Genomic DNA, 111,821 nt, shown 5'->3' with positions numbered 1-111,821 from the left:
GGTCGCGCACATCCTTCACGAGGAAGTTGTGCTTGACAATCGGGCGCGTGATGCCGACGGTGTCGCATTCCTGGAAGGCATCCTGGCCGATGGCATGGGTCGGCACGTTGCCGGTGATCACCACCATCGGGATCGAGTCCAGGTAGGCGGTGGCGATGCCGGTCACGGCATTGGTCACGCCCGGGCCGGAAGTCACCAGGGCGACGCCGACCTTGCCCGTGGCGCGCGCGTAGCCATCCGCGGCATGGACCGCAGCCTGCTCGTGGCGCACCAGGATGTGCTCGAACTTCTTTTGCTTGTGGAGTTCGTCGTAGATGTACAGCACCGCGCCGCCGGGGTAGCCCCAGACGTATTCGACGCCTTCTTCGGCGAGTGCGTGACAGAGAATTTCCGCACCGATCATTTCGGGTGCGGCAGATGAATTGCTGTCTGCGTGGGAGAATTCCGCGCTGGGCATGTTCATTTCAGTCCTTTGCAATTTTCGGCAAAAAATTGTTTGGATGCTCTCTGCCGGGCTTGTGGCTCGGGTTCAAGCGGTGCGCGTCTGCATGAAGAGACCGCCTTATAAGCGGTCTGATGAGACAACCACTGATGTCGTGTGAACCGATGATGATACTGCAATGCACCAGCGTGGTCTATGGCCCCCTGGAGACTTTTTTGCAGACGCACCACGATGGCGCAACGGCCGCAAGCGACCCCTCCGTCATATTGTCTGCAAACTAATACAGCATCGCCCAAGCCGGCTGTTTTTTGCTAGCATCGCAGACATTTGCGACCCGCCGCGCGACTTTCGCGGCACATTCCTGCCTGCATGGCCACTGACCAGGAACTCTCAGACTTTCTCTCCAGCGTGGAACGACGTGCCTTCAAGCAGGCCGTATTCGCCGTGCGGGATGACGAAGCCGCGCTGGACATCGTGCAGGACGCCATGATCAAGCTGGCCGAAAAGTACGGCGACAAGCATGCCGCCGAGCTGGCGCCGCTGTTCCAGCGCATCCTGCAGAACACGATCCACGACTATTTCCGCCGCCAGAAAGTACGCAACACGTGGGTAACCCTGTTCTCGAACCTGCGCGACGACCGCGAAGGCGATGACAACGACCTGCTGGAAACTCTCGAGGCCCAGGCTGGGTCAGAATCCGCGGAAAGCAGCGCCGACAAGGTCGAGCGGGCACAGGTCATGCACATCATCGAGCAGGAAATCCAGCGTCTGCCCACGCGTCAACGCGAAGCTTTCCTGATGCGTTACTGGGAGGATATGGACGTGGCCGAGACGGCAGCCGCGATGGGCTGCTCGGAAGGCAGCGTCAAGACGCACTGTTCCCGTGCAACGCACACACTGGCGCAGGCCTTGCGCGCACGGGGGGTCCGACTATGAGCCGAAACGAACGAGATATACAGGAACGCCGCTTCGCCCGCGAGATCCGCTCGGCACTCGATGCCTCGGCGGATGCCGTGCCGGCGGACATTGCCGAACGGCTCGCCGCCGCGCGGCGCATGGCGCTGGCCGCGAAGAAAGCCGCCGCACCGGCCACGGTGCCACAATTCGCCCTGCCCGGCGGCCATGGCGCCATCTTCGACGATGAAGACGACTCGCCGCTGCACCGCGCTGGCGCATGGTTGCGCCGGCTCGCCCTGCTTTGGACGCTGGTGGCGCTGGTGGTCGGCGTGACCGGCATCTACCAGTGGCAGCAGCAGAAGCGCGTGGAGGAGCTGGCCGACGTGGACGCCGCCATGCTGCTGGACGACCTGCCGCCCACGGCCTACGCCGACCAGGGCTTCCACGTGTTCCTCAAGCACGACCGCGATCAATAGGATGGCGCGCGCTCACTTCCGCTCCGACGCCGCCCCGCGCCGGCTGGCCCGATTCACCGCGCTGTGCGCCAGCCTTGGCGCCGTGGTTGCGCTGGCCTCGGGCGAGTTGACGCAGGCCGCCGAAGCCCACGAGGTCCGTGCGGGCGCCTCGGCGCCGGCCGTGGTCCATGTGCATCCGACCTGGGTCGAACTGACCCCGACGCACCAGCAGATCCTCGCCCCGCTGCGCCCGCTCTGGGACACCATCCCCGAACTCAACCGCCGCAAGTGGCAGCGTATTGCCGATCGCTACCCGTCGCTGAAGCCCGAGGAACAGGCCCGGCTGCAGGAACGGATGGCCGAATGGGTCAAGATGACGCCGCAGGAACGCCGCGTGGCGCGCGAGAACTACCAGATCACCCGTACGGTGCCGGCCGAGAAGAAGGCCGATGCGTGGGATCGCTATCAACAGCTTCCCGAGGCGCAGAAGAAGGAACTGGCGGCAGCCGAGAAGGTGCCGCGCCGCCCCGGCGCAGTGAGCGGCCTGCCTTCCGGCAAGCGTCTGCCGACCGATTCCGGCCACCAGATCCGCGTCAATAAACCCGCCACCGGTGCCGCCGCGCTGCCCCCAGCGCTGACAGCATCGACACCGGCGTCGCCGGCCTCGGCACCGGTCGCCGCCGCACCCGTGCCGGTCACGCCCGTAACGCCGCCGGAAGTTGCGGCTTCGGCACCCGCAGCACAACCGGCCACCGAGTCGCTTTCGCCGCCGGTCACCGGCGAGGCGGCGACCGACATCCCGATCAGTCCGCCCGACTCCCCCCGCCAGTAACACCTTTCCCGGCCACCTTCCCGGCCGCGCGGCGCGCCGCCCCGGATTTGGCATAATTGCCGCTCACCCGGAACCCGCGCCATGCCTGCCGCCAGCCCTGCCTCCCCCGCTTCTCCCACTTCCATGCCGTCGCGCGCCCCGCGCACGCCCACGCTGCGCCGCCGCCTGACCTGCATGCTCTATGAGGGCGTGCTGCTGTTCGGGGTGCTGATGGCCGCCAGCGCGGTCTATCTGCTGGCGCGCCCGCTGCTCCAGCGCCTCGGTATCGACCAGCCCTATGTCGATCAGGCCTGGATGTTCGTCGTACTGGCCTGCTATTTCACGTGGTTCTGGCAGCGCAACGGCCAGACGCTGGCGATGCAGACGTGGCGCATCCGCCTCGAGACGGCTGCCGGCCAGCCGCCGCACTGGACCCGAGCGCTGCTGCGCTATGTGCTGGCCTGGCTGTGGCTGCCGCCCGCGGCGGCGGTCGGCCATGCGCTCGGGCTCACGCGCGGGCCGTTCGTCGGCGCGCTGGTGGCCGGTCTGCTGGTGTGGATTGCGCTGGCGTGGCTCGACCCGCGCCGCCAGTTCCTGCATGACCGGCTGGCCGGCACGCGCCTGATTGACCTGCGTGATCTGCGCGACCCGCGCCCGGCCGCGAAGTCATGAGCCTGACGGCGGCCGCCCTGCGCCGCGTGGCTGTGGCCGCGCAGACGCTGGCGGCCGGCGGCCTCGCGGCAGGGTTGGCCGAAGGGGCCGGCTGGCCGTGGCCGCTCGCCATCGGCGCGGCGCTGCTGGCCGTGCTGGTGGGCTTCGGTATCGGCGTCGGGATTGCTTTTGTCGCCACGCTGGGCGGCGCCGGCATCGCGCTGGATGCACGCCTTCCCCATCCCTCCGACACGCCCCCGCGCCAGCCGCTCGGCCTCTCCGACGCGCTCGCCTGCTATCTTTCGGAATGCCGCGCGGTCTTCCGCATGTTCAACTGGCTCCAGCCATTCCGCTCGCGCATCACGTTTGACTCGCCCGCCAATGCCGACGCGCCGACGGTGCTGCTCGTACACGGCTACGGCTGCAATCACGCGATCTGGCTTGACATGGCGCCCACGCTGGCCGCCGCCGGCTATCGCTGCGAAGGGATCGACCTCGAACCCGTGCTGGGCGATATCGACGACTACGCGCCGACCCTGCTCGCCCGCATGCGCGGGATCGCCGCGCGCACGGGCCAGGCGCCGCTCGTGGTCTGCCACAGCATGGGCGGACTCGCCGCACGGGCCGCGCAGGTGCTAGCGTTGCGGGAGAGCGATGATCCGCCCTGCTCAGGCATCGTCACCCTTGGCTCGCCCCATCACGGCTGCGCCCTCGCCCGCTTCGGCGGCGGCCGCAATGCGCGGCAGATGCGCTGGCACAGCCCGTGGCTGAAGGCGTTGGCGCTGGCTGAGACGCCGGCCTTGCGCGCGCGCATCGTCTCGGTGTTCAGCTGGCACGACTCCATCGCCGGGCCGCCGGGCACCTCCTGGCTCGACGGCGCGCGCAACGTGCCGCTGGCCGGCATCGGCCATGTTTCCCTGCTGCGCCACCCGCGCGCCGTGGACGCCACGCTGGCCGCCCTCGCCTCGCTACGCACCCCGGCGCCACAACAAACCCCGCAGCGCACCTCGATCTTCATGTGACATTCATGTTTCCGTCACGGCACCGTCACGCGGCAAGGGCTCAATGCACCCATCGCCGATACCGGGGCCGCCATGGTTCAAGCTCTCCAGTTTGCTCGGGGGCGTCTGTCGAGGGCCGCGCAACGCCTGCGCGGCAAGCCTGACACCACGCTCTCGCTGTCCGCCGCACTGGCGGCCTTCATGCCGCCGCCGACGGAACTGTCACCGGCCGCTCCCGCCGCCCCAGCCTTCCACGCCGAATCGGGCAACCGCCCCGCCTCCGCTTCGGAACCTCCCACACATCGCTACCGCGCCATCTGGCTGTCCGATATCCATCTCGGCACGCCCGGTTGCCAGGCCACGTACCTGCTCGACTTCCTGAAGCACAACGAGTCCGACGTGCTCTATCTGGTGGGCGACATCATCGACGGCTGGCAGCTGCGCCGTGGCTGGTACTGGCCGCAGAGCCACAACGACGTGGTGCAGAAGCTGCTGCGCAAGGCGCGCAAGGGCACGGAAGTGATCTACGTGCCCGGCAACCACGACGAAGTGGCGCGCCAGTTCGACGGCATGGCTTTCGGCGACATCACCGTGCGCGAGGACGCCATCCACGTGACCGCCACCGGCCGCCGGCTCTGGGTGGTGCATGGCGATTTGTTCGACGGCGTGGTGCAGCACGCGCGCTGGCTGGCGTACCTGGGCGACTCGCTGTACACGATGATCCTGGCGCTGAATCGCCATTTCAACCGCATCCGCACCCGGCTCGGCTTCGAGTACTGGTCGATCTCGCAATTCCTGAAGCATCAGGTCAAGAACGCGGTCAGCTACATCAACTCGTTCGAGCACGCGATGGTGGACGAGGCGCGCCGGCGCGGCTGCGACGGCGTGGTCTGCGGCCACATCCACAAGGCGGAGATCCGCGAGGTGGACGGCCAGCTCTACTGCAACGACGGCGACTGGGTGGAAAGCCTCTCGGCGCTGGTCGAGACCATGGAAGGCGAGCTCAAGATCGTCTACTGGACCACGCTGCTCGATCCGCCCGAGCCAGTGGGACGCCGGCGCCGCCGCGCCACCGAGATGGCGCTTTGACACGCCCCGCCCCCACGACACCTCACCCGGCCACACTGCCGCAAGGAGATTCGATGCGAGTCATGATTGTCACGGATGCCTGGGAGCCCCAGGTCAACGGCGTGGTGCGCACGCTCAAGTCCACGCGCCGCGAACTGGAGGCGATGGGCCACACGGTGGACCTGCTGACGCCGCTGGAATTCCGCACCGTGCCATGCCCGACGTACCCGGAAATCCGCCTGTCGCTGCTGCCGACGGCCAAGGTACGCGCCCGCATCGACGCCTTCCGCCCGGAGGCCCTGCACATCGCCACCGAAGGCCCGCTCGGCCTGGCCGCGCGCCGCTACGCCATGCGCCACGGCCTGCCGTTCACCACGGCCTACCACACGCGCTTCCCGGAGTACGTGCAGGCCCGCTTCGGCGTTCCGCTGGCCTGGACCTACCGCTTCCTGCGCTGGTTCCATGGTCCAGCGCGTGCTGTGATGGCGCCCACGCCGGTGGTGCTGCACGACCTGCACCAGTACGGCATCACCCACGGCGTGCTGTGGACGCGCGGCGTGGACCTCGACGTCTTCACCGCCGAGCGCGCCAACGTGCTCAACACCGCCCACCCGATCTTCCTCTACGTGGGCCGCGTGGCCGTGGAGAAGAACGTCGAGGCCTTCCTCCAACTCGACTTGCCCGGCTCGAAATGGGTGGTGGGCGATGGCCCGGCGCTGGCCGGCCTGAAGGCGCGCTATCCGTCCGCCAGCTATCTCGGCGTGCTCAAGCAGCCCGATCTGGCCAAGGTGTATGCTTCTGCCGATGTCTTCGTGTTCCCGAGCCGCACCGATACCTTCGGGTTGGTGCTGCTGGAAGCGCTGGCGAGCGGCCTGCCCGTGGCGGCGTACCCGGTTACCGGGCCGATCGATGTGCTGGGCGACAGCCCGGCCGGCGTGATGCACGAGGATTTGCGCGAAGCCTGCCTCGAGGCGCTGCGCATCGACCGCGTCACCGCTCGCGCCCACGCCGAGAAGTTCTCGTGGCGCGCGGCGTCCGAGCAGTTCCTCGCTCACCTGCGGCCGTTGCCAGCGTCGGCAGCCCCCCAAGACACCACGGCTCCCACCGCTGCGCACGATCATGCCAAAACCGCATCCCCCGCTGCCGTCCGCTCCGGAGACTGAGTACTCGGTCGAGAACAACCCCCACAAAGGCAATCGCGGTATCCGCCGCGCCTGGCACGCGGCGATCAACTCGCTGTCCGGCCTGCGCTACGCGGTGCTCGAAGAGAGCGCGTTCCGGCAGGAACTGACGCTGGTGGTGATTTTCACGCCATGCGCGTTCCTGCTGCCGATCTCGGCGGTCGAACGGATACTGCTGCTGGGGACGCTGCTGCTGGTGCTGATCGTGGAATTGCTGAATTCCAGCGTGGAGGCCGCCGTGGACCGGATTTCGCTCGAGCGGCACAGCCTGTCGAAGCGCGCCAAGGACTTTGGCAGCGCGGCGGTCATGCTGGCGCTCGTGCTGTGCGGCGGCACCTGGATCGCCATCGGCGGGCCGCACGTGGTGCGGTGGATCGGCGGCTGGCTGGGTTAGTTAGCCGCTAATCAGGGCGAGTCGGGGCTGGCGGGCGCCAGTCCCGGCGGGTCAGGTCTCTTCGCGCTTCTCGATCCACTTGTCCACGCGTACGCGCGGCGCGGCGGCCAGCTTGCCGAGCAGCGTGTTGGGCGTGTCGGACACGTGTAGCATGTCGGCGTGCACCTGCTTCAGGAACCCTTCGCCCACGGCGTGGTTCAGGAAAGCCAGCATGCCGTCGTAGAAGCCGGCCACGTTCAGCAGGCCCACGGGCTTGTCGTGGTAGCCGAGCTGGGCCCAGGTGAACGTTTCAAACAGCTCTTCGAACGTGCCGACGCCGCCCGGCATGGCGATGAACGCGTCCGAGCGGTCCGCCATCATCTGCTTGCGCTCGTGCATGTTACGCACCACGTGCAGTTCGGTCAGGCCGCGATGGCCGACTTCCTTCTGCATCAACGCATCGGGAATCACGCCGATGGCCGTGCCGCCGTGCGCCAGCACGCTGTCCGCCACGATCCCCATCAGCCCGACCTTGCCGCCGCCGTAGACCAGCGCCAGCCCCTGTTCAACCATGGTGGCGCCCAGCGCACGGGCCGCCTCGGCGTATTCCGGACGGAAGCCGGGGCTGGACCCGCAATAGACACAAACCGATTTCACTGTCTTTCCTTCTTCGCGGCAGCGGCGGCCTCGGCCTCCGCCTTGGTGACGGCATATTCGCGCGCCAGTTGATCGAATGCCTCGCGCGCCTTGCCGCGCAGGTACGGGGCCAGGATCGAGAAGATGTGATAGCTCGAGCCGTGCAGGTAGCCCCGGATCTGATCGGGATCGTTGTACTGGCGCGGATGCTGCACGAACTGGAACGACAGCCAGTACGTGGCAATCACAACAATATTGGTACAAATCGCGTCCACCTGCTCCGGCGTGGCTTCCATGTCGCCGTCTTCCTGGAACTGGCGGCAGATCTCCAGCGCGAAGCGCTTCTTCTGCTCCACGATGCGCTTGAAGTTGGTTTCCAGCATCCGGTTGCGCGCCAGCAGGTCGTTGATGTCGCGGTACAGGAAGCGGTAGTTCCACAGGAACTCGGACATGTACTGGAGGTAGCCCCAGCTTTCGCCCAGCGTGGCCTTGTGGTCCTCCGGCATCTTCAGGCGGCGCTCCATCTCCTGCTCGAAGCGCACGAAGATGGAGTTGATGATGTCGTCCTTGTTGCGGAAGTGGTAGTAGAGATTGCCGGGGCTGATCTCCATGGCTTCCGCGATCGTCGTGGTGGTGACGTTGGGCTCGCCAAGCTCATTGAACAGGCGCAGCGAGACGTCGAGGATGCGGTCTCGGGTTCGGCGCGGGCCGGCTTGCGGTTTGGCTTCCATGGGGTCGGGCGGACTCTCGAATCGGCAGGATTGGGATTATAAGCAATCGGGTCGGGCGGCCGACCCGCCAAGCGGCGAAAACGCCACTGGCGGGCCGGCACCCCTCAAAACGAGGAACCGGGCTGCTTCAGGAACGCCAGTTCGTCGTCCGTGCTGGCGCGGCCCAGTACGGCATTGCGATGCGGAAATCGGCCGAAGCGCGCGATGATTTCCTGATGCTTGATGGCCCATTCCACGCCATCGACCTCGCCGCCGGTGTCTTCGCGCAGCGCGGTGTATTCGCGCACGGCGATGTCCTGCGCCTCGGGCGACTCGGCGTGCTCGAACGGCAGGTAGCAGAACATGCGATGCCACGGCGTGGGCAGTTCGCGGTCCCAGCCCTGGGCGAGCATCCGGCGGGCCAGCGCCTGGGCCTGCGCGTCCGTGGCGAAGCTGCGCGGATCGCCCCGGAACATGTTGCGCGGGAACTGGTCGAGCAGGATCAGGCGGGCGCAGGTGCCTTCGGGCGTGGCGGACCAGTCGTCCGGCGCGCCCTCATGTGCGGCCTGCCAGGTCGGCAGGAAGGTGTCGCGGACGGTGGCGTCGAAGGCGTCGCGCTTGGTGAACCATTCGCGCCGCGACGTATTCCAGATGGCCGCCTCGGGCGTGCCGAACCAGAAGTCCAGTACATCCCGCGCGCCCAAAATGCGCCTATCGCTGCACATTACGCATCCAGTCGGCGGTCTGGAAGAACGCCTGCATCAGCCGCATCTGCAGGTCTTCGGGCAGGCCGATGTCCTGCATCGCCAGCGCCATGGCACGCATCCACTGGTCGCGCTCCGTCGTGCCGATCTCGAACGGCATGTGGCGCGCGCGCAGGCGCGGGTGGCCAAAGCGCTCGATAAAGTGGTTCGGGCCGCCCAGCCAGCCACACAGGAACCAGAACAGCTTGTCGCGGGAGCCATCGAGTGACGGCGGATGGATGGCGCGGAGCTGCTTGAACTCGGGCTCCAGGTCCATCAGGTCATAGAAGCGGTCCACCAGCTCGCGCACGCGGGCCTCGCCGCCGACCAGTTCGTAGGCGGTCACCTCCTGGGTCGTGGCGTCGGTGGGTTCGGAAGGTTCGGTAATCATGTCAATTCGAGAGAATTCGCGGCTCGGCGGTCACTGCACATCGCGCAGCGTGGCCAGCGCAGGCTGCCGCAGCACCTCGCGCAGGCCCAGGTAGCCGCCGGCAAAAGCGCACAGCATGCCAGAAACCACCCCCACCGGTACGATCCACAGGTTGAAGCGGTAGGGGAAGTCGAACACGAACTGGGATAGCGCCCAGCCCACCACGATGGCGCCGAAGCTGGCCAGCAGCCCCGCCAGCCCGCCCACGACCAGGAATTCGGCGTATTGCGTCTGGCGCACCGTGGCGGCCGTCGCGCCGAGGGCCTTGAGCAGGCCGGCATCGCGCTTGCGCTCGTCGCGCGCACCGGAAAGCGCCGCATACAGCACCGTCACCCCAGCCAGCAGCGTGAAGACGAACAGGAACTCCACGGCGGCGATCACCTGATCGAGCACGGCCTGGATCTGCCGCAGGATCAAATCCGTGTTGACCACGGTGATGTTCGGGAACGTGGCCGTAAGCCGGTTGCCGAGCGCCGCCTTGGCCGGCGGCAGGTGGAAGGCGGTGATGTAGGTCTCGGGCAGGCCCTGCATCTTGTCCGTGGGCAGGATCACGAAGAAGTTCACGCGCATCGAGCCCCAATCCAGCTTGCGCAGCGAGGTGACCGGCGCCTCCACGCTCTGGCCGGCCACGTCGAAGCGCAGCGTATCGCCCAGCTTGATATGGAGCGTCTTGGCGATGCCCTCCTCCACCGATGCCCCGCCCGCGTCGCCGGTCCAGCGCCCGGCAATCACCTCGTTGCCCTCGGGCAGCTTGTCTGTATACGAGAGGTTGAATTCGCGTTCGACCAGATTGCGCGCCCGGCCGTCCGGGTAGGTGCTGGCCTGGATCGGGCGATCGTCGATATGCGTCAGCCGGCCGCGCACCATCGGGTAGAGCAGGTCGCGGATGCCATTGGTGGCCAGCATCGCGCGTAGCGGGTCGCGCTGGTCGGGCTGGATATTGATGATGAAGCGATTGGGCGCGTCGGCCGGCGTGGCGTTGCGCCAGGAATCGACCAGATCGTTGCGCGTCATGCCGAGCAGCAGCAGCGCCATCAGCCCCACGGCCAGCGCCACGGTCTGGAGCACGGTCACGCCGCGCCGGCGTTCGAGCACGGCCAGCGCGAAGCGCCATCCCACACTGCCGCGCGCCCGGCCGCGCATGCCGCGCGAGAGCGCCAGCAGCAGCCCAAGGGCCAGCACCGCGAAGGCCACCCCCGCGCCGACAAACCCGCCTGCCGTGGTCAGGCCGAGCTTCAGGTCGCGCGCGGCCACCATCAACAACGCCACAAAGGCGCCCAGCCCCAGCGCGTAGGCCACCCAGGCCGAGATCGGCGGCAGGCCGATGTCGCGCCGAAGCACGCGCAGCGGCGCCACGCGCGTCAGCGCCAGCAGCGGCGGCAGCGCGAAGCCCACCAGCAGCACCAGCCCCGCCGCCACGCCGGTCAGCGCCGGAATGACCGAGGGTTGCGGCAACGACACGCGCAGCAATCCGCCCAGCGACAGCAGCAGCCCGTAATGCGCGAGGTAGCCCAGCGCCACGCCGACGAGCGCGCCCCCGGCGCCAAGCAGGAGGAATTCGATGCCGAACGCGGCCAGCAGCTGCGCACGCGACAGACCCAGGCATTTGTATACAGCACACGCATCGGTATGACGCTGCATGTATCGGCGCGCAGACATGGCGATGGCCACCGCCGCGATCATCGAAGACAACACCGCCACCAGCGACAGGAAGCGCTCGGCACGATCCAGCGTGGCGCGCATCTGCGGCTGGCCGGAATCAAGCGATTCCACGCGCGTGTTGCGCAGGTGGCGCCGCTCGATCTCGTCGGTCGCCCAGCGCTGGTAGGCGGCGGCACCGGCGTCCGGGCCGGCCACGAGCAGGCGGTAGGTCACGCGGCTGCCCCAGCCGATCAGCTTGGTGGCGTCGAGATCGGACAGCGGCAGCATCACGCGCGGCGCGAAGTTCATGAAGCCCGCGCCACGGTCCAGCTCCTGCGTGATCACGCGCTCGATGCGGAAGGTCTTGCTGCCGAGTTGGACGCTATCGCCCAGGCGCAAGCCGAGGCCGTCCAGCAGCGCCTGATCCGCCCAGACCGTGCCCGGCGCGGGGATGCCTTCGGCCTCCTGCTCCGCACCGCCATCGGGCGGCAGCACCTTGAGCCGTCCGCGCAGCGGATAGCCATCGGTCACCGCCTTCAGGGCGCCAAGCTGGCTCGGTGCCTCCCCGTTCGTGGGTGCACCGTTGATGCGGGCGGTGGCCATGCTGGGGAACGTTACCGTCTGCGCCACGCGCAGGCCGTCGCGCCGGGCCCGTTCGGCAAATGCGGGGTCGAACGGCTGGTCGGATACCAGCAGCACATCGGCGCCGATCATCTGGCGCGCGTCGCGCTCCAAGCCCAGCCGCATGCGATCCGCGAGGAAGCCGACGCTGGTCAGCGCGGCCACGGCCAGCACCAGCGCGAACAGCAGCAGCGTCAGCTCGCCGGCCAGCCAGTCGCGCCGGGCCATGCGCAGCGCATGGTGCCAGGCGGAGAAACGGTGAGCGGCGGGCACGGCGGGGGAGTCGGTCGGCATCGGAAAATCGCTAAGGAGGCAGAGAGGGAGTCAGCGCGGGCCGCGCAGGCTGGCGTGCAGGCGTCGCACGCCGCGCCAGAGTTTCGGGATCAGCCAGATCGCAAGGATCAGGAACACGCCCAGCAGGATCAGGAACACCACGGGCAGGAAAAATGCCAGCAGCAGGCCGCTTATGGTGCCGACGTCCTCGGTGAACGAGGCCGCCCAGTTCGAGAACGGCTCCGGCGAGACATTGATCAGCGCCCGCGTGCCAGCCTTGGTGGCATGCGCCGCCCCGGCCAGCGTGCCGCCCACGAGCCCGGCGGCCACCATCCACTGGGGATCGAGTTCGCCGAACGCCGCGGCGGCCAGGATCGCGCCGGCGGGAATGCGGATGAAGGTCTGGATGCCGTCCCAGGCGGTATCGAAGCCGGGTACCTTGTCGGCGATGAACTCGGCCAGGGCCAGCACGCCGGCCACGCCGATGACCCACCACGACGACAGCACCTGGAGCCCCGTGGGCAGGTCCAGCCAGCCCAGGCGCGCCAGTACCCCGGCCGCCAGCACGGCCAGGTAGAGACGCAGGCCGCTGGCCCAGGACATGCCTGCAGCCAGCGCGGCGGTTTCCAGCATGGGGCGGGACTCCTCGTGGGTAATTGGGGAGGAGTGTAATACGGGTGGAGGATGGGAGCCGACGCGGGTTGGCGGATTGGGGCGATGGCCCCGCTCAGGCGCCTTCCTTGCCGTCCGCGCCGAACCAGGGCAGCGCTTCCTGCGGGGTGAGGATGCCGGCCGGCTCGGCAGCCGTGTAGCCGGGCAGCGCCTCGATGCGGCGCGCGAAGGCCGGATCGGCCAGCAGCGCCAGCAGCGCGCCCATCCACGGCGCGGTCGCATCGTTCTTGCGCAGGGCCAGGTAGTACGCCTCGCGCGTGAGCGGCACGAAGCCCAGCCCGTGCTGCTCGGCGTTCATCCGCAGACCGAAACCCACCTGCGCACGGCCGGCCTGCACGGCCTCGGCCACCTTGTCATTGCTGAATTCGGGGTCTTCGTAGCCGGTGATCTGGTCCGGATAGAGCCCCTGCGCGGCCAGCAGCTGGTCGAACAGCATGCGCGTGCCCGAACTGCGCTGGCGGTTGATAAAGCGTGCACCGGTGCGAACGAGGTCGCGCAGGTCGCGGATCTCGCGCGCCACCTCGGGCGCCACGATCAGCCCCTGCTCGCGCCACGCCAGCCGTACCAGCCGCACCGTGGCGGGCCGCAGCCATTTGCGCAGCGTCACATGGGCGACCGACCCGGCGGTCTGGATCGGCGAGACATAGAAGCCGGCCAATTCCGACTGGCGCTCCTGGAGGCAGATCAGCCCTTCCACGCTGCCGCAGAACACGGTGTCGAGCTGGAGAGCGGTAGGCGCCTCTTTTAGTGCCGTCGACAGCACTTCCATGGCCGGATCGTGGCTGCCGGAGAAATGCACCACAGTTTGCGGCTGCACGGCGTCGTCGAGTTCGAGCAGGAAATCGGCCATGGCCTTCTGCACGGCGGGATCGATGGTCTCCCGCAGCCGCGATTCGGCGCGCAGCAGCCGCTCCCCGAAGCGCGTCAGCGAGGCGCCGCGCCCGCGCTCCATGTCGAGCATGCTGCGGCCGAGCATCTCTTCCCAGTTGCGCATCACGCCCCAGGCATGGCGGTACGACAGGCCGATCTCCTGCGCGGCGCGGTGCAGCGAGCCGGTCTCGCGTACGGCCTTCAGCAACTGGAACACCTTGCCGTTGGCACGCGGATTGTCATCGGCGGCAATGACCGGGAACAGGTCAAACCTGAACGTCATATGAAATACCTTGCATATTTACAGGAACGATGTGGCCGGATAACAATCGTGTGCCCTGTGTTTCACGATGTTTGTCCACGCATTCTCCACGAAGCATCAGCGTCGTGGCAATTGTGTTTTCGAAAACATAATAAAGGAACGATCGATGTCCCGCACTGGCTTCCCCCTCCCCCGCGCGATCCACGTAGCCACCGTGCTTGTGCTGGCGTCGGCACTTTCCGCTGCGCAGGCCGGCGAACTCAAGATGGCCACCACCACCAGTACCGAGAATTCCGGCCTGCTGAAATACCTGCTGCCGAAGTTCGAGCAGAAGTCCGGCGTCAACGTAAAGGTCATCGCGGTGGGCTCCGGCAAGGCGATGAAGATGGGCGAGATGGGCGACGTGGACGTGCTGCTGGTGCACGCCCGCAAGATGGAGGATGAATTCGTGGCCGCCGGCTACGGCGTGAACCGGCGCGACGTGATGTACAACGACTTCATCGTCGTCGGCCCGGCCGGCGACCCGGCCCACGTCAAGGGCGGCAAGGACGTCATCGCCGGGTTCAAGAAACTGGCCGCCAGCGGCAGCAAGTTCATCTCGCGCGGTGACAACTCGGGCACCGATGTGATGGAAAAGGACTACTGGAAGCGTGCCGGCATCGAGCCGAAGGGCCAGCCGTGGTACGTGAATGCCGGCCTGGGCATGGGCGAGGTGCTGACCATGGCGGCGCAGATGCCCGGCTACACCCTGAGCGACCGCGCCACCTATGGCGCCTATCGCGCCAAGACCGGGCTGGCGATTGCCATCGAGGGCGATCCGAAGATGTTCAACCCGTACGGCGTGATCGCCGTGAACCCGGCCAAGCACCCGGGCACGAACTACACGGACGCGATGAAGTTCGTGGAGTGGGTCACATCGAAGGAAGGCCAGCAGACCATCGCCAGCTACAAGGTGGACGGCGAACAGTTGTTCTTCCCGAGCTACGAAGGGAAGTAAACCCACCCATTGCTCAGACTGCCGTGGCCTCCAGCCGCGGCAGCTGCGGCAGGTCGGCGGCCACCTCGGCGATCATCCGCCGCATCCACATCACATCGGGCGCTGCGTGGCAGCGCTCGTGCCATAGCTGGTAGAACCGCATGCGCGGGAACGGCACCGGCGACGCCACCATCCGGATCGGCAGGTACTGCGCGTAATGCGCGGCGAACTGGCGGCCCGTGGTGAACACCATATCCGTTTTCATCAGCACGTAGGGCACCAGGCCGAAGTACGGCAGCGTGACCTGGATGTTGCGCTTGTAGCCCTGCTCGGCCAGCGCCTGGTCGATCATGCTGCGCTGCATCGACGCGTACGGCGCCGGGGCCAGGTGCGGCATCTCCAGGTAGTGGCGCAGCGTCAGCCCGTTGCGGGCCAGCGGGTGCTGGGCGCCGAGCATGCAGACCACTTCGTCGTCGAACAGCGGCGAGATATGGAGGTGCTCGGGCGGCGACAGCCAGTTGCCGACCACGATGTCCAGATGGCCCTGCTCCAGCGCATCGAGGAAATCGCTCGCCTGCGTCATCGGATGCACGAACAGCTTGGCCCCCGGCGCCAGCCGCCGCACCCGCTCGACGATATTTGGCAGGAAGAAGGCATCCAGATAATCGGGCGCGCCCAGGTGGAAGGTGCGCGTGGTGGTGGCGGGGTCGAACTGCTGCGGCGGCCGGGCGATGCGGTCCATCGCCGCCAGGCTCTGCTCGGCCAGCGCCAGCAGCTCGCGGCCGCGCTCGGTCGGCACCATGCCGCTCTTGCCGCGCACCAGAATGGCGTCGCCGGTGATCTCGCGCAGCCGCTTCAGCGTGTTGCTGATGGCTGGCTGCGACTGGCCCAGGCGCACGGCGGTGCGGGTCACGCTCTGCTCGGTGAGCAGGGTGTGCAGCACCCGCAGCAAATAGGTATCGAGATGGTCGCGTCCGTGCATGGCGAGAACCGGCGGCACCCGGGGGCGGGCGTGGCTGGCGTGGGGGATGGGAACGGCGCATAGTGTATGTCAGGCACCCCACGGGCGGTCAAATGCCGGCGCACTACGGGAAGACCCGGAGTCCGCCGGCAAGCCGCGCCCGCGCTGGGTTCCAGGCGGGGAAGACGGCGCCGGACCGCGCCAGCGGTCGCGCATTGATGGGGCATATCACCTGGGCCGAATATTGCATGAAAGTGGCCGGTGCTATGTTTCCGCCATCCCCGAAAGAGAGAAGACCATGGAGACGCAAACCATCCGCTTTTTCCACCGCGGCCAGGTCCAGGAAGTGTCCGACGCCCCGGTGACCCGCACGGTCCTGCAGTACCTGCGCGAGGACGTGCGCTGCACCGGCACCAAGGAAGGCTGCGCCGAAGGTGACTGCGGTGCCTGCACCGTCGTGATCGGCGAGTTGCAGGATGGCGGCGACGTGGCCTTCAAGGCCGTGAACGCCTGCATCCAGTTCCTGCCCACGCTCGACGGCAAGGCCCTGATCACCGTGGAAGACCTGCGCCAGGCGGACGGCACGCTCCACCCGGTGCAGGAGGCCATGGTGGAGTGCCACGGCTCCCAGTGCGGGTTCTGCACGCCCGGCTTCGTGATGTCACTGTGGGCGCTGTACCAGCAGCACACGCCCGGCGGCGAGCCCCCGGCGCGCCAGGAGATCTGCGACGCCCTGACCGGCAACCTGTGCCGCTGCACCGGCTACCGGCCGATCATCGACGCCGGCCAGCGCATGATGGCGCTGCCCGCGCCCGCCGCCAGCAAGCTCAATCCGAAGCAGATCGCCGACACGCTGCGCAACCTCAAGCGCGGCGAGACCTTCCACTACAGCGTGCGCGGCCAGCATTTCTACGCCCCGCGCACCGCCGCCGAATTCGGGGCGATCAAGGCCGCCGAGCCCGGCATCCGCATCCTGGCCGGCAGCACCGACGTGGGTCTCTGGGTAACCAAGCAGTTCCGTGAACTCGGCAACCTGCTCTACGTGGGGCAGGTGGAAGACCTGAACACCGTGGCCGAGCGCGACGGCTTCCTCGAGATCGGCGCCGCCGTGACGCTGGAGCGCGCCTACGCGGCGCTGACCGCCGCCCACCCGGAACTCGACGAGATGTGGAAGCGCTTTGCCTCGCTGCCGATCCGCAATGCCGGCACGCTGGGCGGGAATATCGCCAACGGCTCGCCGATCGGCGACTCGATGCCGGCGCTGATCGCGCTCGGCACGGAGGTGGTGCTCCAGCGCGGCGAGACGCGCCGCACCATGCCGCTTGAGGACCTCTACCTCGCCTACCAGAAGACGGCGATGGCCGAGGGCGAGTTCGTCGCCGGGCTGCGCGTGCCGACGAAGGGCTCCCGGGGCCCGCAGCATTTCCGGACGTACAAGCTGTCGAAGCGGTTCGACGAGGACATCTCGGCCGTCTGCGCCGCGTTTGCCATCACCGTGGAGGGCGGCATCGTCACGGCGGCGTGCGTCGCCTTCGGCGGCATGGCCGCCACGCCCAAGCGCGGCGCCCTCACCGAAGCCGCCCTGATCGGCCAGCCGTGGAACGAAGCCACCGCCCGCGCCGGCATGGCCGCACTCGGCCAGGACTACCAGCCGCTGACCGATATGCGCGCCACCGCCGCCTACCGCGCGCGCGGCGCCGCCAACCTGCTCTATCGCTTCTGGCTGGAAACGCGCGCCGACGCGCTGCCCGCCGCCGTGGTCAACGTCCGCGCCCTCGGCGCCGGCGAACCCGTGAGCGCCTGAGGAGAGCCCGCACCATGAACAAGCAGACCGAACCCTTCCTGCTCGACGCCAGCGTGGCCGCCGAAGCCTCGCCGCAAGTCGGCATCTCGCGCCCGCACGAATCCGCCCACCTGCACGTGGCCGGCACCGCCACCTATACCGACGACATCCCCGAGCTGGCCGGCACGCTGCACGCCGCGCTGGGCATGAGCGCCCGCGCCCATGCCAGGCTGCGCGCCATGTCGCTCGACAAGGTGCGCGCCGCGCCCGGCGTGGTGGCCGTGCTGACCGTGGACGACATCCCCGGCGTGAACGACTGCGGCCCGATCATCCACGACGACCCGATCCTGGCGCGCGACGTGGTGCAGTTCATCGGCCAGCCGATCTTCGTGGTGGTGGCGTCGTCGCACGACGCCGCGCGCCGCGCCGCCCGCCTGGCCGAGATCGACTACGAAGACCTGCCGCCGTTGCTCTCGCCCGAGGCCGCCCACGCCGCCGGCAGCTATGTGCTGCCGCCTATGCACCTGACCCGTGGCGCGCCGCGCGCGCACATCGACGGGGCCACCCACCGCGATGCCGGCAAGATCCAGCTCGGCGGGCAGGAGCAGTTCTACCTCGAAGGCCAGATCGCCTACGCCGCGCCGCGCGAGAACGACGGCATGCACGTCTGGTGCTCGACGCAACACCCCACCGAAATGCAGCACGCCGTGGCGCACATGCTCAACTGGCACGCGCACCAGGTGCTGGTGGAGTGCCGGCGCATGGGCGGCGGTTTCGGCGGCAAGGAATCGCAGTCGGCCATGTTCGCCTGCTGCGCCGCGCTGGCGGCCTGGAAGCTGCTGTGCCCGGTGAAGCTGCGTCCGGACCGCGACGACGACATGATGATCACCGGCAAGCGCCATGACTTCGTGTTCGACTTCGAGGTTGGCCACGACGACGCGGGCCGCATCGAGGGCGTGCAGGTGGAGATGGTGTCGCGCGCCGGCTTCTCGGCGGACCTGTCCGGCCCCGTGATGACCCGCGCGATCTGCCACTTCGACAACGCCTACTGGCTGCCGAACGTGCAGATCGACGGCTACTGCGGCAAGACCAATACGCAGAGCAACACCGCCTTCCGTGGCTTCGGCGGCCCGCAGGGCGCGTTCGCGGTGGAATACATCCTCGACAACATCGCCCGCAACGTCGGCAAGGACTCGCTGGACGTGCGCCGCGCCAACTTCTACGGCAAGGGCGAGCGCAACGTCACGCCGTACGGCCAGACCGTGGAAGACAACGTGATCCACGAGCTGATCGACGAGCTGGTGGCATCAAGCGAGTACCAGGCCCGGCGCGCCGCCACGCGCACGTTCAACGCGACGAGCCCGGTGCTCAAGAAGGGCATCGCCATCACGCCGGTGAAGTTCGGCATCTCGTTCAACGTGGCGCACTTCAACCAGGCCGGCGCGCTGGTGCACGTGTACAACGATGGCTCGGTACTGGTGAACCACGGCGGCACGGAGATGGGCCAGGGCCTGAACACCAAGGTGGCGATGGTGGTGGCGCACGAGCTGGGCATCCGCCTGGAACGCGTGCGCGTGACCGCCACCGATACCAGCAAGGTGGCCAACACCTCGGCGACGGCCGCCTCCACCGGGGCCGACCTGAACGGCAAGGCCGCGCAGGACGCCGCGCGCCAGATCCGCGAGCGGCTGGCCGCCTTCGCGGCGCGCAATGCCGGCGTGGACGCCGACACGGTGCGCTTCGGCGATGACCTCGTGGTGGCCGGCGAGCTGCGCCTGTCCTTCGGCGACCTGGCCCGCGAAGCCTACGTGGCCCGCGTGCAGCTCTGGTCGGATGGCTTCTACACGACGCCCAAGCTGCACTGGGACCAGAAGGCCCTGCAGGGCCGGCCGTTCTATTACTACGCCTACGGCGCGGCATGCTCGGAAGTGCTCGTCGATACGCTGACTGGCGAATGGAAGCTGCTGCGCGCCGATGCGCTGCACGACGCCGGCAAGTCCCTGAACCCGGCCATCGACATCGGCCAGGTGGAGGGCGCATTCATCCAGGGCATGGGCTGGCTGACCACCGAGGAGCTGTGGTGGAACCCGAACGGCAAGCTGATGACGCACGCGCCGTCCACCTACAAGATCCCGACCATCAACGACTGCCCGGAGGACTTCAACGTGCGGCTGTTCCAGAACAGCAACGTGGAGGACAGCATCCACCGCTCGAAGGCCGTCGGCGAGCCGCCGCTGCTGCTGCCGTTCTCGGTGTTCTTCGCGATCCGCGACGCCATCGCGGCGGTAGGCGACTATCGCATCAACCCGCCGCTGCGCGCCCCGGCCACGAGCGAGGCCATCCTCGATGCCGTGGAAGCGGTGCAGGCGGCGCGCGCCTGAGGCGGCCATCATCATGCAGGACGCCCCGCTCAAACCCTTCCGCTTCGCCGACGCCGCCCGCTGGGTGCGCGCCGGCGTGCCTGTGACGATGGTCACCATCGTCGAGGTCAAGGGCTCCGCGCCGCGCGAGCCCGGCATCCGCATGCTGGTCACGGCCGGCGATCTGGTCGGCACGATCGGCGGCGGGCACCTTGAATGGCGCGGGATGGACATCGCCCGGTCGATGATGGCCGCCGAGGGTGCCCATGGCGCCGGCACCGCCGCCCGCCGCATCGAGCGGATTCCGCTCGGCCCGTCGCTGGGCCAGTGCTGCGGCGGCGTGGTGCAGTTGGCGTTCGAGGTGCTCGGCGCCGAGGACTTGGGCTGGCTCGAGGCCGTGGAGGCCGCCTTCGCCAGTGGCAAGGCGCTGGAGCGGACCGTGCCGGCCGCCGGCCCCGTCACCGTGGCGCCGAGCCGCGCGCTGCTGCCGTCCGCGACCCTGCGCCCCGACGGCGCCTGGATCGACACGCTGGTGCCAGACGACATGCACGTGGTGCTGTTCGGCGCCGGCCACGTCGGCCATGCGCTGGTCAAGGTGCTCGCCACGCTGCCCTGCCGCGTGCATTGGGTGGACGAGCGCGACACGCTGTTCCCGGGCGGGCTGCCCGAGAACGTCGAGGCCGAGGCTTCCGATACCCCCGAGGCCGTGGTCGACCAGGCCCCGCCCGGCGCGTATTTCCTGGTCATGACCCACAGCCACGCGCTGGACCAGGCGCTCTGCGAGCGCATCTTCCGCCGCACGGACTACGCCTACTTCGGCCTGATCGGCTCGAAAACCAAGCGCGCGAAGTTCGAACACCGGATGGCGGAGCACGGGATCGACCCGGCCCGCTTCCCGGAAATGACGTGTCCCATGGGAGTCTCCGGCATTACGGACAAGGCACCGGCTATGATTGCGGTAGCCATCGTCGCCCAGCTGCTTCAGGTGCGCGACCAGCGCGCTGCGGCGCTGGCTGCCAGCCAGGCGGAAGCGACGCATCCGTAACTTCGGCCGCCGCGATCCGGCAGCCGCCCAAGACATAAAAGAGGCCCCATGACCATCGATGCCGCGCTCGCGGACAGCATCCGCCGTACTCCCAAGGCCGAACTGCACGTGCATATCGAAGGCACGCTCGAACCCGAGCTGATCTTCCGGCTGGCCCAGCGCAACCGGGTCAAGCTGGCCTACCCTGACGTGGAGGCGCTGCGCGCAGCCTACGCGTTCACCGATCTCCAGTCCTTCCTCGACATCTACTACGCCGGCGCCAGCGTGCTGCTGACCGAGGAAGACTTCTTCGACATGACGATGGACTACGTCAAGCGCGCCGCCGCCGACAACGTCCGCCATGCCGAGATCTTCTTCGATCCGCAGACCCATACCGAACGCGGCGTGCCGATGGGCGTGATCATCGACGGCATTGCCGACGCACTGGCGCAGGCCCGCACCGAGTACGACTTCTCCAGCAGCCTGATCCTCTGCTTCCTGCGCCACCTGTCCGAAGACGCCGCGCTGGAGACGCTCGAGGCGGCCCTGCCCTACCGCGACCGCTTTGTCGGCGTGGGGCTGGATTCGTCCGAAAAGGGCCATCCGCCCGAGAAATTCGCGCGCGTGTTCGCCCGCGCCAAGGCGCTCGGCCTGCATCGCGTGGCCCATGCCGGCGAGGAGGGCCCGCCGCAGTACGTGATCAATGCGCTCGACATCCTCGGTGTGGAGCGGATCGACCATGGCGTGCGCGCCGTCGAGGACGAGGCCCTGGTGCAGCGGCTGGCGCGCGAGCGCATCGCGCTGACGGTATGCCCGCTGTCGAACCAGAAGCTGATGGTCTACCCCGACCTGCGCGACCATCCGATGAAGCGCCTGCTCGATGCCGGCGTGGCCGTGACGCTGCATTCGGACGATCCAGCCTATTTCGGCGGCTACATGAACGCCAACTGGGAAGCCTCGTTCGCCGCGCTGCCGCTGGACGCCGCCGACGCCTACAAGCTGGCCCGCAACAGCTTCGAAGCGGCCTTCCTGCCCGCCAAGCAGAAGGCCGACTACCTGGCCGAGGTGGACCATTTCTGGTCCGCCACGCCCGAGAACCCGCCCGCGACGGCTCCCACGACCTGACCGGGCGCATAAACAAGACGCCGGACCCCCAGGTCCGGCCGCCCCTGAGACGAGAAGATGACCACCACTTCCCCCAATCCCGCCAAGACCCGCGCCATTCGCGGCCGCATCCTCCACTTCCTGCGCGATCCGCAGTTCCATGAGGAGGCGTATCAATATTGGGAAGATGGCCTGATGCTCGTCACGGACGGCCGCATCGCCGCCGTGGGGCTGTACGAGGACCTGGCGCGCGACATCCCGGCCGGTGCCGAGGTGGTCGACCATCGCGGCAAGCTGCTCGTGCCGGGGTTCATCGACACGCACGTGCACTATCCGCAGACCGACATCATCGCGTCGCCGTCGCCGGGCCTGCTGCACTGGCTCGATACCTACACCTTCCCCGAGGAACGCCGCTTCAGCGAGCCCGCCTACGCGCGCGCCGTGGCCGAGTTCTTCGCCGACGAACTGCTGCGCAACGGCACCACCACGGCGATGGTCTGGAGCACGGTGCACGCCACCTCCGCCGACGCCCTGTTCGCCGCGAGCCAGGACCGCAACCTGCGCATGATCACGGGCAAGGTGATGATGGACCGCAACTGCCCCGAATTCCTGCGCGACACGGCCGAGAGCGGCGCGCGGGACTCCGCCGACCTGATCTCGAAGTGGCACAACAAGGGCCGGCTCGCCTACGCGATCACGCCGCGCTTCGCGCCGACCTCCACCGAGGCGCAACTGGCCGCCTGCGGCGAACTGGCGCGCGCGCATCCGGACGCCTTCATCCAGACCCACGTGGCCGAGAACCGCGACGAGGTGAAATGGGTGGCCGAGCTGTTCCCCGACGCCCGCAGCTACCTGGACGTGTACGACCGCTACAGCCTGTTGCGCCCCGGCGCGTTCTACGGCCACGCGATCTACCTCGACCAGGACGACCGCCGCCGGCTGGCCGACAGCGGCGCCGCCGTGGCGCACTGCCCCACCTCGAACCTGTTCCTGGGCAGCGGCTTCTATGACTTCCACCAGTCCGATGCCCACCGCCTGAACGTGACGCTGGCCACCGACGTGGGTGGCGGCACCTCGTTCTCGATGTTCCGCACCATGAACGCGGCACACAAGGTGGCGCGCATGGGCGGCTACCACCTGACCGCCCTGCGCATGTTCTACCTGGCCACGCGCGGCGCGGCCGAGGCGCTGGGCTGGGCGGACCGCATCGGCAGCTTCTCCGTGGGCTGCGAGGCCGACTTCCTGGTGCTGGACCCCGAGGCCACGCCGCTGATCGCCCGCCGCAGCAGCCGCTCCGAGACGCTCGAAGAGCAGTTGTTCGCCTTCGCCATGCTCGGCGACGACCGCGTAGTGGACAACGTCTACATCATGGGCGAAGCCACGCGGGAACTGGCGGGTTGATCGCTTTTGGGCGACGGACGGCAGGCAAATACGTGTTGTCGCCCGTCCGCCTTGACCAGCATCAACACAACCGTCATCAAAGCCTTCTAGGCTGTCGCATTGCCCGCCCCCGGCTATCGGGTGCGCCAAGACAGACCCAAAAAGACTGACATGACTGCCCGATCTCTGGATGTATCGCCGGCCCAGACTGCTGAGCCGGCTTCCCACCCTGCCCACCCGCCCCGCAAGCTCGCCGGCGTTCCCCTGCCGGAACCCATCGCCTTCGAGGCCCCCTTCCCTAACCGCAAGACCATCCGTGGCTGGCTGATTCCGCTCGGCGAGCGCAGCGTGGCACGCGCGCTGACGCTGTTCGCGCTCGACTACGCGATCTTCGCCGCGGTGCTGGCCGGCGTGGTCCTGGCGCCGCAGTGGTGGGCCAAGCTCGGCCTCGGCGTGCTGCTGGGTCTGGTGATCGCCCGGCTGTTCATCATCGGCCACGATGCCTGCCACCAGAGCCTGACGGACCGCCGTGGCCTGAACAAATGGCTCGGCCGGCTGACGTTCCTGCCGTCGCTCACGCCCTACAGCCTGTGGGAAGTCGGCCACAACGTGGTCCACCATGGGTACACCAACCTCAAGGGCTTCGACTTCGTCTGGGCGCCCTACTCGCTCGAGGAATTCCGCGCGCTGCCGCGCTGGCGCCGGGTGATGGAGCGGGTCTACCGCAATGGCTTCGGCGCCGGACTCTATTACCTGATCGAGATCTGGTGGTTCAAGCTGTTCTTCCCGAGCAAGCGCCAGATGGCCACGCGCCGCGCGATCTTCATGTGGGACTGCACGCTGGTGGCCACCTTCGGCGCCATCTGGATCGGTGCGCTGGCCTGGCTGGCCGTGGCCACGGACCAGTCGGTCCTGGGGCTGGTCGGCGCCGGCTTCGTGCTGCCCTTCCTGATCTGGAACCTGACCGTGGGCTTCGTGCTGTATGTCCACCACACGCACACGAGCGTGGCGTGGTACGACACCAAGCCGATGTGGGCCAAGGCCCAGCCGTTCGTCTCGACCACCGTGCACCTGCGCTTCCGCTTCGGCATCGGCGCCGCGCTCCACCACATCATGGAGCACACCGCGCACCACGTGGACATGAGCGTGCCGCTGTACCGGCTCAAGCGCGCCCAGACCCTGCTGGAGCATGCGCTGCCGGGCCGCATCATCATCGAGAACTTCTCGTGGCGCTGGTACTTCCGCACGGCGCGCCGCTGCAAGCTGTACGACTTCAAGGCCCTGTGCTGGACCGACTTCCGCGGCCGCCAGACCAGCGACAACTCGCCCGTGCCGGTCTGACCTGACCCGCATTTCCCAACAGCCATGCCAAAGGCGGTGGACAGTGTCCGCCGCCTTTTAGTACAATTACGACTTCCATTGGGGAGTAGCCGCCCTCGTCTCACCGCGCCGCGCAATGCGGCACACGGCAGACAGGGGCGTACGTCAACAGACTTGACCGTGGTGTCCAGCATCAACGGTTATGGCGTACGCAGCGCAGGACCCGAGCGGGCTTCGTGCCTGACTCCTATGTCTAACGCCTGGCGAGACCGATGACCATACCTTTCTGGCCGGGCCGGGAAAGGTGTGCGTCATTGGCATCTCGCGATGCGTGTGCGGCCCGGTATCAATCCTATAAGAATGGAATCGTTCCTCGTCTCCACAGGTATCGTCGCGCTCGCAGAAATGGGCGACAAGACGCAATTGCTGTCGCTCGTGCTGGCCGCACGCTATCGCAAACCCCTGCCGATCATCGCCGGCATCCTGATCGCCACCCTCGTCAACCATGGCTTCGCCGGCGCGCTCGGCGGCTGGATCACGCAGGTGCTCGGCGCCAACCTGCTGCGCTGGATCCTCGGCCTCGGCTTTATCGCCATGGCCGGCTGGATGCTGATTCCGGACAAGCTCGACGAGGCAGAGGAAGCCAAGCCGGCCAACGGTGCCCTGAGCATCCTCGGCACCACGATCGTCGCCTTCTTCTTCGCCGAAATGGGCGACAAGACGCAGATCGCCACTGTGGCCCTGGCAGCACGCTTCCATGGCGAAGTGCTGGCCGTCGTGGCAGGCACCACGTTCGGCATGATGCTGGCCAACGCGCCCGCCGTGCTGCTCGGCGACCGTTTCGCCAACCGGATGCCGATCGCCCTCGTGCACAAGATCGCCGCGGTGATCTTTCTCGTGCTCGGCTTGCTGGCGCTGTTCAACGTCGGCGGCCACTGAGACAAGCCAGAGTCGTCGCGCTATAAAAAAACGGGGCTTGCGCCCCGTTCAAACCCTCGCCGGTCCGGTACTGCCGGCCGCCGGGACTGCACAGCCCCGGACCGTCGATCACCGATGCCCGGTCAAATTCAGTTGGTGGTCTTCGCGCCGCCCTCGAACCACTGGCCCAGCAGCGCGCGCTCGTCTTCCGTGATCTGCGTGACGTTGCCCAGCGGCATGGCCTTCTGCTGCACCGCCTGCTGGTAGATCAGCTGCGCATGCGCCTTGATTTCGTCGACGGTATCGAGCTTGATGCCCTTGGCGGCAGTCGGCATCATCTTGGGCGCCTCCGCGTGGCACTGCACGCAGCGGGCGTTCACGATTTCCTGCACCTTGGCGAAGCTCACCGCGTTGGCGGCGTCGCCCGCGGCGTTGCTGGCCACTTGCGGACGCGGCTGCGGCGCAATCATCACCGCCACCACACCCAGGAGGGCCACGCCGGCAGCCGGCCACGCCACGTTGATCTTGCCCTTGTGCTTCAGGATGAAGAACTGGCGGATCAGCACGCCGGCCAGCATGATCAGGATCAGCACCAGCCAGTTCTGCTTGTGTGCGTACGTCATGCTGTAGTGGTTCGACAGCATCGCGAACAGCACCGGCAGCGTGAAGTAGGTATTGTGCACGCTACGCTGCTTGCCGCGCTTGCCGTGGATCGGGTCCACCGGCTGGCCGGCCTTCAGCGCCGCCACGACCTTGCGCTGGCCCGGGATGATCCAGATCAGCACGTTGCCGCTCATGATCGTGGCGATCATCGCGCCGGTCAGCAGGAACGCCGCGCGGCCCGAAAAGATGTGGCAGGCCGCATACGCCGCCACGCCCACGAACACCGCCACCAGGATGCCCACCAGGCGGTCGCTCTTGCCGAACAGCCGGCAGATCGAGTCGTAGACCACCCAGCCGATGATCAGGTACGAGACCGCGAAGCCGACCGCCGCGCCGGGCGACATGTCGAACACGTTCTTGTCGATCAGGTAGGTGCTGGCGTTGAACAGGTACAGCACCACCAGCAGGCCGAAGCCGGTCATCCACGTGGAGTAGGACTCCCAATAGAACCAGTGCAGGTTCTCGGGCAGCGCCTTGGGCGCGGTCATGTACTTCTGCGGGTTGTAGAACCCGCCGCCATGCACGGCCCAAAGTTCGCCGCCGACGCCCTTCTCCTTCAGGGCCGGATCGCCGGGGGGCGTCAGGCTGTTGTCGAGCCAGACGAAATAGAACGAGGAACCGATCCACGCGATGGCCGTGATGACGTGCACCCAGCGCAACAGCATGTTGGCCCAGTCGAGAATGTAACCTTCCATGACTTGTCTCCTTTTCCCGTCCGCCTGCTACTCAGCTGCCGCGGTAGGTCGAGTACGACCACGGCGACACCAGCAGGGGCACGTGGTAGTGCGCAGCGGTGTCGGCAATGCCAAAGCGCAGCGTCACCACGTCGAGGAATGCCGGTTCGGGCAACTGCACGCCCTGGGCACGGAAATAGTCGCCGACGCCGAACTCGAGTTCGTACACGCCTGCCACGAGCGCATCGCCTTCCAGCAGCGGCTGGTCGCAACGGCCATCGTGGTTGGTCACGAGGCGCTTGAGCGTCTCGCGGCGATTGTCGACAATTTTATGAAGGGTGACCGACATCGCCTTGCCGGGCGTGCCGGCGGCCGTGTCGAGAACGTGAGTGGTCAAGCGTCCCATCTGTTCTTCCTTTGCGGGTGTGGGTTGTGAGGGGCGCCGCTGCCTTCACTAGCACCATTTGTGGGAATGATGCCCGCTCGGTACGTCATTTAACGCATCCCGGCGCTGGATTGGTGCGTGGCGACAATGCGCCCGCCCAACCCGGATGACAACTCGGGGATTTCCCGTACTTGTCGAAAACCTTCTCAGGTTTTGTTGACAATAGTGCTTGCATATCCAAATAATTGTCAACAATTTTTAGATCCACGCGATGACATGACCAGTATCAAGACGCCTGATGTCGGCTTGATACCCACTCGCCAGGATCGTTGCGCCTCCCGATCATCCCCTCTGTCTCCCTTGCGAGTGCCCTGGATGTCCAAGAATCTCAAACTGATTGCCGCCGTGGCCGATGCCCAGTCCACCCTCTCCGACAACAAGCCAGCCCGCAAGGGCTCCGTGGAGGAGCGCATGTACCACGAGATCTACGACGCGATCATGGAGCACCGGCTGCCGCCCCGCACCAAGCTGACCGAGCATTCGCTTTGCGAGATCTATGCCACCGCGCGCCACACCGTGCGCAAGGTGCTCTCCCGGCTGGCCGCGGACGGCATGGTCGACCTCGAACCGAACCGGGGCGCGTTCATCGCCAGCCCGTCCACCGACGAGGCGCACGACATGTTCGAGCTGCGCCAGATGCTCGAGCGCGCCGTGCTGGAGAAGCTCGCCAGCCTGCCCAACGTCCGCACCGTGATCGCCCCGCTGCGCAAGATGGTGGAGTCCGAGCGGCAGGCCTTCCTGACGCATGAGCGCCCGCGCTGGATCCGGCTCTCGGCTGAATTCCACACCGCGCTGGCCGAGCTGTCCGGCAATGCCCTGCTGGTGACGATGATGCGCCGGCTGGTCTCGCGCACCACGCTGATGATCGCCAGCGTGGAGGCCCCCGGCCACAACGCGTGCTCGTTCGACGAACACGACGACATTCTCGACGCACTGGAACAGGGCGACGCCGCCCTCGCCCAGTCACGCATGGCGCACCACCTTGGCGCCTGCGCGGACCGCGTGCAGCCGGACGAACCCGGCAATTTCGATCTTCGCAGCGTGCTGGGCCGCTCCACCTAGCGCGATGTTCCCGCCGCCGGACAACAGCACACCCCTGTTGCCGATGCCAGGCCCACAAATCTCGACGCCCGCAACGCCCGACAGAGGCACGGCGCGAGACCCTCATAACAACAAGAGGCCATGGACCCCGGCGCGCGTTCCCATCAAAACCAAAGGAGAGGAGACACACCCATGACTTCCGCAAGCACCACGGTCCCCACGGACCTCACCAACGAGCGGCTGCCCTCCGGGCGCCTGCTGGCGCTGGGCCTGCAACACGTGCTGGTGATGTACGCCGGCACCGTTGCCGTGCCCCTCATCGTCGGCGGGGCGCTCAAGCTGCCCAAGGACCAGCTGGCGTTCCTGATCAATGCCGACCTGTTCGCGGCCGGGCTCGCCACGCTGATCCAGGCCATCGGCTTCTGGAAGTTCGGTATCCGCATGCCCGTGATGATGGGCGTGACGTTTGCCTCGGTGGCGCCGATGATCGCCATCGGCAACGACCCCAACGTGGGCCTGCTCGGCATCTACGGCGCGGTGATCGCGTCAGGGGTGTTCGGCGTGCTGATTGCGCCGATGATGGGGCGCATGCTCGGGCTGTTTCCGCCCGTGGTGACCGGCACGGTGATCACGCTGATCGGGGTGTCGCTGATGCGGGTGGGCATCAACTGGGCCGGCGGCGGGCAGCCGACCACGCGCAGCGTGATCGACGGCGTGGTCAAGGACGTGCCCAACCTCGCCTACGGCGACCTCGGCAACCTGGCCATCGCCGGCCTGGTGCTGCTGGTGATCCTGCTGCTCTCGCGCTATGGCCGGGGGCTGATCGCCAACTGCGCGGTGCTGCTCGGCATCGTGATCGGCACGGTGGTGGCGGCCGCGTTCGGCAAGGTCTCGTTCGAGGGCCTGGGCGACGCCAGCTTCGTGGCCGTCATCACGCCGTTCCACTTCGGCATGCCGACGTTCGAGATCACGGCCATCCTGTCGATGTGCATCGTGATGCTGATCACGCTGGTGGAGTCCACCGGCATGTTCCTGGCCCTCTCCGACATCACCGGCCGCAAGCTGAGCCGCAACGACCTGACCGCCGGCCTGCGCGCCGACGGCCTGGGCACCGTGATCGGCGGCATCTTCAACACCTTCCCGTACACCTCGTTCTCGCAGAACGTAGGCCTGGTCACCGTGACCGGCGTGCGCTCGCGCTACGTGGCGGCGGCCGGCGGCGTGATCCTGATCGCGTTCGGCCTGTTCCCGAAGATGGCGCACATCGTGGCGTCGGTGCCCCAGTTCGTGCTCGGCGGCGCCGGCATCGTGATGTTCGGCATGGTGGCCGCATCGGGCATCCGCATCCTGGGTAGCTGCGACTTCACGCGCAACCGGCACAACCTGTTCATCGTGGCGATCTCCATCGGCTTCGGCATGATCCCGACGCTCTCGCCCACGCTGTTCCAGTACCTGCCCAAGTGGACCGATCCGTTCACGCACAGCGGCATCGTGCTGGGCACCATCGTCGCGGTCGTGCTGAACCTGTTCTTCAACGGCATGCAGTCCGCCGACGAGGCCATGCGCAACGCGGCGGCCAACTCCCACGGCACGGAGTGAGCCCGACAATCCTGATCCAACAATCGTATTCAACATTTTTGTCCGACAGTTCTTGACGGTATTTGGCACGCAACCATCGCTAAAACATGTCAACAACGCCGGACTCGCATGAGACGCCTCTGGCACGCGCTTTGCGTAAGTGAAGTCGCTTCAGCCAGGGGCGATGACAACAATCGAAACCTTCGCTCATGCGAGCAGCAGATTTCTCCTGAAGCAGACATATAAGAGATGACACACGATAACTATCCACGCGATCTCATCGGCTACGGCGCCCACCCGCCGCACGCCCGCTGGCCGGGCGGCGCGCGCATCGCGCTGCAGTTCGTGCTCAATTACGAGGAAGGCGGCGAGAACAACGTGCTGCACGGCGACGCCGGCTCCGAGCAGTTCCTGTCCGAGATCATCGGTGCCGCGGCCTATCCCGAGCGGCACATGAGCATGGAAGGCGTGTATGAGTACGGCTCGCGCGCCGGGGTCTGGCGCATCCTGCGCGAGTTCGAGCAGCGCAAGCTGCCGCTGACGATCTTCGGCGTGTCGATGGCGCTCCAGCGCCATCCTGAGCTGACGCGCGCGTTCGTCGAGCTGGGCCACGAGATCGCCTGCCACGGCTGGCGCTGGATTCACTACCAGAACATCGACGAAGCCACCGAGCGCGAGCACATGCGCATCGGGATGGAAATCATCAAGGAATTGACTGGCGAAATGCCGCTCGGCTGGTACACAGGCCGGGACAGCCCCAACACGCGCCGGCTGGTGGTCGAGCACGGCGGCCTGCTGTACGACGCCGACTACTACGGCGACGACCTGCCCTTCTGGACCGAGGTGGAAGTCACCGGCGGCAAGAAGAAGCCGCATCTGGTGGTGCCGTACACGCTCGACTCGAACGACATGCGCTTCGCCACGCCGCAGGGCTTCAACACGGGCGACCAGTTCTTCCAGTACCTGAAGGACGCGTTCGACGTGCTCTATACCGAGGGCGACCCCCAGGGCCAGGACCGTCCCAAGATGCTGTCGATCGGCATGCACTGCCGGCTGCTCGGCCGCCCGGGGCGCTTCCGCGCGCTGCAGCGCTTCCTCGACTACGTGCAAGCGCACGACAAGGTATGGATCTGCCGGCGCGTGGACATCGCCCGACACTGGATCGAGACCCATCCGCACGGGAGCCAGGCATGAGCACGACCTACACCCTCGCCCAACTCAATACGATGCCCGAGGCCGAATTCGTCGAAGTACTAGGCGGCATCTACGAGCATTCGCCCTGGTTCGCCGAGACGGCCGCACGGCAGCGCCCGTTCGCCGATGCCGCCGCGCTGGCCGCTGCGCTGCGCGGTGCCGTCGATGCCGCGGGCGAGGCCGCCCAACTCAAGCTGGTGCGCGCCCACCCGGAGCTGGCCGGCAAGGCCGCGGTGCGCGGCGAGCTGACTGCGGAATCCACGCGCGAGCAGGCCGGCGCGGGACTCGACCAATGCACGGCCGAGGAGTTCGAACGACTGCAGGCGCTCAACGCCGCCTACAACCAGAAATTCGGCTTCCCGTTCATCCTGGCCGTTCGCGGCTATGACCGCCACGGCATCATCGACGCTTTTGCAAGCCGCCTCGAAAACCCGCCCGAGGTGGAGTTGCAAAGTTGCATCAATCAGATTCATCGCATTGCGCAGTTCCGGCTGAACGACTTAGTATCCGCGACTTAGTCGCCGCGTCACCCATCGCGCGGCAACTGGAGAAGAGAGAGAGAAAGATAGGCAGCAACGTTCGGCACACCAGAGAGACCCAGAAGGGTTCCGGCACACACAAGAAACGTTCTGAGCAGGCATCACAACCACGGAGGTCTTTACCATGCAGAAGCAGTACAACTACAAGCCGGCGTCCAAGCCGGCGATCAAGCTGGCGGCCGTCGCCGCCATGCTCTTTTCCGGCGCGGCCATGGCCCAGTCCAGCGTCACGCTGTACGGCCAGGCCGACATGTTCGTCGGTGGCGTCAAGAGCCCGGGCAACGGCGACCGGGCCTTTGTGGCCAATTCGGGCGGCATGCAGACGTCGTACTGGGGGATCAAGGGTGTCGAGGACCTGGGCATGGGCACCAAGGCCATCTTCGACCTGAACGGCTTCTTCCGCACCGACACCGGTTCGATGGGCCGCTTCAACGGCGACTCGATGTTCAGCCGCAATGCCTACGTCGGCCTGCAGAACAACACCTACGGCTCGGTCAAGCTCGGCCGCAACACCACGCCGTACTTCGTCTCGACGATCCTGTTCAACCCGCTCGTCGACTCGTATGTGTTCTCGCCGCAGATCTTCCACACGTACTTCACGGTCAACAACGGCCGGCTGTACGATCCGGGCATCATCGGCGATTCGGGCTGGAACAACTCCATCGTCTACTCCACGCCGACGTTCGGCGGCCTGACCGCCAACTTCATCTACAGCCTGGGTGAGTCGGCCGGCAACAACAGCAAGAACAAGTTCGGCGCCAACCTGACGTACTTCGCCGGCAACTTCGCCGCGACGGTGGCCTACCAGCAGGTCAAGTTCGACAGCACGCCGGGCGACCTGACCGGCTCCACCGGCAGCCCCAACAGCCCGTACATCCAGGGCTTCGACAAGCAGAACGCCGTGCAGGTCGGCCTGTCGTACGACTTCAAGGTCGTGAAGGTGTTCGCCCAGGGCCAGTACATCAAGAGCGACGTCAACGCCAACGTCAACGGCGACATCAAGCACATGGACGGCCAGGCCGGCGTCTCGGTGCCGGTGGGCGCGGGTAACGTGCTGGCGTCGTACGGCTACGTGAAGACGCTGAACGAAGTGGCCAGCTTCAAGCGCAACACGTTCGCGGTGGCCTACGACTACAACCTGTCGAAGCGCACCGACGTGTACGCAGCGTATTTCTACGACAAGATCACCGGCCTCGAGCACGGCGATACCTTTGGCGTGGGCATGCGCCACAAGTTCTGATCCGGGTCACCGGTAAGTAAGAGGCCGTTTCGGCGGCGATGCCGTCCAGCCAGGTGCTGGACGGCATTTTTTTTGGGCCGCACACGGACGGTGCATCATGATGCACGCCCCATCGCGTCCTCATCGCGTCCTCATTCCGGCTACCAGCGGCGATTGGCGCGATCGGGCCTTTCGGCCAAGCGAATCCTTGCAAAAATCCGCCTATAAATAGGTCAGGCTGGCGGCACTTTGCGAGGAACGACGCCTCATGAATCCGAATCAGATCGCCATCGAGAACGCAGCGGAAACACGCGAGCCCGTGCTCGATGTCGTCGATCGCGTGTCAGAGATGTTGTTTGGACTGTTCATGGCCCTGACGTTTGTGGGCGCCGTCTCCACTTCGGTCGGTCCAGACGCAGGGCACCTGATGCTACGCGCGGCCTTGGGCTGCAACCTTGCCTGGGGGCTCGTCGACGCGGTCATGTTCCTCGTGCGGACGCTGGCCAACCGCGGCCAGCGGATCAAGCTGGCGCTGGCGGTGCAGCACGCCGCCGATCCCGCGGAAGCCGTGCGGATCATCCGCGACACGCTGCCGCCGGTGATGAGGACGCTGGTCGACGACGCCGAACTCGAAGCCATCCGCACCCGGCTGGCCGGCGCGACCACCCTGCCGTCGCGCCCCGCCCTCGACGCCGCCGACTGGCTTGGCGCGGTGCGCATTTTCTTCATCGTCGTGCTGTCGACGTTCCCGGTGGCACTGCCGTTCGTTCTGATCGACCACGTGCCGCTTGCGCTGCTGATCTCACGCGCGCTCTCGATGATCATGCTGTTCGTGGGTGGCATGGCGCTCGGGCACTATGCAGGCTTTGGCGCCATACGCGCTGGCATCGGCATGCTGGCGTTGGGTCTGGCGCTGACCATGGCGGTCATCGCACTGGGTGGCTGACATGGGCCCCCGATGCCGGGCGATAGTCGGCGGCGTCGGCATGGCAATGGCAATCGCCATGGCCTGCCAGGACGCGCATGCCGAAGCGGGGGAAAACGAGAAGGAAGCCGGCGGCCCGGAGAAAAGCCTCGCCGCCACGGCCTACTGGAACATACCGCGTCATGGCGAGCAGTATGTGACCGGCATCGTCGGCGCGAATGTTGGCGCGCTGCGTCTGGAGACGCGGGTCAACTACGAGGCGCGACGCGCGATGTCGGCCTTCGTCGGGTGGACGTTCGCCGGCGGCGAAGCCCTCACCTACTCCGCTACGCCGATCGTGGGCTGGGTCGGCGGCGACGTCCGAGGCCCGATCGGCGGCCTGGAGGCCAGTCTTGCCTGGCGGAAGTTCGATTACTACATCGAGATCGAATACGTGCATGACCAGCGCGAGCGCGAATCGAGCTACGTCTACGCGTGGAGCGAACTCGCCTATCGGCCGGCGGACTGGCTCCGGCTCGGCCTGGCGGTGCAGCGGACGCGCGCCTATCAGTCGGATCGCGACATTCAACGCGGTCCGTTTGCGCAGGTGACGTTCAAGCGGGTCACCGCGGGCGTGTACTGGTTCAATCCTGCTTCGTCGGCGCAGGTGGTGGTGGTGTCGATGGGGATCACGTTCTAGCGCAGCGGATGGCCAGGACGGCGGCGATTGCTGCGCTGCGGGATAGATGCCAGGATCGGAAGCCGGCGCTCCATAGGCGGATTCAATTGGCGACTGCCCCGCCCGCTGCATAGATTAATTGTCCGGACTGTGGGCCGGACCACGAACCAGCGCGAATCCCGCGGCGAACCAAAGAGGTGACTCATGAGGCGCTATGCGAAGACCCGGTCGGAATTGATGGCTATCCTGAGCCAGTGCCTGGACAACAACCCTGAATGCGGCGAGGCGGAACTTCACGCGATGCGCGTGCACCAGCCGGACCATACGGGTTGCAACTGGAGCGCTGAGGTTGATTTTCGCGAGGATACCTTCGACGACCTGTCCCATCGCATGGCAGCGGCGCGCTCGATCATCGTGGTAATGCGGGAGCAGTACAACGTGCTGCAATAGTGCAATCGCCCCGCCGACGCGCTGGCAACCCCGGCAGACGCTGCCAGCGCACCGACATGAAAAAACCGGGCCTGAGTTTCCTCAGGCCCGGTTTTTCTTTGGTACCGGCGGTTTCGGCAGGTAGCGCGGCTTAGCGCACCGCGCTCGACTCCGCGACGGCCACGGCCGTCATGTTGATGATACGCCGCGTGGTGGCCTGCGGGTTCAGGATGTGCACCGGCTTGGCCGCGCCCAGCAGGATCGGGCCCACCGTCACGCCCTGTCCGCCCGTGATCTTGAGCAGGTTGAAGGCGATGTTGGCGGCATCCAGCGTCGGCATGACCAGCAGGTTGGCGCTGCCGGCCAGCTTGGTGTTCGGCAGGAAGTGACGGCGCACGTCCTCGACCAGGGCGGCATCACCCTGCATCTCGCCTTCCACTTCCAGTTGCGGCGCCACCTTGGCCAGGATCGCGGCGGCGTCGCGCATCTTGCGTGCCGACGGGCGGTTCGACGAGCCGAACATCGAGTGCGACATCATCGCCACCTTCGGGTGCAGGCCGAAACGCTGGATTTCCTCGGCGGCCAGTTGCGTGATGGCGGCCAGTTCCTCGGCGCTCGGGTCGTCGTTCACGAACGTGTCGGTGATGAACAGCGTGTACTTCTCGAGCATCAGCGCGTTCATCGCGGCGAACACCTTGGCGCCCGGCGCCAGGCCGATCACGTCGCGCACGTGCTCCAGGTGGGCTTCGAAGCGGCCCACGGTGCCGCACAGCAGTGCATCGGCATCGCCCATATGCATCAGCATGGTGCCGATCAGCGTGTTCGAGCGGCGCAGCGCCACCTTGGCCATGTCCGGCGTCACGCCATCGCGGCCGCGCAGCGTGTGGTAGGCCTCGTGATAGGCGCGGTAGCGCGGATCATCCTCGGGGTTGATCAGCTCGAAGTCCACGCCCGGGCGCAGGCGCAGGCCGGCCTTCTCGATGCGCATCTGGATCACGTGCGGACGGCCGATCAGGATCGGCTTGGCCAGGCCCTCGTCCACCACGCCCTGCACGGCGCGCAGCACGCGCTCTTCCTCGCCCTCGGCGTAGGCCACGCGCTTCGGCGCAGCCTTGGCGGCCGAGAACACCGGCTTCATGATCAGGCCGGTGTGGTAGACGTAGTGCGTCAGTTGCTGGCGATAGGCTTCCAGGTCCTGGATCGGACGCGTGGCCACGCCCGATTCCTCGGCGGCCTTCGCCACGGCCGGCGCGATCTTCTCGATCAGGCGCTGGTCGAACGGCGTCGGGATGATGTAGTCCGGGCCGAACTTCAGCTCACGGCCACCGTAGGCGGCGGCCACGGCGTCGTTCAGCTCGGCTTCGGCCAGCTCGGCAATCGCCTTTACGCAGGCCAGCTTCATTTCCTCGGTGATCTTCGTCGCGCCGCAGTCCAGCGCGCCACGGAAGATGTACGGGAAGCACAGCACGTTGTTGACCTGGTTCGGATAGTCCGACCGACCCGTCGCGATAATGCAGTCCGGGCGCGCGGCCTTGGCCACTTCCGGGCGGATTTCCGGTTCCGGGTTCGCCAGCGCCAGGATGATGGGCTTGTTGGCCATGGTCTTGACCATCTCGCCGGTCAGCACGCCGGCGGTGGAGCAGCCCAGGAACACATCGGCGTTGTTGACGATGTCGGCCAGCGTGCGGTTGGACGTGTCCTGCGCGTAGCGGGCCTTGTTGACTTCCATGTTGGCGTCGCGGCCCACATAGATCACGCCCTTCGAGTCCACCACGGAGATGTTCTCGCGCTTCAGGCCCAGGCTCACCATGGTGTCCAGGCAGGCGATGGCAGCGGCGCCGGCGCCCGACACGGCCACCTTCACGCTGCCGATTTCCTTGCCCACCACCTTCAGGCCGTTCAGCAGCGCCGCGGCCGAGATGATGGCCGTACCGTGCTGGTCGTCGTGGAAGACGGGGATGTTCATGCGCTCGCGCAGCTTCTTCTCGATATAGAAGCACTCGGGCGCCTTGATGTCCTCGAGGTTCACACCGCCGAGCGTGGGCTCCAGCGCGGCGACGATCTCGACGATCTTGTCCGGGTCGCGGGCATCGAGTTCGATGTCGAACACGTCGATGCCGGCGAACTTCTTGAACAGGCAGCCCTTGCCTTCCATCACCGGCTTGCCGGCCAGCGGGCCGATGTCGCCCAGGCCCAGCACGGCGGTACCGTTGGTGATCACGGCCACGAGGTTGGCGCGCGAGGTGTACTCGGCGGCCATCGACGGATCCTTGGCGATCTCCTCGCAGGCGTAGGCCACGCCCGGCGAGTAGGCCAGCGACAGGTCGCGCTGGTTGGACAGCGCCTTGGTGGCGGTTACCTGGATCTTGCCCTTGGTCGGGCTGCGGTGATATTCCAGCGCGGCGAGACGCAACTGCGCTTCAGGGCTATTGGGGGCATGTTGCGGTGCATCACCGCTTGTCTTGCTGCTCATTTGCTCGTACCGGAAAAAATCGAGGAGCCATTCTAGCCCAGCCATTTCGCGGCTGGTTGCGCTTTGCCGCGTGCTGGCGGGGGTTTTTGCGCGATTCACGCGCAAAACTCCTTTTACCGCACGGTAGGCAATCGCCTTGTCTTATGGATGAACCAGCGCGCGTCCCATGCGCCGCGCCGGGGATTACTTCTTGTCCTTGTCGACTTCCAGCGTCACGCGCCGGGGCCGGCCGCTCTCGGACGGGAATTCGGTCAGCGCGCTGCGGATCATGTACGGCATCACGCCCGCCAGGCTGCCGCCCTCGGTGGTGTTGCGCGCCGTGATCTGGTACACGCGCTTGCCGCTCGCGGCGTCCTTGAAGAAGATGCGCAGGCTGGAGAACGTCACCGGCACGTCGCGCACCACGGTCTGCGGCGGCCAGTAGCCCGGATAACCCGGCCCCCATCCCCACGGGCCATAGGGCCGGTAGTAGCCGCCGTACGGCCCCCAGTACGGTCCCCACGGGCCGTACTGGGGATCGGAATAGTAGGTTTCGGCCACGCGCACCATGCCGGGCACGGCGCCGTAGTCCATGCTGACGAGGTAGCGCGCCTGCGCCGGCGGCTTCTGTTCGAAGCCCACGCCGGCCAGCGCGTCGGCCAGCCACGCCTGGTAGGTCTCATATTCGAGCTGGGAGTCCTGCGCGGAGAACTGCTGGGCCTGCGGCTGCTGGGCGGCGGGTTGCCCGGCCTGCCCGGCCTGACCGGCCGGTGCCGGCATCGGCGCACGCTCGAAGGCGTAGGTGCGCGGCGCGTCGTTTTGCCACCCGGCCTGCCGGAAGGCGGTGACCTCGGTGGTCACCGTGCTGGCGCAGCCAGCCAAACCCAATACCCCCAGCGCTCCAAGCGCCACCACGGCCCGTCGACCCATCCCTGCCACGGCATTCCACATCGCGATACCTCGTTCTTGTTCGTTCGTCCTACCAGACTTCAGACACGGGCGCTCTCCCGGAATTCCCCGCCGCCCTTGGCTACAATGGGGACTTCCGCGGAACCTCCGCACCGCCACCCGCCGTGGCGCCCGCCCCCGGTCACTCCGAAGACAGGATTCCCCATGCTGCGCACCGATACGCCCGTTACCGTCTATCGCAAGGACTATACTCCGCCCGCCTTCGCCATCGACCACGTCGACCTGGTGCTGGAGCTGGACCCGCAACGCACCGTCGTCGCCAGCACGCTGACCTTCCAGCGCGCGCCCGGCGCGGCCGGCGACGCCCCGCTGGTCATGGTCGGCGAAGCGCTGGAACTGCTCGGCGTGACCCTCGACGGCCAGCCGTTCGCCAGCGCGAAGGAAGACGCCGGCACGCTCACGCTGACCGGCCTGCCGGCGCAAGGCACGCTCGTCATTACCACTGCCTGCAATCCGGCGGCGAACACCACGCTGTCCGGCCTCTACGTCTCCAACGGCAACTTCTTCACTCAGTGCGAAGCCGAAGGCTTCCGCCGCATCACCTATTTCCTCGATCGCCCCGACGTGATGGCGACCTACCGCGTCACGCTGCGCGCCGACCGCGCCGCCAGTCCGGTGCTGCTCTCCAACGGCAACCTGCTGTCGGAGCGCGCCTTGCCCGATGGCCGCCACGAGGCCGTCTGGGAAGACCCGTTCCGCAAGCCGTCCTACCTGTTCGCGCTGGTGGCCGGCAAGCTGGCCTGCATCGAGGAACGCATCACCTCCGCATCGGGCAAGGAAAAGCTGCTGCAGGTCTGGGTGGAGCCGCAGGACCTCGACAAGACCCGCCACGCCATGGACTCCCTGATCCATGCCATCCGCTGGGACGAGCGCCGCTTCGGCCTGGAACTCGATCTCGACCGCTTCATGATCGTCGCCGTGAGCGACTTCAACATGGGCGCGATGGAGAACAAGGGCCTGAACATCTTCAATACGAAGTACGTGCTCGCCAATGCGCAGACGGCCACGGACGTGGACTTCGCCAATATCGAGTCGGTGGTGGGGCATGAGTACTTCCACAACTGGACCGGCAACCGCGTGACCTGCCGCGACTGGTTCCAGCTCTCGCTCAAGGAAGGGTTGACGGTGTTCCGCGACCAGGAGTTCTCGGCGGACATGATGGGCTCCGAATCCGGCCGCGCGGTGAAGCGGATCGAGGACGTCCGCGTGCTGCGCCAGGTGCAGTTCCCCGAGGATGCCGGCCCGATGGCCCACCCGGTGCGCCCGGACAGCTACGAGGAAATCAACAACTTCTACACCGTCACGGTCTACGAGAAAGGCGCCGAAGTCGTGCGGATGTACCAGACCCTGCTGGGCCGCGACGGCTTCCGCAAGGGCATGGACCTGTACTTCCAGCGCCATGACGGCCAGGCCGTGGCCTGCGACGACTTCCGCGCCGCCATGGCCGACGCCAACGGCCGCGACCTGACCCAGTTCGGGCTCTGGTACAGCCAGGCCGGCACGCCGGTGGTCAGCGTGAAGACCGCGTGGGACGGCGCCGCCGGCACGCTGGCGCTGACGCTGACCCAGCGCTGCCCCAAGGTCGGCATCGAGACCCGCGCGGGCACGCCCGAGAAGCAGCCGTTCCACGTCCCGTTCGCGGTGGGCCTGATCGGGGCCGATGGCGCCGACCTGCCGCTGCACCTCGAAGGCGAGTCCGCCGGGGAAGCCACCCCGCGTGGCACCACCCGCGTGCTCGACTTCACGCAGGCCGAGCAGACCTTCCGCTTCACCGGGCTGCCGCGCGGCGACAAGGCGCCCCTGCCCTCGCTGCTGCGCGACTTCTCGGCGCCGGTCATCGTCGACTATGAATATTCCGATGCCGAACTGACCTTCCTGCTGGCCCACGACAGCGACGCCTTCAACCGCTGGGAAGCCGGCCAGCGCCTGGCCACGCGCGCGCTGCTGAAACTGGTGGGCGAGGTGCAGGCCGGCCGCGAACTGAAGCTCGATCCGGCGCTGGTGGCCGCCTTCCGCGCTGTGCTGACGGACGGCTCGCTGAGCCCGGCGTTCCGCGAGCAGGCGCTGATGCTGCCCGCCGAAGCCTATCTGGCCGAGCGGATGGGCGTGGCCGACCCGGCCGCGATCCACCATGCCCGCCTGTTCATGCGCGAAGGCCTGGCCAGCGCGCTGCAACGCGAGTGGCTGGCCGCATATGAAGCCAACGCCACTCCGGGGCCGTACAGCCCCGATGCGGACGCGATGGCCCGCCGCGCGCTGCGCAACCTCGCGCTTGGCTATCTGGCCGACAGCGGCGACGCCGCCATGCAGGCGCTGGCCGACACCCACTACCAGCAGGCCGACAACATGACCGACCGCGCCGCGGCGCTCTCGGCGCTGGTCAACAGCTTCGCGCCGGGCCGCGAGCACGCGCTGGCGGACTTCTACCAGCGCTTCGAGCAGGATGCGCTGGTCATCGACAAATGGTTCTCGCTCCAGGGCATGCAGCGTGGCGACGTGGGCCCGCACGCCGGCAAGCGCACCATCGACACCGTGCGCGCGCTGATGGACCATCCCGCCTTCAACCTGCGCAACCCGAACCGGGCGCGCTCGCTGATCTTCAGCTTCTGCTCGGGCAATCCGGCGCAGTTCCATGCCGAGGACGGCTCCGGCTACGAATTCTGGGCCGATCAGGTGCTGGCGCTGGACGCCATCAACCCGCAGGTGGCCGCCCGGCTGGCGCGGGTGATGGATCGCTGGCAGAAATACGCGCTGCCGCTGCGGGACCGCATGCGCGCCGCGCTGGAGCGCGTGGCGGCGTGCCAGACGCTCTCGCGCGACGTGCGGGAGATCGTCGGCAAGTCGCTGGCTGCCTGACCCCGGGGGTGAGGACGGAGAGGCAACCATTCGTAAAACTGCCATGTCCGTAGCGGCAGACATGTAGAATTGCGGCCATCGAAGGAGAACCACATGACACGCATCAGCCTCACCCGCTATCTGGTCGAGGAGCAGCGCAAGCACAACACGATCCAGCCGGAGCTCCGGCTGCTGATCGAGGTGGTGGCGCGCGCCTGCAAGGCCATTTCCAACGCCGTGAGCAAGGGCGCCCTCGCGGGCGTGCTCGGCTCGGCCGGCACCGGCAACGTGCAGGGCGAGACCCAGCAGAAGCTGGACGTCATCGCCAATGAAGTGCTGCTCGACGCCAACGAGTGGGGCGGCCACCTGGCGGCGATGGCCTCGGAGGAAATGGACTCGTTCTACGAGATCCCGAACCGCTATCCGAAGGGTGAGTACCTGCTGCTGTTCGATCCGCTCGACGGCTCGTCGAATATCGACGTGAACGTGTCGATCGGCACGATCTTCTCGGTGCTGCACATGCCCAAGCCGGGCCAGACCGTGACGGAGCACGACTTCCTGCAGCCGGGCACGCATCAGGTGGCGGCCGGCTACGCCGTGTACGGCCCGCAGACCACGCTGGTGCTGACGGTCGGCAACGGCGTGCACATGTTCACGCTGGACCGCGAGGCTGGCAGCTTCGTGCTGACCCAGTCGGACGTGCAGATTCCGGAAGACACCAAGGAATTTGCGATCAATATGTCGAACATGCGTCACTGGGCCCCGCCCGTGCGCGAGTACATCGACGAATGCCTGGCCGGCGAGGAAGGCCCGCGCGGCAAGAACTTCAATATGCGCTGGGTGGCGTCGATGGTGGCCGATGTGCACCGCATCCTGACCCGCGGCGGCGTGTTCCTCTATCCGTGGGACAAGCGCGAGCCGGAGAAGCCGGGCAAGCTGCGTCTGATGTACGAGGCCAACCCGATGGCGTTCCTGGTCGAACAGGCCGGCGGCGCGGCCACGAACGGCCACGACCGCATCCTGGACGTGCAGCCGACGCAGCTGCACCAGCGCGTGTCGGTGGTGCTCGGCTCGAAGAACGAGGTGGACCGCATCACGCGCGCCCACCGGGAAGCCGAAGGCAAGGCGTAAGCCAGTCCCTCTCTATATATAGGGGGATGCAGGACAAGACAGGGCGCTCCGGCGCCCTGTTTGCATATCAGCGCGGCACCTCGATGAGCCACTGCATGCGGAACGTGACCGACTCCCCGGGCGCCAGCGCGCGCAGGCCGGTGCCCTCCCAGCCCCGGGCGCACAGGTTGACGGCGTCAGCCACGTGCGAGACCGGCTCCAGGCAGACGAAGTCGCACCCGCCGGGCGCATGGAGGATCAGATGCTCGAGCGGCTCGGCGGCGCGCAGGGTCAGCGTGGCGCCGTCCGCGCGTCGCAGTGTGGCCTGGCGCTTCCAGCCGCTGTAGTAGACGGAGAGGTCCGCATCGGGCAGATGACGCTCGCGCAGGAAGGCCTCGCGCCGCCCGATGGCCGCACGGCCCGTGGCCACCCCGCCACCGTCCGCCGGCCAGACGTGGGCCGCATCGAACTGGATACGCAGGCCGGGCGGCCGGGCGAAGAACGGATGGAAGCCGCCGCCCACCGGCATCGGCGTATCCCCCACGTTTCGGATGTCGAGCGCGGCGGCGAGGCCCGCCTCGTCCAGCACCAGCGACTGCCGCGCCAGCACGGCCCAGGGCCAGTCGGTGCCGGGCGGATGCTGGAGCGCCAGCGTGATCGCATTTTCCTGAGATTCCACCACCTGCCACGGCCGGACGTGCCCGAAGCCATGCATCGCGTGCGGCTGGCCCGGATGCGGCGGCAACTGGACCTCGCGCCCCTGCCAGCGGAAGCGGCCATCGCGGATGCGGTTCGAATACGGCAGCAGCGGATAGCTGCCGGCCTTGGGCCAGGCGCGGGCCTCGAAGCCCTCGCGCAGCGCCTCGGCCGGCATGGGTGCGAGCCAGTCGATGGCGGTGCCATCGGCGCGCGTGGTGGTCAGCGCGGCCATGCGGCCACCGGCGGCGGGCGCCACGGTCAGGACGTGGGCGCCCGCGCGCACGGTGTGCAGTGCGCCGGGGGTCAGCCAGCCGCTCACTTCAGCAGCAGGTCCGGCAGCCACATCGAGAACGCCGGCACGTAGGTGACCATCAGCAGGGCCGCCAGCAGCGCCCCGTAGAACGGCCAGATCGTCTTCATCACCTGCCCCACCGACACCCCGCCGATGGCGCAGCCGACGAACTGCGTCGTGCCAACCGGCGGCGTGTTCAGCCCCAGCGCGCAGTTGATCAGCATCATCATGCCGAACTGCACCGGCCCCATGCCGAAGTGCTGGCAGATGGGCAGGAAGATCGGCGTGCAGATCAGGATGGTCGCGGCCATGTCCAGGAAGGTGCCGAGGATGAACAGCATCACGTTCACCATCAGGAAGATCATCCACGGACTGGTGGACAGCGAACTCAGGAACTGCCCGGTCAGCTCGGCCACGCCATAGAGGCTGATCAGGTAGCCGAAGGTGCCGGAAATGCCGATCAGCAGCAGCACCACGCCGGTGGTCTTGACCGCCTTGGCCGCGGCCTTGACGAACTGCTCGCGCGTCAGCGAGCGGTAGACCAGCACAGTCAGCGCCAGCGCGTAGAGCACCGCCACCGCCGCCGACTCCGTCGCCGTGAACACGCCCGACAGGATGCCCACCAGGATCAGCACCACCACGAACAGCCCGGGCAGCGCCGCCGCCAGCGAGTGGCCGACGATGTCCCAGCCCGGGAACTTGCCCGCCGGATAGCCCCGGCTGCGCGCCACGAAGTAGGCGGCGGCCAGGTTGCAGATCGTCAGGATCAGCGCCGGCAGCACGCCGGCCAGGATCAGCGCGGCAATCGACACCTTCCCGCCCGCCGCCAGCGTGTAGATGATCATGTTGTGGCTGGTCGGCATCAGCGCGCCGACCAGCGCCGCGTGCGTGGTCACGTTGACCGCGTAGTCGGCGTGGTAGCCCTCGCGCTTCATCATCGGGATCATCACCGCGCCCATGGCCGACACATCGGCCACCGGCGAGCCGGAGACGCCCCCGAACAGCGTGCACGCCAGCACGTTCGACATGCCCAGCCCGCCGCGCACATGGCCGGCCATCGACTTGGCGAAGTTGACGATGCGGTCCGCGATGCCGCCGTACAGCATCAGCTCGCCGGCGAAGATGAAGAACGGGATGGCCAGGAACGAGAACGCGTTCATGCCCGAGGTCATCTGCTGGAACACCACGGCCAGCGGCAGGCCCTCGTACAGGATGGTGATGACCGCCGACAGGCCGATCGAGAACGCCACCGGCACGCCAAGGACCAGCAGGCCGAAGAAGCTGATGGAGAGAATGATCAGTGCCATGCCGGCTCCACTTCCGTGCCTTTCAGCACCGCAATGATGTGTTCGATCGAAAACAGCACGATCAGCGCGCCGGCGATCACCGGCGGCAGATAGCGCCAGCCCTCGGAGATGCCGAGGGTGGGCAGCTTGTAGTCCGCCACGGACAGCGCCAGCAGCGCGCAGTTGTAGGCCATGACCGCGCCGAAGGTGCCGACCAGCACGTGGATCAGCAGCTCGATCTTGGTACGGATGCGTTCGGGCAGCAGCACCAGCAGGGACTCCAGGCCGATGTGGCCGGCGTCGCGCACGCCCACGGCCGTACCGAGCATCGTCACGTAGAGCACGAGCAGCATGGCGATGGTTTCGGCCCAGGTGGGCGTGTCGTTCAGCACGTAGCGGCCGAACACCTGCGTAAGCACGGCAAGGACCAGCAGCACGAGCCCGGTCACGCCCAGCGCCATGCAGGCGCGGGCCAGCGTGGCGCAGAAGCGGGTGTAGAAGTTGACGCCGGCGGGGCCAGCGGGGCTGGTGACAGGCGCCGGAGCGGGCCCCGGCGTGCCGTCCACCGGCGTGGCCGGGGTAGGGGAAGACGAAAGCATGATGGGGCCCTTACTTCGTATCCTGCGCGCGGCGCACGAGGTCCTTCATCTGGGCGCTGGTGATGAAGCGGTCATAGACGGGCTTCATCGCGGCCTGGAACGAGGTCTTGTCGACGCTGATGATCTGCACGCCGGCGGCCTCCACCATCTTGCGCGACTTCAGCTCGCGCTCGTCCCACAGCTTGCGCATGTACGGCACCGAGTCCTTGGCGGCCTGGCGGACCATCGCCTGGTCATCCTTGGACATGCGGTCCCACATCACCTTCGAGAACAGCAGCATTTCGGGCGCCATCGAGTGCTCGGTCAGCGAGTAGTACTTGGCCACCTCGAACTGGCGCGAGCTTTCGTAGCTGGGCCAGTTGTTCTCGGCGCCATCGACCAGCCCGGTCTTCAGCGCGGTGTAGACCTCGCCCCACGGCATCGGCGTGGCGTTGGCGTGCATCGCCTCCAACAGCGAGACCCAGAGGTCCGACTGCTGCACGCGGATCTTCATGCCCTTGGCATCGGCCAGCGTGCGGATCGGGCGCTTGGTGGTGTACATCGAGCGCGAGCCGCTGTCATACCAGGCCAGGCCGATAAAGCCGTTCTTCTCGCACGACTTCAGGATGTCGTCGCCGATCGGGCCGTCCAGCACGTGGCGCATGTGGTCGGTAGAGCGGAACAGGAACGGCATCGTCGGGACGATGGTCGCCTCGCAGATGTTGTTCATGGCCGCCGAGTTCACGCGGACCATCGAGAGCGCGCCGATCTTGGTCTGCTCGATCGCATCCTTCTCGCTGCCAAGCGAACCCTGCGCGAACACCTTGACCGTCAGCCGGCCATTGGAACGCTGCTTGAGCAACTCGCCCATGTGGCGCACGGCCTGCACGGTCGGGTAGTCCTCGGGGTGGATGTCAGCCGAGCGCATGTCCGCGGCCTGCGCGGCCATCGGCATCGCCACGGTGGCCAAGGTGGCAGCAGCGGCGGCCATGGCGGCCATCAGGGCGCCCAGGCGGACGCGCGGGAGTTGGGTAGAAAACATGAAGTGCCTCCGGATTTGTAGTTTTTCGATCAAGACTTCAAGACTTGGGGCTTGCGGGCAAGCAATGCGGTGATACGGCAATACGGGTGTCAGGCGCGCAGCGTGGGCTCCTCGAGGCCGCGCACGCCCGGTTGCAGCGCGAACACCGCGCCCGAGAGCGGATCGGTGTCATCGGTGCGGATCGACGTGACATAGAGGGTGTCCAGCCCGGCGCCGCCGAACGCGCACATCGCCGGCTTGGCCACGGGCACCGCCAGCGACCGGTCCAGCCGGCCATCGGGCGTGAAACGGTGGACCTGCCCGGCGTCGTTGCCGCAGATCCAGTAGCCGCCCTCGGCATCCACGGCGGCGCCGTCGGGGCGGCCCGGGTAGCGGTTCATGTCGATGAACAGGCGCGGGTTGGTCGGCGTGCCGGTGTCGGTGTCGTAGTCGTACGCCCACACGGCCTGCCGCGCGGGGTGCGAATCGGACAGATACATCGTGCGGCCATCGGGGCTGAAGGCGAGCCCGTTGGGGGTGATCAATTCGTCACGCATGACGTCCAGGGCGCCGGTGGCGGGGTCATGGCGATAGAGCTTGCCGTCGGGCGCGGCCAGCGACATGTCCATGACCATCGTGCCGGCCCAGAAGCGGCCTTGGCGGTCACAGCGGCCATCGTTGAAACGCATGCCGGCGCGCGCATGCGCCACCGTGGCCACGCGGTGCAGCGACGGTGTGGCCTGCCCCGGCACCAGCCGGGCCACACGGAACAGCCCGGTCTCCATCGCCAGCAGCCAGCCGCCGTCCGGCGTCATCGCCATGCAGCCGGCCATCTCGGGCAGGCTCCAGTGGTCGGTCTGGCCGCTGGCCGGGTCGTATCGCCACAGCGTGCGGCCGGGAATATCGGTCCAGTACAGCGCGGCCTCGGCGGCGTGCCAGACGGGGCTCTCGCCCACGCCGCAGCGCATGTCGCCGATGCGTTCGATCGGGGTGACTTGCGAAACTTGGTCGCTCACGGCGTCAGTCCCCGAACGGGCCGGCCTTGACGAAGGCGCCGCCCTGGTACCAGCCCGCCGAATCATCCGCCGGCAGCGGCGGCACCGATTCCACCTTGGCCCGGAACTGCTCCGACGACTCCACCGGCCGGAAACCGAGCCGCGCCGCCTTGCTGTTGTCCCACCAGCTATCGCGGTTGGCCGAGGCGCCGTAGACGATCGTGAAGCCCACTTCCGGCACGAAGACCGCGCGCTTGATCAGCTGCTCCAGGTCGTCGTAGCCGAGCCAGGTGACCAGCATGCGGCGGTCCTTCGCCTCCGGGAACGACGAGCCGATGCGCAGCGCCACGGTCTCGATGCCGTAGCGGTCGAAATAGAAGCTGCCCAGCTGCTCGCCGAACGCCTTGCTCACGCCGTAATAGCCGTCCGGGCGCGGCGGCGAATCGGCGTCGAGCACCTCGCCCTGCTTGTAGAAGCCAATCACGTGATTGGAGCTGGCGAACACGATGCGCCGCACGCCATGGCGCCGCGCCGCCTCGTAGAGGTGGTAGGTGCCCTGGATATTGGCCGGCAGGATCTCCTCGAACGGACGCTCCACCGACACGCCACCCAGATGGACGATGGCATCGACGCCCGCCACCAGCGCGTGGACGGCCTTGGGATCAGACAAATCGCAGGGCACGACTTCTTCCTGCGCGCCTGCCGGGCCGAGGTCGGCGATATCGGAGATACGCACCACATCGGCATAGCGCTTCAGGCGGTCACGCAGGACCTTGCCGAGGTTGCCGGCCGCGCCGGTCAGCAGGATGCGATGGCAACGGGTGACGACACCGTCGAGCGGATCTTTGGGGGCGAGGGACATAGGTTCGGGATGCGCTGGCGTGGCCCCGCCAAGGGCCTCGCGGGATATGTGGATAGGTTGATTGATCTGTCGTCATACAACGTGACTGGAATCTAATCGTCCGTCAACCTGCGGTCAAGGCGGTGCAACGTCAGTGAATTCCCTAGAAGTTTTAGTTTGCAGACAACTGAAACGGATTGGCGCGTATTGGGGTTTAGGATGATTTTGGTGCTTTGAAAACGGTGTCTTTTGACAGGGGCCGGCGAGACCCATCGACCGGAGATCGGCCATCCATATGGGTTGGCTCAAATCCATCGGCAGCATCCAGGCTTTCGTGCATCGTCCCTGCATCGACGACGGCATCTCGGCGGAGATGCCGAAATGTCTGCCATCCGACCATCCTCCCGCAAAACTGACAGGCGGCTCTAGTGTTGCGCGCTGACTAATGTCTCGTCCTATGTCTTGCGATGTTATTTTTCTGTAAGGTACGATGTCATAGGACATCTGACGACTTGGGTTGCCTTTCCCAACCCCGGAAATCAGCGGTCCCGGCGCCCCGGATAGCCAGTCCGGGGCTGCCTTCACGCCACGCCGGTGCAGGTCAACGCCTGAGCCAAGGACGTCGCAGAAGTCCACAAAGAAACAGGCACCGGCCATTCCGCAACAACAACCGATAACGAGCCAGGATGGAGACGCAAACCATGAAGCGAGCCCTCGCGCCCTTCTTCACTACCGCAGCACTCGGCGCCGCCGCACTGGGCGCCACGGCGCCCGCCCACGCGCAATCCAATGTCACGCTGTACGGCATTGTCGATACCACGATCCGCTACACCTCGAACGAATCCGCCGCCGGCAACGGCAAGGTCCAGATGACCGACGGCGTGCTTACCGGCAGCCGCTGGGGCATGTACGGCCTGGAAGACCTGGGCCGCGGCTACCAGGCGCTGTTCGTGCTCGAATCGGGCTTCTCGCCCGACGCCGGCCAGAGCCTGCAAGGCAACCGCCTGTTCGGCCGCAAGGCATACGTCGGCTTGCAGGGCGACTTCGGCACGGTCACGTTGGGCCGCCAGTTCACCGTGATCCACGAAGTCATCGCCAGCTATGACGCGATGGCGCTGGCCAACCTCGCCATCGTCGGCTTCCAGGGCGGCAACTACACCGGCGGCGTGCGCCAGGACAACATGATCAAGTACTCGGGCCGGTTCGGCGGGTTCTCGATCGCGGCGCAACACGCCTTCGGCGAGGTGGCGGGCAGCTTCTCGAATTCGTCCTCCACGGGCGCCAGCGTGAGCTACGCCTCGGGCCCGTTCATGGTCGGCGGCGGCTACCAGATCATGCGCGACACGGCGGCGTACTACGGCGTGGCCGTACCCGTAAGCGACCAGAAGGTCTGGACGCTCGGCGGCACCTACAAGGTCGGCCCGGCCACGGTCTACCTCGGCTACACCAACAGCAACGTCGACAACGCCGGCTACAAGAACCAAGCCGGCTACCTGGGCCTGCAATACGCGTTCACCAACGCGTGGTCCGTGATCGCGACCGGCACCTACGACCACCTGAAGCACGGCGACGACTCCGGCAACCGCTTCACCGGCGCCCTGATGCTCGACTACGCGTTCAGCAAGCGCACGGACGTGTACCTCGAAGCCGACTACACGAACCTGACCGACGCCTGGCGCACGCTGGGCGGCCAGTCCACCTTCCAGACCCCCTTCTACGGCCACGGGAGCCGGGTTGGCGTGATGGCAGGCCTGCGCCACAAGTTCTGATGTGACGCCTGTGGCGCGTTACCGGCTTTCCGTGTTGTTCCGGCGACGTTGCCACAGCAAGAATCGCGCAAAAAATCTGCACAGGGGTCTTGCCAAACCCAAAACTCACCGCTAAGATTGCGGGCTCAGTTCGATTGTTTCGCAAGCAACGCAAGGCGCTGCAAACACTCAACGGTGTTGCCGAAGTAGCTCAGTCGGTAGAGCAGCTCATTCGTAATGAGAAGGTCGGGGGTTCGATTCCTCTCTTCGGCACCAACAGCATTACCGGCGACGCCAGTTTTTCCGCGTCGCCTTCAAAAACCCGCACCGCGCAAGCGCTGCGGGTTTTTTCATGGGCGGCGCACTTGGGGCGAAGCTCAGGTCGCGGGCTGGAGCGAGCGCACGCGCAGCTCGCTGCGGTACTGGTCCACCTGCCACAGGTCGTACGCGGCCTGATGCGCGAGCCAAGACTCGGCGCTCTTGCCGAACGCCAGTTCAAGCCGAACCGCCATCTCCGGCGTGATGCCAGCCCGGCCATTCACGATCTCGGAAACCGTCTTCCGCGAAACATCGAGCGCCGCGGCGGTATCGGTAATCGTCAGCCGCAGCGGCTCGAGCCAAAGCTCCGCAAGCAACTCGCCCGGATGCGGTGGATTGTGCATGCGCATGGCGCCCCTCTCACTAGTGATAGTCAATGTAGTTGACGATGTGCGCGTCCCCGTTCTCGAACCGGAAGGTCACCCGCCAGTTCGCCTGCACCGTCACGGCCCAAAGCTCCGCGCGGTCGCCCTTGAGCGCGTGCAGTCGCAAGCCGGGCGCATCCATATCGCGCGCCGAGGCTGCCTCGTCCAGCAGCGCCAGGATCAGCCGCAACCGCTTGGCGTGCATCGCGGGAATCGCCGCCGTGCTGCCTGTGGTGAAGAAGCGTTCGAGACCCTTGTGCGCAAATGAGCGAATCATGGTGAGACGGCAATCGTCGGCGGAGAGTGTAACCCCTAGGGTTACGTAACGCAAAGATTCCTCTCAATCGCCACGTTCGCGACCCGCCAAAAAGAAAAGCCAACCCGCTTGCAGGTTGGCTTTTCTGATTCCAGTGCCTCGTGATCCGGTTCCGCGTAACGCCTTCGCAGTGTGCTGGACCGCGTCTTCATTCGCTGCCCGGAACTAGCTGTCGCGGATCCTGCGGCACCCCAGGACACGCTTCCAGCTTAGTCCAGATTTCCCGCCATGGTGAGCGTGGTTCAGCGGGCGTCGTTCAGCGTGCTCGGCGCGCCGCCGGGACGACGATGGCGTGGGGTGGATGCAGCGGCTGCCAGGCTTCCGAGCGGGGTGCCGGCTGGGGCATGGCGCCCGTGTCGCCCAGCAGGTGCCGGATGCTTGCCTCCAGCCGTTCGATCGAGGCCGATTTCGGCGCGTGCGCCATCACCCTGCAGACCTGTAGCGATGACGGCACGTGCAGCCAGATGTTGTCGGAGAGCAGCAGGATGCGCGCCTGCGGCATCCTGCGATGCAGCCGGCGCAGCAGCGCCCAGTTGTCGGTGGACTCGCTCGACATGCCGTACACCACCAGCACCCGCTCGTCGGCCACCGCCAGCGTCCCCACGGCCTCCGGGTCGATGCTGAGGACGGGACCGATGTCCGGCAGGTGCTCCAGCATCCGCAGGATGCCGACCCGCACCAGCGGCTGGCTGTCGATGATGATCGCGCGCATGGCTGTCTCCCCGTTGGTCTTGCCGGGGAGCCATCCGCAAGGGCCATGCCAAAGGAAGAAGGGGAAGCCGATCGGCCCGCAAACCCTTGCTGGACAAGGGAGTCGCGCCGCCGGGCAAGCCGGCCGGCGGGGCCCCTCCGATGTTACGACAGCCGTAACGTCCGCCCAATCCGCCGTAACACCACGCCGGTCAGGTCACCGAGATCCGGTCGTCCACCACGCGCACCTGGCCACCGGTCTTGTCCTCCATCACCTTGAGGATCTTGTGGCCCACCTGCATCGTCACGCCGCCATGAATGCGCCGTCCCACGGCGATCACCGCCTCGTCGGATGGCTTCATCTGCTCGGTCAGCTTGGCGATCTCGGCGTCCAGTTCGAACAAATCTCGGTTGATCTTGTACATCGTCGCGCGCGCTTTTTCGCGGATGTCGCCGACGGCGCGCTCTGGATGTTTCGCGAAAAACGCGGCCAGTTGCTGGAGCTTGGCCTGCTCCTCCAGGATCTTGCGCCGTTGCTCCTCCAACTCCGCCTTCTGCTGGTCGGCAAACGGGTTGAGGCCCACCTGCACCGTCGTGGCCGTGCCGGCTGGCGCGCCTAGCATGGCGGTGCTGACGCTGGCCAGTGCGCGCGTGCGGCCGCCGCTGATGCTGCCCTGCCCGGTCGGGCTGCCCACGGTCACGCGCTCGCCCGCGGAGACGTCGCTCTGGCGGATGCCGCTTTCCACCACGACCTCGGTGGCCGCCTCGACAATCGCATTCTGGATATAGCGCGCATGCACCGCGCCCTTGCTGCGCACACTCGCAATCTCGCCAGAATCGGCGCCGTGCGCGGTCTCGGCCTTGCCGATGATGCCGCCCTTGACGATGACGTCTCCGCCGGCTTCAACGTGCGCCGCCTCGATCGTGCCGCTGACCACCACGTCGCCGGTCACGCGGACCGACATGCCGGTGCGAATGTCGCCTGACACGCGCAGCGAGCCGTCGAACGTGACGTTGCCGGAGTGCAGGTCCACCGCCTCCACGTCCACTACGGGGCTCACGATCACGCCACTCGGCAGGACGCGCGGCGATCCGGCGATCACGGCCAGCAGCAGCAGCGGGTCGTTGGGGTCGATGGCCACGCCGGTCAGGTCCGCGGCGAACGGCGTATCGATCATCGGGTCGGCCGGGATCGGCTTGCCCAGGATGTCCATGCCGTCCTGGCCCGGGCGGGCCGGGGTGCGCCGCATCAGCGCCGTGCCGGGGTTCACCAGCAGCAGGCTGCCCAGGTCGCGCAGGTCGAAGCGGTCGTCCTCGTTCTCGGTCTGCGCGGGCTTGCGCGGCTGCACCAGGCTGTCGAAGCGCGCTGCCTGGCCCTGCACCGGCGCCACACCGCGCGCGATTTCGCGCCCTTCGCAGCTGCCGGCCTCCAGCGCCACTTCGATGGCCGCCTTGTCGAGCAGCGCCACCACGTTCATCGAGGTCGCCGCGGCGGCAATGTCCTCGATATTGATCGCCCGGCCGCCCTCGGGCGGCATCAGCGTCAGCAGCAGGGACAGCTTGTCAGCAGTGATTTCGAGTTCGAAGGCCCCGTCGAGCAGGCTGCCGATCACGCCGTCGACCTCGCCGTCAGCCAGTTGGCACTGGGTCAGGAAGGCGTTCACCGCGCCCTGGTCGAGCCGCGCGCCGCGCCAGCCATGTTCCTCGAGGCTGGCTTCGAGGGTGGCGCGGTCGGGCGGCAGGCGTCCCGGCTCCGGTGCAAAGCACGCGCGTACGTGGTCCCCTGGCTGGCTCAGTTCCAGGCGTAGTCCGGCGTCGGCTGTCATGTGTCCCCGCTTCTGTGTGGCAGGCGATGGCAGTCCGGCCGGGCCGTGGCCCCGATCCTTCCGCAAGGATCGCCGTTTGCTGCCGCCAACTCTGCTTGTCGTCGATCTTTGATCAACGGCAGCGGGCGGAGTGAACTTTAGCCCACAAAAGTGGGGTATCACTCCTGCTGAGCCCCCCGGAAATCGGGCGATGACGGGCCGGGCGGCGGGATTTCGGTAAACTGTCGCCCTCCGATGTCCCCCGCCGCAGGTTTTGCCCTCCATGTCCAATAGTTACGAAGTCCGTCCCGGCCAGTCCATCGAGCTGCTCAAGGCACTCCACATCCTGACGCGCGACGGCAAGATGAACCAGGACAGCCGCCGCAAGCTCAAGCAGGTCTACCACCTGTTCCAGTTCATCGAGCCGCTGCTGCGCGAGGTGGCGGACGCGCGCGGCGCCGTCTCGCTGGTGGACCATGGCGCCGGCAAGTCCTATCTGGGCTTCATCCTCTACGACCTGTTCTTCAAGGATCTGCCTGAGGAACAGGGCAAGAACTCGCACATCTACGGTATCGAGACCCGCGAGGAGCTGGTGAAAAGCTCACAGGAGCTGGCCGCGCGCGCGGAATTCCCGGGCATGTCGTTCCTGAACCTGTCGGTAGCCGAATCCATCACCTCGCCCGCCCTGCCCGCCACGGTGGACGTAGTGACCGCGCTGCACGCGTGCAACACCGCCACGGACGATGCCATCCGCTTCGCCCTGGCCCGGCAGGCGCGCCACATCGTGCTGGTGCCGTGCTGCCAGGCCGAGGTGGCCAGCGTGCTGCGCAAGCACAAGGGCAAGCTGCTGGCCGGCAATCCGCTGACGGAGATCTGGCGCCATCCGCTGCATACGCGCGAGTTCGGCAGTCAGGTGACCAATGTGCTGCGTTGCCTGCAGCTCGAGGCGCACGGCTACCAGGTCAGCGTGACCGAACTGGTGGGCTGGGAACATTCGATGAAAAACGAGTTGATCATCGCCCAGTACAAGGACCTGCCGCGCAAGCGGGCGGCCGACCGGCTCCAGAACGTGCTGGAAACGCTGGGACTCGAGGAAATGGGCGAGCGGTTCTTCACCGCGCCCTGACGGGGCGCCCGGGCAGGCTGGGGTCAGCCTTCGTCTTGGGATTTTTCCGACATCCACTGCCGATAGCCGTCGACGCCCAGCCGCCGCATGGTGGCCTGGTTGCGCTCGTAGATATCGGCGGCGTCCGGAAACGCCTCGGCGGCGCGCGCGATGCTGTCTTCCCGCAGCAGGTGCAGGATCGGATACGGCGCGCGGTTGGTGTAGTTCTCGATGTCGTCCGGCTCGGTGCCTTCGAACTGGTAGTCCGGGTGGAAGCTGGCGATCTGGAGTGTGCCGGCCAGCCGCAGGCTGCGCAGCAGGCGCTCGGCGAAATACAGGAAGTCGTTGTAGGTGAGGAAGTCCGCCAGCGCGTGCGGCACGATCAGCAGCGTGGTGTCGGTCTGTGCCGGATCGGCGTCCGCCAGCCCGCGCAGTTCGCCCTCAAGTTCCTCGAGCAGGTCTTCCGCCCCCATGGCCGGGCTGACCACGTAGCGCACCTGATCCTTCACATAGACGCTCTTGGCGAACGGGCACAGGTTCAGGCCGATGACGGCGCGCGACAGCCAATGGCGCACGGCCTCGACGATCTGGGCATCGGTGGCATCGGCAGCATCGGCGGAATCAGGAAAGGCAGGCATGGCGGGGACAGCGACTGGCAAAGCGCCATTCTACGCCCCGCCCCTGCCTCCCAAGTCAGGCCATGCGCGCCTTTTCTCGCCCCACCCGCTTGAGCGGCCGGCCATTGAACAGGTCGCCGATGGGCCCCATGCGATCCAGCATCCAGGCGATGGCGCACAGCAGCCCCAGCTCGATCAGCGCCATCACCCACCACCAGTTGCCCAGCCGCGCCACTTCCACGCCGGCGCGGGTGGCCGTCTCGAACACGATCTTGTTGACGAGGTAGTTGAAGCCGAACACGGGCAGCGTATGCGTGCCGAGCCAAACCACCGCGCGGGAGGTTGGCAGCAGCACCACCACCTGCCACAGCAGCGCGGTGCCGGCGAAGGCTGCGAGCAACGTCATCGCCATCGCCATGGGCGTGGTGCCGATGCGGTTGCGCGACACATTCAATACATCTGGCGCATGCCGGACGGCCAGCACCCAGACCGCCAGCGTGACCACCAGCAGCAGGGCGCGCCGCATGGTCAGCGAGGCCGGCGTGAACTGCATCGGCCCCACCGCCGCGGCACGGGGCCCCTTGCCGCCGCCCATCCAGAGCCCGGCGCCGTAGAACACCATGGCGCAGCCCACGTTGCGCAGCGAAAACGGCCACTCCACCGGGTTCACGTCCGACCACGTGCCGCCACCCTGCGTGAAGACGATCCAGACCAGCCCGACGCTGGTCATCAGTGCGCCGGCCACGCTCGGGCCCAGCCGCGACAGCGCGGTCGCCACCACGTCCAGCCAGAACAGGCAGAACAGCGACCACAGCGGCGTGCTCAGGAAATTCCATTCGTTGATGGCGGACCCGGTCATGGTGCCGACAAAGCGCATGGTGAACTCGTCGTGAGGAAACCGGCCGAGCGCCCAGGCGACGATGTAAGGCACCGCCAGCACCAGCCCCATGCCCCAGGCCGGCACCACCAGCCGCATGAACTTGCCCCACAGGTGCGAGGCCGGCGCGGCCACCGCCCGCGAGGGCTGGAACACGAGCCCGGCCCGCAGCAGGAAGGCGGGAAAGGCCATCGAGTAGATCGCCCGATACACCGGATCGGGCAAGGCCCAGGCATGGCTGAAGACCACCAGCGCGATGCCGATGCCCCTGCACATGTCGATGGTGGGATTGCGCGGTGCTGAGCTCATGGAAGCCTCCCCTGTTTCGCACGAGTCTGGCCGGCGCCGGGAGCGCCCGCTGTGCGCCACCGCACGTCCGCGCACGGTCGTGGTGCCGGGGCGCTGTCACCTATAATGCGCGGCGTCCCGCGTCTCTTCCCCCTGCTCCGCCAACCCGCAACCGCCCATGTCCGCCTCCTCCATTTCAGCATCCGCCCCGTCTGGCACGCCCCACGCCGTGGTCATCGGCGGCGGGCCGGCCGGGTTGATGGCGGCCGAGGCGCTGGCCGGGCGCGGCGTCGCGGTAGACGTCTACGACGCCATGCCCTCGGTCGGCCGCAAGTTCCTGATGGCCGGCAAGGGCGGCATGAACATCACGCATGCCGAGCCCGCGCCGGCCTTCCTGGCGCGCTACGGGCAGCGGGCGGACCGCATCGCGCCACTGCTGGCCGAGTTCGACGGCCCGGCGCTGCGCGCCTGGGTGCACGGGCTCGGCATCGACACCTTCGTCGGCAGCTCAGGCCGTGTCTTCCCCACCGAGATGAAAGCCGCGCCGCTGCTGCGCACATGGTTGCATCGGCTGCGGGAATCGGGCGTGCGCGTGCACACCCGACATCGCTGGCTGGGCTGGGACGATGCAGGCCAACTCCGCTTCGCCTCGCCGGCGGGCGAATCGACGGTGTCGGCGCCAGCCGTGGTGCTGGCGCTGGGCGGCGGCAGCTGGGCGCGACTGGGATCGGACGCAGCCTGGGTACCCTGGCTCGCCGAACATGACGTGACCATCACCCCGCTGCGCCCCGCCAATTGCGGATTCGACGTGGACTGGTCCGATGTCTTCCGCGAGCGCTACGCCGGCCAGCCGGTGAAATCCGTGGCGATGGCGGTCACCACGCCGGACGGCACGCCGCTGCATCGCCAGGGCGAGTTCGTGATCAGCGCAACCGGCATCGAAGGCAGCCTGGTCTACGCGCTGTCCGCCCCGATCCGCGATCTCATCGGACGGGATGGTAGCGCCGAGATCCGCCTGGACCTGGCGCCCGGCATGAGCGCCGCACGTGTGGCCGACGAAATCGCCCGCCCGCGCGGCTCGCGCTCGGTGTCGAGCCACCTGCAGAGCAAGCTCGGCATTACCGGGGTCAAGGCAGGGCTGCTCTATGAAGGCGTGTCGAAGGCCGACATGCACGATCCGGTCGCTCTCGCGGCGGCCATCAAGGCGCTGCCGCTGCGGCTGGTGCGCGCGCGGCCCATCGACGAGGTCATCAGCACGGCCGGCGGCGTCGCGTTCGAGGCGATGAACGATCACCTGATGCTCAACGCCATGCCGGGCGTGTTCTGCGCGGGGGAGATGCTGGACTGGGAGGCGCCCACCGGCGGCTATCTGCTGACAGCGTGCTTCGCCAGTGGGCGGATGGCCGGCCTGGGCGCGGCCAACTATCTGATGGGTATGTAACGGCTAGCTGTTGGCGATGTCGAGCGCCACGGCTTCGGCCACCTCGATACCGTCGATGGCGGCCGAGTAGATCCCGCCCGCATAGCCGGCGCCCTCGCCCGCCGGGTACAGCCCCTTCACATTGATGCTCTGGTAGTCGTCGTTATTGCGCCGGATCCGCAGCGGCGACGACGTGCGCGTCTCCACCCCGGTCAGCACGGCGTCGTGCATCGCAAACCCGGCAATCTTCTTGTCGAGTTCCGGCAGCGCCTCGCGGATCGCGTCAATCACATAGTCCGGCAGCGCCGTGCTGAGGTCGGTCGGCGTCACGCCCGGCTTGTACGAGGGCTCGACCGAGCCCAGCGCCGTGGACGGCCGTCCCGCGATGAAATCCCCCACCAGCTGGCCCGGCGCGCGGTAGTCGCTGCCGCCGAGCACGAAGGCACGCTCCTCCCAGTGACGCTGGAGGGCGATGCCGGCCAGCGGGCCACCCGGGAAATCGACCTCCGGCGTGATACCCACCACGATGCCGGCGTTGGCGTTGCGCTCGGCCCGGTAGTACTGGCTCATGCCGTTGGTCACCAGCCGGCCCGGCTCGGATGCCGCCGCCACCACCGTGCCGCCCGGGCACATGCAGAAGCTGTACACCGCGCGCCCATTGCTGGCGTGGTGCACCACCTTGTAGTCCGCCGCGCCCAGCAGCTTGTTGCCGGCGAACTTGCCGAAGCGGCTGCGGTTGATCAGCCCCTGCGGATGCTCGATGCGGAAGCCCAGCGAGAACGGCTTGGCCTCCATGAACACGCCGCGGTCGTGCAGCATGTGGAAGGTGTCGCGCGCGCTGTGGCCCACGGCCAGCACCACGTGGTCGCACTCGAGGTAGTCGCCGGTGGAGAGCTTGAGCCCGCGCACCTGGCCGTTCTCGATGTCGATGTCGTCCACGCGCGTCTCGAAGCGGATTTCGGCGCCCAACGACAGCATCTCGGCGCGCATCTTCTCCACCATGCTCACCAGCCGGAATGTGCCGATGTGGGGCCGCGCCTTGAAGAGGATGTCCTCGGGTGCGCCCGCGCGCACAAATTCATCGAGCACCTTGCGACCGTAGTGGCGGGGGTCCTTGATCTGGCTGTAGAGCTTGCCGTCCGAGAACGTGCCCGCGCCGCCTTCGCCAAACTGCACGTTCGACTCGGGATTGAGCACGCTCTTGCGCCACAGGCCGAAAGTGTCCTTGGTGCGCTCGCGCACTTCCTTGCCGCGCTCGAGGATGATCGGGCGGAAGCCCATCTGCGCCAGCAGCAGACCCGCCAGCAGCCCGCACGGACCCAGGCCGATCACCACCGGGCGCAGCGTCGGCCCGCCCGCCGGGGCCTGTGCCACGAAGCGGTACGTCATGTCGGGCGTCACGCTCCAGTTGGGCTTGCCGGCCATGCGCTGGAGGGCGGCGGCCTCGTCGCGGACTTCGATATCGACGATGTAGGTCAGCTTGATATCGGCGCGCTTGCGGGCATCGTGCGCGCGGCGGAAGACGGTGAACGCGACCATCCCGTCGCCTTTGACACCGATCTGCGCGAGGTGGCTGCGCACGGCTGCCTCCAGGTCGCTCTCGGTATGGTCGAGCGGGAGTTTGACTTCACTTAGACGTAGCATGGGGAACGGGTATTTCAGCGGCCTTGGTGTCTGGTGGCCGGGCGTTACCCAGCAGGAGGCCAGATCGGCCGAAGCGGGATTTTATCAGTCGCCACCATCCCGGGGGCGGCGCCGGCTGCATGATGTGCACGGTTGCCGCGCCGTGGGCCGCCAACGTGGTCCAGCCGGCGATGCCGGCGATGTACACCGCGCCGGGCGTGAGCGTGGCGGCAGGCCGGCTAACCGTCTCGGCCAGCCAGGTTGGCGGGCCCGCCACGGTCAGGCGACCGGATGCGAGGTGCACCACGGCGCCGGGCTTCAGGTGCAGCTTGAGCCACTGACCGGCGGCCAACTGGTAGGTTTCGGTCGAGAATTTCGCTTGGGACATGATCGCGCTCCGGGTCCAGAATCAGGTCTCCAGCCTATCGGGCCGCCCGCCAAGCCAACAGGCACAAGGGATTGCGGGTGCGACCAGAACAGATCGCACAGTCCGGCTCTGTTACGATACAGACACCCTTCATCTGTATCTGTTGTGCCCGCGCCCCGTGGGCGATGATCGCGCCATGACTGCCACGCACCCCTCCCTCCCCCTTTATCAACAGGTGGCCGGCCACTACCGGCAGGCCATCGCCGCCGGCACGCTGGCCGTGGGCGACCGCATGCCGTCGGTGCGGTCGCTGATGGGGCTGCATGAGGTGAGCCTGTCCACGGCGCTCCAGGCGTGCCGGGAGCTGGAAACCGCGGGCCTGCTCGAAGCGCGGCCGCGCTCGGGCTACTTCGTGCGCGCGCCGTCGCGCCCGGCGCTGGCGCAGATCGAGGAACCGGCCGCCGGCCTGCCTGACCCGGCGCAATACGTCGGCATCCATCAGCGCATCTCGGCCATCCTCGCGCGCGGCCAGCATCGCGATATCAAGATCAACTTTGGCGGCGCGTGCGGCGCGCCCTCGCTCTACCCCACCGCTGCGCTGCGCACCGCCACGGCTCGCGCGCTGCGGCGCTATCCCGATCTCTTCGGCACCGCAGCCGAGGCGGACGGCCACCCGTCCCTGCGCGCCGCACTCGCCCGGCACGCGCTGCGCTCGCGGATCCAGCTCGCGCCTGAGGACGTCGTCGTCACCCACGGCTGCACCGAGGCGCTGAACCTCGCCCTGCGCGCCGTGGCCAAGCCTGGCGATGTCATCGCCGTGGAATCGCCCACGTATTACGGTTTGTTGCAGATTCTCGAGAGCCTGGGCATGCGCGCGCTCGAAATCCCGTGCAGCCCGCAGACCGGCATCTCGCTGGAGGCGCTGGAGCTGGCCGCGCAGACCTACGACAACATCAAGGCCGTGGCCGTGGTGCCGAATCTGCAGAACCCGCTCGGCTGCGTCATGCCCGACGCGCACAAGCAGCGCCTGGTGGCGTGGTGCGAGGCGCGCGGCATCACGCTGATCGAGGACGATAGCTGCGCCGCCACCTACGAGGGCGAGACCCCGCTCGCGGCGGCCAAGACGTGGGATACAACGGGCAACGTGATCCACTGCGCCTCGCTCCACAAGGTGCTGGCACCAGGCATGCGGCTGGGCTGGATCGCCGCCGGCAAGTGGCAGGCGCGCGTGGAGATGCTCAAGTTCGGCCTGTCGCGCCCCAACGAGATGCTCGCGCAGATCGCCGTGGCCGATTTCATGGGCACCGGCGCGTTCGAGCGCCATCTGCGCCGCCTGCGCGAGCAGTTGCGCATCCAGCGCGAATGGATGGCGCAGGCTGTGGCGGGCAGCTTTCCGGCCGGCACGCGGCTCACGCTGCCGCGCGGCGGGCTGCACCTGTGGATCGAGTTGCCGGCCGGGATGTCGTCCGAAGCCGTCTTCGAGGAGGTATTGACCCATGGCATCCGAGTCATGCCTGGCTCGATGTTCTCGAATTCGAACCGCTTCGATCACTATCTGCGGCTCAACTGCGGCAATCCGCGCGAGCCGGCGCTCGAACGCGCGTTGGAAACCGTGGCCGGTGTGGTGCGTCGGCTGGCACCCTGACGCCGCCCTGCCCTCCCGCTCCCCCGCGCCCGGCACCGTTCTTGCGAGACTTCCGCTAGGATTTGTCCCAAAATGGCGGCGCCCTCGCCTATGCTTGTGCGCGGACACCGACTACCAGAACCAGGGAGAACAAACTTGGGCAGTGCACCCGCCGCTTCGCGGCTCGACGACGATTATCAAACGCTGTTTCAGCTCGCGCCTGTCTCGCTCTGGCTCGAGGACTTCAGCGCCGTGCGGCTGGCCTTCGATCAACTGCGCGCGGACGGGGTCACCGACCTGCGCGCCTATCTGCGCGAGCGCCCGGCCGAAGTGGCGCGCTGCTCGGCCCTGATCCGCGTGCTCGACGTCAACCGCCGCACGCTCGACCTCTTCCGCGCCGCCGACCTGGCGGACCTCGTCGCCAACCTCGACACCGTGTTCCGTGACGACATGTTCGACCAGCACGTCGAGGAACTTGGCCAGCTCTGGGACGGCGGCCGGCACTTCGCCAGCCAGACCGTCAACTACACGCTCGACGGCGAACGGCTCGACATCCGGCTCGACGCCACGGTCATGCCGGGCCACGAGCAGGACTGGTCGCGCGTGCTGTTGTCGATCGAGGACATCACCACGCGCGTGCGCAGCGAGCGCGACCTGCGCCGCAGCCAGCAATACGCTCAGGGACTGTTCGAACACTCGCCGGTCTCGCTCTGGGTGGAGGACTTCAGCGCGGTGAAGATGCTGCTGGACGAGGTGCGCGCGGCCGGCATCACCGATTTTCGGACTTTTCTGAATGTGCACCCGGACTTCGTCTCGCGCTGCATGCAGGAGATCCGCGTGCTCGACGTCAACCAGCAGACGCTGACGATGTTCGCCGCGCCGAGCAAGGACATCCTGCTGTCCCGGCTGGGCGACGTGTTCCGCGACGACATGCGCATCCACTTCGCCGAGCAGCTGATCGACCTCTGGCACGAAAAGCTCTGGCAGCAGCGCGAAGTTATCAACTACGCGCTCGATGGCCGCTCGGTGGACGTATTCATGCAGTGGTCGGTCTTCCCGGGCCGGGAGGCGGACTGGGATCAGGTGTTGGTGTCGCTGACCGACATCACCGCGCGCAAGAAGGCCGAGGCCTACGTCGAGTTCCTGGGCAAGCACGACGTGCTGACCAAGCTCTACAACCGCGCGTATTACGAGGATGAACTGGCGCGCCTGGGCCGCAAGGGTCCGTGGCCGGTCAGCGTGGTGGCGGTGGACCTCAATGGCCTGAAGCAGGTCAACGACCAGTACGGCCACGGCGACGGCGACGCGCTGCTGCGCCGCACGGGCGAGGTGCTCAAGAAAGCCGTGGGCGAGCAGGCCTGCGTGGCCCGCATCGGCGGCGATGAATTCATGGTTTTGCTACCCGGCAACGACGAACGCGGCGCAGCCACGGTGGTCGATCAGATCCAGCAGGTGGTGGAGCTGAACAACCAGTTCTATCCGGGTGCGCGGCTGTCGTTTTCGATTGGCGCCGCCACGTGCACGCAGGGCGACCGGCTGACCGATACGGTCAAGCTGGCCGACAGCCGCATGTACGAGGACAAGCGTGCGCACTACGAGGCCGTGGGCGCCGAGCGTCGGCGGACGGGTGCCGCCGAGCCCTGACTATCGGGAAATCGATCGCAAAAATCAGAGGAAAACGATCAGCGCGACGCCGCCGAGGATCAGCCCGAACTTGGTCACGTAGTAGACGTTCTTGTTCCAGGACTTGAAGCGGCGGCGGTACTGACCGCCCAGCCAGACGAAGCGGAACAGCTTGTTGATGGCGCCGGTCTGGTCGGATTCCTCGTTCGGCGAGCTGGCGGCCGTCATCACCTTGCGGCCCAACCAGTGGTTGACCGCGGCGGTCCAGCGATAGCGCATCGGACGCTCGATGTCGCAGAACAGGATCAGGCGATCCTTGTCGCTGCGGTTCTCGGCCCAGTGCAGGTAGGTTTCGTCGAACACCACGCCGTGGCCATCGCGCCAGCTATGGCGCTCGCCGTCCACCTCGATGAAGCAGCGGTCGTCGTTCGGCGTGGACAGTCCCAGGTGATAGCGCAGCGAGCCGGCAAACGGGTCGCGGTGCGGGTTCAGCTTGCCGCCCGGCGGCAGCTCGGCAAACATCGCCGCCTTCACGGTCGGCAGTTCGCGCAGCAGCGCCACGGTCTTCGGGCACAACGTCTCGGCGGACGGGTGCTGCGCCTCGTACCATTTCAGGTAGAAACGCTTCCAGCCGTACTTGAAGAACGAGTTGAAGCCGGCGTCGTCATTCTTGTCGGCGGCCTTGATCTTGCGCATCGCGACCAGGGCCAGGCCCTCGTCACGAATCTGCGGCCATGCAGCGCGCAGCTTCTCCAGGTCCGGGAACCGCTCGACGCCAATGTACGGCGTACGCGGCACGCCCGAGAACATGTACATGAAGCAGTTGACCGGCGCCACCAGCGCGGAGTGGTCGAGCAACTGGCGCATGAACGGCAGTCGCACCTTGCCGCGGAAATGCACATACAGGATGGCACCCAGATATGCAGCGACGATAATCCACTTGATCACGCGTAAAACCTCCAGAAATCAGGCCCAGGCCCGATTGAAGCCGGTATTTTATCCAAACGCCGGCCCCCGCGCATTGTGTGATGCACGGGCCGCTTTTTATCGCTGGAGGATTCACGCCCCGCCGCGCGACTGGCGGGCGATACGGTCGATCAGCGCCTTGGCGTCGTCGGGCAATCCCTGCAAGGTCAGCAGCCGCGCGTTGAGCACGATGTTCTCGAGCACGAGCTTGGCCGTGGACGCCCAGAGTGTCGCCAACAGCGCTTCCTGCGACATCCCCGACAGCTCCAGTTCCGTCGATCGTTCGGCGATCAGCTTGCAGGCGAGCGCCCGCAGCGCGTCATCGTCGAACGGCAGGTTGGCGTAGTCGATGGGGTCCGCACGCTCCACCTCCACCATCAGTTGCAGCAGCATATCCTCGGTCATCGGCAAACTCCTTAGGACGATTCTGATTTTACGCGGGCATCAAACCTGGAAATCGGCAGCCATGTCGGCATCGGTACGCGCGGCGAGCCGCCCCGACCGGCATGCTGCGGCGAAGGCCTCGTAGTCGCGGTCCACCTGGTCGGCATAGGCGTTGGCGTAGCCCACCAGCGCCTCGGCCATGGCGTCGCTGGTGCCCAGGTAGCCGCTGATCTCCGGCGCCAGGTTGCTCGCCTTGGCATGCGCGCGGGCCAGCGCCCGGCCGCACACGCGCCCGTAGCCGGTCAGCAGTTCGGCATCCATCAGTTCGATCTCGGCCGAGAATTTCATGTCGCGCAACTGCCGGGCGTAGAAGTGGCGGCCGGAGGGCCCCTTGGTCCAACCCAGGAACAGGTCGCTGGCGGCCTGCATCAGGCGCTGCCCTTCCACCACGCGCCGGCCCTCGTGCGTCACCGCCGGGGACTTGAAATAACGCGCCACCACCGATTGCGTGGCCTCCTTGAACTGGAGGAACAGCGGCTTGTCATGGCTGTCCGTGAGTAGCTGGATCAGGCAGCGCGTGCCCACGCTGCCCACGCCCACCACCTTGAAGGCGATGTCCTGGGAGATGAAATGCGAGAGCAGTTCGCGGCGATCGGCGGCCAGCGTGGAGGTGTAATCGCTGAAGCACTTGGCGATCACGTCGGCATCGACGCTCTTCTTCAGCCAGTCGTCGTCCTTCGTGAACAGCGTTTGCTCGCCCCGGATATGGAAGACGGCCGGCGGGGCGTCCAGGATGCGCCAGCGGTGCCCTGAGCGCGCGCTCAGCTTCGGCAGCAGGGTCTCATGCGTACGCGTGGCGGCACGCTCCATCGCGCGGCGGATCTCCTTCTGGGCCGTGGGGTTGAGTGCCTCGGCCAGCAGGCGGTCGAACGTAATGCGGTCGTACCAGGTTTCCAGCACGCCCATTTCCGCATACATGGCCATGCGGTCGCGATAGCTGTTGACCACTTCGCAGACCATATTGTCGGCGGCAGTCTTGCCGTGACGCAGGTGGCGCGCGGCGACGACCATGCTGGCGGTGAGCCGCTTCAGGTCCCACTCCCACGGGCCTGGACTGGTCTCGTCGAAATCGTTCACATCGAACAGCAGCGCGCGCTCGGGCGTGGCAAACCCGCCGAAATTCGAGAGGTGACAGTCGCCGCAGATCTGGATGGTCATGCCCGAGGCCGGCGTACCCGCAAGGTCGTGCGCCTGGACGATCGCGCTGCCTCGGAAAAATGTAAACGGGGACTGGATCATGCGCCCGTAGCGCAAGGGCACCAGCCGCTCCACCCGGCCAGCGCTGCTGGTCTCGAGTAGCGGAATCGGGTCCCGATCCACGTTGCCGACCGCTGCGTGTGTCCGTCGCGGCACCAGTTGGCGCAGGGCCTTGCCACGGGCGCGCCGTTCGTTCAGATCCGCTACATGTTCCACCATGCCTCCATGCCTTGGGCCGGGACAACGATTCAGGAAACAGCGATGTGCAGAGTATGTAACGAAGCTAAGACAAGCGTCGCCCAATGTCAATTTGGCAGCGCACGTCGCATGCATCACATTCGGCCGTGCCTTTGCGGAAAAATCAGACGCCTCCCTACAAAGGTGTCACAACTAAGCGTGTAAGCTTGGGTCTCATCTCGCAGCACTACAACAAGGAACCGTCGAGTCCATGACAAAGAATTTTCTTGCAGCCATGCGTCAGTACGTGTGGTTCAGGGGGGTGAAGCACCATGTGGTCCAGGGCGTGGAAGCCCTGGCCGACCTGCTCAAGTCCCCTTCCGTCGCCGCCCGTGCCGTGGCCGCGATCGTTTCCGAAACCGAACAAGGCGTGCAGGTGTGGGTCTCGTACTTCGGCAAGCCGATGGACCCGCATACGAACTACGTGCTCTGGCCCACGCGGGCGCTGAAGCCCGCCCGACGGCGCATCACGCCGCAACTGCCCCGGTCCTGATCCCGCCGGCCCTGCGTCTCACATCGCCTCTCTCAATCGTTCGACAAGGAGCAGCCATGCCCGAACCGCAACATGATGAAGCGCTGGTCAACAATTTTCTGGAGCGCGTGTCCGCGCTGTCGGTCAGCGCCTTCGATGGTGCTGACGTGACGCAGGAACTCACGCAACTGATGCGCGATGCATCGACCAAGCTGGGCGGCGGCGGCAATATCGCCGTGCTCAAGGGCCGCCTCACCGATCGTGCCGAGGCGGCGGAGCGCGAAGGCCAGCCGCAAGTGCGCGATACGTTCGCGAAGGCGGCGTCGCTGGTGCACGCGTAAGCGTCAGGCGTTGAAATTACGAACTTTGGAAAGTACTGCCAGGAACGCTCTGCCGTGATCGGCAGAGGTTTTTGAAGAGGGCTTCAGAGGTGTTGGTTGCGGGGGCAGGACTTGAACCTGCGACCTTCGGGTTATGAGCCCGACGAGCTGCCAACTGCTCCACCCCGCGTCCGAAGGAGATGGATTATGGGGGATCGTCCCGCATAAGGCAAACACTATTTCCACTTTCTGCACCGTGAAGAAGAACACGCCCGCGAAGGGCGTTTTCTTTTTGTGCATCACCGATGCGGATCATGCGATCCGCCGCACCGTGTGCGCGTCATCGAGATCATCGAGCGTCGAAGCGACGTAGCGGTTCACATGCTCGAGCGCCTCGAGCTTCGTATCGAAAGGATGGCTCGGAAAAGGATTGTGGCGAGCCATCAGGATTTCGCCGTCCACGCGCCGGATGATCTCGATCAGGATCCCCCACTTGCCCTTCGGCAAATGGATCACCTCGTAGACGATCTTGAATCCTTCATACTCGGACATGGTGGCTACCTCCGGTCTGCTGCAAGGCGCGAACATCGCGCTCCACATCCAGCCTAGGTGCCACCCCACCGATCAAAAATGATCAAGATCAAGTTCCGCCCCGACAGGCAGGTCACGCCGTGACATACGTCATTGCGCTACCCGCAAGGAACTTTGCTGTCTATCTGACCGGTCCTAAAAGTTTGTCGATGAGTGCATAGGCGGCACTGAAAGCCGCCACTTCGGCAGCGTGCCGCGTGGCAAATTCGTGGCCGCCGCTGGAGAGGATCTCCGTATCGCCGGTATCGGAGGGATCGACACCCTCCTGCGCGATGCGCACCTCGTAGCCGTACGTTTCCGTATCAGACACGCTGCCAGCCACGGCCTGCCGATGCGACGACAGCAGCACGTAGGCATCCATGCCCCGATAGCCCTCTACCCGCCATTCATCCTGGTTCATGCGCGTTCTCCGTGCGATCGACAAGGACCGATGCAGGTTTGAGCGGTATGCGGGCGGAGTGTTCCGGGAGGGAAGGGAAATGCGGGGAGGGAATGCAAAAAGGGCTTCCGTTTCCGGAAGCCCTTTTTGACTCGATAGGTGGTGCGGCTGGCAGGATTCGAACCCACGACCCCTTGGTTCGTAGCCAAGTACTCTATCCAACTGAGCTACAGCCGCACTCGAGAAATGAGATTATATAGAAGTTTTCAATTTTGTGAACCCCCTACGCCGCATTTTTTTCGCCCGGCGCGCTCCGGCCGCGCAACTTCCTATAATGACTACCCGAAGAAGTGATCCGGACCATGAACAAGGCTTTTGTCAAAGAGTCGTCGGACGATGATGACGACGACCTGCCCGAGGGCGCCACGCCGGTGCCTGCCGGCACCAAGAACTACATTACCGCCACGGGCTACAACCGCCTGCGCGACGAGCTGATGCACCTGATCGACGTGGACCGTCCCGAGGTGGTGCAGATCGTCTCCTGGGCCGCCTCCAACGGCGACCGCTCCGAGAACGGGGACTATCTCTATGGCAAGAAGCGGCTGCGCGAGATCGATCGCCGCATCCGCTTTCTCACGCGCCGGCTCGACAAGGCCGAAGTCGTCGACCCCTCGCTGCAGGGCGACAACGACCAGGTCTTCTTCGGCGCCACGGTCACCTATGCGAACCAGTCCGGCGACGAAACCACGATCACCATCGTCGGCATGGACGAGGTGGACCTCGACAACAACCATGTGAGCTGGATTTCGCCGATCGCCAAGGCACTGATCAAGGCGCGCGAGGGCGACACCGTGCCGCTGCGCACGCCGGCCGGGATGGAACAGATCGATATATTGGAAGTCCGTTACCCGGCGAAGGGCGCGGTGAACTAGGCGTCAGCCGTCGTTGCGGTCGCGGAAGATCCGGATCACGTCCGGGTTGCGCCGCAGCCCGCGCATCACGTTGGCCAGGTGCAGGCGGTTCTGGACCTGGATCACGAACTGCATGTACGTGGCTTCCTGGTGGCCGCCCTGCTGCTGCTCCATGGCCACGTGGGCCACGTTGGCGTCGGCGGCGGTCAGGTCCGCGGCCACGCGCGCCACGATGCCCTTCACGTTGCGCACCATGACCTTGATCGACACGTCGAAGGCGCGGGTCGTCTTCTTGGCCCACATGACCTCGATCCAGTGCTCCGGGTCCTTGCTGTGCAGCCGCTTGGCCACCTTGCAATCCTGCACGTGGATCTGCAACCCCTCGCCCTTGCCGAGATAGCCGACGATCGAATCGCCGGGAATCGGCCGGCAGCAGGCCGAGAAGATCATCGACATGCCTTCGTCGCCGGTAATCGGCACGGCCGGCGCTTCCTCGCCCGCGAAGGTCTGCACGGCAGCCAGCAGCGCGCTGTCGACGTCGCCGGACAGCTCCTGCAGCAGGATCTCCATGCGCCGCGCCACCACCGCCGGCACGCGGCGGCCGAGCGCCAGGTCGGCGAAGATGTCTTCCTTGTGCTTGTTGCCGGTCCACTGGATCATGCGATCCCAGACCGCCTGCGGCACCGCCTTGAGCTCGATGCCAAGCTGGCGCGCCGACTGCTCCAGCAGGCGTTCGCCCAGCTGGATGGCCTCGTCGAGCTTGGTCGTCTTCAGGTAATGTCGGATCGCCGCGCGCGCCTTGCCCGTGCGGACGAAGGCGAGCCACGCCGGATTTGGCTTCGAGTACGGCGCCGTGACCACCTCGACGATATCGCCGCTCTTCAGCTCGGTACGCAGCGGCAACAACTCGTTGTTGATCTTGACCGCCACGCACTGGTTGCCGAGGTCGCTGTGCACCGCGTAGGCGAAGTCCAGCGCGGTGGCGCCGCGTGGCAGCGCGCGGATATGGCCCTTCGGCGTGAACACGTAGACCGCGTCCGGGAACAGGTCGATCTTGACGTGCTCCAGGAACTCCTGCGAGTCGCCGGTCTGGCTCTGGATGTCCAGCAGCGACTGGAGCCACTGGTGCGCCTGCTGCTGGATATCGTTGGCGTGATCGGCCTGGTGCTTGTACATCCAGTGCGCAGCCACGCCGGCCTCGGCAATCTGGTGCATGCCGCGCGTGCGGATCTGGAACTCCACCGGCGTGCCGAACGGGCCCACCAGCGTCGTGTGGAGCGACTGGTAGCCGTTGATCTTCGGAATTGCGATGTAGTCCTTGAACTTGCCCGGCATCGGCTTGTACAAGCTGTGCAGCGCGCCCATCGCCATGTAGCAGTGCATCTGCGTTTCCACGACCACGCGGAAGCCGTAGACGTCCAGCACCTGCGAGAACGACAGCTGCTTGTCGTGCATCTTGCGATAGATGCTGTACAGCGTCTTTTCGCGCCCGGACAGCTCGGCCACGATGCCGGCGTCGGCCAGCGCGCGCTCGGCGGCTTCCAGGATGCGCTTGACCACCTCGCGCCGGTTGCCGCGCGCGGCCTTGACGGCCTTCTCGAGCGTAGCGTAGCGGAACGGCGAGCCCACCTTGAACGACAGTTCCTGGAGCTCGCGGTAAATCGTGTTGAGACCCAGCCGATGCGCGATCGGCGCGTAGATCTCCATGGTTTCGAGCGCGATCCGGCGCCGCTTCTCGGGCGGCACGAAATCGAGCGTCCGCATGTTGTGCGTGCGATCGGCCAGCTTGACCAGGATCACCCGCACATCGCGCGCCATCGCCAGCAGCATCTTGCGGAAGCTTTCCGCCTGCGCCTGCTCGCGGCTCTGGAATTCGAGCTTGTCCAACTTGGTCAGGCCATCCACCAGTTCCGCGACCTTGGGACCGAATTTCTCGGCCAGTTCGCTCTTGGTGATGCCCTGGTCCTCCATCACGTCATGGAGCAGCGCGGCCATGATCGACTGGACGTCCAGCTTCCAGTCCGCGCACAGTTCCGCCACCGCCACCGGGTGGGTAATGTACGGCTCGCCGCTCTGGCGGTACTGGCCCAGGTGGGCTTCGTCGGAAAACTGGAAGGCTTCGCGCACCAGCGCCTGATCGGCGGGCTTCAGGTAGGCGAGCGTCTCCATCAGCCGGGAGATGGAGATGACCTGCTGGCGCGGCGGGACGGCCGGCTGCGAGGTCGGACCGAAGAAGTGCCGGTATGACTGCGCCAGCACTGCGTCGATGAACAATTCGCCCGCCGGCGCGGCAGGCAGGGTGCCCTCGATGGGCTCGGCCACGAGGTCGTTGGCCAACCCAGCACGTGACTTGCCTTGCAGCGGCGGCACGACAGACCGTTCCCCGACGACGTTGTCGCCGAGCGGATCGGGCAGGTTCGGGGCGCCGGTTCGGGCGGTCATCGGCATCTGGCCAGACATGGTGCGCCTACCCCCGGGTGAACCCGGCGGCGCAGGCGGCAAGCCGACCGACACCGGCAGTGCGGAGGGCGTGGCAGGCAAAGGGGCGCCCGGGGCCACGCTGGCGGCGGCAACGGGGCCCGGTGCCGGCCGTTCGCCGTCCGTCCGTACGCCGGGCGGACCCGGCAGGACGATCGCGGGATGGATCGCGGACTTGGACGACGATGAAGACATGGGGGCGGCCCCTGGAATCCGGACGAATGCGCGGCTGAATCCGCACGTACGCGAGACAACGATGCACCACAGGCCGCCCTGGCAATCAGGTCGGTACCTTCTTCAGCATCTCGATGCCGACCTGACCGGACGCGATCTCGCGCAGCGCCACCACGGTGGGCTTGTCCTTGGCCTCAACCTTGGGCGTGTGGCCCTGCACCAGCTGGCGTGCCCGATACGTCGCGGCGAGCGCAAGCTCAAAGCGGTTCGGGATGTGTTTCAGACAATCTTCGACGGTAATACGCGCCATATTGAATCCACCTTGAGACAAAACCTGTTCGACAGGCCGTCATTTTACAGCACGCGGCCGAAAACGTTCCGGCCGACCCTTGGGCACCGACCTTCGGTCAGTGAATGCCCAGCTCGATGAACAGCTCGTTGTGACGTGCCTTCTGCGACGAAAAGCGCAGACGGGTGGCACGGACGACGTCTTTCAGCTGCGCCAGCGCGTCATCGAACACCTCGTTGATGATGACGTAATCCGATTCCGACGCATGCGACATTTCGCTGCCCGCGGCCAGCAGGCGGCGCACGATCACGTTCGGCTCGTCCTGGCCGCGTTTCTTGAGCCGCTCCTCGAGCGCGGTCAGCGACGGCGGCAGGATGAAGATCTCCACCGCGTTCGAGAACCGCTTGTGCACCTGCTGGGCGCCCTGCCAGTCGATTTCGAGCAGCACGTCGTTGCCCTGGGCCATCTGCTGCTCGATCCAGACCTGGGACGTGGCGTAGTAATTGCCATGCACCTCGGCCCATTCCAGGAATTCTCCCCGGTCGCGCGCGACGCGGAACTCGTCCACGGTCGTGAAATGGTACTCGCGGCCGTTTTGCTCGCCCGGGCGCGGCTTGCGCGTGGTGTGCGAGATCGACAGGCGGATGGCCGAATCCTGCGACAGCAGCTTGTTCACCAGCGTGGACTTGCCGGCCCCGGACGGGGCCACCACCATGAACAGGTTGCCGGGGTAGGCGGTGTCGATGGCGACGTGCGGCGCGGACTGGGACGCGGTGTGGGACGTTTCACTCATGGTTTAGGACTTATTCGAGATTCTGGATCTGTTCGCGCATCTGCTCGATCAGCAGCTTGAGCTCCATCGACGCATCGGCCAACTCCTTGGCGGCGGCCTTCGAGCCGAGCGTGTTCGCCTCGCGGTTCAGCTCCTGCATCATGAAGTCGAGCCGCTTGCCGACCTGCCCACCCTTCTTCAGGATATGCCGCGTTTCGTTGAGGTGGGCCTGCAGGCGCGACAGTTCCTCGGCAATATCGATGCGGATGCCGTACACCGTGGCTTCCTGGCGAATGCGCTCGCCGATCTCGTCGCGGCTCATCGACGGCATGCCGGACGGCGCGGCCAGGTTGAACGCCTCCTGGAGGCGCTCGGTCAGCTTTTCCTGATGATGGGCGATCAGTTGGGGGATGGTCGGCGTCAGGCGCTCGACGATGGCCAGCATCGCGTCGATGCGCTCCATCAGCGTGGCCTTGAGGGCCTCGCCCTCGCGCCGGCGCGCTTCGAGCAACTGGTTCAGCGCCTCACGGGCGGCACCCGTGACGGCCTCGCGCAGGGATTCCTGCGACAGTTCCGGCTCGACCAGCACGCCGGGCCAGCGCAGGATCTCGCCCATGCGCAGCGAACCGGCGCCGCTGAAGGTGGCGGCCACGGTGGACTCCAGCGCGCGGATCTGGTCCAGCAAGCCCTGGTTCAGCGCCAGCGTGGCGCCGCCGGTATCGGTGCGCTGCAGGTTGATACGGCATTCCAGCTTGCCGCGCGACAGCTCGCCCATGAGCATCTCGCGCAGGGCGGGCTCGAACGCGCGGCATTCCTCGGGGGCGCGGAACAACAGGTCGAGAAAACGCGAATTGACAGTCCGGAATTCCACCGAAACCGATGCGGTCCGGCCGCTGGGCTCGCCCTTGGCGTTTGTCAGCGGCGCCTGGCGCGTCGCCAGGCCATACCCTGTCATGCTGTGGATCATTGTCGGTTATCTCGCGTAAGAGTCGGAAAGGGTCGAAATACGGGTAAATCGGAGCGGTTATCGCGCCCGCCGGGGCGCGCAAAGCCAGCACCGGGGCGGGGGCGCCGGCAGCGCGCCGGCCGGGCAGAAAATCAACGAAAAATCCGGTTGGAAAACGCGGATTTTTGGCAACAGTCCCCGCTAATGTTTTCTTTACAAGTGATCGATTAGCCGGGAGAATCCGGGAGCAAATGAGGTCCCGAATCCTATGACAGAGTCCAAGGGCGCTAACCAACCCAAGAGTGCGCCGCTGCCCATCGGCACGCTGCTGGCCAACTACCGTATTGTAAAGAAGTTGGCCAGCGGGGGGTTCAGTTTCGTCTACCTCGCCACCGATGAAACCGGCGCCCCGGTGGCCATCAAGGAATACCTGCCGTCCTCGCTGGCCCGCCGCAACCCGGGCGAGCTGATTCCGGTCGTCCCGGAAGAGAACGCGGCCTCGTTTCGCCTGGGCCTGAAATATTTCTTCGAGGAAGGGCGCTCGCTGGCGCGCATTTCCCATCCGAGCGTGGTGCGCGTGGTGAATTTCTTCCGCGAGAACTCCACGGTCTACATGGTCATGAACTACGAGCTGGGCAAGACGCTGCAGGAGCATATCCTGCAGGCCCGGCAGCAGGGCAAGCCCAAGGTGCTGCGCGAGCGGTTCATCCGCAAGGTGTTCCACGACCTGATGAGCGGCCTGCGCGAAGTCCATATCCACAAGCTGCTGCACCTGGACATCAAGCCCGGCAATATCTACCTGCGCGAGGACGAATCGCCGATCCTGCTCGACTTCGGCGCCGCGCGGCAGATCCTGACCATGGAAGCCGCCCGCTTCCAGCCGATGTACACCCCCGGTTTCGCCGCACCCGAACTCTACGGCAAGCACAGCGACCTCGGCCCCTGGACCGACATCTACAGCCTGGGCGCCACGCTCTACGCCTGCATGGCCGGCATGCCGCCGCAGGAGGCCAACCAGCGCGAGAAGGAAGACCGCATGGGCGAGTCGATCTCCCGGCTGCGCGCCACCTATACCAACGGGCTGGTGGACCTCGTCGAATGGTGCCTCCGGCTCACGCCGTCCGAGCGCCCGCAAAGCGTGTTCCGCCTTCAGAAGGAGTTGCGCGACCAGAGCAACGCGCTGGGCGAGCAATCGGCCGCCGCGGCGGCAGCCAACCCTGCTGGGCCCGTTACCGAACGCATGAACGCGACGAGCCGCTTCATGACCTTGCTGCGCCGCCGCGACGACACCGCCACGACGCAGAGCGGCGATTAAATCACTACGCGTCGGCCCCGCGCACCCGCCGGGCTGACCCTGACCGAACTCACGACAACATGCGATTCTCCGTCTACCAGGAAAGCCGGAAAGGCGGCCGCCGTATCAACCAGGACCGCATGGGCTACTGCTTCACGCGCGATGCCCTGCTGATGGTGCTGGCCGACGGCCTGGGTGGCCATGCGCTGGGCGAAGTCGCCGCGCAGCAAGCCCTGCAGACGCTGGCGCGCCAGTTCCAGACCCAGGCCCGCCCGGCCATCCGCAATCCGGCGGACTTCCTCCAGGACACGGTCATGCTGGCGCACCGCGAGATCCATCGCTATGCCGAAGCCAACCGCCTGGCGGACGTGCCGCGCACCACCGTGGTCTGCTGCCTGATCCAGAACGGCCAGATCCACTGGGCCCACGCCGGGGACTCGCGCCTGTACCTGATCCGCAAGGGCACCCTGCTCACCCGCACCCGGGACCACTCGAAGATCGAAAACCTGCTCCAGCAGGAGCGCGTGCTGCCGATGGACGTCGCCAACCACCCCGAGCGCAACAAGCTCTACAACTGCCTCGGCTCGCCCAACCTGCCGCTGATCGACATCGGCGGCCCGGTGCGCCTGGAACCGGGCGACGTGGCGATGCTGTGCTCGGACGGCCTGTGGGGCGCGCTGGAGGAGAAGGTCATTGTCGACCGGGTGACCAGCCTGTCGGTGGTGCACGCCATCCCGGACATGATCGAACAGGCGCTTCAAAACGCCGGCGAAGGTGCCGACAACACCACAGCCATCGCCATGATGTGGGAAGCCGACGCCACCGTGCCGAACGACGACGCCGTGCTGACCGACACCCTGCCGCTGAACGCCTTCACCACGTCGATCCTGGAACGGACGGGCAACGAGAGCGACCTGCTGTCCGAGGAAGAGATCGAACGGTCGATTGCCGAGATCCGCGCCGCGATCGACAAGACCACCAATTTCATGCGCTGAGGTATCGCGCACGGGACTCCGGCGGGCACGCATGGCCCGCCGGCGTTAGAATCGCGGTCTCACCCGATTCCAACGAAAGATCCCCATGCGACCCAGCGGACGCGCAGCCGATGCGCTGCGACCCATCACCCTGACCCGCCAATACACCCGCCACGCGGAAGGTGCCGTGCTGAGTGCCTTTGGCGATACCAAGGTGCTGTGCACGGCCAGCGTGCTGGCCAAGGTGCCGCCGCACAAGAAAGGCAGCGGCGAAGGCTGGGTCACGGCCGAGTACGGCATGCTGCCCCGCGCCACGCACACCCGCTCCGACCGCGAGGCCGCGCGCGGCAAGCAGACCGGCCGCACGCAGGAGATCCAGCGCCTGATCGGCCGCGCCATGCGCACGGTGTTCGACCTCGGCGCGCTGGGCGAGTACACCATCCATCTCGATTGCGACGTGCTCCAGGCCGACGGCGGCACCCGCACGGCCGCCATCACCGGCGCCTTCGTGGCCGCCCATGACGCCGTGAGCAAGATGCTGGCCGATGGCCTGATCGCAAAAAGTCCAATTCTTGACTTCGTGGCCGCGGTCTCCGTGGGCATGGTCGACGGCGTCCCCGTGCTCGACCTGGACTACGCCGAGGACAGCAGCTGTGACACCGACATGAACGTGGTCATGACCGGCAGCGGCGGCTTCGTCGAAGTACAGGGCACCGCCGAAGGCGTGCCGTTCAGCCGCGCCGACCTCGACGCCATGACGCGCCTGGCCGAAGCCGGCATTGCCGACCTCGTGCGCCACCAGAAGCTGGCGCTCGGCCTGTAAGCGACGAGAAACGTGCAAAGCAAAAGGGGATGACGATGCAACGCCTTGTGCTGGCCTCCAACAATCCCGGCAAGCTGAGCGAGTTCGGCGCGCTGCTGATGCCGCTTGGCATCGACGTGGTGCCGCAGGGCGACCTTGGCATTCCCGAAGCCGAGGAACCGCATCCGACCTTCGTCGAGAACGCGCTGGCCAAGGCGCGCCACGCCAGCCGCCTCGCCGGCATGCCGGCGCTGGCCGACGACTCGGGCATCTGCGTGGACGCGCTGGACGGCGCGCCGGGCGTGTACTCGGCCCGCTACGCGCAAAGCGTGGGCAAGCCGAAGTCCGACGCAGCCAACAACGCGCACCTGATCTCGCAGCTGGCCGGCAAGCTCAATCGCCACGCGCATTACTACTGCGTGCTGGTGCTGGTGCGCCATGCCGACGACCCGCGCCCGATCATCGCCGAAGGCACCTGGGCCGGCGAGGTGGTCGATGCCCCGCGCGGCGCCGGCGGTTTCGGCTATGACCCGCATTTCCTGCTCCCGCGCATCGGCAAGACGGCCGCCGAACTGAGCGCGGAAGAGAAAAACGCCATCAGCCATCGCGCGCTGGCGCTCCAGGGGCTGGTGGCCCGGCTCCAGGCGGCCAGCCTGAAGGTTCGCGCATGATTCCGATTCACCCCGTCAGCAGCGGCAAGCCGGCTGTCTCGGCTCCCGTCTCTCCCGCCGACAACCAGCAACTCTGGCTCAAGCCGGGCCAGATCGCCCTGCCCGGCTCCCCGCCGCTCTCGCTCTACGTCCACATCCCGTGGTGCGTGCGCAAGTGTCCGTATTGCGATTTCAACTCGCACGCGGCGCCGGGCACCGTCGGCGGACAAGACAGCCACGACATCCCCGAAGACGCCTACCTCGACGCCCTGCGCGCCGACCTGGAACAATCGCTGCCGCTGGTCTGGGGCCGCCCCGTGCATACGGTGTTCATCGGCGGGGGCACGCCGAGCCTGCTGTCCGCCGCCGGCATGGACCGGCTGCTGTCGGATATCCGCGCACTGCTGCCGCTCGATGCCGACGCCGAGATCACGATGGAAGCCAACCCCGGCACCTTCGAGGCCGAGCGGTTCGCGAGCTATCGCGCGAGCGGCATCAACCGGCTGTCGATCGGCATCCAGAGCTTCAGCGACCGGCATCTCCAGGCGCTGGGCCGCATCCACGGCGAGCGCGAGGCGCGCGCGGCCATCGACATCGCGCAGGCCAGCTTTGACAACGTGAACCTCGACCTGATGTACGCGCTGCCGGGCCAGACCGTGGAGGAATGCGTGCGCGACCTCGAAGCGGCGCTGGCCTATGGCACCACGCACCTGTCGATGTACCACCTGACGCTGGAGCCGAACACGCTGTTCGCCAAGTACCCGCCCGCACTGCCGGACGAGGACATCGCCTACGAGATGCAGGACATCATCGACGCCCGCACCGGCGAGGCCGGCTTCCGCCACTACGAGACCTCGGCCTACGGCAAGCCGCACCGGGAGGCGCGGCACAACCTCAATTACTGGCGTTTTGGCGATTACCTCGGCATCGGGGCGGGCGCGCACGGCAAACTGTCGTTCCCGCACCGGGTACTGCGCCAGATGCGGCACAAACACCCCGCCACCTACATGCGCGAGGCGATGGCCGGCAACGCCGTGCAGGAATCACGCGATGTGAGCGCCGACGAACTGCCGTTCGAGTTCATGCTCAACGCGCTGCGGCTGACCGACGGCGTGCCGGCATCGAGCTTTCACGACTACACCGGCCTGCCGCTGCACACCATCAGCAAGACGCTGGCCGAGGCCGAGAAGAAGGGCCTGCTGGAAGCCGACCTCGCCACGATCCGCCCGACCGAACTGGGCCGGCGCTTCCTGAACGACCTCCAGGAGATGTTCCTGAAGGACTGAGCCGGCGCCCTCCTGCCCCAATGAAAAAAGCCACGCATGTCGCGTGGCTTTTTTCGTAGAACTACGAAGTACGTACTCAGTACGGCGTGGCCATATCGTTGGCCACACGCGCCCGGTCGCCCACGCGCAGGTTGCCGATATTGCTCTGGGTCACGGTGGCCATCCGGCCATCGTCCAGCCGCACGTTCACGCGATACACGGTCTGCGTATTGCTGCCCGCCCGCTTCTCGATCTGGTTGCCGGCCACGGCGCCCGCCACGGCACCGCCGATGGTCGCCACGGTCTGGCCACGCCCGCCGCCGATCTGGTGACCGAGCAGGCCGCCCGCCGCGCCGCCGATCACGGTGCCGAGCAGGCCCGAGCTGCCTTGCGTGGAGTTGATCGGCTCGATCGACTCCACGCGGCCCGTGAACACCGAGCCCGCCGGAGCCTGGTAGGTGCTCTGGTTCGGGTCCTGATAGCCCGTGTTCGGCGGGGCGTTGTTGTAGTTGCCATAGCCGTTGTAGCCGGGCTGCGCGCACCCTGCCAGGGTGGCCGCACAGGCCAGCGCGCCAAGGGCCAGCCATGATTTGCTGCGATGTTGCTGCATGGATAAGTCCTCCTCTATCGCTTGTTTGACATGCCAACGCGCGGTGGGCAGGCGCCGCGCGTCCTGCCAATATGAGGCGAACCGGCTCACAAGGTTCCGCTGTGTCCGACAAACACCGACACCGCAGACAAGGCGATTGACGAGGGCATCACACTACGGGCCGCCGCCACCTTGTATAATGCGGCCCTCCAAGGAAGCGTGGCCGAGTGGTTTAAGGCAGCAGTCTTGAAAACTGCCGATGGGGTGACCCATCCGTGAGTTCGAATCTCACCGCTTCCGCCAGACAATAAAAAACCCCGCCATTCAGGCGGGGCGAAGGACTGCAGTGGAGCATTGACCCCCCACGGTGATTCGGTCCTGCCGCTTACTCCAGCGTGATCTTGCCCTGCTCGATCACGGTCTTCCAGCGCTTCAGTTCTTCGTTCTCGAACTGGACGAACTGCTCCGGCGTGTTGGCGACGATCTCGAAGCCCTGCTCGCCCAGCTTCTTCTGCATCCCCGGCTCCTTGAGCGCGCTGACCAGCGCGCCGTGCAGGCGCGACTTCACGTCGGCCGGCAGGCCCTTCGGGGCGGCCACGGCCTGCCACGAATAGACTTCCACATCCTTGACGCCGGCCTCGGCCATCGTCGGCACGTCCGGCAGCAGCGCCGAGCGCTTGTCCGACGTAATCGCCAGCGCGCGCAGCTTGCCCGTGCGGATGTGCTGGATGACCGCGTTGAGGTTCTGGAACGAGACATCGACCTGGCCCGCGAGCAGGTCCGAGATGGCCGGCGCACCGCCCTTGTACGGCACGTGCAGGCCATCGGTACCGCTTTTCTGCCAGAACAGCGCCGCGGTCAGGTGGTCAGACGACCCCGCGCCCGAAGTAGCGAAGCTCACCTTGCCCGGGTTCTTCTTCATATGCGCAACCAGCTCGGCCAGGTTCTTGGCCGGGAAGTTCGGGTTGGCCACCAGCACGTTCGGCGCGCGCACGGCCACCGTCAGCAGGTCGAAGTCCTTGGCCGGGTCGTAGGCCAGGTTCTTCTGGAGGAACGGGTTGACCGCGTACACGCCGATCGAGGCCACCAGCAGGGTGTAGCCGTCGGCCGGGGCACGCTTGACGAAGGTCGCGCCGATCGCGCCCGTGGCGCCGGGGCGATTGTCGATCACGAACGGCTGGCCCAGCTTGTCGTTGAGCGGCTGCGCCAGCACGCGGGCGATGGTGTCTGACGACCCACCGGCCGGGAACGGCACCACCATCGTCACCGCCTTCTGCGGCCAGGCCGTGCCAGCCGCCACGGCCGCACTGCTGACCGTGGCGCCCACGGCCAGGGCGACGAATACACCGGCAATCCGGCGGAACAGCGTCTTCTGTTTCAGCATTGTCTTGTCTCCTGTCTTACTGTCTTATCTTTAATGCTTGAATCCGTGATCGGACGCGTTACCGGACCATGCACGGCGCCTTGTTGTTGAACTTCCACCCCGGGATCAGGAACTGCATGGCGATGGCGTCATCGCGTGCGCCCAGACCCTTCTCCTGATAGAGACGGTTGGCGCGTGCCAGCGCGTCCATGTCGAGTTCCACACCCAGCCCCGGCGTCTTGGGCACCTGCACCAGGCCGCCCTCGATCTTCAGCGGGCTGCGCGTCAGGTGCTCGCCGTCCTGCCAGATCCAGTGCGTGTCGATGGCGGTGACGCGGCCCGGCGCGGCGGCGGCCACGTGGGTGAACATCGCCAGCGAAATATCGAAATGGTTGTTCGAGTGCGAACCCCAGGTCAGGCCCCACTCCGCGCACATCTGCGCCACGCGCACCGAACCCTGCATGGTCCAGAAGTGCGGGTCGGCCAGCGGAATGTCCACCGAGTGCAGGCGCACCGCGTGGCCCATCTGGCGCCAGTCCGTGGCAATCATGTTGGTGGCGGTCGGCAGGCCGGTGGCGGTGCGGAACTCGGCCATGATCTCGCGGCCCGAATAGCCGTCTTCAGCGCCGCAAGGGTCTTCGGCGTAGGCCAGGATGCCGTGCTTGTCGCGGCACAGGCGGATCGCGTCGGCCAGCAGCCAGCCGCCGTTCGGGTCCAGCGTCACGCGCGCCTTGGGGAAGCGCTCGTGCAGCGCGATGATGGCTTCCATCTCCTCGTCGCCGCTCAGCACGCCGCCCTTGAGCTTGAAGTCGTTGAAGCCGTAGCGCTCGTACGCGGCCTCGGCCAGACGGACGACGCCCTTGGCGTCCATCGCCACTTCATTGCGCACGCGGAACCATTCGTTGTCGCCATCGGGCTCGGTGCGGTAGTCGAGCGTGGTCTTCTGGCGGTCGCCCACATAGAAGAGGTAGCCGAGCATCTCCACGGCGTCGCGTTGCTGGCCCTCGCCGAGCAGCGCGGCCCCGGGCACCTGCAGGTGCTTGCCGAGCAGGTCGAGCATCGCCGCCTCGATCGCCGTGACGGCGTGGATGGTGATGCGCAGGTCGAAGGTCTGCAGGCCACGGCCGCCGGCGTCGCGGTTGGCGAACGTCGCACGCACCTTGTTCAGCACGGCCTGGTACTGGCCGATCGGCTGCCCAACCACCAGCGGACGCGCATCCTCCAGCGTCTGGCGAATGCCCTCCCCGCCCGGCACCTCGCCCACGCCGGTATTGCCGGCGCTGTCCTTGAGGATCACGATATTGCGGGTGAAGTACGGGCCGTGCGCGCCGGACAGGTTCATCAGCATGCTGTCGTGGCCCGCCACGGGGACGACAGTCAACTCGGTGACGACGGGCGTGACGCCGCCGGCGGCATGTTGGGATGCGGTCATGTGGATCTGTCTCCGAAAACGCGTTTCAGGGTGATGCCGGGTTCGCGCTCCACATCGAGACTGCGCCCTGCTTGTGATGTTTGGCCGCCATACGCAACAGATCGATGCCGATTATGGCAAGGGGTTCTCGCAAACCTGTGCGTTATCTGTCATCGTATGACTTACGACGCAGTATAATGAGCGCATCTTGCGACGGTCAATACCTCAGTTTCCCCTACCCATGTCCAATGTCCCGATAACTTCGCCCGCTCCCCTGCGCCGCCGCGGCCGCACGCTTGCCGAGGAAGTAGTGGGTAACCTGACCGAGAGCATCCAGCAGGGCCAGATCAAGCCCGGCGACAAGCTGCCAACGGAATCCGAGATCATGGCCACGCTCGGCGTGAGCCGCACAGTGGTGCGCGAGGCACTTTCGCGCCTGCAAGCCAGCGGCCTGGTCGAGACCCGCCATGGCATCGGCACCTTCGTGCTGGCCCGCCCGGTGGAGACCCATTCGCCGTTCCGCATCGACCCCTCGGCCATGGTCACGGCCATGGACGTGCTGGCGATGCTGGAATTCCGCGTCAGCCTGGAAGCCGAGGCCGCGAGCCTGGCCGCCACGCGGCGCAGCGACGAGCAGCTCACGGCCATCCGCCGCGCGCTCGACGACATGAAACGCAAGGCTTCCGAAGGCAGCGACGCCGTGGGCTCGGATTTCGAGTTCCACCTGTCCATCGCGCGCGCCACCGGCAACCGCTATTTCACGGACATCATGGGCCACCTCGGCACGATGGTGATTCCGCGCAGCCGCCTGCAGGTCAGCACGCCCGAGCGCGAGCAGTACCTGGAGCGCGTCAACTTCGAGCACGAAAGCATCTACGATGCGATTGAGCGCCGCGACCCCGAGGCCGCCAAGGCCGCCATGCGCATGCACCTGACCAACAGCCGCGAGCGCCTGCGCAAGGCTTCTGCCCTGGCAGGCTCCTCCGCTTCTTCCGCCTGACGCCATGCGCGCGGCCCCTTCGGTAATTGGGGGCGGCGCGGTTGCGGGCGACTTTCCGATGTCATATGATGTCTTATGACATGTTTCTGATACGACGCAGGATCGATACACCATGACTCTTACCGGCGAGATGCTGATCGGCGCGAATGCCGTACGCGGCACCGAAGACACTTTCCAGGCCATCAACCCGGCCACGGGCGAGACCCTGACCCCGACGTTCCACGGTGGCAATGCCGCCGATGTGGACCGCGCCTGCCAACTGGCCGAGGCGGCTTTCGACACGTATCGTGCGACCACGCCCGAGCAGCGCGCGCGCTTCCTCGAATCGATCGCCGAAGGCATCGAGGCACTGGGCGATGAACTGGTCCAGCGCGCGCACGCCGAGACGGCGCTGCCGATCGCCCGCCTGCAGGGCGAGCGCGGCCGTACCGCCGGCCAGCTGCGCCTGTTCGCACGTGTGGTGCGCGACGGCCGCTGGCAAGACGCCACGCTCGACAGCGCCCTGCCCGAGCGCACCCCGCCGCGCCCCGACCTGCGCATGCAGAACATCCCCGTCGGTCCGGTGGCCGTGTTCGGCGCCAGCAACTTCCCGCTCGCGTTCTCGGTGGCCGGTGGCGATACCGCTTCCGCGCTGGCCGCAGGCTGCCCGGTGGTCGTCAAGGCCCACCCGGCGCACCCGGGCACCTCGGAACTGGTCGGACGTGTGATTCAAAAGGCAGTTGCCGATAACGGCCTGCCGGAAGGCGTGTTCTCGCTCGTGATGGGCGCCGGCATCGCCATCGGTACCGCGCTGGTCGCCCATCCGGTGATCCAGGCCGTGGGCTTCACCGGCTCGCGCACGGGCGGTATGGCGCTGGTCAAGGTCGCCAACGAGCGTCCGCAGCCGATTCCGGTCTACGCCGAGATGAGCAGCATCAACCCGGTCTACCTGCTGCCCGAGGCACTGGCCGCGCGCGGCGAAGCCATCGCACGTGACCTGGTGGATTCGCTGGTGATGGGCGTAGGCCAGTTCTGCACGAACCCCGGCCTGCTGCTGGCCATCGAAGGCCCGGCGCTGGACGCCTTCCGCGCCGCCGCCGTGGCAGCGGTGTCGGCCAAGGCCGCCGGCACGATGCTGACGCCGGGCATCCATCAGGCGTTCGAGCGTGGCGTGGCGCAACTGTCCGCCGTGGAAGGCCTGACCCGCCCGGGTTGCGGCCTGGCAGGCACGGGGCCGAACCAGGCCCGTCCGGCGTTCTTCGAGACCTCCGCCGAACGCTTTATCGCCGATCACCGCATGCATGCCGAAGTGTTCGGCCCGTCGACGGTGCTCGTCACCTGCCGCGACGTGGACACGCTGCTGGCCGTCACCCGCATCCTGGAAGGCCAGCTGACGGCCACAGTGCAGGCCGATGCCGGCGATAAGGCCGTGGCCGCGCGCCTGCTGCCGGCGCTGGAACGCAAGGTGGGCCGCGTGCTGTTCAACGGCTACCCGACCGGCGTGGAAGTGTCGTTCGCGATGGTGCACGGCGGCCCGTTCCCGGCCACGTCGGACACCCGCACGACCTCGGTGGGCGCTTCGGCGATCGACCGCTTCCTGCGTCCGGTGTGCTACCAGAACGTGCCGGCCGCCCTGCTGCCGGCCGCCGTGCAGGATGGCAACCCGCTGAACCTGTGGCGCCTGAAGGACGGCGAACTCGGCCGCGCCTGAGCCGCGTCGTTGTTCTGATGGACGAAAAAACGGCCGCGCAAGCGGCCGTTTTTCATGGCGGAGGGCGCTCCAGCCGCGATCAGGCGATCAGGCGGCCACCCGCATCGGCGCCGAACTCGGCGTGGTGACGGGCGACGACACCGGCGGCGGAATCACCGGCGCATTGCCGCGCGAGCGCCCCGAGCTCAGGTAGTCGGCAATCGACTCCTGCGTGACTTCGCCCAGGTAGACACCATCGCCGTCCACCACGGGCAGCCAGCTCGTGTTGTGCTGGTACATGCGCGACAGCACGATGCGCAGGTGCTCGTCGAACGCGGCGCTGACCGCGAACGGGCGCAGCACATCGGCGCAGCTACCGCCCTTGGCCAGCGCGTTGCGCACGTCGCGGCGCGTGACGTAGCCCAGCGCGCGCTGCGCCTCATCGATCACAGGCAGGTGGCGCACGTCGGCTTCGTCCATCACGCCGAACGCTTCGGCCAGCGACATGTCCGGACGGCAGCTCGGCGGCATCGTCGCCGCATCGCCCGCGCGCACCAGCAGCAGGCGCTTGAGCGTGTTGTCATGGCCGACGAAGGCCTGCACGAAGTCGTCCGCCGGATGGGCCAGCAGCGCGTCCGGATGGTCGAACTGCACCAGTTGCCCGCGCCGGAACACGGCCACCTTGTCGCCCAGCTTGATCGCCTCGTCGATGTCGTGCGACACCATGATCACGGTCTTGCCGAGCTGCCGCTGCATCTGGAAAAACTCGTTCTGGATGCTCTCCCGGTTGATCGGGTCCACCGCGCCGAACGGCTCGTCCATCAGCAGCACGGGAGCGTCCGCCGCCAGCGCGCGGATCACGCCGATGCGCTGCTGCTGGCCGCCCGACAGCTCGCGCGGGTAGCGCCCCAGCATCTTGTCCGGGTCGAGCTGCACCATCGACATCAGCTCCCGGGCGCGCTCGCGGCAGCGGCGCTTGTCCCAGCCGAGCAGGCGCGGCACGACCATGATGTTTTCCTCGATCGTCATGTTCGGGAACAGGCCGATCTGCTGGATCACATAGCCGATCTTGCGGCGCAGCGCCACGCCGTCGATACCGGCGGTGTCCTCGCCCTCGATGCGGACCGTGCCCGAGGTGGGCTCGATCAGCCGGTTGATCATCTTGAGCGTGGTGGTCTTGCCGCAGCCCGAGGGGCCCAGGAAGACGCAGATCTCGCCCTTGGGTACCGTCATCGAGACGGCGTCCACGGCGCGCACTTCCGTGCCGTCCTTCTGGTGGAAAGACTTGGTGAGTTGGTCGAGTTCGATCATGGTTGGCGGATTCCTTTCGGCGTCAGCGCGCGCTGCAGGGCTTGCAGGCCGGCGTCCGCCACAATGGCGAGCACGCTGACGAGGACCGCGCCCACGGCCAGCTTGCTCATGTTGCTCTGGCTGATCGCTTGCAGGATCAGCACCCCAAGGCCACCGGCGCCAATGATGGCGGCAATGGTGGCCACGCCGATGTTCATCACCACGGCCGTGCGCACGCCGCCCAGGATCACCGGCACGGCCAGCGGCAGGTCCACCAGCCGCAGGCGCTGCCAGGTGGTCATGCCGATGCCACGGCCGGCCTCCTGGATGCCGGGATCGACATTGGCCAGCGCCGTGTAGGTGTTACGCATGATCGGCAACAGCGAGTACAGGAACACGGCGGTCACGGCCGGCACGTAGCCGAGCGCGTGGCCGAAGCGCGCGAAGATCGGGATCATCAACCCGAACAGCGCGATGGACGGCAGCGTCAGCACCACCGTGGCCAGCGCCAGCAGCGGCGTGGCCAGGAAGCGGTGACGCGTGATCAGGATGCCGAGCGGCACGCCGATCAGGATGGCCAGCCCCACGGCGGAGCCCACCAGCGCCAGATGCTCGCCGGTCAGCCGCAGCAGCGTCGGCCAGCTATGCGCGAGATAAGTCAGCAAATCCATGGGCGGCTCCTCAAATCAGTCCGTGGCTGCGCAGGAAGTCTCCTGCCACCTTGTCCACCGGCTGCTGGCCGATATCGACCTGATAGTTCATGTCGGTCATCGCCGCGTTGTCCAGCTGGGCGGACAGCGCGTTGAGCAGGCCGGCCAGTTCCGGCCGCTTGTCGAGCACAGCCTTGCGCACCACGGGCACGGCGTTATACGGCGGGAAGAAGTGCAGGTCGTCTTCCAGCAGCACGAGGTCGAAGCCCTTCACGCGGCCATCGGTGGTGTAGACCAGGCCCAGATCGACCTGATTGTTCTTGAGCGCGGTGTAGACCAGGCCGGGATCGAGCTGGATCACGTCCTTGCGGCCCAGCGGCAGCTGGTAGGCGGCCTTGAGCGGCTCCAGGCCGTCCGGGCGCGCGGCGAACTCCATGTCCACGGCGAACGGGCGGGCCTTGTCATCGGCGGCCTTCTCGCGCAGCTTGGCGGCGTAGGCCGACAGCGTGGTCAGGCCCGGCTCGGCGCGCTCCTTCGGCATGGCCAGCGCGTAGGTGTTGTTGACCTTGGAGGCGTCCAGCCAGATCAGACCCTTGGCGGCGTCCAGCTGCTTCACGCGTGCGTAGCTCTGCTCGGCGTCCAGCTTTTCCTCGACCTTGTTGAAGACGATCAGCGCGGTGCCGGTGTAGTCCCACACCACGTCCAGCTGGCCGGACTCCATGGCCTGGCGCATCAGCGTGCTGCCCAGGCCCGAGGTGACTTCCGTGTTGATGCCCTTGGCGCGCAGGTACTGCGTGGTCATCGACGACAGGATCAGCTGCTCGGTGAAGTTCTTGCCGCCCACCCGCACAGGCTCGCCGGCCGGCTGTTGCGCGCGGGCGGGCGCGGTGCCCAGCAGCACGGCGGCAGCCGCCACGCCCACCACGGCGAACAGCCAGAACAGCCGGCGCTCCCAGTTTCGTTGCATTCCCATGTAATTCGACTCCTCAGTACGCCAGACCGCGGCGGCGCAGATAGATATGGCCGGCCGTGGCGAACAGCGCGTCCAGCAGCAGCGCGAGCAGCGCGGTGGCCGCGGCGCCCAGCAGCAGCAGCGGCTGGTTGTTCAGGTAGATGCCTGGGAAGATCAGCTCGCCAAGGCTGTTGGCGCCAATCAGGAACGAGAGCGGCACGGTGCCCACGTTGATCACCAGGCTGATGCGCACCCCGGCCAGGATCACGGGCAGCGCGTTGGGCAGTTCCACGCGCACCAGGCGCTGGCACGGCGTCATGCCAATGCCGCGCGCGGCCTCGCGCAGCGCCGGCGAGACGTTGCGCAGCCCTTCGTACGTATTCCGCACGATGGGCAGCAGCGACGCCAGCCACAGCGCCAGCACCGCCGGGCGCTCGCCAATGCCGAGCACCGCCAGCGCAAGCGCCAGCACGGCCAGCGACGGCACGGTATTGCCGATATTGAAGATCTGCATCAGGCGGTCCGCCCAGCGGCGCATGCAGGGCCGGCTCAGCGCGATGCCCGCCGGCACGCCGGTGACGAGTGCCATCGCCATCGAGATCGCGACCAGACGCAGGTGGTCGCCTACGTCGTAGAACAGACGCTCGTGATACTGATGGATCACATCCACACCAATCCACGCGACCAGACCGGCCAGCGCGGCGGCAATGACACCGCTCCAGGCCAATGCCCGGATGGTTTGCTTCGACATATTCCCCCTTTCCAACGCCGGGGGCGGCACCATGAGCATCAGGCGCCACTTCCCGGAAGCGGAAAACAAAAGGGCCGGCGGTAGTTCGGATGGGTGCCCGCCGGGGCCCGGTTCAGATTGCCTTGCCGCCATGACTGGCACGATTGCCAGCGGACGGACTTGTGGCTGCCACGCGAGGGGCGGGACAGCCTTGTGAAGGGGATTCGCGCGGTACAGCGGTGGGTGCGAATCGCCCGGTAGCGGCGCAATCGGATCAGTTCGATCCGGCTTGGCCAGTGGCGGCGACTGGTGTCGTTGTGGAAACGCGCTTCGGTGGGCGCCGCCGGTCAATCGGCCGTTGCTGGACAAGGGATCGCGGGGATTCCGGCACAAACCGGACCACAGCAATTTCCAGCAACGGATGACAAAGAGAGCGCTATTCTACACAACTTCTGTCAATCTGTCATCTTCGCGTTTTCCGAGATGGTTTCAGGCGCCTTCTTCGGCCATCTGGCGGCGATCTTTCGGCTTCTAAAACGCCGGCCAGTCCGTTGCAGCCATGCACTGACTGGGCGCTCATTTGCAACACGATTGGAACAATCTGTTGCCCGCCCGCCGTCTACCGCTTTGCCACCAAACCCCTACATTTACGGGTATGCAGAGACGGCCGAGGGCCGTCCGCCACAGGAGAAACCACAACATGGAAACCCGCACTCTCGCCACCGTTCCGGCCACCGCCCAGGAGACCGTTGAGCGCTCGCGCACCGTCGATCGCGTGGTGCGCGGCATTGCCACGTCCGATGGCGCCGGGGTGAAGCTCACCCGCGTGCTGACGCAGAACCTGCAACGCCGGCTGGACCCGTTCCTGATGCTCGACGCCTTCGGCACCGACAACAAGGACGACTACATCGGCGGCTTCCCCGATCACCCGCACCGGGGCTTCGAGACCATCACCTACATGCTGGCTGGCCGCATGCGTCACCGCGACAGCGCCGGCAATGAAGGGCTGCTCGAAGGCGGCGGCGCGCAGTGGATGGTGGCCGGCTCCGGCGTGGTGCACTCGGAACTGCCCGAGCAGGAAGACGGCCGCATGGAAGGCTTCCAGCTCTGGCTGAACCTGCCCGCCGCGGACAAGATGACCACGCCGTGGTACCGCGACATGCCGGCGGCGTCGATCCCGACTGTGGCGCTGCCTTCCGGCGGCACCGTACGCGTGCTGGCCGGCGCCTCCCACGGCGTGGCCGGGGCCATGACGCGTCCGGTCACCGCGCCGATCTACCTCGACGTGAACCTGCCTGCCGGGCAGACCTTCACGCAGGCAGTGCCGGCCGGCCATAACGCCTTTGTCTATGTGCATCAGGGCGAAGTGCGGATCGGCGATGCCGTGGTGGAAGCGCAGCGCATGGGCGTGCTCGACAACGCCGGCGGGGCCGATGGCGTGGTCGTGACCGCCACGCAGGATGCCCAGTTCCTGGTGATTGCCGGCCAGCCGCTGAACGAGCCGATCGCGCAGTACGGCCCGTTCGTGATGAACACGCAGGAACAGATCTACCAGACGCTGGCCGACTTCCGCGAAGGCCGTTTTGGCGTGGCAGCCAATGCCTGACCGGCGCTGATTTGCGCTAACCGACGCTAACCTCCTCCCCTGCCCCGGCCATGCGCCGGGGCCCTTGCTGACCGCTGCCCTGTCCTCGTGACAGCGCGGCGGTTTTTTCTTGCCCGCGTGCTCGGCACGCGACTTGCAACCTGCCTGTAACCGTTGTGGGGCATGGCCTGCGGCCGGAAACGGCCCGCCGAACCCCCGCGCACTTATATAATCCACTGCAAATTCCGGGCATCACGACACCATGATGATGACAACCTGCCGCGCGGCGATGCTGCGCCACGCACAGCCGCTGTCACGTGCCTGATCTCAACGTTGCTGCCACAACAATCCGAGCCGCCTCAGTGACATTACAACTCCCCCCCAGGCTGGCGCTTGCCCACATCACCAAGCGCTATCCCGGCGTGACCGCCAATGACGACGTGAGCCTCTCCGTCGCCCCCGGCGAGATCCACGCTGTTCTTGGCGAGAACGGCGCCGGCAAATCCACCCTCATGAAGATCATCTTCGGCGCGGTCCGTCCGGACGCCGGCGAGGTGCACTTCAACGGGGCGCCGGTCGCCATCGCCAGCCCGCACGATGCCCGCAACCTGGGCATCGCCATGGTCTTCCAGCATTTCTCGCTGTTCGACACGCTGACCGTGACCGAGAACATCGCGCTCGGCCTGCCGCCGAAGGAAGTCGGCGGGATGAAGCAACTGGCCGAACGCATCCGCGACACGGCGGCGCGCTACGGCCTGCCGCTGGAACCGAACCGCCACGTGCACACGCTGTCCGTGGGCGAGCGCCAGCGCGTGGAGATCGTCCGCGCGCTGCTGGCCCGGCCGCAACTGCTGATCCTGGACGAGCCCACCTCGGTGCTGACCCCGCAGGCTGTGGAGACGCTGTTCGTCACGCTGCGCCAGCTGGCCGAGGAAGGCACCAGCATCCTCTATATCAGTCACAAGCTCGACGAGATCCGCGCGCTGTGCCATCACGCCACCGTGATGCGGATGGGCCGGGTGACGGGCGTCTGCGACCCGCGCGCGGAAAGCGCGGCGTCGCTGTCGCGGCTGATGATCGGCGGCGAGCCGCCGCGCGAGGCCCGCGTGACCACCGAGCGCGGGCCGGTGCGGCTGGCCGTGCGCGACCTCTCGGTGCCGCGCGCCCACGCCTTCGCCACTGAATTGCAACAGATTGCGCTCGATGTGCATGCCGGCGAGATCGTCGGCATCGCCGGAGTGTCCGGCAACGGCCAGCAGGAACTGCTGGCGGCGCTCTCCGGCGAGGACCCGCGTGGCGCGGCGGGCAGCGTGCAGATCGACCAGCAACCGGTGGGCCGGCTCGACGCCGCCGCGCGCCGCCGCGTAGGGCTCGCCTTCGTGCCCGAGGAACGGCTAGGCCGGGGCGCGGTGCCGGGCATGAGCCTGTCGGCCAATACCCTGCTGTCGCACCAGACGCCGCCCTATGTGCGCGGCGGCATGGTGTCGCCGAAGGCGGCCGAGGGGCTGGCGGCCGGCATCATCAGCCGCTTCCGCGTCAAGGCCAGCGGGCCGGCGGCGCTGGCGCGCAGCCTGTCGGGCGGCAATCTCCAGAAATTCATCGTCGGACGCGAGATCGAAAGTGGTCCGAAAGTGCTGATCGTGGCGCAACCGACCTGGGGCGTGGACGTGGGCGCCGCCGCACAGATCCACAACGAAATCCTCGCGCTCAAGGCCACCGGCTGCGCCGTGCTGGTGGTGTCCGAGGAACTCGACGAGCTGTTCGGCCTGTGCGACCGGCTCCATGTGATGGCCAAGGGCCACCTGTCGCCGTCGATTCCCGTGGAATCGGCCACGCGCGAGCAGGTCGGCCTGTGGATGAGCGGCTTATGGGAGGGCGGGCCGGCCAGCGAACGGCCGCACGCCACCACGGAGGGGGCTAGCCATGGCTGATCTCCGCTCCCCGCTGACGCTGGCGCCGCGCGGCGCCCCGTCGCGCCCGATGGCCTATGCCTCGCCGCTATTCGCGCTGGTGCTGACGCTGCTGTTCGGCGCGCTGCTGTTCCTGGTGCTCGGCAAGGACCCGGTGGCCGCGCTCAAGGTGTTTTTGGTCGATCCGCTGAAAGACAAGCGCGCGATTGGCGAAGTGCTGCTCAAGACCGTACCGCTGGTGCTCTGCGCGCTGGGGCTGTCGGTCTGCTACCGGGCCAATGTCTGGAATATCGGCGCGGACGGGCAGCTGATCCTCGGCGGCATCTTCGCCGGGGCCGCCGTGCTCTATTTCGACACGCCGGGCCACACCATCTCCGGGCCGGCGGTGCTGGTCATTGCCGGGCTGGCCGGCATCGTCGGCGGCATGGCCTGGGCGGCCATCACCGCGCTGCTCAAGGACCGCTTCAACGCCAACGAGATCCTGGTCTCGCTGATGCTGACCTACATCGCCCAGCAGTTGCTGCTGTGGGCCGTCAACGGACCGCTGAAGGACCCGGCGGGGATGAACTTCCCGCAGTCGAAAGTGTTTTCGTCCGAGTTCCTGCTGCCGAACCTGCTGTCCGGCTCGCGGCTGCACGTAGGCTTTCTGGTCATGCTGGTGCTGGTGGCCGCGATGACGGTGTTCGTCTTCCGCAGCTTTGCCGGCTTCCGGCTCCAGGTGGGCGGCACTGCCCCGCTGGCGGCGCGCTATGCGGGGTTCTCGTCGCGCAAGGCGCTGTGGAGTGCGCTGATGATCTCGGGCGGCACCGCCGGGCTGGCGGGCGCGTTCGAGGTGACGGGGCCGATCGGACAGCTGCTGCCGTCGATCTCGCCCGGCTACGGCTTCACGGCCATCATCGTCGCCTTCGTGGGACGGCTGCATCCGGTGGGCGCCGTGTTCGGCGGCATCGTCATGTCGCTCTTCTATATAGGCGGCGAGATGGCGCAGTCGCGGCTGGGGCTGCCCTCGGCCATCGGCTGGGTGTTCCAGGGCATGCTGCTGTTCTTCCTGCTGGCGTGCGACACGCTGATCGACAACCGGCTGCGCTGGCGCGCCCGGGCCGCCTGAACCGGAGCCGATAACAATATGGAACAACTCGCTCCCCTGATCGCCACGGCGATCAACGCCGGCACCCCGCTGCTGCTGGCCGCGCTGGGCCTGCTCGTCAACGAGCGCGCCGGCGTGCTCAACCTCGGCGCCGAAGGCATGATGCTGGTGGCCGCCGCGTTCGGCTTCATGGTCGGCTACCAAACCCAGTCGCCGATGCTCGGCTTCGCGGCTGGCGCGCTGGCCGGCATGCTGATGGCTTCGCTGTTCTCGTGGCTGGCGCTGGTGCTGGCCACCAACCAGGTGGCCACGGGCCTGGCGCTGTCGATCTTCGGCACGGGCCTGTCGGCCTTCATGGCGCAGCGCTTCGTCGGCTACGCCATGCCCGCGCAGGCCAAGTCGGTGCCGTTCCTGGCCGACCTCCCGTTCGTCGGGCCGGCCTTCTTCCAGCATCACTGGATGGTGTATTTCAGCATTCTGCTATGTGCCGCGATCACCTGGTTCCTGTTCCGCACACGGGCCGGGCTGACGCTGCGCGCGATTGGCGAGTCCCCGGAGTCCGCCCATGCGCTGGGCTACCCGGTGCGCTGGATCCGCTTTGGCGCGCTGCTGTTCGGCGGCGCCTGCTGCGGGCTCGCGGGCGCCTACCTGTCGCTGGTCTATACGCCGATGTGGGTGGAGAACCTCGTCTCGGGCCGGGGCTGGATCGCGCTGGCGCTGACCACCTTCGCCACGTGGCGTCCGGGCCGGGTGCTGGTGGGTGCGTGGCTGTTCGGCGGCGTGACCATCCTCCAGTTCTATTTGCAGGGCATTGGCGTGTCGGTGCCGTCGCAGGTGCTGTCGATGTTGCCGTACGCGGCCACCATCGTCGTGCTGGCGCTGATTTCGCGGAGCCCGGCGTGGATCCGGCTCAATATGCCGGCCTCGCTGGGCAAGCCGTTCCGCCCGGGCAATGCCTGATGTTTCCGTTTTTTCGAGCCAACCAGTAGTCAAAACCAAACGCATCACAAGACGTTTTTCAAGGAGAGATCGATGATCGTGTCACGCAGGACCACCCTGGCAGCCCTGGCCGCCACCGCCGTACTGGCCCTGGCCGGCTGCGGCAAGAAAGAGGCCGACAAGCCGGCCGAGACGGCAGGCCCGGCCTCCGCGCCGGCAGCCGCCGCCAGCGAACCGCTCAAGGTGGCGTTCGTCTATATCGGCCCGGTGGGCGATGCCGGCTGGACCTTCGCCCATGACACCGGTCGCAAGGCGGTGGAAGCCAAGTTCGGCGACAAGGTGAAGACCTCGTTCGTCGAGAACGTGCCCGAGTCCGCCGCGGACGCCGAGCGCGTGTTCCGCGACCTGGCCAGCCAGGGCAACAAGCTGATCTTCGGCACCACGTTCGGCTATCAGGAATCGATGCTGAAGGTGGCCAAGGAATTCCCGGACGTGAAGTTCGAGCACGCCACCGGCTTCAAGACCGCCGACAACCTCGCCCAGTACGACGTACGCACCTATGAAGGCGCCTACCTGGCTGGCGTGGTGGCCGGCAAGATGAGCAAGTCGGGCAAGATGGGCGTGGTGGCGTCGGTGCCGATTCCCGAGGTCATCCGCAACATCGACTCGTTCGCGCTCGGCGCGCGCAGTGTGAACCCCAAGGCCACCGTCAAGGTGGTGTGGGTGAACAAGTGGTTCGATCCGGGCAAGGAGCGCGAGGCCGCCACCACCCTGATCGGCCAGGGCGTGGACATGCTGATGCAGAACACCGACTCCGCCGCCGTCGTCCAGACCGCGCAGGAGAAGGGCGTCTACGCGTTCGGCTGGGACAGCGACATGAGCAAGTTCGGCGAAAAGGCCCACCTGGCCGCCTCCGTCATTAGCTGGGGCGTCTACTACAACAAGGTGGTGGAAGACGTGCTGAACAAGCAGTGGAAGAACAGCACCACGTGGTGGGGCCTCAAGGAAGGCATGATCGACCTGAAGGGTTTCAACGCCGTGGTGCCGGATGACGTGAAGGCGCTGGTCGAGGAACGCAAGAAGGGGGTGATCGACGGCACCGCCCCGATCTGGAAGGGTCCGCTCAAGGACAACGCCGGCAAGGAACAGCTGGCCAAGGATCAGGTCGCCGACGACAAGTTCCTGCACGACATCAAGTTCTACGTGGAAGGCGTGGAAGGCAACGTGCCGGGCTGATCGCCGGTTTCAGGCCTGACTGACCGCCCCTCCGTCCGCTGCCTCGGGCGGAGGGGAACTTGAATCCCCCTGCATCGGCCCAAGTTATCCCTGCATGCGCACTGGCTGCGCGTGTTGCGCATGTTGCGTGTGGATAAGGAGGCCCATATGTGGAAGCGAATTTCGGCCCTATGGACGCTGGTGCGCCGCGACGGCCGCCTGCTCTGGTTCGCGCTGCGTCATCCCGACGCGCCCGCGTGGCTCAAACCCGCCGCGCTGGGGCTGGTGTTCTACGCCATCTCCCCGATCGACCTGATTCCCGATTTCATCGCCGGGCTCGGCATTGTCGATGACGTGGTGCTGATTCCGCTGGCCGTCCACCTGATCCTGAAGCGGCTGCCGCCGCACATCCTGCGGCAGGCGACGATGCGCGCCACCGCGACCACGATCCGGCCGCGCTGACGGCAACGTCTGTCCCGACTCAAGCCGCCGGCGTTCCGGCGGCTTTTTCGTCTTCGAAGCAGTGCCGCGCGAGTTCCACCAGCAGCAGTTCGGCCGTGGCGAGGTTGGTCGCGCACGGCACATTGTGGACATCGCACGCCCGGACCAGCGCGTTGATGTCCGGTTCATGCGGCTGCGGGGTCATCGGATCGCGCAGGAAGATCACCGCGGTCACCCGGCCCTCGGCCAGTTGCGCGCCGATCTGGAGATCGCCGCCCCACGGGCCGGACAGCATGCGCTCCACCTCGAGGCCGGTTTCAGCCGCGATGCGCCCACCGGTGGTGCCGGTGGCCAGCAGGTCGCAGCGCGCCAGCATCTCGCGGTGACGGCCGGCAAAGGCGACGATGTCGTCCTTCTTGTGATCGTGGGCGATCAGCGCGATGCGCGGCTTGCCCATCAGAACGTCCCCGGGTACGCGCCGCCGTCCAGCAGCACGTTCTGGCCCGTCATGTAGGCGGCCTGCTTGCTGCACAGGAACGCGCAGGTCGCGCCGAACTCGGCCGGCTCGCCAAAACGGCGCGAGGGGTTGGCGGCGGCGCGCTTGGCGGCCACTTCCTCCACGCTCAGGCCGGCCTTCTTGGCGCCGCCTTCCATCGTCTTGAACAGGCGGTCCGTGTTGAACGGGCCGGGCAGCAGGTTGTTCACGGTCACGCCGTGCTGCGCCACTTCGCGCGCCAGGCCGGCCACGAAGCCGGTCAGGCCCGAGCGTGCGCCGTTGGAGAGACCCAGCACGTCGATCGGTGCCTTGACCGCGCCGCTCGTAATGTTGACGATGCGGCCCCACTTGCGCGCGATCATGCCGTCCACGGTGGCCTTGATCAGCTCGATCGGGGTCAGCATGTTGGCGTCGATGGCGGCGAGCCAGGCGTCGCGGTCCCAGTCGCGGAAATTGCCGGGGGGCGGGCCGCCGGCGTTGTTCACGAGGATGTCGAGGTCGCCGAGCTTGGCCACGGCGTCCAGCGCGAGCTTGCGGCCCTCGGGCGTGGTGATATCCGTGGCCACGGCCAGCACGCGGCGGCCGTATCGGGCACGCAGGTCGGCGGCGGCCTTTTCCAGCGCATCGGCGCCGCGCGCCACGATCACGACGTCCACACCTTCGGCCGCCAGCGCGTCGGCGCACGCAAACCCGAGTCCCTTGCTGGCGCCACACACCAGCGCATGCTTACCGCGCAGTCCGAAATCCATCGCTTGCTCTCCTTCCTTGGTTGCTAAAACCGGGCGCCGGCTCTTGATGCGGCGTCCCGGTTGCTCTCGAAAATATTCAGGCCCGGCGGCTCGACAACAAATACATGCCGCCCAGCACCAGCGTGCTGCCGGCGATCTGCCAGCCCGTGATCGGCTCGCCGAGCAGCCAGAAGGCCAGCAGCAGCGTCGACACCGGGCCGATCATGCCCGCCTGCGACGCCATCGGCGCCCCGATGCGCGCCACTGCGATCATCGTCAACGACACCGGCAGCACGGTACAGAACACCGCATTGATGAGTGACAGCCACATCACCGGGGCCGGCTGCGCCAGCGCTGCCAGCGGACGCCCCAGCGCCACATACTGCACCACGCAGCAGGCCGTGGACACGCACATCGCGTAGGCCACCAGCCGCAGCGAGCCGACGCGCTTGACCAGCTCGCCGCTCAGGATCAGGTACACACCATACGACAAGGCGCTGGCCAGCACCAGCGCGCCGCCAAGCCAGACTTGCGCGCCGCTCACGTCGAGGTCATGGGCGAACACCAGCACGATGCCGGCATAGGCCAGCAGCAGCGACATCCACTGCCGGGCGTGGATCGGCCGATGGAACACCAGCGCGGTGGTCAGCAGCACGAAGGACGGCGTCAGGAACAGGATCAGCCGCTCCAGGCCGGCGGTGATGTACTGCAGGCCGAGGAAATCGAGAAAACTGGACAGGTAATAGCCGATGAAGCCCAGGAAGACCACCCGGCCGCGATCGGCCCAGGACAGCGCCGGCAGCTTGCGTGCCTGCCACCAGCCGATGGCCATGAACAGCGGCACCGCGAACAGCATGCGCAGCGTGATGACCATGACGGCATCGACGCTATATCGGTACATCAGCTTGGCCACGATGGCCTTGGCGGAAAACAGCACGGCGCCGACGGCCGCGACGGCGAGCCCGTAGCGCTGCGGCGCGGGCAGCTCGGCGGGCGTGGACAGGGACTTCTGGGAAGCGGGCACGGGAGACGCAGGGTTCGGATGCCGGCCGCAGTCGCGAGGGGGTGACGCGGGGAAGACGCGGGGCCGGAACGCGTCGATTGTATGTCAAAAGGCGCAAGGCGCGCCGGGGTGCGGCGCGCGGCACCAGCGGCTTTCCCCTACAATGGCCCGCGCCGTCCTGGCGCCCTGCCATATAAAGAAACTAGAGAAATACGGAGACACCGAGCCATGCCCTTCCCGTTCGCCCGCGCCGTCCTTGCCACCGGCGTCCTGTTCGCCGCCGCGGCCACCCCCGCCGGCGCCGCCGATGCCTTCCCCGCCAAGCCGATCCGCTTCGTGGTGCCCTACGCCGCCGGCGGCACCACGGACCTCGTCGCCCGCACCGTCGGCCAACGCGTAGCCGAGAAGCTCGGCCAGCCGGTAGTGGTGGAGAACCGCCCCGGCGCAGGCGGCAACATCGGCATGGAAGCCGTGGCCAAGGCGCCTGCCGATGGCTACACCATCGGCTTCGGCGCGATTTCGACGAACGCGCTCAATCCCCACATCTACAAGCACGTGCCGTTCGACCCCCGCAAGGACTTCACGGCGATCAGCCTGCTGGGCACCTCGACCATCGTGCTGGAGGTCAGCGAAAGCCTGCCCGTGAAGACCGTGCCGGAGCTGATTGCCTATGCCAAGGCGCACCCGGGGCTGACTTATGCCACGGCGGGGACCGGCACGTCGATGCATCTGGCCGGCGCGATGTTCTCCCAGATGACCCAGACCGGCCTGACCCACGTGCCTTACAAAGGCAGCAGCCCGGCCATCAACGACCTGCTGGGCGGCCATATCCAGGTGATGTTCGATAACCTGCCCGCCTCGCTGCCCCATATCCAGGCGGGCAAGCTGCGCGCGCTGGCAGTGGCCGGCAAGACCCGCGCGCCGTCGCTGCCCAACGTGCCGACCCTGGCCGAGGCCGGCCTGCCCGGCTACGCCGTGGAGCCGTGGTTCGGCGTCTACGGCCCGGCTAACCTGCCAGCGCCGGTGGTGCAGGCGCTCAACGCGGCCTTCGTGGAGGCGCTGGCCCGCCCCGAGGTGCGCGACAAGCTGCAGCAGGCCGGCTTCAATCCGAAGGGATCGAGCGCGGCCGAACTCCAGACGCTGACGCTGACCGAGTACGAGCGCTTCGGCAAAGTGGCGAAGTCGGCGGCCATCACGGTGGACTAAGGCGGGACGAGATCAAAGGCGGGGCCCGGCGGCCCGGATGGTGGCGGAGATGGCCGCGTGGAGCGGGGCGGCATCCATTACAATCCCGCTGCATCGGGCGCCGCGCCGGCCTTGCCAGCCCCGCGCGCCCACCACCCTCCGCCGAGCCTGCCGCCGCCATGAAACAAGATCCGCGTTTCCCCAATCTGTTCATCCTCAATCACCCGCTGATCCAGCACAAGCTCTCGCACATGCGCGACAGGGACACGTCCACGCGCACGTTCCGCGAGCTGCTGCGCGAGATCACGCTGCTGATGGGCTACGAGATCACGCGCAACCTGCCGCTGACCACGCGCCGCATCGAGACCCCGCTGGTGCCGCTGGAAGCCCCGGTCATCGCCGGCAAGAAGCTGACCATCGTGCCGGTGCTGCGCGCCGGCGTAGGCATGAGCGATGGCCTGGTCGAGCTGATTCCGTCGGCCCGTATCGGCCATATCGGCGTGTACCGAGACGAACAGCATCGCCCGGTGGAGTACCTGGTGCGCCTGCCGGACGTGGAAGACCGCAGCTTCATCCTCTGCGACCCGATGGTCGCCACGGGCTATTCGGCCGCGCACGCGGTTGATGTGCTCAAGCGGCGCGGCGTGAAGGACGAAGCCATCACCTTCGTGGCACTGGTCGCCGCGCCGGAAGGCGTGGAAGTGTTCCAGAAGGCCCACCCGGGCGTGCGGCTATACGTGGCATCGCTGGACAGCCATCTGGACGAGCACGCCTACATCATCCCGGGCCTGGGCGATGCCGGCGACCGGCTGTTCGGCACCAAGAACTGATGTGAAATGTGAGGCGCTTGATGCGCCTCATACGCCATATTTAATGAGGATGGGCCGCGCTGAGCGGCCCTACTTCTTTCGCCCGCCGCCGCCCAGCAGGCTGCCCAGCACGCCACGGACCAGTTCCCGGCCGACTTGCGAGGCGAGCGTCCGGCCGGCGGACTTGGCCATCGATTCGAGGATGGAGTCGCCGCGGCCGGTCTTGCCGGTGCCCTTGGTCAGCGAGCCGAAGATTTCGCCGGCCCAGCTGCTACCGCCCTCCTCGGCCTGCGGCTGGGGAGTGCCGGGTTTCTGTGCCTGTGTCTGGCCATTGCCGGCGGTCGCCACGCTACCGCGCAGCTTCTCGTAGGCCGATTCCCGGTCCACGGTCTTCTCGTAGGTGCCGGCCACGAGCGAATTGGCGATCAGGGCCTTGCACTCGTCGGGCGTGGCCGGGCCGATGCGGCTGCCCGGGGGCAGCACCCATGCGCGCTCGGTGACGACTGGCGTCCCCTTGGCGTCCAGGCATGAGACCAACGCCTCGCCCACGCCCAGTTCGCCAATCGCCTGTTCGAGATTGAGCTTCGGATTGGGACGCATGGTCGTGGCGGCCACCTTCACCGCCTTCTGGTCGCGCGGCGTGAACGCGCGCAGCGCGTGCTGCACGCGGTTGCCAAGCTGGCCCAGGACGGTATCGGGAATATCTACGGGGTTCTGCGTCACAAAGTACACGCCGACACCCTTGGACCGCACGAGCCGCACCACCTGTTCGATCTTGTCCAGCAGCGCCTTGGGGGCGTCGTTGAACAGCAGGTGCGCCTCGTCGAAGAAGAAGACCAGCTTGGGCTTGTCGAGGTCACCGGCCTCGGGCAGCCGCTCGAACAGTTCGGACAGCATCCACAGCAGGAAGGTAGCGTACAGCCGGGGCGCATTCATCAGCTTGTCGGCGGCGAGGATGTTGACGACGCCCTGCCCCTTCTCGGTCTGGATGAAGTCCTCCAGGTTCAACATCGGCTCGCCGAAGAACTTGTCCGCGCCCTGCGACTCCAGCGCGATCAGCCCGCGCTGGATCGCGCCAATGGAAGCCGCCGAGATATTGCCGTACTCGGTGGTGAACTGGCTGGCGTTGTCGCCCACGTGCTGGAGCATCGCGCGCAGGTCCTTGGCATCGAGCAGCAGCAGGCCGTTGGCATCGGCAATGCGGAACACGAGGTTCAGCACGCCCTGCTGGGTGTCGTTGAGTTCGAGCATCCGCGACAGCAGCAGCGGCCCCATGTGCGAGACCGTCGCGCGCACCGGATGCCCCTTTTCGCCAAAGACATCCCAGAGCGTGGTCGGGCAGGCGCCCCAGACCGGTTCGGGCAGCCCGTGTTCCGCCAGGCGGGCCTTGAGCTTGTCCGATGGCTTGCCGACCTGGGATATGCCTGACAGATCACCTTTGACGTCCGCCATGAACACCGGCACCCCCAGCCGCGAGAAGCCCTGCGCCAACGTCTGCAGCGTGACGGTCTTGCCGGTACCCGTGGCGCCGGTGATGAGACCGTGCCGATTCCCCATCTCGGGCAGCAGGACGAGCTCGCAGTCGGCGTTCTTGGCGATGAGGATGGGGTCGGCCATGATGGTCTCGTGGTGATAGCGGCGGTATCCGGGATCGGAAGGCGGGGGCCGCGTGATAAAATCCTGCGCTGATTATAGCCAGCAAATTGGCACATCCATCACATGGCGTGGCCGCCAGAAGCGCCACCCAGCACGCTGCACCACAGCTATTCCGCCTCGGAGAGAATCATGGCCGGTCACTCAAAATGGGCCAATATCAAACACAAGAAAGCCGCCGCTGACGCCAAGCGGGGCAAGATCTGGACGCGCCTGATCAAGGAAATCACCGTCGCCGCCAAGCTCGGCGGCGGTGATGCCGACTCCAACCCGCGCCTGCGCCTGTCGATCGACAAGGCCATGGACGCGAACATGCCCAAGGACAACATCCAGCGCGCGATCCAGCGCGGCGTGGGTGGCCTGGAAGGCGCGAACTACGAGGAAATCCGCTACGAAGGCTACGGCCTGGCCGGCGCGGCGATCATCGTCGACTGCCTGACCGACAACCGTACCCGTACCGTGGCCGAAGTCCGCCACGCGTTCTCGAAGCACAACGGCAACATGGGCACGGAAGGCTCTGTGGCCTTCATGTTCACCCACTGCGGCCAGTTCCTGTTCGCGCCGGGCACGCCCGAGGACAAGCTGATGGATGCCGCGCTCGAAGCCGGCGCCGATGACGTGCTGACCAACGACGACGGCTCGATCGAAGTGACCTGCCCGCCGAACGACTTTTCGACGGTCAAGTCCGCCCTCGAAGCGGCCGGTTTCAAGGCCGAGCTGGCCGATGTGGTGATGAAGCCGCAGAACGAGGTGAGCTTCACCGGCGACGACGCGGTCAAGATGCAGAAGCTCCTGGACGCCCTGGAAAACCTGGACGACGTACAGGAAGTCTTCACCAACGCGGTGATCGAGGACTAAGTCCTCCGCCGCGCCCCATGGCGGCAGCCCGGCCCCGGCCAGCTGCCGCTTTTCGCATGCGTTTCTTTTCTGGCAGTGGATCATGAAAGTATTGGTTGTCGGTTCGGGCGGACGTGAGCACGCGCTAGCGTGGAAAATGGCCCAGTCCCCCAAGGTGCAAGTGGTGTACGTGGCGCCGGGTAACGGCGGCACGGCGCTCGACAAGCGCCTGCAGAACGTGCCGCTGACCGATCCCGAGGTGCTCGCCGCCTTCGTGGAGCGCGAAGGGGTGGCGTTCACCGTGGTCGGCCCCGAGGCCCCGCTGGCCGCCGGCATCGTCGACGTGTTCCGCGCCCGTGGCCTGCGCATCTTCGGGCCCACCCAGGCCGCCGCCCAGCTGGAGTCCTCCAAGGACTTCGCCAAGGCGTTCATGCATCGCCACAACATCCCCACGGCTGCCTACCAGACGTTTGCCGATGCGGCCGGCGCGCACGCCTATATCGACGCCCAGGGCGCCCCTATCGTGATCAAGGCCGATGGCCTGGCCGCCGGCAAGGGCGTGGTCGTGGCGATGACGCTGGAAGAAGCGCACGACGCCGTCGACATGATGCTGGCCGACAACAAGCTCGGCGATGCCGGCGCGCGCGTGGTCGTCGAGGAATTCCTGGAAGGCGAGGAAGCCAGCTTCATCGTGCTGGTGGACGGCAAGAACGTGCTGGCCCTGGCCACCAGCCAGGACCACAAGCGCCTGCTGGACGCCGATGCCGGCCCCAACACCGGTGGCATGGGCGCTTACTCGCCCGCCCCGGTGGTCACGCCGGCGCTGCACGCCCGCGCGCTGCGCGAGATCATCATGCCGACCGTGCGCGGCATGGAAAAGGATGGCATCACGTACACCGGCTTCCTGTACGCCGGCCTGATGATCGACAAGGACGGCAACCCGAAAACGCTCGAGTTCAACTGCCGCATGGGCGACCCGGAGACGCAGCCGATCATGGCGCGCCTGAAGACCGACCTCGTGGACGTGATGGAAGCGGCCGTGGACGGCAAGCTCGACCAGGTGGAACTGGACTGGGACCGCCGCACCGCGCTGGGCGTGGTGATGGCTGCCTACAACTACCCGGAAGAGCCCCGCAAGGGCGATGCCATCACCGGCATTCCCGCCGAGACGGCCGAGGCCGTGACGTTCCACGCCGGCACCACGCTCAAGGACGGCACCCTGCTGACCTCGGGCGGCCGCGTACTCTGCGTGGTGGGGCTGGCTGACACCGTCAAGGCCGCGCAGCGCGCCGCCTACGCGGCCGTTGAGCAGATCCGCTTCGACGGCGCGCAGTTCCGCACCGACATTGGCTACCGCGCCATCAAGCGCTGATGCGCGCGCCGGACACCCGCGCGCCACGTTCCAAGGCGCGGCGGGAGTCCAGCCGGTACAATCATGACAGCGCCATGACGGCCGCGCCCTCCGGGCGGCGGCCGTCGCGCTACCGGCCCATCCGATTCCGCCCATCATGATCGACTCCCAGGCAGTCCGCGCCTACCTGCTCGGCTTGCAAGACCGCATCACCGACGCCATCGCCGCCGTGGACGGCCAGCCATTCCTGACCGACGAATGGGAAAAGCCGCCGACCGAGCGCCTGCGCGGCAGTGGCCGCACCCGCATTCTGGAAGGCGGCGCCGTGATGGAACGCGCCGGCGTGGGCTTCTCCCACGTGCGCGGCGACACCCTGCCCCCCTCGGCCAGCGCCAACCGGCCCGAACTGGCCGGGCGCAGCTTCGAGGCCATGGGCGTCTCGCTGGTGTTCCATCCGCGCAATCCGTACGTGCCGACGGTGCACATGAACGTGCGCTGCTTCGTGGCCGTGAAGCCCGATGCGGACCCGGTCTGGTGGTTCGGTGGCGGCATGGACCTGACGCCGTACTACGGCCACACTGATGACTGCGCGCACTTCCACCGCACCTGCAAGACTGCGCTGGCACCGTTCGGCGACGACCTGTACCCGCGCTTCAAGCAGTGGTGCGACGAGTATTTCTTCCTGCGCCACCGGGGCGAGGCACGCGGCATCGGCGGGGTGTTCTTCGACGATTTCGCCGCGCTGGGCTTCGATCGCAGCTTCGCGATGATGCAATCGGTCGGCGACGCCTTCCTCGACGCCTACCTCCCTATCCTCGAAACCCGCAAGGACACGCCCTACGGCGCGCGCGAGCGCGACTTCCAGGCCTACCGGCGCGGGCGCTATGTGGAATTCAACCTGGTATTCGACCGCGGCACGCTGTTCGGCCTGCAATCGGGCGGCCGCGCCGAATCCATCCTGATGTCGATGCCGCCGCAGGTAACCTGGCGCTACGACTGGCAACCCGAGCCGGGCAGCGCGGAGGCCGCGCTGTACACCGACTTCCTGCCGGCACGCGAGTGGGCCTGACGGCGAGTGTGATGACTGTTCCCGAAGATTCCCGCACCACCGATCCCGCCCCGTCCACCGGCCGCCCGTACCGCCTGGGTATCCTGGGCGGCACTTTCGATCCGCCGCATCGCGGCCATGTCTCGCTGGCGCAGCTTTGCATCGACCATCTGGCGCTCGACGAGCTGGTCTGGATCCCGACCGGGGAGTCCTGGCAGAAGGGCGACCATGTGACGCCCGCCGCCGACCGCTTCGCCATGACCGAGCTGGCCGCCGCCACGCTGGACAGCCCGCGCGCCAAGATACGAGTCAGTCGCATGGAGGTGGACCGGGCCGGCCCGAGCTATACCATCGACACGGTGCGCCACCTGCGCGACGAATACGCCCCGGATACCTCCATGGCCTGGCTGATGGGCGCCGACCAATTGCTGCGCCTGCACACCTGGCACGGCTGGGAGGCATTGTTCGAACAAGTGCACCTGTGCATCGCCACCCGCCCCGGTTTCGACCTCGCCGCGCTGGACGGTCCGGTGCTCGCGGCGATGAACCAGCGGCTGGCGGACACGCACCTGATACAATGCACGCCCTCCGGCCGGATGTGGATCGACCAGACCCTTGCCGTCGATCTTTCCTCCACCGGCCTGCGCCAGCGCCTGGCTGAGGGCCAGGCGGCGGATGACCAACTGCCTGCCGGCGTGGCACACTACATCGCGAGTCGCGGGTTATACCGCAATCCCTGACCGGCTCGCCCCTATCCCGAACGAAGCTGAACAAGAAAGACACCATGGATATTCGTAAACTGCAACGCGCCATCGTCGACGGGCTCGAGGATGTCAAAGCGCAGGACATCAAGGTGTTCGACACCACTCACCTGACCGAACTATTCGACCGGGTGGTGATCGCCAGCGGTAGTTCGAACCGCCAGACCAAGGCGCTCGCCGCCTCTGTGCGGGATACGGTGAAGGATGCCGGCGGCCATATCATTGCCGTCGAGGGCCTGGAGACGGGCGAGTGGGTGCTGGTGGACTGCGGCGACGCCGTGGTGCACATCCTCCAGCCGCAACTGCGCCTGTACTACAACCTCGAGGAAATCTGGGGCGACAAGCCGGTGCGCGTGAAGCTGACCGGCGCCAGGAGCCTGGCCAAGGCCAGCGAGCCGATGGACGACGACGAAGCCGAGGCTTCGGCGCCGGCACCGCGCTCGCGCCGTGCCTCGAGCCTGCGCCCGGCGCTGGCCAAGCTGCCGGAAGGCATGAAGGAGCCTTCGCCGCCGATGGGCCACGAGGACACCGATCCGGACGCCATCGCCACGATCCGCAAGCCGGTGCGCAAGACCAGCACCGGCGCCGCCACCAAGACGGCGGCTGCCAAGACGCCGGCCCGCAAGTCCCCGGCCGTGAAGGCGCCGGCCCGCAAGGTGGCGACCAAGACTGCCGCCAAGGCCCCCGCACGCAAGGCGCCGGCCGCCAAGAAGGCTGCGACCAAGACCGCCGCGCCGCGCAAGCGCTCGGCCTGAGTCGACTGCGTCGACTTAAGCCGTTCGCACCGATCCACCCGGTATCGCCAGATCGCCCATGCAACTCGTGATCGTGGCCGTCGGCCACAAGATGCCCGGCTGGATCGAAACCGGCTTCGGCGAGTATGCCAAGCGCATGCCGCCGGAGCTGCGCATCGAACTTCGCGAAGTCAAGCCGGAAGCCCGTTCGTCGAGCAACAACGCCGCCACGGTGATGCAGCGGGAAGCCGCGCGCATCGACGCCGTGCTCGGTTCGCTGTCCAAGCAGTGCCGGATCGTTGCGCTCGATGAACGCGGGCGCGACTTCACCACGGTGCAGCTGGCCGACCAGCTGACCGGCTGGCAGCGCGAAGGCGGCGACGTGGCTTTCCTGATCGGCGGCGCAGACGGGCTCGACCCGGCCCTCAAGGCACGCGCCACCACCCTGATCCGGCTCTCCAGCCTGACGCTGCCCCACGGCATGGTGCGCGTGCTGCTGGCCGAACAGCTCTACCGCGCCTGGTCCGTCACGCAAAACCACCCGTATCACCGGGTCTGAGTTCCCGCCGCCGACGGTTACAATCGCCGCATCGATTTTCCCGATGCGCGCCGTGACCCACGACCTCCTCTACCTCGCCTCCCAAAGCCCGCGCCGCCGCGAACTGCTGACGCAGCTCGGCGTCTCCCATGAACTGCTGCTCGCCGATGACGACGAGGATGCCGAAGCGCTCGAAGCCGTGCTGCCCGGCGAGACGCCCGACGCCTACGTGCAGCGCGTCTGCGCGCTCAAGGCCGAAGCCGCCCTGCGCCGCCGCGAGCGCCGCGCCCTGCCCGACCATCCGATTCTGACCTCCGACACCACGGTATGCCGGGGTGGCGACATCCTGGGCAAGCCGGCCGACCCGGACGATGCCGCCGCGATGCTGGCCGCGCTCGCCGGCACCACCCACCGCGTGCTGACCGCCGTGACCGTGGTTTCCACGCTCGGCCAGCGCCATGCGCTGTCGATCTCGCACGTCACTTTCCGGCCGATGAACGCCGCCGAGATCGCCCGCTACGTGGCCAGCGGCGAGCCGCTCGGCAAGGCTGGCGCGTACGGCATCCAGGGCCGCGCGGCCGAGTTTGTCGAACGAATCGACGGCAGCTATTCGGGTATCATGGGCTTGCCCTTGTTCGAGACCGCGGCCCTGCTGCGCGAGGCCGGGCTGCGCTTCTGAGCGCCCCGTCCCGCAGCCATCCCGCCCGGCGCCGAACGACAACAACAAGCCGCCGACAACACGGCAGCGCGCATCCATCGCTATGACTGAAGACATCCTCGTCAACATCACGCCGCAAGAGACGCGCGTTGCCATCGTGCAGCAGGCCGCCGTGCAGGAACTGCATGTCGAGCGCACGCTGACGCGCGGGCTGGTTGGCAATATCTATCTCGGCAAGGTCGTGCGCGTGCTCCCGGGCATGCAATCCGCATTCATCGACATCGGCCTCGAGCGCGCGGCCTTCCTGCACGTGGCCGACATCTGGCATCCGCGCGACCCCGACAAGAACGGCGCCCCGCCGCTCGCCATCGAAAAGACGCTGTTCGAGGGCCAGGCCCTGATGGTGCAGGTCATCAAGGACCCGATCGGCACCAAGGGGGCGCGGCTGTCCACGCAGATCAGCATCGCCGGCCGGACGCTGGTGTACCTGCCCCAGGACCCGCATATCGGCATCTCGCAGCGCATCGAGGGCGAGGTGGACCGCGAGGCGCTGCGCGCCCGCGTGCAGGGGCTGGTGCCGCGCGACGAGCGTGGCGGCTTTATCGTGCGGACCATCGCCGAGGAAGCCAGCGACGACGAGCTCGGCAACGACATCGCCTACCTGCGCAAGATCTGGGCGTCGATCCGCCTGAACGCGACCACCCAGCCGGCCACCAGCCTGCTGTACCAGGACCTGAACCTGGCCCAGCGCGTGCTGCGCGACTTCATCAACGACGCCACGGGCGTGATCCAGATCGACTCGCGCGAGAACTACCAGAAGCTGGTGGAGTTCGCCCAGGAGTACACCCCGGCCGTACTGCCCCGGCTCTCGCACTACACCGGCGAGCGGCCGATCTTCGACCTGTTCAACATCGACGCCGAGATCGAGAAGGCGCTGTCGCGGCGGGTGGACCTGAAGTCCGGCGGCTACCTGATGATCGACCAGACCGAGGCGATGACGACGATCGACGTCAACACGGGCGGCTACGTCGGCGCCCGCAACTTCGACGACACGATCTTCAAGACCAACCTCGAGGCCGCGCACACCATCGCCCGGCAACTGCGGCTGCGCAACCTCGGCGGCATCATCATCATCGACTTCATCGACATGGAGAACGTGGAGCATCGCGACGCGGTGCTCTCCGAGCTGAAGCGCGCGCTGTCCCGTGACCGCACCCGGATCACCGTGAACAGCTTCTCGCAGCTCGGGCTGGTGGAGATGACCCGCAAGCGCACGCGCGAGTCGCTGGCGCACGTGCTGTGCGAGCAGTGCCCGGTCTGCACGGGCAAGGGCCAGGTCAAGACGCCGCGCACGGTCTGCTACGACATCCTGCGCGAGATCATGCGCGAGTCCCGCCAGTTCAATCCGCGCGAGTTCCGCATCCTGGCCTCCCAGGAAGTGATCGATCTGTTCCTCGAGGAAGAAAGCCAGCATCTGGCGATGCTCAACGACTTTATCGGCAAGCCGATCTCGCTCCAGGTGGAATCCACGTTCCATCAGGAACAGTACGACATCATCCTGATGTAAGTGCATTGGGCGTCACGCGCCCAATGCCTCACCCCGCAGACATTCACCCCTCACTCTCCCGCCCAGCGTCATCGTTCTGTCATCCACTCCCCCCAGAATGCGCCAAGTCATTCAAGCAAGGGAGTCGACATGACGCATGCAATCGAAGTCCGCGGACTTAGCAAATCATTCCGCGCGGACCGCAAGGCGCTTGACGATGTCACGCTGCACGTCGCGCCGGGAGAAATGGTGGCCCTGCTGGGCGCCTCGGGATCTGGCAAGTCCACGCTGCTGCGCCATGTGGCCGGTTTCGTGTCCGGCGATGCTGGCGAGATCCTGGTCAATGGCCGATCCATCCAGCGCCATGGCCGCCTGGCTGGCAACGTGCGCAAGGTGCGCGCCGAAATCGGCTTTGTTTTCCAGCAGTTCAATCTGGTGGGCCGCCTGCCGGTGATCACCAACGTCCTCGTCGGCATGCTCACCCGCATCCCGGCCTGGCGCAGCCTGTTCCGCCTGTTCAAGGCCGATGAAGTGCAGGCCGGCCTCGACGCCCTCGCCCAGGTTGGTATAGACGACTATGCGTTTCAGCGTGCCTCCACGCTCTCCGGCGGCCAGCAGCAGCGCGCCGCCATCGCACGGACGCTGGTGCAGAACGCCAAGGTCATCCTGGCCGACGAACCGATCGCCTCGCTCGACCCGGAATCGTCGCGCCGCGTGATGACGCTGCTCTCGCAGATCAACCGCACCCGCAAGGTGGCCGTGGTGGTGTCGCTGCACCAGGTGGACGTGGCCATGCGCTACTGCCCCCGCGTGGTGGCGCTGCGCCAGGGCAAGGTGGTCTACGACGGCCCGTCCGCCGCACTCACCCCGGGCATGCTGCGCGACCTGTACGGCACCGAGGCCGAGGAACTGCTCCACGACTCGGTTCCCGACGAAGCCGACACCGCCAGCGGCATGCCGGCGCCGGCCATGGTCACGATGAATCTCGCGGCCGCCTGATCGCCACCGCGCCCCCCTTTTCGCTTTCCCGCTGTATTGCCGTCATTTGCCGTTATCCACAACGACTCATCCGAAACGGAGTCACACATGCTTCGCAGAACCTTTCTCGCCGTGGTCGCCTCGGGCGTCGTGGCCCTGCCCGCTTACGCCCAGGACGCCAAGACCCTGAACATCGGCTTTATCTCGACGGAATCGTCGTCGAACCTGAAGACCGCCTGGCAGCCGCTGATCGACGACCTGAGCAAGGCGCTCGGCGTGCAGGTCAAGCCGTTCTTCGCCTCCGACTACGCCGGCATCATCGAGGGCATGCGCTTCAACAAGGTGCAGCTCGGCTGGTTCGGCAACAAGTCGGCCATGGAAGCCGTGGACCGCGCCAACGGCGAGGTGTTCGCGTCCGTGATCGACAAGGACGGCAACCCGGGCTACTGGTCGCTGCTGGTCGTGCGCAAGGACAGCGACCTGAAGACGGTGGAAGACGTGATCAAGCGCGGCAAGGAACTCTCCTACGGCGCCGGCGATCCGAACTCCACCTCGGGCACGGCCGTGCCGGGCTACTACCTGTGGGCCGCCCACAAGGTGGAGCCGAAGACGCTGTTCAAGGCCGTGCGCATCAGCAACCACGAGACCAACCTGCTCTCCGTGCTGAACAAGCAGGTGGACGTGGCCGTGAACAACACCGAGAACTTCGAGCGCTATCGCATCAACACGGGCAAGAACGCCTATGACGAGGTGCGCGTGCTGTGGAAGAGCCCGCTGATCGCCGCCGACCCCATGGTCTACCGCAAGGACCTGCCGGCCGAGACGAAGAAGAAGATCCAGGACTTCTTCGTCAACTACGGCAAGGGTGCCGACGCTGCGCGCGAGAAGCAGATCCTGACCACGCTGACCTACCAGGGCTTCCGCGTCTCGTCGGACGCGCAGCTGCTGCCCATCCGCCAGATCGAGCTGGCCAAGCAGAAGTCCAAGATCGAGACCGACACCACGCTGGCCGCCGCCGACAAGGAAAAGCAGCTGGCTGACGTATCGCGCCGCCTGGCCGAGATCGACAAGGCCATCAGCGCCCAGTAAGCCGTACCCCGCCCAGGGCCGATGGCGCGTTGCCATCGGCCTTGCGCCATCTTCACCGTATTCCATCCGATGCCCCCCATGACCGCCACCGCCAAGCCCGGCCTCCCGCCCCCGTCCCCCGCGCCGCACAGCAACGTCCGCCCGCCGCGCACCTCGCTGTCCATGATGCTGGTCTGGGCGATCGTGCTGGCCTTGCTCGCCATGTCCTGGCAAGGCGCCGACATGCGCCCGATGGACCTGCTGCGCGACTCCGGCAACATGGCGAAGTTCGCCGCCGACTTTTTCCCGCCCAATTTCCGCGACTGGCGCAACTACCTCGACGAGATGCTCGTGACCGTGCAGATCGCGCTCTGGGGTACCGCCATCGCCGTGTTCATGGCCGTGCCGCTCGGCCTGCTGTGCTCCGCCAATATCGTGCCGGTGTGGGTCTACCAGCCGGCGCGCCGCATCATGGACGCCTGCCGCGCCATCAACGAGATGGTCTTCGCGATGCTGTTCATCGTGGCCGTGGGCCTCGGCCCGTTCGCCGGCGTGCTGGCGATCTGGATCCACACCACCGGCGTGCTGGCCAAGCTGTTCGCCGAAGCCGTGGAAGCCATCGACCCGCGTCCCGTGGAAGGCGTGCGCGCCACCGGCGCCGGCCCGATCGAGGAGATCGTCTACGGCGTGATCCCGCAGGTACTGCCGCTGTGGCTGTCCTTCGCGCTGTACCGCTTCGAGTCGAACGTGCGCTCGGCGTCGGTGGTCGGCATCGTCGGCGCCGGCGGCATCGGCACCGTGCTCTGGGAGATCATCCGCAGCTTCCAGTACGCGCAGACCTGCGCGGTGATGATCATCATCATCCTGTTCGTCACCGGCATCGACATCGTGTCCGCCCAGATCCGCAAGGTGCTGGTATGAGCGCGGACCGCCTGACCCTGGCACGCATCGAGACGCTGTTCGCCAACCACGGCAAGGACTGGTATGGCGGCGAGGCGATCAGCCAGACCGCCCACGCGCTGCAGTGCGCGCAGCTGGCCGAGCAGGCCGGCGAGCCGGCGGCGCTGGTGGCTGCCGCGCTGCTGCACGACGTGGGCCATCTGATGCTGGCCGAGAGCAGCACCACCGACATGCGCCACCAGGAGGCCGCCGCGCAGGCGCTGGCCGACCTGTTCGGCGCGGAAGTGACCGAGCCCGTGCGCCTGCACGTGGCCGCCAAGCGCTACCTGTGCGCGGTGGACCCGGCCTACTTCGCCACACTCTCGCCGGCCTCGGTCCACAGCCTGGCCCTGCAGGGCGGCCCGTACGACGCCGCGCAGGCAGACGCCTTCATCGCCAGCCCGCACGCCGAAGCGGCGGTGCGGCTGCGCCGCTACGACGATCTGGCCAAGGTAGTGGATTTGCCGACGCCGGCGCTGGCGCACTATCTGGACATCGCCGCCGGCTGCGCACGGCACGCGTAAGCCACGCGCCCATGGAAAAATGCCCGGGAGTCTGAACTGCACCCCAAAAGTTGGACACCAACTTTTGGGGTGTTTTCATGTATCGGTACTCGGAGCAGTTCAGGCTGACAGTTATCCAGAGCTACCTGGACGGTCAGGCAGGCTATGGTGAGATCGCCAAACGCCATGAAATAGACAGCGG

109 protein-coding genes, 4 tRNA genes and 1 riboswitch (1 of these 114 running past the window's edge) are annotated in these 111,821 nt (G+C 66.9%); of the genes, 64 read left to right on the top strand and 49 right to left on the bottom strand.

The window, feature by feature from the left end; translation table 11 throughout:
• Nucleotides 1–463, bottom strand: partial view of an acetolactate synthase 3 catalytic subunit gene (locus AC1DEL_RS09165; protein WP_092292363.1) — the 5' portion only. Its footprint begins 1,301 nt before the window's first position; the window shows 463 of its 1,764 coding nt (coding positions 1–463); it begins with the start codon at nt 461–463; its stop codon lies off the left edge, out of view.
• A 348-nt stretch (nt 464–811) separates the two neighbouring features.
• Here AC1DEL_RS09165 and AC1DEL_RS09160 point away from each other — a divergent pair, with 348 nt between their 5' ends.
• From AC1DEL_RS09160 to AC1DEL_RS09125, 8 genes are all read left to right on the top strand, one after another.
• On the top strand, nt 812–1,378 hold the full coding sequence (locus AC1DEL_RS09160; RefSeq protein WP_092292361.1) for an RNA polymerase sigma factor: 567 nt from the start codon (nt 812–814) through the stop codon (nt 1,376–1,378).
• Nucleotides 1,375–1,815, top strand: a complete 441-nt coding sequence (locus AC1DEL_RS09155) for a DUF3619 family protein (protein WP_092292359.1) — start codon at nt 1,375–1,377, stop codon at nt 1,813–1,815. Before AC1DEL_RS09160 ends, AC1DEL_RS09155 begins: the two co-directional genes overlap by 4 nt.
• A 1-nt stretch (nt 1,816) precedes the next feature.
• Nucleotides 1,817–2,626, top strand: a complete 810-nt coding sequence (locus AC1DEL_RS09150) for a DUF3106 domain-containing protein (RefSeq protein WP_477125590.1) — start codon at nt 1,817–1,819, stop codon at nt 2,624–2,626.
• Nucleotides 2,627–2,707: 81 nt separating this feature from the next.
• Complete coding sequence (locus tag AC1DEL_RS09145) at nt 2,708–3,277, top strand: RDD family protein (RefSeq protein ID WP_477125591.1); 570 nt, start codon at nt 2,708–2,710, stop codon at nt 3,275–3,277.
• Nucleotides 3,274–4,278, top strand: a complete 1,005-nt coding sequence (locus tag AC1DEL_RS09140; protein ID WP_477125592.1) for a lipase family alpha/beta hydrolase — start codon at nt 3,274–3,276, stop codon at nt 4,276–4,278. Before AC1DEL_RS09145 ends, AC1DEL_RS09140 begins: the two co-directional genes overlap by 4 nt.
• 72 nt (nt 4,279–4,350) lie before the next feature.
• Complete coding sequence (locus AC1DEL_RS09135; RefSeq protein WP_092292351.1) at nt 4,351–5,346, top strand: UDP-2,3-diacylglucosamine diphosphatase; 996 nt, start codon at nt 4,351–4,353, stop codon at nt 5,344–5,346.
• A 53-nt stretch (nt 5,347–5,399) separates the two neighbouring features.
• On the top strand, nt 5,400–6,488 hold the full coding sequence (locus AC1DEL_RS09130) for a glycosyltransferase family 4 protein (RefSeq protein WP_477125593.1): 1,089 nt from the start codon (nt 5,400–5,402) through the stop codon (nt 6,486–6,488).
• Entirely contained in the window at nt 6,445–6,900 is a 456-nt protein-coding gene (locus AC1DEL_RS09125; RefSeq protein WP_092292347.1) for a diacylglycerol kinase, read from the top strand. Before AC1DEL_RS09130 ends, AC1DEL_RS09125 begins: the two co-directional genes overlap by 44 nt.
• A gap of 51 nt (nt 6,901–6,951) precedes the next feature.
• On the opposite strand, the gene AC1DEL_RS09120 is transcribed toward AC1DEL_RS09125, so the two are convergent.
• The 7 genes from AC1DEL_RS09120 to AC1DEL_RS09090 form a co-directional block, all read right to left on the bottom strand.
• On the bottom strand, nt 6,952–7,536 hold the full coding sequence (locus tag AC1DEL_RS09120; protein ID WP_441591958.1) for an LOG family protein: 585 nt from the start codon (nt 7,534–7,536) through the stop codon (nt 6,952–6,954).
• Nucleotides 7,533–8,246, bottom strand: a complete 714-nt coding sequence (locus tag AC1DEL_RS09115) for a TetR/AcrR family transcriptional regulator (RefSeq protein ID WP_092292343.1) — start codon at nt 8,244–8,246, stop codon at nt 7,533–7,535. Before AC1DEL_RS09115 ends, AC1DEL_RS09120 begins: the two co-directional genes overlap by 4 nt.
• A 104-nt stretch (nt 8,247–8,350) precedes the next feature.
• Nucleotides 8,351–8,950: a DUF924 family protein gene (locus tag AC1DEL_RS09110; protein ID WP_477125594.1), complete on the bottom strand. Its 600-nt coding sequence runs from the start codon at nt 8,948–8,950 to the stop codon at nt 8,351–8,353.
• The gene (locus AC1DEL_RS09105; protein WP_477125595.1) at nt 8,937–9,359 is read right to left on the bottom strand and encodes a group II truncated hemoglobin; all 423 of its coding nucleotides are present in this window, start codon (nt 9,357–9,359) and stop codon (nt 8,937–8,939) included. The genes AC1DEL_RS09110 and AC1DEL_RS09105 overlap by 14 nt, the downstream gene beginning before the upstream one ends.
• 30 nt (nt 9,360–9,389) lie before the next feature.
• Complete coding sequence (locus AC1DEL_RS09100; protein ID WP_477125596.1) at nt 9,390–11,954, bottom strand: ABC transporter permease; 2,565 nt, start codon at nt 11,952–11,954, stop codon at nt 9,390–9,392.
• Between the two features lie 30 nt (nt 11,955–11,984).
• On the bottom strand, nt 11,985–12,566 hold the full coding sequence (locus AC1DEL_RS09095) for a DUF4126 domain-containing protein (RefSeq protein ID WP_092292335.1): 582 nt from the start codon (nt 12,564–12,566) through the stop codon (nt 11,985–11,987).
• Nucleotides 12,567–12,660: 94 nt separating this feature from the next.
• Nucleotides 12,661–13,758: a substrate-binding domain-containing protein gene (locus AC1DEL_RS09090; RefSeq protein WP_477112999.1), complete on the bottom strand. Its 1,098-nt coding sequence runs from the start codon at nt 13,756–13,758 to the stop codon at nt 12,661–12,663.
• A gap of 145 nt (nt 13,759–13,903) precedes the next feature.
• On the opposite strand from AC1DEL_RS09090, the gene AC1DEL_RS09085 reads away from it, so the two are divergent.
• On the top strand, nt 13,904–14,734 hold the full coding sequence (locus tag AC1DEL_RS09085; RefSeq protein WP_454756909.1) for an ABC transporter substrate-binding protein: 831 nt from the start codon (nt 13,904–13,906) through the stop codon (nt 14,732–14,734).
• Nucleotides 14,735–14,747: 13 nt separating this feature from the next.
• Here AC1DEL_RS09085 and AC1DEL_RS09080 read toward each other — a convergent pair whose 3' ends face one another.
• On the bottom strand, nt 14,748–15,695 hold the full coding sequence (locus AC1DEL_RS09080; RefSeq protein WP_092292331.1) for a LysR substrate-binding domain-containing protein: 948 nt from the start codon (nt 15,693–15,695) through the stop codon (nt 14,748–14,750).
• A gap of 277 nt (nt 15,696–15,972) precedes the next feature.
• Here AC1DEL_RS09080 and xdhA point away from each other — a divergent pair, with 277 nt between their 5' ends.
• The 7 genes from xdhA (at nt 15,973) to AC1DEL_RS09045 (ending at nt 25,584) form a co-directional block, all read left to right on the top strand.
• A complete protein-coding gene (gene xdhA, locus AC1DEL_RS09075) occupies nt 15,973–17,478 on the top strand; it encodes a xanthine dehydrogenase small subunit (RefSeq protein WP_477125597.1) in 1,506 nt (501 codons plus the stop codon).
• A 14-nt stretch (nt 17,479–17,492) separates the two neighbouring features.
• Nucleotides 17,493–19,838 (top strand): xanthine dehydrogenase molybdopterin binding subunit, encoded by a 2,346-nt coding sequence (gene xdhB / locus AC1DEL_RS09070; protein WP_441643851.1) that lies wholly within the window; start codon nt 17,493–17,495, stop codon nt 19,836–19,838.
• A gap of 13 nt (nt 19,839–19,851) precedes the next feature.
• A complete protein-coding gene (gene xdhC, locus AC1DEL_RS09065; RefSeq protein ID WP_477125598.1) occupies nt 19,852–20,862 on the top strand; it encodes a xanthine dehydrogenase accessory protein XdhC in 1,011 nt (336 codons plus the stop codon).
• 48 nt (nt 20,863–20,910) lie between these two features.
• Nucleotides 20,911–21,966, top strand: coding sequence for an adenosine deaminase (locus AC1DEL_RS09060; RefSeq protein ID WP_441643853.1), 1,056 nt, complete (start codon nt 20,911–20,913; stop codon nt 21,964–21,966).
• 57 nt (nt 21,967–22,023) lie between these two features.
• Nucleotides 22,024–23,346 carry a guanine deaminase gene (guaD, locus tag AC1DEL_RS09055; RefSeq protein WP_477110257.1) on the top strand — a complete coding sequence of 441 codons (1,323 nt, stop codon included), beginning with the start codon at nt 22,024–22,026 and terminating at the stop codon, nt 23,344–23,346.
• A gap of 150 nt (nt 23,347–23,496) precedes the next feature.
• Entirely contained in the window at nt 23,497–24,666 is a 1,170-nt protein-coding gene (locus AC1DEL_RS09050; RefSeq protein ID WP_477125599.1) for a fatty acid desaturase, read from the top strand.
• Between the two features lie 68 nt (nt 24,667–24,734).
• Nucleotides 24,735–24,942: riboswitch (yybP-ykoY riboswitch) on the top strand.
• Nucleotides 24,943–25,005: 63 nt separating this feature from the next.
• Nucleotides 25,006–25,584 (top strand): TMEM165/GDT1 family protein, encoded by a 579-nt coding sequence (locus AC1DEL_RS09045; RefSeq protein ID WP_092292319.1) that lies wholly within the window; start codon nt 25,006–25,008, stop codon nt 25,582–25,584.
• Between the two features lie 128 nt (nt 25,585–25,712).
• Here the strand turns inward: AC1DEL_RS09045 and AC1DEL_RS09040 are convergent, their stop codons facing one another.
• Nucleotides 25,713–26,921, bottom strand: a complete 1,209-nt coding sequence (locus tag AC1DEL_RS09040) for a urate hydroxylase PuuD (protein WP_441591940.1) — start codon at nt 26,919–26,921, stop codon at nt 25,713–25,715.
• Between the two features lie 31 nt (nt 26,922–26,952).
• Complete coding sequence (gene uraH, locus AC1DEL_RS09035; protein WP_477125600.1) at nt 26,953–27,306, bottom strand: hydroxyisourate hydrolase; 354 nt, start codon at nt 27,304–27,306, stop codon at nt 26,953–26,955.
• 354 nt (nt 27,307–27,660) lie between these two features.
• Between uraH and AC1DEL_RS09030 the strand changes: the two genes are divergently transcribed.
• The 8 genes from AC1DEL_RS09030 (at nt 27,661) to AC1DEL_RS08995 (ending at nt 34,949) form a co-directional block, all read left to right on the top strand.
• Nucleotides 27,661–28,407 carry a GntR family transcriptional regulator gene (locus AC1DEL_RS09030; protein ID WP_092292313.1) on the top strand — a complete coding sequence of 249 codons (747 nt, stop codon included), beginning with the start codon at nt 27,661–27,663 and terminating at the stop codon, nt 28,405–28,407.
• A 171-nt stretch (nt 28,408–28,578) separates the two neighbouring features.
• Entirely contained in the window at nt 28,579–29,985 is a 1,407-nt protein-coding gene (locus AC1DEL_RS09025; protein ID WP_092292311.1) for a nucleobase:cation symporter-2 family protein, read from the top strand.
• Nucleotides 29,986–30,213: 228 nt separating this feature from the next.
• A complete protein-coding gene (puuE, locus tag AC1DEL_RS09020) occupies nt 30,214–31,158 on the top strand; it encodes an allantoinase PuuE (protein ID WP_092292309.1) in 945 nt (314 codons plus the stop codon).
• Nucleotides 31,155–31,676, top strand: a complete 522-nt coding sequence (gene uraD, locus AC1DEL_RS09015; protein WP_092292307.1) for a 2-oxo-4-hydroxy-4-carboxy-5-ureidoimidazoline decarboxylase — start codon at nt 31,155–31,157, stop codon at nt 31,674–31,676. Before puuE ends, uraD begins: the two co-directional genes overlap by 4 nt.
• Nucleotides 31,677–31,821: 145 nt before the next feature.
• Nucleotides 31,822–32,937: a porin gene (locus AC1DEL_RS09010; RefSeq protein WP_092292305.1), complete on the top strand. Its 1,116-nt coding sequence runs from the start codon at nt 31,822–31,824 to the stop codon at nt 32,935–32,937.
• A gap of 247 nt (nt 32,938–33,184) precedes the next feature.
• Nucleotides 33,185–33,862: a VIT1/CCC1 transporter family protein gene (locus AC1DEL_RS09005; RefSeq protein ID WP_092292303.1), complete on the top strand. Its 678-nt coding sequence runs from the start codon at nt 33,185–33,187 to the stop codon at nt 33,860–33,862.
• Between the two features lie 40 nt (nt 33,863–33,902).
• Nucleotides 33,903–34,520 (top strand): hypothetical protein, encoded by a 618-nt coding sequence (locus AC1DEL_RS09000; protein WP_477125601.1) that lies wholly within the window; start codon nt 33,903–33,905, stop codon nt 34,518–34,520.
• A 183-nt stretch (nt 34,521–34,703) separates the two neighbouring features.
• Nucleotides 34,704–34,949, top strand: coding sequence for a hypothetical protein (locus tag AC1DEL_RS08995; RefSeq protein WP_092292299.1), 246 nt, complete (start codon nt 34,704–34,706; stop codon nt 34,947–34,949).
• Between the two features lie 130 nt (nt 34,950–35,079).
• Here AC1DEL_RS08995 and AC1DEL_RS08990 read toward each other — a convergent pair whose 3' ends face one another.
• Nucleotides 35,080–37,401 carry an NADP-dependent malic enzyme gene (locus AC1DEL_RS08990; protein ID WP_092292297.1) on the bottom strand — a complete coding sequence of 774 codons (2,322 nt, stop codon included), beginning with the start codon at nt 37,399–37,401 and terminating at the stop codon, nt 35,080–35,082.
• Nucleotides 37,402–37,584: 183 nt separating this feature from the next.
• Nucleotides 37,585–38,310: a DUF4136 domain-containing protein gene (locus AC1DEL_RS08985; RefSeq protein ID WP_477125602.1), complete on the bottom strand. Its 726-nt coding sequence runs from the start codon at nt 38,308–38,310 to the stop codon at nt 37,585–37,587.
• Between the two features lie 183 nt (nt 38,311–38,493).
• Between AC1DEL_RS08985 and pepN the strand changes: the two genes are divergently transcribed.
• The gene (gene pepN / locus AC1DEL_RS08980; protein ID WP_477125603.1) at nt 38,494–41,205 is read left to right on the top strand and encodes an aminopeptidase N; all 2,712 of its coding nucleotides are present in this window, start codon (nt 38,494–38,496) and stop codon (nt 41,203–41,205) included.
• A gap of 93 nt (nt 41,206–41,298) precedes the next feature.
• Nucleotides 41,299–42,315 (top strand): class 1 fructose-bisphosphatase, encoded by a 1,017-nt coding sequence (locus AC1DEL_RS08975; protein WP_441591930.1) that lies wholly within the window; start codon nt 41,299–41,301, stop codon nt 42,313–42,315.
• A 67-nt stretch (nt 42,316–42,382) separates the two neighbouring features.
• On the opposite strand, the gene AC1DEL_RS08970 is transcribed toward AC1DEL_RS08975, so the two are convergent.
• The 6 genes from AC1DEL_RS08970 to AC1DEL_RS08945 form a co-directional block, all read right to left on the bottom strand.
• Nucleotides 42,383–43,336, bottom strand: coding sequence for an aldose 1-epimerase (locus AC1DEL_RS08970; protein WP_441591928.1), 954 nt, complete (start codon nt 43,334–43,336; stop codon nt 42,383–42,385).
• Nucleotides 43,309–44,592 (bottom strand): TRAP transporter large permease, encoded by a 1,284-nt coding sequence (locus AC1DEL_RS08965; protein WP_092292289.1) that lies wholly within the window; start codon nt 44,590–44,592, stop codon nt 43,309–43,311. The genes AC1DEL_RS08970 and AC1DEL_RS08965 overlap by 28 nt, the downstream gene beginning before the upstream one ends.
• A complete protein-coding gene (locus AC1DEL_RS08960; RefSeq protein WP_092293275.1) occupies nt 44,583–45,032 on the bottom strand; it encodes a TRAP transporter small permease in 450 nt (149 codons plus the stop codon). Before AC1DEL_RS08960 ends, AC1DEL_RS08965 begins: the two co-directional genes overlap by 10 nt.
• 148 nt (nt 45,033–45,180) lie before the next feature.
• Entirely contained in the window at nt 45,181–46,149 is a 969-nt protein-coding gene (locus AC1DEL_RS08955) for a TRAP transporter substrate-binding protein (RefSeq protein WP_369823397.1), read from the bottom strand.
• Between the two features lie 131 nt (nt 46,150–46,280).
• The gene (locus AC1DEL_RS08950; RefSeq protein WP_477110274.1) at nt 46,281–47,138 is read right to left on the bottom strand and encodes an SMP-30/gluconolactonase/LRE family protein; all 858 of its coding nucleotides are present in this window, start codon (nt 47,136–47,138) and stop codon (nt 46,281–46,283) included.
• A 52-nt stretch (nt 47,139–47,190) separates the two neighbouring features.
• On the bottom strand, nt 47,191–48,027 hold the full coding sequence (locus tag AC1DEL_RS08945; protein ID WP_092292283.1) for an NAD-dependent epimerase/dehydratase family protein: 837 nt from the start codon (nt 48,025–48,027) through the stop codon (nt 47,191–47,193).
• Nucleotides 48,028–48,707: 680 nt separating this feature from the next.
• Here AC1DEL_RS08945 and AC1DEL_RS08940 point away from each other — a divergent pair.
• Together AC1DEL_RS08940 and AC1DEL_RS08935 are read left to right on the top strand one after the other, a co-directional pair.
• Nucleotides 48,708–49,775, top strand: a complete 1,068-nt coding sequence (locus tag AC1DEL_RS08940) for a porin (protein WP_092292281.1) — start codon at nt 48,708–48,710, stop codon at nt 49,773–49,775.
• A 179-nt stretch (nt 49,776–49,954) separates the two neighbouring features.
• Nucleotides 49,955–50,030: transfer RNA gene (locus tag AC1DEL_RS08935), tRNA-Thr, on the top strand.
• A 101-nt stretch (nt 50,031–50,131) separates the two neighbouring features.
• On the opposite strand, the gene AC1DEL_RS08930 is transcribed toward AC1DEL_RS08935, so the two are convergent.
• From AC1DEL_RS08930 to AC1DEL_RS08915, 4 genes are all read right to left on the bottom strand, one after another.
• Complete coding sequence (locus AC1DEL_RS08930; RefSeq protein ID WP_369823392.1) at nt 50,132–50,416, bottom strand: HigA family addiction module antitoxin; 285 nt, start codon at nt 50,414–50,416, stop codon at nt 50,132–50,134.
• 19 nt (nt 50,417–50,435) lie between these two features.
• Complete coding sequence (locus AC1DEL_RS08925; protein ID WP_092292277.1) at nt 50,436–50,714, bottom strand: type II toxin-antitoxin system RelE/ParE family toxin; 279 nt, start codon at nt 50,712–50,714, stop codon at nt 50,436–50,438.
• A 295-nt stretch (nt 50,715–51,009) separates the two neighbouring features.
• On the bottom strand, nt 51,010–51,465 hold the full coding sequence (locus AC1DEL_RS08920) for a response regulator (protein ID WP_477125604.1): 456 nt from the start codon (nt 51,463–51,465) through the stop codon (nt 51,010–51,012).
• Between the two features lie 190 nt (nt 51,466–51,655).
• Nucleotides 51,656–53,269: a DUF342 domain-containing protein gene (locus AC1DEL_RS08915; RefSeq protein ID WP_092292275.1), complete on the bottom strand. Its 1,614-nt coding sequence runs from the start codon at nt 53,267–53,269 to the stop codon at nt 51,656–51,658.
• Between the two features lie 262 nt (nt 53,270–53,531).
• On the opposite strand from AC1DEL_RS08915, the gene AC1DEL_RS08910 reads away from it, so the two are divergent.
• Nucleotides 53,532–54,374 carry a class I SAM-dependent methyltransferase gene (locus tag AC1DEL_RS08910; RefSeq protein WP_092292273.1) on the top strand — a complete coding sequence of 281 codons (843 nt, stop codon included), beginning with the start codon at nt 53,532–53,534 and terminating at the stop codon, nt 54,372–54,374.
• A gap of 23 nt (nt 54,375–54,397) precedes the next feature.
• On the opposite strand, the gene AC1DEL_RS08905 is transcribed toward AC1DEL_RS08910, so the two are convergent.
• Both AC1DEL_RS08905 and AC1DEL_RS08900 read right to left on the bottom strand, forming a co-directional pair.
• Nucleotides 54,398–54,991 (bottom strand): DUF1415 domain-containing protein, encoded by a 594-nt coding sequence (locus AC1DEL_RS08905; RefSeq protein ID WP_092292271.1) that lies wholly within the window; start codon nt 54,989–54,991, stop codon nt 54,398–54,400.
• Between the two features lie 55 nt (nt 54,992–55,046).
• Nucleotides 55,047–56,156, bottom strand: a complete 1,110-nt coding sequence (locus AC1DEL_RS08900) for an acyltransferase family protein (RefSeq protein WP_477125605.1) — start codon at nt 56,154–56,156, stop codon at nt 55,047–55,049.
• Nucleotides 56,157–56,313: 157 nt separating this feature from the next.
• Here AC1DEL_RS08900 and AC1DEL_RS08895 point away from each other — a divergent pair, with 157 nt between their 5' ends.
• Nucleotides 56,314–57,576, top strand: coding sequence for a TIGR03862 family flavoprotein (locus AC1DEL_RS08895; RefSeq protein ID WP_477125606.1), 1,263 nt, complete (start codon nt 56,314–56,316; stop codon nt 57,574–57,576).
• A 3-nt stretch (nt 57,577–57,579) separates the two neighbouring features.
• On the opposite strand, the gene AC1DEL_RS08890 is transcribed toward AC1DEL_RS08895, so the two are convergent.
• Nucleotides 57,580–59,199 (bottom strand): NAD(P)/FAD-dependent oxidoreductase, encoded by a 1,620-nt coding sequence (locus AC1DEL_RS08890; RefSeq protein WP_092292265.1) that lies wholly within the window; start codon nt 59,197–59,199, stop codon nt 57,580–57,582.
• Nucleotides 59,183–59,566: a hypothetical protein gene (locus AC1DEL_RS08885; RefSeq protein WP_441591917.1), complete on the bottom strand. Its 384-nt coding sequence runs from the start codon at nt 59,564–59,566 to the stop codon at nt 59,183–59,185. The genes AC1DEL_RS08890 and AC1DEL_RS08885 overlap by 17 nt, the downstream gene beginning before the upstream one ends.
• A gap of 175 nt (nt 59,567–59,741) precedes the next feature.
• Here AC1DEL_RS08885 and AC1DEL_RS08880 point away from each other — a divergent pair, with 175 nt between their 5' ends.
• Together AC1DEL_RS08880 and AC1DEL_RS08875 are read left to right on the top strand one after the other, a co-directional pair.
• Nucleotides 59,742–61,190, top strand: a complete 1,449-nt coding sequence (locus tag AC1DEL_RS08880) for an aminotransferase-like domain-containing protein (RefSeq protein ID WP_092292261.1) — start codon at nt 59,742–59,744, stop codon at nt 61,188–61,190.
• A 90-nt stretch (nt 61,191–61,280) separates the two neighbouring features.
• Entirely contained in the window at nt 61,281–62,813 is a 1,533-nt protein-coding gene (locus tag AC1DEL_RS08875) for a sensor domain-containing diguanylate cyclase (RefSeq protein ID WP_477125607.1), read from the top strand.
• Between the two features lie 24 nt (nt 62,814–62,837).
• On the opposite strand, the gene lpxO is transcribed toward AC1DEL_RS08875, so the two are convergent.
• The 3 genes from lpxO to AC1DEL_RS08860 form a co-directional block, all read right to left on the bottom strand.
• Nucleotides 62,838–63,740 (bottom strand): lipid A hydroxylase LpxO, encoded by a 903-nt coding sequence (gene lpxO / locus AC1DEL_RS08870; protein WP_092292257.1) that lies wholly within the window; start codon nt 63,738–63,740, stop codon nt 62,838–62,840.
• A gap of 111 nt (nt 63,741–63,851) precedes the next feature.
• Nucleotides 63,852–64,163: a hypothetical protein gene (locus tag AC1DEL_RS08865; protein WP_092292255.1), complete on the bottom strand. Its 312-nt coding sequence runs from the start codon at nt 64,161–64,163 to the stop codon at nt 63,852–63,854.
• 39 nt (nt 64,164–64,202) lie between these two features.
• Nucleotides 64,203–65,618, bottom strand: a complete 1,416-nt coding sequence (locus AC1DEL_RS08860) for a DUF2252 domain-containing protein (RefSeq protein WP_092292253.1) — start codon at nt 65,616–65,618, stop codon at nt 64,203–64,205.
• 229 nt (nt 65,619–65,847) lie between these two features.
• On the opposite strand from AC1DEL_RS08860, the gene AC1DEL_RS08855 reads away from it, so the two are divergent.
• Nucleotides 65,848–66,129, top strand: a complete 282-nt coding sequence (locus tag AC1DEL_RS08855) for a hypothetical protein (RefSeq protein ID WP_092292251.1) — start codon at nt 65,848–65,850, stop codon at nt 66,127–66,129.
• A gap of 56 nt (nt 66,130–66,185) precedes the next feature.
• Nucleotides 66,186–66,449, top strand: coding sequence for a hypothetical protein (locus AC1DEL_RS08850; protein ID WP_092292249.1), 264 nt, complete (start codon nt 66,186–66,188; stop codon nt 66,447–66,449).
• Nucleotides 66,450–66,542: 93 nt separating this feature from the next.
• On the opposite strand, the gene AC1DEL_RS08845 is transcribed toward AC1DEL_RS08850, so the two are convergent.
• The 4 genes from AC1DEL_RS08845 to AC1DEL_RS08830 all read right to left on the bottom strand — a co-directional run bounded on the left by AC1DEL_RS08845 (nt 66,543) and on the right by AC1DEL_RS08830 (nt 67,635).
• Nucleotides 66,543–66,618, bottom strand: a tRNA-Met gene (locus tag AC1DEL_RS08845).
• A 122-nt stretch (nt 66,619–66,740) separates the two neighbouring features.
• Nucleotides 66,741–66,980 (bottom strand): hypothetical protein, encoded by a 240-nt coding sequence (locus AC1DEL_RS08840; protein ID WP_092292247.1) that lies wholly within the window; start codon nt 66,978–66,980, stop codon nt 66,741–66,743.
• Between the two features lie 160 nt (nt 66,981–67,140).
• A complete protein-coding gene (locus tag AC1DEL_RS08835) occupies nt 67,141–67,419 on the bottom strand; it encodes a hypothetical protein (RefSeq protein ID WP_092292245.1) in 279 nt (92 codons plus the stop codon).
• Nucleotides 67,420–67,558: 139 nt separating this feature from the next.
• Nucleotides 67,559–67,635: transfer RNA gene (locus AC1DEL_RS08830), tRNA-Arg, on the bottom strand.
• A 125-nt stretch (nt 67,636–67,760) separates the two neighbouring features.
• Between AC1DEL_RS08830 and greB the strand changes: the two genes are divergently transcribed.
• Entirely contained in the window at nt 67,761–68,330 is a 570-nt protein-coding gene (gene greB / locus AC1DEL_RS08825; protein ID WP_092292243.1) for a transcription elongation factor GreB, read from the top strand.
• Between the two features lie 3 nt (nt 68,331–68,333).
• Here greB and AC1DEL_RS08820 read toward each other — a convergent pair whose 3' ends face one another.
• From AC1DEL_RS08820 to AC1DEL_RS08805, 4 genes are all read right to left on the bottom strand, one after another.
• Entirely contained in the window at nt 68,334–70,751 is a 2,418-nt protein-coding gene (locus AC1DEL_RS08820) for a RelA/SpoT family protein (protein ID WP_477106877.1), read from the bottom strand.
• Nucleotides 70,752–71,067: 316 nt separating this feature from the next.
• The gene (gene rpoZ / locus AC1DEL_RS08815) at nt 71,068–71,271 is read right to left on the bottom strand and encodes a DNA-directed RNA polymerase subunit omega (RefSeq protein ID WP_006578656.1); all 204 of its coding nucleotides are present in this window, start codon (nt 71,269–71,271) and stop codon (nt 71,068–71,070) included.
• Nucleotides 71,272–71,368: 97 nt separating this feature from the next.
• The gene (gene gmk, locus AC1DEL_RS08810; RefSeq protein WP_092292241.1) at nt 71,369–72,043 is read right to left on the bottom strand and encodes a guanylate kinase; all 675 of its coding nucleotides are present in this window, start codon (nt 72,041–72,043) and stop codon (nt 71,369–71,371) included.
• Between the two features lie 10 nt (nt 72,044–72,053).
• A complete protein-coding gene (locus AC1DEL_RS08805) occupies nt 72,054–72,989 on the bottom strand; it encodes a YicC/YloC family endoribonuclease (protein WP_092292239.1) in 936 nt (311 codons plus the stop codon).
• Between the two features lie 247 nt (nt 72,990–73,236).
• Between AC1DEL_RS08805 and AC1DEL_RS08800 the strand changes: the two genes are divergently transcribed.
• The 5 genes from AC1DEL_RS08800 (at nt 73,237) to hemW (ending at nt 77,974) form a co-directional block, all read left to right on the top strand.
• The gene (locus tag AC1DEL_RS08800; RefSeq protein ID WP_092292237.1) at nt 73,237–74,283 is read left to right on the top strand and encodes a serine/threonine protein kinase; all 1,047 of its coding nucleotides are present in this window, start codon (nt 73,237–73,239) and stop codon (nt 74,281–74,283) included.
• Between the two features lie 59 nt (nt 74,284–74,342).
• Nucleotides 74,343–75,257 carry a PP2C family protein-serine/threonine phosphatase gene (locus AC1DEL_RS08795; protein ID WP_092292235.1) on the top strand — a complete coding sequence of 305 codons (915 nt, stop codon included), beginning with the start codon at nt 74,343–74,345 and terminating at the stop codon, nt 75,255–75,257.
• Nucleotides 75,258–75,342: 85 nt separating this feature from the next.
• Nucleotides 75,343–76,059, top strand: coding sequence for a ribonuclease PH (gene rph, locus AC1DEL_RS08790; RefSeq protein ID WP_092292233.1), 717 nt, complete (start codon nt 75,343–75,345; stop codon nt 76,057–76,059).
• Nucleotides 76,060–76,094: 35 nt separating this feature from the next.
• Entirely contained in the window at nt 76,095–76,709 is a 615-nt protein-coding gene (gene rdgB, locus AC1DEL_RS08785; protein WP_092293271.1) for an RdgB/HAM1 family non-canonical purine NTP pyrophosphatase, read from the top strand.
• A complete protein-coding gene (gene hemW, locus AC1DEL_RS08780; RefSeq protein WP_092292231.1) occupies nt 76,706–77,974 on the top strand; it encodes a radical SAM family heme chaperone HemW in 1,269 nt (422 codons plus the stop codon). The genes rdgB and hemW overlap by 4 nt, the downstream gene beginning before the upstream one ends.
• A 76-nt stretch (nt 77,975–78,050) precedes the next feature.
• Here hemW and AC1DEL_RS08775 read toward each other — a convergent pair whose 3' ends face one another.
• Complete coding sequence (locus AC1DEL_RS08775; protein ID WP_092292229.1) at nt 78,051–78,563, bottom strand: outer membrane lipoprotein; 513 nt, start codon at nt 78,561–78,563, stop codon at nt 78,051–78,053.
• A 192-nt stretch (nt 78,564–78,755) separates the two neighbouring features.
• On the opposite strand from AC1DEL_RS08775, the gene AC1DEL_RS08770 reads away from it, so the two are divergent.
• Nucleotides 78,756–78,845: transfer RNA gene (locus tag AC1DEL_RS08770), tRNA-Ser, on the top strand.
• Nucleotides 78,846–78,927: 82 nt separating this feature from the next.
• On the opposite strand, the gene AC1DEL_RS08765 is transcribed toward AC1DEL_RS08770, so the two are convergent.
• Both AC1DEL_RS08765 and gudD read right to left on the bottom strand, forming a co-directional pair.
• Nucleotides 78,928–79,926, bottom strand: a complete 999-nt coding sequence (locus AC1DEL_RS08765) for a Bug family tripartite tricarboxylate transporter substrate binding protein (RefSeq protein ID WP_092292227.1) — start codon at nt 79,924–79,926, stop codon at nt 78,928–78,930.
• Between the two features lie 58 nt (nt 79,927–79,984).
• Nucleotides 79,985–81,337 carry a glucarate dehydratase gene (gene gudD, locus AC1DEL_RS08760; RefSeq protein ID WP_477125608.1) on the bottom strand — a complete coding sequence of 451 codons (1,353 nt, stop codon included), beginning with the start codon at nt 81,335–81,337 and terminating at the stop codon, nt 79,985–79,987.
• A 220-nt stretch (nt 81,338–81,557) separates the two neighbouring features.
• Between gudD and AC1DEL_RS08755 the strand changes: the two genes are divergently transcribed.
• Both AC1DEL_RS08755 and AC1DEL_RS08750 read left to right on the top strand, forming a co-directional pair.
• The gene (locus AC1DEL_RS08755) at nt 81,558–82,316 is read left to right on the top strand and encodes a FadR/GntR family transcriptional regulator (RefSeq protein WP_477105070.1); all 759 of its coding nucleotides are present in this window, start codon (nt 81,558–81,560) and stop codon (nt 82,314–82,316) included.
• Nucleotides 82,317–82,428: 112 nt separating this feature from the next.
• On the top strand, nt 82,429–84,006 hold the full coding sequence (locus AC1DEL_RS08750) for an aldehyde dehydrogenase (NADP(+)) (protein WP_477125609.1): 1,578 nt from the start codon (nt 82,429–82,431) through the stop codon (nt 84,004–84,006).
• Nucleotides 84,007–84,093: 87 nt separating this feature from the next.
• Here AC1DEL_RS08750 and AC1DEL_RS08745 read toward each other — a convergent pair whose 3' ends face one another.
• The 4 genes from AC1DEL_RS08745 to AC1DEL_RS08730 are packed head-to-tail and all read right to left on the bottom strand — an operon-like array spanning nt 84,094 to nt 87,628.
• Nucleotides 84,094–85,296, bottom strand: coding sequence for an osmoprotectant ABC transporter ATP-binding protein OsmV (locus tag AC1DEL_RS08745; protein ID WP_092292219.1), 1,203 nt, complete (start codon nt 85,294–85,296; stop codon nt 84,094–84,096).
• On the bottom strand, nt 85,293–85,946 hold the full coding sequence (locus AC1DEL_RS08740) for an ABC transporter permease (protein ID WP_092292217.1): 654 nt from the start codon (nt 85,944–85,946) through the stop codon (nt 85,293–85,295). The genes AC1DEL_RS08745 and AC1DEL_RS08740 overlap by 4 nt, the downstream gene beginning before the upstream one ends.
• Nucleotides 85,947–85,956: 10 nt before the next feature.
• Nucleotides 85,957–86,898, bottom strand: a complete 942-nt coding sequence (locus AC1DEL_RS08735; protein WP_092292215.1) for a glycine betaine ABC transporter substrate-binding protein — start codon at nt 86,896–86,898, stop codon at nt 85,957–85,959.
• Nucleotides 86,899–86,911: 13 nt separating this feature from the next.
• Nucleotides 86,912–87,628, bottom strand: a complete 717-nt coding sequence (locus AC1DEL_RS08730; protein ID WP_092292213.1) for an ABC transporter permease — start codon at nt 87,626–87,628, stop codon at nt 86,912–86,914.
• A gap of 679 nt (nt 87,629–88,307) precedes the next feature.
• Between AC1DEL_RS08730 and AC1DEL_RS08725 the strand changes: the two genes are divergently transcribed.
• The 6 genes from AC1DEL_RS08725 (at nt 88,308) to AC1DEL_RS08700 (ending at nt 94,805) form a co-directional block, all read left to right on the top strand.
• Nucleotides 88,308–89,213 (top strand): pirin family protein, encoded by a 906-nt coding sequence (locus AC1DEL_RS08725; protein ID WP_441593624.1) that lies wholly within the window; start codon nt 88,308–88,310, stop codon nt 89,211–89,213.
• Between the two features lie 341 nt (nt 89,214–89,554).
• Complete coding sequence (locus AC1DEL_RS08720) at nt 89,555–91,123, top strand: ABC transporter ATP-binding protein (RefSeq protein ID WP_092292209.1); 1,569 nt, start codon at nt 89,555–89,557, stop codon at nt 91,121–91,123.
• Nucleotides 91,116–92,210 (top strand): ABC transporter permease, encoded by a 1,095-nt coding sequence (locus tag AC1DEL_RS08715; protein ID WP_454756883.1) that lies wholly within the window; start codon nt 91,116–91,118, stop codon nt 92,208–92,210. Before AC1DEL_RS08720 ends, AC1DEL_RS08715 begins: the two co-directional genes overlap by 8 nt.
• 18 nt (nt 92,211–92,228) lie before the next feature.
• Nucleotides 92,229–93,149 carry an ABC transporter permease gene (locus AC1DEL_RS08710; RefSeq protein WP_454756882.1) on the top strand — a complete coding sequence of 307 codons (921 nt, stop codon included), beginning with the start codon at nt 92,229–92,231 and terminating at the stop codon, nt 93,147–93,149.
• A 72-nt stretch (nt 93,150–93,221) separates the two neighbouring features.
• Entirely contained in the window at nt 93,222–94,364 is a 1,143-nt protein-coding gene (locus AC1DEL_RS08705; RefSeq protein WP_092292203.1) for a BMP family ABC transporter substrate-binding protein, read from the top strand.
• 147 nt (nt 94,365–94,511) lie between these two features.
• Nucleotides 94,512–94,805: a YkvA family protein gene (locus tag AC1DEL_RS08700; protein WP_092292201.1), complete on the top strand. Its 294-nt coding sequence runs from the start codon at nt 94,512–94,514 to the stop codon at nt 94,803–94,805.
• Nucleotides 94,806–94,824: 19 nt separating this feature from the next.
• On the opposite strand, the gene AC1DEL_RS08695 is transcribed toward AC1DEL_RS08700, so the two are convergent.
• From AC1DEL_RS08695 to AC1DEL_RS08685, 3 genes are all read right to left on the bottom strand, one after another.
• Entirely contained in the window at nt 94,825–95,244 is a 420-nt protein-coding gene (locus AC1DEL_RS08695; RefSeq protein ID WP_092293269.1) for a methylglyoxal synthase, read from the bottom strand.
• Nucleotides 95,241–96,029 carry an SDR family oxidoreductase gene (locus AC1DEL_RS08690; RefSeq protein WP_092292199.1) on the bottom strand — a complete coding sequence of 263 codons (789 nt, stop codon included), beginning with the start codon at nt 96,027–96,029 and terminating at the stop codon, nt 95,241–95,243. The genes AC1DEL_RS08695 and AC1DEL_RS08690 overlap by 4 nt, the downstream gene beginning before the upstream one ends.
• A gap of 76 nt (nt 96,030–96,105) precedes the next feature.
• A complete protein-coding gene (locus AC1DEL_RS08685; protein ID WP_092293267.1) occupies nt 96,106–96,993 on the bottom strand; it encodes a DMT family transporter in 888 nt (295 codons plus the stop codon).
• 246 nt (nt 96,994–97,239) lie between these two features.
• Here AC1DEL_RS08685 and AC1DEL_RS08680 point away from each other — a divergent pair, with 246 nt between their 5' ends.
• The gene (locus tag AC1DEL_RS08680) at nt 97,240–98,217 is read left to right on the top strand and encodes a Bug family tripartite tricarboxylate transporter substrate binding protein (protein ID WP_092292197.1); all 978 of its coding nucleotides are present in this window, start codon (nt 97,240–97,242) and stop codon (nt 98,215–98,217) included.
• Nucleotides 98,218–98,375: 158 nt separating this feature from the next.
• Nucleotides 98,376–99,026: a uracil phosphoribosyltransferase gene (gene upp, locus AC1DEL_RS08675; protein ID WP_092292195.1), complete on the top strand. Its 651-nt coding sequence runs from the start codon at nt 98,376–98,378 to the stop codon at nt 99,024–99,026.
• A gap of 69 nt (nt 99,027–99,095) precedes the next feature.
• On the opposite strand, the gene AC1DEL_RS08670 is transcribed toward upp, so the two are convergent.
• Nucleotides 99,096–100,622 carry a helicase HerA-like C-terminal domain-containing protein gene (locus AC1DEL_RS08670; RefSeq protein ID WP_092292193.1) on the bottom strand — a complete coding sequence of 509 codons (1,527 nt, stop codon included), beginning with the start codon at nt 100,620–100,622 and terminating at the stop codon, nt 99,096–99,098.
• Nucleotides 100,623–100,790: 168 nt separating this feature from the next.
• Here AC1DEL_RS08670 and AC1DEL_RS08665 point away from each other — a divergent pair, with 168 nt between their 5' ends.
• The 13 genes from AC1DEL_RS08665 to AC1DEL_RS08605 form a co-directional block, all read left to right on the top strand.
• Complete coding sequence (locus tag AC1DEL_RS08665; protein WP_092292191.1) at nt 100,791–101,516, top strand: YebC/PmpR family DNA-binding transcriptional regulator; 726 nt, start codon at nt 100,791–100,793, stop codon at nt 101,514–101,516.
• A gap of 82 nt (nt 101,517–101,598) precedes the next feature.
• Complete coding sequence (gene purD / locus AC1DEL_RS08660; RefSeq protein ID WP_092292189.1) at nt 101,599–102,867, top strand: phosphoribosylamine--glycine ligase; 1,269 nt, start codon at nt 101,599–101,601, stop codon at nt 102,865–102,867.
• 136 nt (nt 102,868–103,003) lie between these two features.
• Nucleotides 103,004–103,915 (top strand): oxygen-dependent coproporphyrinogen oxidase, encoded by a 912-nt coding sequence (hemF, locus tag AC1DEL_RS08655; RefSeq protein ID WP_441593622.1) that lies wholly within the window; start codon nt 103,004–103,006, stop codon nt 103,913–103,915.
• Between the two features lie 11 nt (nt 103,916–103,926).
• Complete coding sequence (locus AC1DEL_RS08650; RefSeq protein WP_250025104.1) at nt 103,927–104,634, top strand: nicotinate-nucleotide adenylyltransferase; 708 nt, start codon at nt 103,927–103,929, stop codon at nt 104,632–104,634.
• 44 nt (nt 104,635–104,678) lie between these two features.
• Complete coding sequence (rsfS, locus tag AC1DEL_RS08645; RefSeq protein WP_477125610.1) at nt 104,679–105,410, top strand: ribosome silencing factor; 732 nt, start codon at nt 104,679–104,681, stop codon at nt 105,408–105,410.
• Nucleotides 105,411–105,468: 58 nt separating this feature from the next.
• On the top strand, nt 105,469–105,948 hold the full coding sequence (rlmH, locus tag AC1DEL_RS08640; RefSeq protein WP_092292181.1) for a 23S rRNA (pseudouridine(1915)-N(3))-methyltransferase RlmH: 480 nt from the start codon (nt 105,469–105,471) through the stop codon (nt 105,946–105,948).
• Nucleotides 105,949–105,991: 43 nt separating this feature from the next.
• Nucleotides 105,992–106,606 (top strand): Maf family protein, encoded by a 615-nt coding sequence (locus AC1DEL_RS08635; protein WP_477110813.1) that lies wholly within the window; start codon nt 105,992–105,994, stop codon nt 106,604–106,606.
• Between the two features lie 82 nt (nt 106,607–106,688).
• Nucleotides 106,689–108,152, top strand: coding sequence for a ribonuclease G (gene rng / locus AC1DEL_RS08630; RefSeq protein ID WP_092292175.1), 1,464 nt, complete (start codon nt 106,689–106,691; stop codon nt 108,150–108,152).
• Nucleotides 108,153–108,281: 129 nt separating this feature from the next.
• The gene (phnC, locus tag AC1DEL_RS08625) at nt 108,282–109,130 is read left to right on the top strand and encodes a phosphonate ABC transporter ATP-binding protein (protein ID WP_477125611.1); all 849 of its coding nucleotides are present in this window, start codon (nt 108,282–108,284) and stop codon (nt 109,128–109,130) included.
• Between the two features lie 87 nt (nt 109,131–109,217).
• Nucleotides 109,218–110,198: a phosphonate ABC transporter substrate-binding protein gene (gene phnD, locus AC1DEL_RS08620; RefSeq protein WP_092292171.1), complete on the top strand. Its 981-nt coding sequence runs from the start codon at nt 109,218–109,220 to the stop codon at nt 110,196–110,198.
• A gap of 78 nt (nt 110,199–110,276) precedes the next feature.
• Nucleotides 110,277–111,098, top strand: a complete 822-nt coding sequence (phnE, locus tag AC1DEL_RS08615) for a phosphonate ABC transporter, permease protein PhnE (RefSeq protein WP_092292169.1) — start codon at nt 110,277–110,279, stop codon at nt 111,096–111,098.
• Complete coding sequence (locus AC1DEL_RS08610) at nt 111,095–111,640, top strand: phosphonate degradation HD-domain oxygenase (protein ID WP_092292167.1); 546 nt, start codon at nt 111,095–111,097, stop codon at nt 111,638–111,640. Before phnE ends, AC1DEL_RS08610 begins: the two co-directional genes overlap by 4 nt.
• 77 nt (nt 111,641–111,717) lie before the next feature.
• Nucleotides 111,718–111,821: transposase (locus AC1DEL_RS08605; RefSeq protein ID WP_477109024.1), on the top strand; the 104-nt coding region annotated here is incomplete at its 3' end.

It is taken from the genome of Cupriavidus sp. 10L43_2, assembly GCF_056395265.1.
This window is presented reverse-complemented; position numbering and strand designations above follow the sequence as displayed.

Coding starts and splice junctions, on each gene's coding strand:
- AC1DEL_RS09160 (WP_092292361.1), top strand. CDS start 812: ATGGCCACTGACCAGGAACTCTCAGACTTTCTCTCCAGCGTGGAACGA.
- AC1DEL_RS09155 (WP_092292359.1), top strand. CDS start 1,375: ATGAGCCGAAACGAACGAGATATACAGGAACGCCGCTTCGCCCGCGAG.
- AC1DEL_RS09150 (WP_477125590.1), top strand. CDS start 1,817: ATGGCGCGCGCTCACTTCCGCTCCGACGCCGCCCCGCGCCGGCTGGCC.
- AC1DEL_RS09145 (WP_477125591.1), top strand. CDS start 2,708: ATGCCTGCCGCCAGCCCTGCCTCCCCCGCTTCTCCCACTTCCATGCCG.
- AC1DEL_RS09140 (WP_477125592.1), top strand. CDS start 3,274: ATGAGCCTGACGGCGGCCGCCCTGCGCCGCGTGGCTGTGGCCGCGCAG.
- AC1DEL_RS09135 (WP_092292351.1), top strand. CDS start 4,351: ATGGTTCAAGCTCTCCAGTTTGCTCGGGGGCGTCTGTCGAGGGCCGCG.
- AC1DEL_RS09130 (WP_477125593.1), top strand. CDS start 5,400: ATGCGAGTCATGATTGTCACGGATGCCTGGGAGCCCCAGGTCAACGGC.
- AC1DEL_RS09125 (WP_092292347.1), top strand. CDS start 6,445: ATGCCAAAACCGCATCCCCCGCTGCCGTCCGCTCCGGAGACTGAGTAC.
- AC1DEL_RS09115 (WP_092292343.1), bottom strand. CDS start 8,246: ATGGAAGCCAAACCGCAAGCCGGCCCGCGCCGAACCCGAGACCGCATC.
- AC1DEL_RS09110 (WP_477125594.1), bottom strand. CDS start 8,950: ATGTGCAGCGATAGGCGCATTTTGGGCGCGCGGGATGTACTGGACTTC.
- AC1DEL_RS09105 (WP_477125595.1), bottom strand. CDS start 9,359: ATGATTACCGAACCTTCCGAACCCACCGACGCCACGACCCAGGAGGTG.
- AC1DEL_RS09100 (WP_477125596.1), bottom strand. CDS start 11,954: ATGCCGACCGACTCCCCCGCCGTGCCCGCCGCTCACCGTTTCTCCGCC.
- AC1DEL_RS09095 (WP_092292335.1), bottom strand. CDS start 12,566: ATGCTGGAAACCGCCGCGCTGGCTGCAGGCATGTCCTGGGCCAGCGGC.
- AC1DEL_RS09090 (WP_477112999.1), bottom strand. CDS start 13,758: ATGACGTTCAGGTTTGACCTGTTCCCGGTCATTGCCGCCGATGACAAT.
- AC1DEL_RS09085 (WP_454756909.1), top strand. CDS start 13,904: ATGTCCCGCACTGGCTTCCCCCTCCCCCGCGCGATCCACGTAGCCACC.
- AC1DEL_RS09080 (WP_092292331.1), bottom strand. CDS start 15,695: ATGCACGGACGCGACCATCTCGATACCTATTTGCTGCGGGTGCTGCAC.
- xdhA (WP_477125597.1), top strand. CDS start 15,973: ATGGAGACGCAAACCATCCGCTTTTTCCACCGCGGCCAGGTCCAGGAA.
- xdhB (WP_441643851.1), top strand. CDS start 17,493: ATGAACAAGCAGACCGAACCCTTCCTGCTCGACGCCAGCGTGGCCGCC.
- xdhC (WP_477125598.1), top strand. CDS start 19,852: ATGCAGGACGCCCCGCTCAAACCCTTCCGCTTCGCCGACGCCGCCCGC.
- AC1DEL_RS09060 (WP_441643853.1), top strand. CDS start 20,911: ATGACCATCGATGCCGCGCTCGCGGACAGCATCCGCCGTACTCCCAAG.
- guaD (WP_477110257.1), top strand. CDS start 22,024: ATGACCACCACTTCCCCCAATCCCGCCAAGACCCGCGCCATTCGCGGC.
- AC1DEL_RS09050 (WP_477125599.1), top strand. CDS start 23,497: ATGACTGCCCGATCTCTGGATGTATCGCCGGCCCAGACTGCTGAGCCG.
- AC1DEL_RS09045 (WP_092292319.1), top strand. CDS start 25,006: ATGGAATCGTTCCTCGTCTCCACAGGTATCGTCGCGCTCGCAGAAATG.
- AC1DEL_RS09040 (WP_441591940.1), bottom strand. CDS start 26,921: ATGGAAGGTTACATTCTCGACTGGGCCAACATGCTGTTGCGCTGGGTG.
- uraH (WP_477125600.1), bottom strand. CDS start 27,306: ATGGGACGCTTGACCACTCACGTTCTCGACACGGCCGCCGGCACGCCC.
- AC1DEL_RS09030 (WP_092292313.1), top strand. CDS start 27,661: ATGTCCAAGAATCTCAAACTGATTGCCGCCGTGGCCGATGCCCAGTCC.
- AC1DEL_RS09025 (WP_092292311.1), top strand. CDS start 28,579: ATGACTTCCGCAAGCACCACGGTCCCCACGGACCTCACCAACGAGCGG.
- puuE (WP_092292309.1), top strand. CDS start 30,214: ATGACACACGATAACTATCCACGCGATCTCATCGGCTACGGCGCCCAC.
- uraD (WP_092292307.1), top strand. CDS start 31,155: ATGAGCACGACCTACACCCTCGCCCAACTCAATACGATGCCCGAGGCC.
- AC1DEL_RS09010 (WP_092292305.1), top strand. CDS start 31,822: ATGCAGAAGCAGTACAACTACAAGCCGGCGTCCAAGCCGGCGATCAAG.
- AC1DEL_RS09005 (WP_092292303.1), top strand. CDS start 33,185: ATGAATCCGAATCAGATCGCCATCGAGAACGCAGCGGAAACACGCGAG.
- AC1DEL_RS09000 (WP_477125601.1), top strand. CDS start 33,903: ATGGCAATGGCAATCGCCATGGCCTGCCAGGACGCGCATGCCGAAGCG.
- AC1DEL_RS08995 (WP_092292299.1), top strand. CDS start 34,704: ATGAGGCGCTATGCGAAGACCCGGTCGGAATTGATGGCTATCCTGAGC.
- AC1DEL_RS08990 (WP_092292297.1), bottom strand. CDS start 37,401: ATGAGCAGCAAGACAAGCGGTGATGCACCGCAACATGCCCCCAATAGC.
- AC1DEL_RS08985 (WP_477125602.1), bottom strand. CDS start 38,310: ATGGGTCGACGGGCCGTGGTGGCGCTTGGAGCGCTGGGGGTATTGGGT.
- pepN (WP_477125603.1), top strand. CDS start 38,494: ATGCTGCGCACCGATACGCCCGTTACCGTCTATCGCAAGGACTATACT.
- AC1DEL_RS08975 (WP_441591930.1), top strand. CDS start 41,299: ATGACACGCATCAGCCTCACCCGCTATCTGGTCGAGGAGCAGCGCAAG.
- AC1DEL_RS08965 (WP_092292289.1), bottom strand. CDS start 44,592: ATGGCACTGATCATTCTCTCCATCAGCTTCTTCGGCCTGCTGGTCCTT.
- AC1DEL_RS08960 (WP_092293275.1), bottom strand. CDS start 45,032: ATGGCGCTGGGCGTGACCGGGCTCGTGCTGCTGGTCCTTGCCGTGCTT.
- AC1DEL_RS08955 (WP_369823397.1), bottom strand. CDS start 46,149: ATGGCCGCCATGGCCGCCGCTGCTGCCACCTTGGCCACCGTGGCGATG.
- AC1DEL_RS08950 (WP_477110274.1), bottom strand. CDS start 47,138: ATGCGCTGCGGCGTGGGCGAGAGCCCCGTCTGGCACGCCGCCGAGGCC.
- AC1DEL_RS08945 (WP_092292283.1), bottom strand. CDS start 48,027: ATGTCCCTCGCCCCCAAAGATCCGCTCGACGGTGTCGTCACCCGTTGC.
- AC1DEL_RS08940 (WP_092292281.1), top strand. CDS start 48,708: ATGAAGCGAGCCCTCGCGCCCTTCTTCACTACCGCAGCACTCGGCGCC.
- AC1DEL_RS08930 (WP_369823392.1), bottom strand. CDS start 50,416: ATGCACAATCCACCGCATCCGGGCGAGTTGCTTGCGGAGCTTTGGCTC.
- AC1DEL_RS08925 (WP_092292277.1), bottom strand. CDS start 50,714: ATGATTCGCTCATTTGCGCACAAGGGTCTCGAACGCTTCTTCACCACA.
- AC1DEL_RS08920 (WP_477125604.1), bottom strand. CDS start 51,465: ATGCGCGCGATCATCATCGACAGCCAGCCGCTGGTGCGGGTCGGCATC.
- AC1DEL_RS08915 (WP_092292275.1), bottom strand. CDS start 53,269: ATGACAGCCGACGCCGGACTACGCCTGGAACTGAGCCAGCCAGGGGAC.
- AC1DEL_RS08910 (WP_092292273.1), top strand. CDS start 53,532: ATGTCCAATAGTTACGAAGTCCGTCCCGGCCAGTCCATCGAGCTGCTC.
- AC1DEL_RS08905 (WP_092292271.1), bottom strand. CDS start 54,991: ATGCCTGCCTTTCCTGATTCCGCCGATGCTGCCGATGCCACCGATGCC.
- AC1DEL_RS08900 (WP_477125605.1), bottom strand. CDS start 56,156: ATGAGCTCAGCACCGCGCAATCCCACCATCGACATGTGCAGGGGCATC.
- AC1DEL_RS08895 (WP_477125606.1), top strand. CDS start 56,314: ATGTCCGCCTCCTCCATTTCAGCATCCGCCCCGTCTGGCACGCCCCAC.
- AC1DEL_RS08890 (WP_092292265.1), bottom strand. CDS start 59,199: ATGCTACGTCTAAGTGAAGTCAAACTCCCGCTCGACCATACCGAGAGC.
- AC1DEL_RS08885 (WP_441591917.1), bottom strand. CDS start 59,566: ATGTCCCAAGCGAAATTCTCGACCGAAACCTACCAGTTGGCCGCCGGT.
- AC1DEL_RS08880 (WP_092292261.1), top strand. CDS start 59,742: ATGACTGCCACGCACCCCTCCCTCCCCCTTTATCAACAGGTGGCCGGC.
- AC1DEL_RS08875 (WP_477125607.1), top strand. CDS start 61,281: ATGCTTGTGCGCGGACACCGACTACCAGAACCAGGGAGAACAAACTTG.
- AC1DEL_RS08865 (WP_092292255.1), bottom strand. CDS start 64,163: ATGACCGAGGATATGCTGCTGCAACTGATGGTGGAGGTGGAGCGTGCG.
- AC1DEL_RS08860 (WP_092292253.1), bottom strand. CDS start 65,618: ATGGTGGAACATGTAGCGGATCTGAACGAACGGCGCGCCCGTGGCAAG.
- AC1DEL_RS08855 (WP_092292251.1), top strand. CDS start 65,848: ATGACAAAGAATTTTCTTGCAGCCATGCGTCAGTACGTGTGGTTCAGG.
- AC1DEL_RS08850 (WP_092292249.1), top strand. CDS start 66,186: ATGCCCGAACCGCAACATGATGAAGCGCTGGTCAACAATTTTCTGGAG.
- AC1DEL_RS08840 (WP_092292247.1), bottom strand. CDS start 66,980: ATGTCCGAGTATGAAGGATTCAAGATCGTCTACGAGGTGATCCATTTG.
- AC1DEL_RS08835 (WP_092292245.1), bottom strand. CDS start 67,419: ATGAACCAGGATGAATGGCGGGTAGAGGGCTATCGGGGCATGGATGCC.
- greB (WP_092292243.1), top strand. CDS start 67,761: ATGAACAAGGCTTTTGTCAAAGAGTCGTCGGACGATGATGACGACGAC.
- AC1DEL_RS08820 (WP_477106877.1), bottom strand. CDS start 70,751: ATGACCGCCCGAACCGGCGCCCCGAACCTGCCCGATCCGCTCGGCGAC.
- rpoZ (WP_006578656.1), bottom strand. CDS start 71,271: ATGGCGCGTATTACCGTCGAAGATTGTCTGAAACACATCCCGAACCGC.
- gmk (WP_092292241.1), bottom strand. CDS start 72,043: ATGAGTGAAACGTCCCACACCGCGTCCCAGTCCGCGCCGCACGTCGCC.
- AC1DEL_RS08805 (WP_092292239.1), bottom strand. CDS start 72,989: ATGATCCACAGCATGACAGGGTATGGCCTGGCGACGCGCCAGGCGCCG.
- AC1DEL_RS08800 (WP_092292237.1), top strand. CDS start 73,237: ATGACAGAGTCCAAGGGCGCTAACCAACCCAAGAGTGCGCCGCTGCCC.
- AC1DEL_RS08795 (WP_092292235.1), top strand. CDS start 74,343: ATGCGATTCTCCGTCTACCAGGAAAGCCGGAAAGGCGGCCGCCGTATC.
- rph (WP_092292233.1), top strand. CDS start 75,343: ATGCGACCCAGCGGACGCGCAGCCGATGCGCTGCGACCCATCACCCTG.
- rdgB (WP_092293271.1), top strand. CDS start 76,095: ATGCAACGCCTTGTGCTGGCCTCCAACAATCCCGGCAAGCTGAGCGAG.
- hemW (WP_092292231.1), top strand. CDS start 76,706: ATGATTCCGATTCACCCCGTCAGCAGCGGCAAGCCGGCTGTCTCGGCT.
- AC1DEL_RS08775 (WP_092292229.1), bottom strand. CDS start 78,563: ATGCAGCAACATCGCAGCAAATCATGGCTGGCCCTTGGCGCGCTGGCC.
- AC1DEL_RS08765 (WP_092292227.1), bottom strand. CDS start 79,926: ATGCTGAAACAGAAGACGCTGTTCCGCCGGATTGCCGGTGTATTCGTC.
- gudD (WP_477125608.1), bottom strand. CDS start 81,337: ATGACCGCATCCCAACATGCCGCCGGCGGCGTCACGCCCGTCGTCACC.
- AC1DEL_RS08755 (WP_477105070.1), top strand. CDS start 81,558: ATGTCCAATGTCCCGATAACTTCGCCCGCTCCCCTGCGCCGCCGCGGC.
- AC1DEL_RS08750 (WP_477125609.1), top strand. CDS start 82,429: ATGACTCTTACCGGCGAGATGCTGATCGGCGCGAATGCCGTACGCGGC.
- AC1DEL_RS08745 (WP_092292219.1), bottom strand. CDS start 85,296: ATGATCGAACTCGACCAACTCACCAAGTCTTTCCACCAGAAGGACGGC.
- AC1DEL_RS08740 (WP_092292217.1), bottom strand. CDS start 85,946: ATGGATTTGCTGACTTATCTCGCGCATAGCTGGCCGACGCTGCTGCGG.
- AC1DEL_RS08735 (WP_092292215.1), bottom strand. CDS start 86,898: ATGGGAATGCAACGAAACTGGGAGCGCCGGCTGTTCTGGCTGTTCGCC.
- AC1DEL_RS08730 (WP_092292213.1), bottom strand. CDS start 87,628: ATGTCGAAGCAAACCATCCGGGCATTGGCCTGGAGCGGTGTCATTGCC.
- AC1DEL_RS08725 (WP_441593624.1), top strand. CDS start 88,308: ATGGAAACCCGCACTCTCGCCACCGTTCCGGCCACCGCCCAGGAGACC.
- AC1DEL_RS08715 (WP_454756883.1), top strand. CDS start 91,116: ATGGCTGATCTCCGCTCCCCGCTGACGCTGGCGCCGCGCGGCGCCCCG.
- AC1DEL_RS08710 (WP_454756882.1), top strand. CDS start 92,229: ATGGAACAACTCGCTCCCCTGATCGCCACGGCGATCAACGCCGGCACC.
- AC1DEL_RS08705 (WP_092292203.1), top strand. CDS start 93,222: ATGATCGTGTCACGCAGGACCACCCTGGCAGCCCTGGCCGCCACCGCC.
- AC1DEL_RS08700 (WP_092292201.1), top strand. CDS start 94,512: ATGTGGAAGCGAATTTCGGCCCTATGGACGCTGGTGCGCCGCGACGGC.
- AC1DEL_RS08690 (WP_092292199.1), bottom strand. CDS start 96,029: ATGGATTTCGGACTGCGCGGTAAGCATGCGCTGGTGTGTGGCGCCAGC.
- AC1DEL_RS08680 (WP_092292197.1), top strand. CDS start 97,240: ATGCCCTTCCCGTTCGCCCGCGCCGTCCTTGCCACCGGCGTCCTGTTC.
- upp (WP_092292195.1), top strand. CDS start 98,376: ATGAAACAAGATCCGCGTTTCCCCAATCTGTTCATCCTCAATCACCCG.
- AC1DEL_RS08670 (WP_092292193.1), bottom strand. CDS start 100,622: ATGGCCGACCCCATCCTCATCGCCAAGAACGCCGACTGCGAGCTCGTC.
- AC1DEL_RS08665 (WP_092292191.1), top strand. CDS start 100,791: ATGGCCGGTCACTCAAAATGGGCCAATATCAAACACAAGAAAGCCGCC.
- purD (WP_092292189.1), top strand. CDS start 101,599: ATGAAAGTATTGGTTGTCGGTTCGGGCGGACGTGAGCACGCGCTAGCG.
- hemF (WP_441593622.1), top strand. CDS start 103,004: ATGATCGACTCCCAGGCAGTCCGCGCCTACCTGCTCGGCTTGCAAGAC.
- AC1DEL_RS08650 (WP_250025104.1), top strand. CDS start 103,927: ATGACTGTTCCCGAAGATTCCCGCACCACCGATCCCGCCCCGTCCACC.
- rsfS (WP_477125610.1), top strand. CDS start 104,679: ATGGATATTCGTAAACTGCAACGCGCCATCGTCGACGGGCTCGAGGAT.
- rlmH (WP_092292181.1), top strand. CDS start 105,469: ATGCAACTCGTGATCGTGGCCGTCGGCCACAAGATGCCCGGCTGGATC.
- AC1DEL_RS08635 (WP_477110813.1), top strand. CDS start 105,992: ATGCGCGCCGTGACCCACGACCTCCTCTACCTCGCCTCCCAAAGCCCG.
- rng (WP_092292175.1), top strand. CDS start 106,689: ATGACTGAAGACATCCTCGTCAACATCACGCCGCAAGAGACGCGCGTT.
- phnC (WP_477125611.1), top strand. CDS start 108,282: ATGACGCATGCAATCGAAGTCCGCGGACTTAGCAAATCATTCCGCGCG.
- phnD (WP_092292171.1), top strand. CDS start 109,218: ATGCTTCGCAGAACCTTTCTCGCCGTGGTCGCCTCGGGCGTCGTGGCC.
- phnE (WP_092292169.1), top strand. CDS start 110,277: ATGACCGCCACCGCCAAGCCCGGCCTCCCGCCCCCGTCCCCCGCGCCG.
- AC1DEL_RS08610 (WP_092292167.1), top strand. CDS start 111,095: ATGAGCGCGGACCGCCTGACCCTGGCACGCATCGAGACGCTGTTCGCC.